This window comes from Serratia sp. X3 (assembly GCF_014982455.1).
GTDB lineage: Bacteria > Pseudomonadota > Gammaproteobacteria > Enterobacterales > Enterobacteriaceae > Serratia > Serratia ureilytica.
Window position 1 is genome coordinate 340,471 of the sequence record NZ_JADCNB010000003.1, and the last position, 115,343, is coordinate 455,813.

A 115,343-nucleotide genomic window follows, 5' to 3' on the forward strand; every position below is an offset into this window, starting at 1 on the left:
ATCTCAGTTGCCGCCGCGGGAACGCCGTTCCCCTGCGCTATCTTCATGGAACCAAGTCCGCTCGCCAACACCCAGGTACTCAGTTGGAGAGTTTTATGACCGAATTAACCGCAGCAGCGCAACGTGCGCTGAACTTGATGGATTTAACCACGCTGAACGATGATGACACCGACGAGAAAGTGATCGCCCTCTGTCGTCAGGCCAACAGCCCGGCCGGCCACACGGCGGCCATCTGCATCTACCCGCGTTTTATCCCGGTGGCGCGTAAGGCGCTGCGCGAGCAAGGCACGCCGGACATCCGTATCGCCACCGTGACCAACTTCCCGCATGGCAACGACGATATCGACATCGCGTTGGCGGAAACCCGCGCGGCGATCGCCTATGGGGCGGATGAAGTGGACGTGGTGTTCCCTTACCGCGCGCTGATCGCCGGCAATGAGCAGGTCGGTTTCGAGCTGGTGAAACAGTGCAAACAGGCTTGCCAGGCGGCCAACGTGCTGCTGAAAGTGATCATCGAAACCGGTGAGCTGAAGCAGGCCGATCTGATCCGCAAGGCGTCCGAGATCGCCATCAAGGCCGGCGCCGACTTTATCAAGACCTCCACCGGCAAGGTGCCGGTCAACGCCACCCTGGAGAGCGCCGAGCTGATGATGTCGGTGATCCGCGATCTGGGCGTGGCGAAGACGGTGGGCTTCAAGCCGGCCGGCGGCGTGCGCACCGCGGAAGACGCGCTACATTATCTGCAACTTGCCGATCGTATTCTGGGCGAAGGGTGGGCCGACGCGCGGCATTTCCGCTTTGGCGCTTCCAGCCTGCTGGCCAGCTTGCTGGCCGCGCTGGGCCACCAAACCCAGACCGCCGGCGGCGGCTACTGATCGATATCGTTGGCGGGCGCCAGGCGCGCCCGTCTGCACCGACTCTCGGCGACACAGGGGGATGCCTTGTTCCTGGCTCAAGAAATTATTCGTAAAAAACGCGACGGCCAGCCGTTAAGCGAAGCGGAAATCCGCTTTTTCATCAACGGCATTCGCGACAATGTGGTGTCGGAAGGGCAGATCGCCGCGCTGGCGATGACCATTTATTTCCATGACATGAGCATGCCGGAGCGCGTGGCTCTCACCATGGCGATGCGCGATTCCGGCACCGTGCTGGACTGGAAGAGTTTGGCGCTGAACGGCCCGATCGTCGACAAGCATTCGACCGGCGGCGTGGGCGACGTGACTTCGCTGATGCTCGGCCCGATGGTGGCAGCCTGCGGCGGCTATGTGCCGATGATCTCCGGCCGCGGCCTGGGGCATACCGGCGGCACGCTGGACAAACTGGAAGCCATTCCGGGCTTCAATATTTTCCCGGACGATAACGCCTTCCGCAAAATCATTCAGGACGTCGGCGTGGCGATCATCGGCCAGACCAGCTCGCTGGCGCCGGCGGACAAGCGTTTTTACGCCACCCGCGATATCACCGCCACCGTGGATTCTATCCCGCTGATCACCGCCTCCATTCTGGCCAAGAAGCTGGCGGAAGGGTTGGATGCGCTGGTGATGGACGTGAAGGTCGGCTCCGGCGCCTTTATGCCGACCTATGCCCTGTCGCAAGATTTGGCGCAGGCGATCGTCGGCGTGGCCAACGGCGCGGGCTGCAAGACCACCGCGCTGCTGACCGACATGAATCAGGTGCTGGCTTCCAGCGCCGGCAACGCGGTGGAAGTGCGCGAAGCGGTGCGCTTCCTGACCGGTGAATACCGCAACCCGCGCCTGCTGGAAGTGACGCTGGCGCTGAGCGTAGAGATGCTGTTGTCCGGCGGCCTGGCGCAAGACGAGGCCGACGCGCGCGCCAAGCTGCAGGCGGTGCTGGATAACGGCAAGGCGGCGGAGGTGTTTGGCCGCATGGTGGCGGCGCAGCAGGGGCCGATAGACTTCGTCGAACGCTACGATAGCTATCTGCCGGCGGCAACGCTGAGCAAGCCGGTGTATGCTGAAAAGCCGGGCATCATCAGCGCCATGGATACCCGTGCGCTGGGCATGGCGGTGGTGTCGTTGGGCGGCGGCCGCCGTCGGGCGAGCGACGCCATCGATTACAGCGTCGGCCTGACCGAGATGGCGCGCCTGGGCGATACGGCGGATTCCCAGCAGCCGCTGGCGATGATCCACGCCAACGATGAAGAGAGCTGGCAGCAGGCGGCCGATGCGGTGCGCAGCGCGATGACGCTGAGCGATAAAGCGCCGGAAGCGACGCCGGTAGTGTATAAGCGCATCACGGAATAACCCAAGAATCAGGAACGGCTGCGGCTTTTTCGCGGCCGTCCAAAGCGTGAGAACACGCAGGAGAGCACAGATGAAACGTACATTTATTATGGTATTGGACTCCTTCGGCATCGGCGCCAGCGAAGACGCCGAACGTTTTGGCGATCAGGGTTCCGACACCCTGGGCCACATCGCCGAGGTTTGCGCGCGCGGTGAGGCCAACGTGGGCCGTCAGGGCCCGCTGACGCTGCCTAACCTGAGCCGTCTGGGCCTCGGCAAAGCGGCGGAAGAGTCCACCGGCAACTTCCCGCAGGGGCTGGATCGCAACGCCGACATCATCGGCGCCTACGGCTACGCCAGCGAGCTCTCTTCCGGTAAAGACACGCCGTCGGGCCACTGGGAAATCGCCGGCGTGCCGGTGCTGTTCGACTGGGGCTACTTCAAGGACGAGCACAACAGCTTCCCGCAGGCGCTGCTGGATAAGCTGGTGGAGCGCGCCAATCTGCCGGGCTACCTGGGCAACTGCCACTCATCCGGCACCGTGATCCTCGATCAGTTGGGTGAAGAGCACATGAAAACCGGCAAGCCGATTTTCTACACCTCCGCCGACTCGGTATTCCAGATCGCCTGTCATGAAGAGACCTTCGGCCTGGAGCGCCTGTATGAGCTGTGCGAAATCGCGCGTGAAGAGCTGACCGAAGGCGGTTACAACATCGGCCGCGTGATCGCGCGTCCGTTCGTCGGCGACAAGCCGGGTCACTTCCAGCGCACCGGCAACCGCCACGATCTGGCGGTAGAGCCGCCGGCGCCGACCGTGCTGAAAAAGCTGGTGGACGAGAAGGGCGGCGAAGTGGTGTCGATCGGTAAAATCGCCGACATCTACGCCAACGTCGGCATCACCAAGAAGGTGAAGGCGACCGGCATCGACGCGCTGTTCGACGCGACCCTGATCGAAATGGAAAAGGCCGGCGACAACACCATCGTGTTCACCAACTTCGTGGACTTCGACTCCTCCTACGGTCACCGTCGCGACGTGGCGGGCTACGCCGCCGCGCTGGAGTTGTTCGACCGCCGCCTGCCGGAACTGCTGAAGCTGGTGAAAGACGAAGACATCATCATCTTCACCGCCGACCACGGCTGCGATCCGACCTGGAGCGGCACCGACCACACCCGCGAGCACATCCCGGTGCTGGTCTACGGCCCGAAAGTGAAACCGGGTTCGCTGGGCCACCGCGAGACCTTCGCCGACATCGGCCAGACCGTCGCCAATTACTTTGGCCTGTCGCCGATGGATTACGGTAAGACCCTGTTCTAAGCCCTGTCTTTCAAGCCGCAGCGTTGTTAGCTTCACGCGTGAACCCCAGTCGCTTACTCAAGTAAGCTCCTGGGGATTCACCCGCCAGCTGCCTGGCTGCAACTCGAAATTCAAGGCTTGGATGTTTGACGTTTTTATTAAATAAGATTTCTAAAGGAAGAAAATTATGGCTACGCCGCACATTAATGCTGAGATGGGTGATTTCGCTGACGTAGTACTGATGCCGGGCGACCCGCTGCGCGCAAAATACATCGCCGAAACCTTCCTGGAAGGCGCGGTGGAAGTGAACAACGTGCGCGGCATGTTGGGTTTCACCGGCACCTACAAAGGCCGCCGCATCTCCGTAATGGGCCACGGCATGGGCATTCCGTCCTGCTCCATCTACGCGCGCGAGCTGATCGCCGAATTCGGCGTGAAGAAGATCATTCGCGTGGGTTCCTGCGGCGCGGTGCGTGACGATATCAAACTGCGCGACGTGGTGATCGGCATGGGCGCGTGCACCGACTCTAAGGTGAACCGTCTGCGCTTCAAGGACAACGACTACGCGGCGATCGCCGACTTCGACATGGTGCGCAACGCGGTCGACGCGGCGGCGGCGCAGGGCATCCCGGCGCGCGTGGGCAACATCTTCTCCGCCGATCTGTTCTACACCCCGGATCCGGATATGTTCCAGGTGATGAAGAAGTACGGCATCCTGGGCGTGGAAATGGAAGCGGCCGGCATCTACGGCGTGGCGGCGGAGCTGTACGAAGAGTTCGGCTGTAAGGCGCTGACCATCTGCACCGTGTCCGACCACATCCTGCGTCACGAAGCGACCACGGCGGCGGAACGCCAGACCACCTTTAACGAAATGATCGTTATCGCGCTGGAATCCGTGCTGCTGGGCGACAAAGCGTAATACCGCGGCGGGCGTCGTCATGGCGCCCGCCCGTCAATCTATTCATTCCGCACGGCCGTTTTTGGCTAACGCTTTACCTTCCTGTCATTTAACGCTATTACTTCCTCTATCAATCTATTCACCAATCTATTCATCCGATGCTCACCGTTGAACAAGTTTTGCGTCATGGGCCGGCCACGGCTCGTCAACTGACAGAAGCGTTGGGCATCAGCCAGCCGACGCTGTCGCGCCGTATCCGCGAATTGGCGGGCGCCGTATTGATCCTCGGTAAAGGTAAGGCGACGCGCTATGTATTGCGGCGCGGGATCGGCGGTGAGAGGCAGTTTCCGCTGTATCGGGTTGATGAACGGGGCAAGGCGCACCTGTTTGCCACGCTGTGCCCGCTGTATCCTGCCGATAACTGTGCGGTGTGCGATGAGCGCAGCGGAGAGTGGCAGCTCTATGACGGCCTGCCATGGTATCTGAATGACCTGCGGCCGATTGGCTTTCTTGGGCGAGCCTGGGGCAAAGCGGCGGCCCACGAGTTGAATTTGCCGGAGGATGTGCGGCGATGGGATGAGGGCCAACGTCTGTTGGCGCTCTGCCGTTATGGCGAAGACATGACCGGCGATTTGCTGCCTGGCGCCGACAGCTATCAGCGTTGGTTGATGCGGGATACTGCCGTCGCTATCGCGGCGGAAGATAAAATCGAGCATTACGCCGCATTGTCCGTCCAGGCGCTGGCCGGGGAGTTGGTGGGTTCCTCCGCCGGTGGCGAACAACCCAAATTTGCCGCCTATGCTGAGCTGACGCCTGGGCATCGTGCGCATGTTTTGGTGAAGTTCAGTCTGGCGCCGACGCATGTCATTGCACAGCGCTGGAGCGATTTGCTGATCGCCGAGTCGCTGGCGTTGCAGACGGTCGCCGCTGCGGGATTACCTGCCGCAACGGCGCAAATCCTGTTCGGTGCCGATCGGCAATGCTTTTTAGAGGTAGAACGCTTTGATCGCATCGGCGAAGAAGGGCGGGTGGCGATGGTGTCGCTGGAGGCGCTGGATGCCGAGTTCAGCGGCAGCGGCCACGTCAACTGGGTCGTGGCGGCTAATCGGCTATTGCAGCAAGGCGTGATCGATCATTCTGCCTGCCAACGGATTGCCTTGTATTGGGCCTTCGGCCGATTGATCGCCAATAGCGATATGCACCAGGGCAATCTGTCGTTCTTGCGGCCAACGCAGCGGCCGGTCATGTTGGCGCCTTTGTACGATATGCTGCCGATGGCTTTTGCCCCGGCAAGCAGCGGCAATCTGCGCCATGACGCGGTGGAGATCCGTTTGAGCAATGAGGTGGGCGGTGCTGTCTGGCGGCAAGCGGAGCTATTGGCTCGCGAGTTCTGGCAGAGAACGGCGCAACATGACGACATCAGCGATGCCTTCCGCGCGATTGCTGAGCAAATGCTGGCGCAACTGCAGAAGCTGCACGAACGCATTCAACGCCTGGCCTGAGTTATTCCTTCTTCGGCGCTTCCTGCTTTGTTTCCGGCGCATCCTCTTCGTCGTCTTCCACGGTATTGCCTTCTGCCAACGGCGTGTTGGCGGTCAACAGGTAGGGCGACTGCTGCCAGCGGCTGCGGCGGTGTTGCAGCAGGGTACGCGCCAGAATGATGCCGATCGCCAGCGCCAGCAGGATCATCAGGCGCAGCAGGTTGGTGGTGTTGTCCACCTGCTTGGATTCGGTCGCCAGCACGTGGGTGTCGAGGGTGATGCGGATAAAGCCGATCGGGCCGTCTTTGCCCTGAATGGATTCGACCAACTGGTGGTTGAAGTAGCTGCCGGCGCGTTTGCCGTCGAGCGACAGGCGATCGCGTATACTTATCTGTTCCCCGGCGTGGGAGACCAGCGTGCCGTCCAGCTGATACACGCTGACGTCGAGAATGCGGCTGTGATCGGTGAGCTGCTTGAGGATGGCGTCGATGCGCGGATTGTTGCCGTCGTCGTCCAGCAGCGGCGCCAGGCTGTAGGCGACCTGTTTGGTCAGCGTCTGCGCCAGCTCTTCAACCTGCTCGGATCGCGCCATTTGGTGACTCAGGCTAAAATAAGAGGCGCCCTGCATCAGCAGCACCAGCAAAGCCAGGCAAATCAGGATAATAGCGGTGCGGTGCAGGCGAAATTTCAGTTTAGCGCGAGCCATGCAGGTTCCTTGGGCATCGGGGACACTTTATGTTGCCAGAACCGCTGGCGATAGGATAGCTTGATGCGTCGTTTTATCATGCAGCGTTTTTGTCCATTCAGGAGTCAATGATGTCAAACAGTCTGACCTATTGCGATCTTCCGGCGGAGATCTCTCAATGGCCGGGTCTTCCCCTTTCGCTCAGCGGCGACGAAGTGATGCCGCTGGACTACCGGGCGGGCAATACCGGGTGGCTGTTATATGGCAGGGAGCTGGACAAGGCGCGCATTACCCAATTCCAACGCAAGCTGGGCGCGGCGATGGTGATCGTCACCGCCTGGGGCGTGGACGACTATCAGGTGGTGCGGCTGGCGGGCACCTTGACGCCGCGTGCCAAGCTGCTGGCGGCGGAGAGCGGGCTGGATGTGGCGCCGCTCGGCAAAATCCCGCACCTGCGCACGCCGGGGCTGCTGGTGATGGACATGGATTCAACGGCGATCGAGATCGAGTGTATCGATGAAATCGCCAAGCTGGCGGGCGTCGGCGAGCAGGTGGCGGAAGTGACCGAACGCGCGATGCGCGGCGAGCTGGACTTTACCGCCAGCCTGCGCCAGCGCGTCGGTACGCTGAAAGGGGCCGACGCCAACATCCTCAAGCAGGTGCGCGACGAGCTGCCGCTGATGCCGGGGCTGACCAGCCTGGTGGGCAAGCTGCAGGCGATGGGCTGGCATGTGGCGATCGCCTCCGGCGGTTTCACCTACTACGCCGAATACCTGCGCAACCGGCTGCGGCTGGTGGCGGCGGCGGCCAACGAGCTGGAGATCCGCGACGGCAAGCTGACCGGCGAAGTGCTGGGGCCGGTGGTGGACGCGCAGTTCAAAGCCGATACGCTGCTGCGGCTGGCGGAGAAGCTGGAGATCCCGCTGGCGCAGACTGTGGCCATCGGCGACGGCGCCAACGATTTGAAAATGATGCAGGCGGCGGGGCTGGGCATCGCCTACCACGCCAAACCGAAAGTGTATGAAAAAGCGCAGGTGGCGATCCGGCATGCGGATCTGATGGGCGTGCTGTGTATTCTCACCGGCAGCCTGAAACACGAAGTGCGATAACGAAAGATTGAGGTAAGACGTGGCAAAAGCGGCAAAACGGGCATTTGTGTGCAATGAGTGCGGGGCGGACTATCCGCGTTGGCAGGGGCAGTGCAGCGCCTGCCATGCCTGGAACACCATCACGGAAGTGCGTTTGGCCGCGTCGCCCGCTGCGGCGCGCAACGATCGCCTCAGCGGCTATGCCGGCGACGCCGGCGTCAGCAAAGTGCAGAAGCTGTCGGAAATCAGCCTTGAGGCGCTGCCGCGCTTCACCACCGGCTTTCTCGAGTTCGATCGCGTGTTGGGCGGCGGCGTGGTGCCCGGCAGCGCCATTCTGATCGGCGGCAACCCCGGCGCCGGCAAGAGCACCCTGTTGCTGCAGGTGCTGTGCAAACTGTCCGAACAGATGAAAACCCTGTACGTCACCGGCGAGGAATCGCTGCAGCAGGTGGCGATGCGCGCCCACCGTCTGGGGCTACCGACCGGCGGCCTGAACATGCTGTCGGAAACCAGCATCGAGCAGATCTGCCTGATCGCCGAGCAGGAACAGCCGAAGCTGATGGTGATCGACTCGATTCAGGTGATGCACATGGCGGACATTCAGTCTTCGCCGGGCAGCGTGGCGCAGGTGCGGGAAACCGCCGCCTATCTGACACGCTTCGCCAAGACGCGCGGCGTGGCGATCGTGATGGTCGGCCACGTCACCAAAGACGGCTCGCTGGCCGGGCCGAAAGTGCTGGAACACTGCATCGACTGTTCGGTGCTGCTGGACGGCGACGCCGATTCCCGCTTCCGCACCCTGCGCAGCCACAAGAACCGCTTCGGCGCGGTCAACGAGCTGGGGGTGTTCGCCATGACCGAACAGGGGCTGCGCGAAGTGAGCAACCCTTCGGCTATCTTCCTCAGCCGCGGCGACGAAGTCACCTCCGGCAGTTCGGTGATGGTGGTGTGGGAAGGCACCCGGCCGCTGCTGGTGGAGATCCAGGCGCTGGTGGATCATTCGATGATGTCCAACCCGCGCCGCGTGGCGGTGGGCCTGGAGCAGAACCGGTTGGCGATCCTGCTGGCGGTGCTGCACCGGCACGGCGGGCTGCAGATGTCGGATCAGGACGTGTTCGTCAACGTGGTCGGCGGGGTGAAGGTTAGCGAGACCAGCGCCGATCTGGCGCTGCTGATGTCGTTGGTCTCAAGCCTGCGCGATCGGCCGCTGCCGAACGATTTGGTGGTGTTCGGCGAAGTGGGGTTGGCGGGTGAGATCCGTCCGGTGCCGAGCGGTCAGGAACGTATCTCCGAAGCGGCCAAGCACGGCTTCAAGCGCGCCATCGTGCCGCACGGCAATATGCCGAAAAAGCCGCCGGCCAACATGCAGGTGTTCGGGGTCAAGAAGCTGGCGGACGCGCTGGACGTGCTGGAAGAGTTTTATTAATGTCGCCGGCGGCGAGAGAGATATGCTATTTTGTTTAGCATACTAAACGGAGGTGGCCATGCCGCAATTTGATTACCTGAAGACGTCCATCAAGCAAAAGGGCTGCACGTTGCAGCAGGTGGCGGATGCCAGCGGCATGACCAAAGGCTATCTCAGCCAGCTGTTGAACGACAAGATCAAAAGTCCGAGCGCGCAAAAGCTGGAGGCGCTGCACCGTTTTCTCGGGCTTGAGTTCCCGCGCAAAGAGGTCAAAGTCGGCGTGGTGTTTGGTAAATTTTACCCGCTGCACACCGGCCACATCTATCTGATCCAGCGCGCCTGCAGCCAGGTGGATGAGCTGCACGTCATTTTGTGCCACGACGAGCCGCGTGACCGTGAGCTGTTCGAAAACAGTTCGATGTCGCAACAGCCGACGGTCAGCGATCGCCTGCGCTGGCTGCTGCAGACCTTCAAGTACCAGAAAAACATCCATATCCACTCGTTCGACGAGCAGGGCATCGAACCCTACCCGCACGGCTGGAACGTGTGGAGCGACGGCATGAAGGCCTTTATGGAACAGAAGGGCATCGTGCCGAGCTTCATCTATTCCAGCGAAGCGCAGGATGCGCCGCGCTACCGCGAGCATTTGGGCATCGAAACCATTTTGGTCGACCCCGAACGCTCGTTCATGAACATCAGCGGCAATCAGATCCGTCAGGATCCGTTCCGTTATTGGGATTACATCCCGACCGAGGTGAAACCGTTCTTCGTGCGCACCGTGGCGATCCTCGGCGGCGAGTCGAGCGGCAAATCGACGCTGGTCAACAAGCTGGCCAACATCTTCAACACCACCAGCGCCTGGGAATATGGCCGCGATTACGTGTTCTCGCACCTGGGCGGCGACGAGATGGCGTTGCAGTACTCCGACTACGACAAAATTGCCCTCGGGCAGGCGCAATACGTGGATTTCGCGGTCAAGTACGCCAACAAGGTGGCGTTTATCGATACCGATTTCGTCACCACCCAGGCGTTTTGCAAAAAGTACGAAGGGCGTGAGCATCCCTTCGTGCAGGCGCTGATCGACGAATACCGCTTCGATCTGGTGATCCTGCTGGAAAACAACACGCCGTGGGTGGCGGACGGCCTGCGCAGTCTCGGCAGCACCGCCGATCGCCTGGCGTTCCAGCGCCTGCTGGAGGAGATGCTGCGCGCCAACAACATCGAGTACGTGCACGTTGAGTCCAGCGATTACGAAGAGCGCTTCCTGCGTTGTGTCGAGCTGGTGCAACAGCTGCTGGCGGCGGACGCCGGCCGGCTGGCGAATGCGCCCGCCCAGCGCCACGCCGCAGGCGGAAAAAATTAGCGTAATGTGCGATCGCGCGGCAGAAACGGCCGCTCGGACGCACATTTAACGGCTTGTTTAAACATGGTTCATTCGGTAGCGACTAAGTTAAGATTTTCTTTACAATAACGCTCAGAAGAAGACATGTCTTATCGCTTACTTGCTCTCTGGTTGGTCTGCTATGCCGCAGCCTGGACGCTGCTGACGGTTCATCTTGATCCTACCCTGCCCTACGACGCCGTCGAGGCGCTCAACTGGGGCCTCAACGGCGAGTGGGGCTCACCGAAAAATCCTTGGTTGGTCGGTGCAGCGATGCAGCCGGCGATCTGGCTGTCGTGGCTGCCGCTAAACGTTTACTGGTACGGCGGGCACTTCATCGCCATCGCCATCGGCATGTTGGGCGTCTGGCTGCTGGCGCGACGCCTGAGCGGCAGCACTTCGCTGGCCTGGATGGCGCTGCTGACGCTCAATCTGTCCGGCATCATCAATTTCGACATCATTCCATACAACGACAACTACCTGTTGGTGATGCTGTGGCCGTGGATGGCGCTGTTCTTCCACATGGCAATTTCCCGTTCGGCCAACTGGTGGCCGGCCTTCGCGTTGGCCGCCGGTCTGGCGATGATGGCCAAGTATTCGACCTTCGCCTTCGTCTATTTCGCGGCGCTGTCGACGCTGTTCGTGCCGCAGATCCGCCGCTGCTATCGCCAGCCGCAGTTCTATCTGGCGGTGGCGATCTGGCTGGCGTTGGTGCTGCCGAACGTATTCTGGCTGTGGAACCACGACTTCGCCGCCTTTAAGTGGGTGGATTCGCAGATCAAGATGCAGCTCAATCTCGACATGCTGCAATCGCTGCTGCTGGTGTTCTATCCGTCGCTGGTGCTGTGGCTGATCCTGCGCCGCAGCGGGGCGGTGCTGGCCTGGCCGAAAGCCTTGCCGATGCGGGTGCTGCTGTGGATCTACCTGCTGCCGCTCGGCATCATTACCTTTTGGTTCTCCTTCAACGTCGGCGGCCGCTTGACCGAGTGGCTGCAGCCGTTCTTCATGCTGGCGCCCGCGCTGCTGGTCGGCTGCGTGCGTCAGCCGCCGGTGCGTTCGCTGCGGGCGGCGACTATTGGGCTGATGTGCGCGGCGCTGGCGGTCTATCTGGGGTATGCCGCGGTGATGCTGGGCAACGTGCGCAATGCCGGTCAGAAGATGGTGGGCATCAAGGCGTTCAGCGCCAGGGTGGAACAGCTGTGGCAGGAGCGGTACGGCGTCAGTCTGCGTTACGTCGGCGGCGAATACCTGTCGCAGTGGATGACGGTGTATGCCGGTTCCCGGCCGCAGACCATTACGCGCTGGTCCAATCATACGCGGCCGAACATCTACAACGTCAACATCAGCTATCCGCAGATTGCGCAGCATGGCGTCGCCTTGTTCGGTCGGTTGGGTGAAGACTGCGCGCACAGCGACTTCGGCGGCGAGTTGGCCCACTGGCCGAAGATACGCCTCGACTGGCAGCAGACGCTGACGTTCCGCGCCGATCCGCAGAGCGACGAGCAGGTGTTGTGCGTCGGCTTCGTTCGCCCGCAGTAACGGCGGCGCAGAACGCCGCCGCGATGCGAACTCAGTAAGCGATAACCAGCTTGCCTTGCATATGGCCGCCGAGCAGCTGCTGGTGCGCGGCGGTCAGCGTGTCTACCGACAGCCCGTGCAGGGTTGCGCTCAGCGTGGTGCTCAGCTTGCCGTCGTCCAGCAGTTGCGCCACCTGCTGCAGGATCCGGCCTTGCTGCGCGATGTCCGGGGTGGTGAACATGCTGCGGGTGAACATGAATTCCCAGTGCAGCGCGGCGCTTTTCAGCTTCAGCGCGTTTTGATCCAACGGCTGCGCGTTCTCGACGATGGTGCAGATATGGCCGAGCGGCGCGATCAGTTCGGCCATCGCCGGCCAGTGGCCGTCGGTATCGTTCAGACAGAGGATGTAATCCACCTGCTCGATGCCGTGTTGCGCCAGGTTGCCCTTCAAATCGCGGTAGTCCACCACCAGGTCGGCGCCCCGCTCGCGGCACCAGGCGGCGGATTCAGGTCTTGATGCGGTGGCGATCACTTTCACCTTGCTGCGCAGCGCGGCCAGCGGAATGGCCAACGAGCCGACGCCGCCGGCGCCGCCGATGATCAGCAGCGTCTTGTGCTCCGGCGCGTCCTGAATATTCAGGTGTTCGAACAGCGCCTCCCAGGCGGTGAGGGCGGTCAGCGGCATGGCGGCGGACTCGGCCCAGTTCAGGCTGCGCGGTTTGTGCGCGGCGATGCGCGAGTCGATCAGTTGGTGGCTGCTGTTGCTGCCGGGGCGGGTGATGTCGCCGGCGTACCACACTTCATCGCCGGGCTTGAAGCCGCTGACGCTGCTGCCTGCGCTCACCACGACGCCGCTGGCGTCCCAGCCGAGAATGCGCGGCTGCTGCAGGCCGTTTTTCTGCAGACCGGCGTGCACTTTGGTGTCCACCGGGTTGACCGACGCCGCTTTCACTTCCACCAGCAGATCGTACTGGCCGGGCACCGGCATCTCCGGTGAGATTTCGATGAAATCGGCGGGGTTCTGCGGGTCTACGGCAATGGCTTTTATCGACATGATTGTACTCCTTTCAAATGATGCCCCCAGTGTAGACCCGCGACAGTGGGGTGATAAGATGGACAATATCTAACGGAGTGTTCGTTTAAGGTGAACAATGGAATTCAAACAACTGCAGGACATGGCGTTGTTCGCGCTGGTGGCGGAGTGCGGCAGTTTTACCGCCGCCGCGCAGCGCGTTGGGTTGCCGAAATCCAGCGTCAGCCAGCGCATCAGCCAGCTCGAGCAGACGCTGGGGCTACGGCTGCTCAATCGCACCACGCGCCAGCTGAACCTGACCTTCGCCGGCGAGCGCTATCTGGAACACTGCCAGGCGATGATGTCCGCCGCCGAGCGGGCCGATCTGGCGCTGCAGCGGCTGCGCGACAACCCGAGCGGCCGCCTGCGCATCTCGACGCCGGCCGGGCTGGGCGCGACCCTGGTGGCGCGGCTGGCGGCGGATTTTCAGCGCCAGTACCCGGACGTATCGCTGGAGGTGTCGGTATCCGACGCGATGGTGGATCTGGTGCAGGAAGGCTTCGACGCCGCGCTGCGAACCGGCAAGCCGCAGGATTCTTCGCTGATCGGCCGCCGCCTCGGGTATGCGCCGCGCTATCTGCTGGCTGCGCCGTCCTATCTGGCGCAGCACCCGCCGATCGAACACCCGCAGCAGCTGCAGCAGCATCGCTGCATTGCCCACCGCGCCTGGACGGCCTGGAACCTGCGCTGCGGCGACGATTATTACCGCTGGCAGTTGCCGCTGGCGCACACCACCGACAATCTGCTGTATGCGCGCGAATGCGCTATCGCCGGCGCGGGGATCACGCTGCTGCCGGCGTTTCTCAGCCGCGAGGTGGTGGCGCAGAAGCTGTTGGTGGAGGTGTTGCCGGCCTGGCGCGCAGAAGGGAATGAACTGTATCTGGTCTACCCGAGCCGCAAGCTAAATTCCCCGGCGCTGGCCTGTTTCATCGATGTGGTATTGCAGCACCCGGCGTTTGACGACTACGCGCGCGAGCTGACGCAGGAGTAAAAAAGGCGCCGCATGCGGCGCCTTGAGGATTACTTGGCGATCTTTTTGTACTTGATGCGGTGCGGCTCGAGCGCGTCGGCGCCCAGCGTACGCTTCTTGTACTCTTCGTACTCGGTGAAGTTGCCTTCGAAGAATTCCACCTTGCCCTCGTCCTGGTAGTCCAGGATGTGGGTGGCGATACGGTCGAGGAACCAACGGTCGTGCGAGATCACCATGGCGCAGCCTGGGAATTCCAGCAGGGCGTTTTCCAGCGCGCGCAGGGTTTCGATATCCAGGTCGTTGGTCGGTTCATCGAGCAGCAGCACGTTGCCGCCAACCTGCAGCAGCTTGGCCAGGTGCAGACGGCCACGCTCACCGCCGGACAGCTCGCCCACGCGTTTGCCCTGATCGACGCCCTTGAAGTTGAAGCGGCCGACATAGGCGCGGCTCGGCATCTCGGTGTTGCCGATGCGCATGATGTCCTGCCCGCCGGAGACCTCTTCCCACACGGTTTTCGAACCGTCCATGCTGTCGCGGAACTGATCGACGGACGCCAGCTTGACGGTATCGCCCAGCACGATGCTGCCGGAATCAGGCTGCTCCTGACCGGACATCATGCGGAACAGCGTGGATTTACCCGCGCCGTTCGGGCCGATGATGCCGACGATCGCCCCTTTTGGCACCGAGAACGACAGGTCGTCGATCAACAGGCGGTCGCCATAGGACTTACGCAGGTTGCTGACTTCGACCACTTTATCGCCCAGGCGCGCGCCAGGTGGAATGAACAGTTCGTTAGTTTCGTTACGTTTTTGGTATTCGGTGTTGTTCAGCTCTTCAAAGCGGGCCAGACGGGCCTTGCCTTTGGACTGGCGGCCTTTGGTACCCTGGCGCACCCACTCCAGCTCTTTCTCGATCGACTTGCGACGAGCGGCTTCGGCGGACGCTTCCTGCGCCAGACGTGCGTCTTTCTGCTCCAGCCAGGACGAGTAGTTGCCTTCCCACGGAATGCCTTCGCCGCGGTCCAGTTCGAGGATCCAGCCGGCCACGTTATCCAGGAAGTAACGGTCGTGGGTGATCGCCACGACGGTGCCTTCGAAGTCGTGCAGGAAGCGTTCCAGCCAGGCCACGGACTCGGCGTCCAGGTGGTTGGTCGGTTCGTCCAGCAGCAGCATGTCCGGCTTTTCGAGCAGCAGGCGGCACAGCGCGACGCGGCGGCGTTCACCCCCGGACAGATGGGCGATTTTGGCGTCCCAGTCCGGCAGGCGCAGCGCATCGGCGGCGCGTTCCAGCTGCGCGTTGAGGTTGTGACCGTCGTGCGCCTGAATGATCTCTTCCAGGCGGCCCTGTTCGGCGGCCAGCTTGTCGAAGTCTGCGCCTTCTTCCGCGTACAGTGCGTACACTTCGTCCAGGCGTTTCAGCGCGCCGACCACTTCTGCCAGCGCTTCTTCCACCGACTCACGCACGGTGTGTTCGAGGTTAAGCTGCGGCTCCTGCGGCAGATAACCGATCTTGATGCCCGGCTGCGGGCGCGCTTCCCCTTCGATATCGGTATCGATGCCGGCCATGATGCGCAGCAGGGTGGACTTACCGGCGCCGTTAAGGCCCAGTACGCCGATTTTTGCCCCAGGGAAGAAGCTCAGGGAGATGTTTTTCAAAATATGACGCTTCGGCGGTACCACTTTGCCGACGCGGTGCATGGTATAGACGTATTGAGCCACGTTGCTCTAAGCCTCTCTATATCAGTATTTATAGGATGTCTGGCGGCATGAGTGTAGCCCGTTTCGATCTTGGATCCCAGACATCGCTCAGCGATCGCTAAGTATAACCTTTTATGCGCCGATAAAGGCGCATATTGGTGGCTTATGGCGTGACGACGATCGCGACGCGGCGGTTTTCCGCGCGGCCGCTGGAGGTGCGGTTGTCGGCGACGGGATCGCGCTTGCCCATGCCGCGGGTTTCGATGTTGGCACGCGGAATACCGACGCTGGCCAGCAGATCGGCCACCGCATCGGCGCGGCGCAGGGAGAGCTGATCGTTATAGCTGTCTTCGCCGTAGTTGTCGGTATGGCCGTCCAGACGGAACTTGGTGATGCCGACGCTCAGCAGCGCGCGGCCCATCTTCTGCACCGTCTCGGTGCTTTCCGGGTTCAGCTTGCCGATGTTGTTGCCGAACAGCACTTTATCCGACAGGCCGAATTCCCAACCGTTGTCGGTCAGTTTGAAGCCCTGCGATTGCAGCAGCGCAACCTGCTCGGGCGTCAGGCCTTGCGGCTTGCTCTGGCAACCGGCGAGCGCCAGCAGGGCGACGAACGCCATCGTCAGCAGTGAAAAACGGCCTTTAAACAGTTGCTGTATCATAGTCAAAATCCCTAGTTCAAGTGTTATAGCCGGGGCTCTTATTTATGTATAGCCAGCCGCCAGCCTCCGTTATAACGATGCTTTGCCTGATACATCGCATCGTCAGCTTCGTGCAAAAGACCCTGAGGCGTCGACGCGTGATCAGGGTACAGCGCAATGCCGATACTCAGAGAGGTAATGATCGTCTCGTCGTTCGGTAAAATAACCGGTTGCCTCATGCAATCGATGATGTTGTCGGCGATCTGTAAGACATCTTCCGTGCTGTGCACCGGCGCCAGCAGTACGGCGAATTCATCTCCTCCCAGGCGTGCGACCAGATCGGTTTCACGCAGCTGCGCGCGAATGCGTCCGGCAATGGTGGTCAGCACCGCATCGCCCGCGGCGTGACCGTAACTGTCGTTTACTTCCTTGAAGCGATCGCCGTCGATAAACAGCACCGCCAATTTCGCCGGTGGCGCGATATCGCCCAGGGCGCGGCTCAGCCGGCCTTCGAAGAAGGCGCGGTTCGGCAAGCCGGTCAGGCTGTCGTGCGTCGCCCGGTGAGCCAGCGAGTCGTTTTCCTGCTTCAGATGGGCCTGCCAGGCCTCCAGTTCATCGAGCAAGCCATTGAAATCATTGCTGAGCTCATGCAGCTCGGCGATCGGCGCCGAGGGCACCCGCAGGCCGAAGGTGCGATCTCGCCGCACCGCATGCGCCACGTTGGCGATGTCGTCCAACGAGCTGACGATGCCGACCAGCATGCGGCGCGACAACACCAGGGCGCACAGGGTACTGAGCACCATGCAGGCGATCATGCCGACCAGCCCGCGCAACAGGAAACGCAACAGGCTGCCGCCGTTGCCGCTCAGCCAGACCTGGCCGACCTGTTTGCCCTCGTGGGAGATAGGCAGGATGACCGGCTCGGGCAGCGCCCAGTGGGCGATAACCTGCTCCATGCCGTGCAGCGGGCCATCTTTGGGACGATGCCAACTAACCAGCACGTCACCGGCGTTGTTCAAAATTTTGGCCTCCGACACCTCTTCTTTGGCGGCGATCAGCACCATCGCCTCGCGAATGTAGGGGCGATCGCCAAACACCACTGCCGCTTCAACCGTATAGCTGATGGAACGCGCGATCAGGTGCAGGTTGTGGTTGGCGTAGGCGCGCAGCGCGAACAGCGCCACCAGCGTCAGAAAGATGCCGGCGGTGCCGACGGCGATCAATGCCAGCCCAAGATGCACCCGCTGCAGCACTCGGCCCAACGTCGGGCGCGCATTGCCGGAACGGTTTCTACGCAACAGCCTCATAGCGGCGGGGCCTGTTTGCGCGCCAGCTGCAGCACGTTGGGGTGAACGCGCACGCCGCTGCGCGCCAGGGCGTCCAGGTTGACCTTGAAGCCGGCCTGGTCGCCGTTGATCTGCAGGCAAAATGCGCTGCCGGCGGAGCATTCGCTATCGTTCTCGCTGATGCTGAGAATGGAGTTGCCGGAAATGCGCTGCATGAAATTTTGTCTCTGCGCGGCGTTGATGTTCCCTAAATAGATGACATCGCAGCCGGTACTCAGCGTCGGGCTGTCGAACGGCACGCGTTCGGTTTTAATCGGACGCGGCGCGCTGAGCAGGATCGGATCGAACAGCCCCTCGGCATACTGGGTGGGTGCGGTCACGCACAACCGGATCGGATTGGGTTCACGTGACCAGCGGGCGTAGCTGATGATGCCTACCACCACGGTCGTCACGGCGTGCGTGCGCTGTTGATAGGGATCATCGGCGGCGCGCGCAGGCCCGGGCAACGTCAGCAGCGCCAACAAAACGATCAGCAACAGGCGGCCGATATTCAGGCGTGCGGCAAGGAAGCCCGGCACGGGGCTTTTTGCGCAACGCATCGTTATCGCGGTATTACTCGCCATCTTCACCCGCCATTCCGGCCTGATCCACCGCCCGCAGGCCGTGGCCCGACAAGTAAAAATCCGGCCCGCTTGAAGGGACAATCGTTTTGCTGAAAGCTGTCAGTCGCACTGCCTAATGAACACTATCTACCCATAATTGGCGCGGATTGTATTATAAGATGTCTTCGTTGGGCGCTTTATGTGCTGTTTTCTCGGAATTATCCTACTTATTTTTGATAGTATAAAAATGCCCTCTCGGGTTTGCCACCGCTTTTCTGCAAAGTTGGCGCGTTTGGCCAGCTGTCAGGCGATTTGCGCAATGTCGGCGTTATCTCTTAAATGCAATAATGTGATAACTAATAATTAGAAAGTATTTTACTTTTCCAATAAATGCCGCTGCGGCTAATAAAAATCCGGCCGGCGATAATATCCCGCCGCCCTGATTTGTCAGCCAAAGTAAACGTTTTTTACCTGGCTCCGATCATGGCGATACACTTCTTCTTCTACAGTATTGAATGGATGAGCGATTGCGCTGTCTATGGTAGATATCTGCGTCCGGGCCGTGCGCCCGGTTTTATTTTGTTCTGCGGCGCCGTGGCGCGGCGGTCTCCGGGGAGCTGGGCGGCTCCCGCGGCACAATCAGTGAGGAAAGAGCGAGGATGGTCAAGGTGGACAAGCGACGGCTGTTGGCGATGGGGCTGTGCCTGACGGCGTTTTCCGGCGCGGCGCTGGCGGATTCTCTGGATGCGCAACGTCAGCGCTACCAGCAGATCAAGCAAGCGTGGGACGGCAATCAGATGGACGTGGTGGCGCAGCTGATGCCGACGCTGCGCGATTACCCGCTTTATCCTTATCTGGAATACCGCGAGCTGACTCAGGATCTGAGTCAGGCGGGGTTCTCCGAAGTGAACGACTTTATCAAACGCAACCCGACGCTGCCGCCGGCGAAATCGCTGGCGCCGCGCTTCGTCAATGAACTGGCGCGGCGCGAAGATTGGCGCACCCTGTTGGCCTTCAGCCCGCAGCCGCCTAAACCGGTGGCGGCACGCTGCAACTATTACTACGCCAAATGGGCCACCGGCGATCAGCAGGCGGCCTGGAGCGGCGCCGACGAGCTGTGGCTGAACGGCAAAACGCTGCCGGGCGCCTGCGATCGGCTGTTCAGCGTCTGGCGCGGCGCGGGCAAGCAGACGCCGCTCGATATTCTGGCGCGCATGAAGCTGGCGCTGAAAGAGGGTAACAGCTCGCTGGTCAGCAACCTCTACAGCCAGTTGCCGGCCGATTACCAAACCATGGGCAACGCTCTGGTGCGCTTGCAAAACGACCCGACCACCGTGGAAGCCTTCGCCCGCAGCGTGGGGCCGACCGATTTTACCCGCGCGGCCACCGGCATCGCCTTTGAGCGCCTGGCGCGACAGGATGTGGAAAACGCGCGGGCGATGATCCCGACGCTCGCGCGGCTGCAGAAAATGAGCGACGAGGAGCGGCTGGGGCTGGAAGAGGCGGTGGCCTGGCGTCTGATGGGCAGCGACGCCACCCTGGAACAGGCGCAGTGGCGCGATCAGGTGATTCTGCGCAGCCGTTCGCCTTCGTTACTGGAGCGTCGGGTGCGGATGGCGCTGGGCAACGGCGATCGGCAGGGCGTCGCGACCTGGCTGGCTCGCTTGCCGGAAGAGTCGCGCAACAAGGATGAGTGGCGCTACTGGCGCGCCAGTCAGCTGATGGACGAAGGCAAACGCGCCGAAGGCGAGGAAATGTTGCGCAACCTGATGACCGAACGCGGCTTCTACCCGATGGTGGCGGCGCAGAAGCTGAACGCGACCTATCCGGTGATGGTGGCGGTGGCAGCCAAGCCGCGCGCGTCGCTGACCGACGGGCCGGAAGTGGCCCGAGTGCGCGAGCTAATGTACTGGAATATGGACAACCTGGCCCGCAGCGAGTGGGGTTCCTATGTCGCCAGCCGCAGCCGGCCTGAACAAGAGGCGCTGGCGCGTTACGCCTTTGAGCAAAAATGGGCCGATCTGAGCGTGCAGGCGACTATCGTCGGCAAGCTGTGGGATCATCTGGAAGAGCGTTTCCCGGTCGCCTGGCCGCAGGAGTTCCGCCGCGCGACCGATGACAAAGGGATCACCAGCAGCTATGCGATGGCGATCGCGCGTCAGGAGAGCGCCTGGAATCCGAAGGCGCAGTCGCCGGTCGGCGCCTCCGGCCTGATGCAGGTCATGCCGCGCACCGCGCAGCATACGGTGCAGATGTACAATATTCCCGGCTATGTGGGGCCGAGCCAATTGTTCGATCCGCAGACCAACATCACCATCGGCACCAGCTATCTGGAGTCGGTCTATCAGCAGTTCGGCCGCAACCGCATTCTGTCGAGCGCCGCTTATAACGCCGGCCCGTCGCGAGTGAACACCTGGCTGGGGAACAGCGCGGGGCGGATCGATCCGGTCGCGTTCATCGAAAGCATTCCGTTCTCGGAGACCCGCGGCTACGTCAAGAACGTGCTGGCTTACGATGCGTTTTACCGCTATCTGACGCACCGGCCGGCCAAGGTGCTGACCGACGCCGAGTGGCAGAGACGTTATTGATTTTGACGGCCCTATGGTATGCTGCTGTACTAGTTAAATAGTATGGTGGCTGCCATGACGCAATTATCGTTAAACGACCCCGCTCTTTCAGAACAAGGCAATGAGGATTGGCTGCGCTTCGTCGCGCTGCTGCAGAATTCGTTTGCGCAAGAACTGCATCAACCGCTGTTGCAATTGATGCTGACGCCGGACGAGCGCACCGCGCTGGGCACCCGGGTGCGGATCATTCAGGAACTGATGCGCGGCGAGATGAGCCAGCGCGAGCTGAAAAATGAACTGGGCGCGGGGATCGCCACCATCACCCGCGGTTCTAACAGCCTGAAAGCGGCTTCACCGGCGCTGAAACAGTGGCTTGAGCAGCAGCTGCTGCACGACGCGCCCTAGCAGACTCTGCGTTATTGCTGATAGATGGCGTTGTGGAACGGCACCAGCGCCAGCAGCAGCGCCTGATGATAAACGCTGGTGCGGCTCAGCCGGCCGTCGGTGAAAACGCCGATGGCGCCGCCCTGGCGCTTCACCTCGGCGTTGCCGGTGATCGTCGCCATTTCGCTGCCCAATTCGCGGCCTTCGCGAATACCTTGTAAGATGACTTCCGGCAGCATTAGGCTCGCCGAGCGGGATTCGCCGCGGATGGACGGGTTCTCGATGGTCATCCAGGCGAAGGTCATATTCTCCTCAATCCCGGCTTCCACGCCGACCCAAAAATCGGCCTCGGGCCTGACCTGGCGCGCTTCCATCACGCGTTGACGCGCACCGGTGCGCGTTTCGTGATTGCCTATCGGCTGCAGCGAAACGCCGCTGGCGACGTCGACGGGTTCAATGCGGTATTGGCCTGCGCCGAAGACGTCATCGAAGGCCAATTGAATAGCCTTGATCTTTGCCGGGTTGGTAGTTGCAGCGACAACATGGTACATAACGGGTTTGATATCCTTCTGGCCGATACGCCGGGCAGCGGCAAAAGCGTCGCCGGGCCGGGGATAAACGCAAATTTCACGCAGTATAACGGAAAACAAAAATGTTACAGGTATACCTCGTTCGCCACGGCGAAACGGAATGGAACGCGGCTCGCCGCATCCAGGGTCAGTCCGACAGCCCGTTAACCGCCATGGGGGAACACCAGGCCCGTCTGGTCGCCAGGCGCGTCAGTAAAGAAGGCATTACGCATATCATTACCAGCGACCTGGGGCGTACGCGCCGCACCGCGCAGATCATCGCCGAAGCCTGTGGCTGCGAAGTGATTGGCGATCCGCGTTTGCGTGAGCTGCACATGGGGGTTCTGGAAGAACGCCTGATCGACAGTTTGACGCCGCAGGAAGAACAGTGGCGCAAACAGATGGTCGATGGTACTCCTGACGGCCGTATCCCTCAAGGCGAATCCATGGAGGAGCTCGGCGAGCGCATGCGCGCCGCGCTGGAGAGCTGCCTGATGCTGCCGGAGGGCAGCAAGCCGCTGCTCGTCAGCCATGGCATCGCGTTGGGGTGTTTGATCAGTACGGTGCTTGGGCTGCCGGCCTATGCGGAACGTCGCCTGCGCTTGCGCAACTGCTCACTGTCGCGCGTCGATCACCAGCAGAGCCCGTGGCTGGCTTCCGGCTGGATCGTCGAAACGGCGGGCGATGTCACGCATCTGGACATGCCCGCGTTGGACGAACTGCAGCGTTAACGTCGAATCGGGATCAGGTAATCGCACTTGATCTCGGTAGGCGCCTGATGCGGACGGCGCTCGCCTTTCGGGTAGAAGCGCTCGATGTCGTGCCCTTTGCGGCGCGTCAGTTTGAGCTCCGGCAGGCAAGTGCCGTAGACCGTCAGGATAAAGTCCTGCAGGCCTCCGATGGGCCCTTCATAGCTGAACATTGCAAATTCGCCGCCCGGCAGCACCAGCGGTTGAACTTCCTGCACTTTATCAGGCACCTGATCCGGCTCCAGCGCCGTGGTGTACAGCACTTCCTGTTCGTCGTCCTTCTCCTGGCTCGGACGCGAGTGGTGCAACCCGTACAGCACCGGCGGCAAGGTTTCGACTTCGCCGAGGAACTGGCGCCAGAACTGCGAGCGCAGTTCGGTGCGCACGGTGGTGATCTGTTCCAGCGTGCAGGAGTAGCTTTGCGTCAGGCCGACCAGATGCTTATCCGGCAACGAGAGGAACTCGGGCTGCGGCAGAGTGAAGGCCCCCAGACGGATCGGCGGACAGATGCCGAACGCGTTCCAGTCTTCGGCGCGGCGGTACAGCGCCGGCGTTTGCGCAAACTGTTTCTTGAAGGCGCGCGTGAAGGTCTGCTGCGAGTCGAAGCGATATTGCAGAGCGATATCCAAAATCGGCCGGCTGGTCAGGCGCAGCGCGACGGCGGCCTTGGACAGCCTTCTTGCCCGGATGTAAGCACCGATGGCATTACCGGTAATATCTTTGAACATCCGTTGCAGGTGCCATTTGGAGTAGCCGGCCTTGGCCGCCACGTTATCCAGCGACAAGGGTTGGTCCAAATGGCTTTCCAGCCAGCTAAGCAGATCACGAATGATACCGGCTTGATCCATAGATCTTCCTCGTAAAGCTTGGGGGTAGGAACCCGAACTGTTGATTCGTCACGCTGGTGCTGCGCTATCAGACCGATCCATGAGCCATTATGCGTTGCACTCTTTGCCTCTGCTGCGCATGCCGCGCCAGAGTTGGATTGGGGTACACCGTAGTGGGCGCAAAGAAATAACGACGCCGCATCATAGCAATTTTTTTCCTCCGCGACTCTCAAAGATTTTTGTCACGCTCTGTGCTAAAACGGACGGTGCGGACCCGTAAAAACCCGATTCCGTGAGCTTAGACATAAATAATGGTGATCGCCGGGCCCATTTTCGCGGCAAGGTTATATCGGAGTTAAGTAAATGAAAAAAAGCTGGATATTTTTATTCGGTTTGGTTTGCGCAACCGTGGGAAGCGCACAGGCGGAGCAAGTGGGTTCCGTTGATACGGTGTTTAAATTGTTGGGGCCGGACCACAAAATCGTGGTCGAAGCGTTCGACGATCCGGATGTTAAAAATGTAACTTGTTATATCAGCCGCGCCAAAACCGGCGGCATCAAAGGCGGGCTGGGCCTGGCGGAAGATACCGCCGACGCGGCCATTTCCTGCCAGCAGGTCGGGCCTATCGAGCTGAGCGACAAGATCAAAAACGGCAAGGCGGAAGGCGATGTGGTGTTCCAGAAACGCACGTCGCTGGTGTTCAAGAAGCTGCAGGTGGTGCGCTTCTACGACGCCAAACGCAATTCGCTGATCTACCTGAGCTACTCCGACAAGGTGATCGACGGCTCGCCGAAGAATGCGCTGAGCGCGGTGCCGATCATGCCGTGGGCTGAGGCAAAATAAAAAAACGGGGTTCAGCATGCTGAACCCCGTTTTCATGACGGCAGGCTGGAATTACTCTTCCAGATCGCCGCAGAAGCGGTAGCCTTCGCCGTGGATGGTGGCGATGATTTCCGGCGTGTCCGGCGTCGATTCGAAGTGCTTGCGAATGCGACGGATGGTGACGTCCACGGTGCGGTCATGCGGCTTCAGCTCGCGGCCGGTCATCTTCTTCAGCAGTTCGCCGCGGGACTGGATCTTGCCCGGGTTTTCGCAGAAGTGCAGCATGGCGCGGAATTCACTGCGCGGCAGCTTGTACTGTTCGCCGGCCGGGCTGATCAAAGAGCGGCTGTTGATGTCCAGCTCCCATCCGTTGAATTTGTAGCTCTCGACCAGGCGGCGCTCTTCGCCGAGGCTGCCTAGATTCATGGTGCGCGACAGCAGGTTGCGCGCGCGGATGGTCAGCTCACGCGGGTTGAACGGTTTGGTGATGTAATCGTCGGCGCCGATTTCCAGGCCGAGAATCTTATCCACCTCGTTATCGCGGCCGGTCAGGAACATCAAGGCGACGCTGGCCTGTTCACGCAGTTCGCGCGCCAACAGCAGGCCGTTTTTGCCTGGTAGATTGATGTCCATGATGACCAGATTGATATCATTTTCAGACAGGATATTGTGCATCTCTGCACCATCATTGGCTTCATGAACAATGTAGCCTTCCGCCTCGAAAATGCTCTTCAGGGTGTTACGAGTGACTAACTCGTCTTCGACAATCAGAATGTGCGGGGTCTGCATATTTGCTACCTAAAATTGCCAACAAAATAGAAAATAGGAAGTACAGAAGTCTCTGTTTTCTTAGAGGAGGGCAGAGATAGCGCCACGTTCCCTCTCAGCAAATGACTAAAGTACGTAAACTCGTTCTTGATGCACTTTCCATCTCATGTCAACAAGATCGCTAGCCTGGTGGGGATGCCGTTCCCTACAACCCCTTGGGTGCTAAAACGGCGCATATCCTAACCCCATTAACAGCAATATAACAGCGCGTGCCGAATTCATCACCCAACAAAACTACGCTTTGTTGACATATATCAAATTCAATTGTAGCACGTTAACAGATTTGTGAAAAACACTTACAGAAATGCCAGTTTAAGTCACAGAACCTCAAATTCTGTGAACGATTCAGCATTATCCGGCCCGATAGGATACAATTATTCGCTTATTGATCATCGCGTTGTTTTAACTCATTGATAAATAAATGCAGTAAAACATAAGCATGAATAATGACTATTACGACAGGTTTATTAGCTCAACGAGCCGTTTAATCTTGTTTGTTGCTATTAACGCGTTTATTGTTACTCAATTGTAAATACATGCGGGCGCTGCGCTATCGTCAAAAACGCAGGCCCGCCTTCGGTGGAAGAGTGATGCAGCTTCATATTGTTCTAGTGGCTCCGGCGCGGCCGGAAAACGTCGGCGCGGCGGCGCGCGCGATGAAAACCATGGGTTTCGCTTCGTTGCGCATTGTCGACAGCGAGGCGCATCTGCAGCCGGCGGCGCGCTGGGTGGCACATGGGGCCGGCGAGATCCTCGACGGCGTGCAAACGTTCGCCACGCTGGAACAGGCGCTGGCGGATGTGGATTTCACCGTCGCCACCACCGCCCGCAGTCGCGCGCGTTTTCACTACTACTGCACGCCGCCTGAGCTGCTGGAACAGCTGAGTGAGCGTAAGCAGTGGGTCGGCCAGGCCGCGCTGGTATTCGGCCGCGAAGATTCCGGCCTGACCAACGAAGAGCTGGCGCTGGCGGATTTGCTGACCGGCGTGCCGATGCTGGCGGACTATCCGTCGCTCAACCTGGGCCAGGCGGTGATGGTGTACTGCTACCAGTTGGCGAGCCTGATGGGCGTCAACGCCGCGCCGCAGGAGGCTGCGGCGCCTGAAGGGCAACTCAGGGCGTTGCGCCGCCGCGCCGATGCCTTGTTGGATACTCTGGAGGTCGGCGATGACCAAAAATTGCGCGACTGGCTGCACCAGCGCCTCGGTGCGTTGCCGCAGCGAGATACGGCGATGCTGCATACGCTGCTGCACGACATCGAAAAAAAACTCGCCAAGTGATAGCGGCTCCAGCAGGCGGTTACTCAGTGTGATCCACTATTAAACCGGCTTTAGGTTGTTTTTTTGTTCTGTCATTTTGCTTTTCACCTGTTGCATCGCGCATTACCGCCGCTGAACGGAAAATAAGCAAAAAAAAGAAATCGTTTGACTTGGGATTGCGATTGCTTTAACCAATAGAGGGGACAGAGTATTTCATGAGACAGACAGACAACATGCGCAATATCAGCCTGACTACCACAATTATTACCACCACCGATACCACAGGTAACGGGGCGGGCTGACGCGCACAGGAAACACAGAAAAAAGCCCGCACCTAATCAGTGCGGGCTTTTTTTTCGGCTTAAATTCGGAGAGATCACAAATGCGAGTGCTGAAATTTGGCGGAACCTCGGTAGCGAATGCGGAACGTTTTCTGCGCGTCGCCGACATCATGGAGAGTAACGCGCGTCAGGGACAGGTAGCCACGGTCTTGTCCGCCCCCGCAAAGATCACCAACCATCTGGTGGCGATGATCGATAAAACGGTGGCGGGCCAGGACATTCTGCCGAATATGAGCGACGCCGAGCGGATCTTTGCCGACTTGCTGAGCGGGCTGGCGCAGGCGCTGCCGGGCTTTGAATACGATCGTTTGAAAGGCGTGGTCGATCAGGAATTCGCGCAGCTCAAACAGGTGCTGCATGGCGTCTCGCTGCTGGGGCAGTGCCCGGACAGCGTGAACGCGGCGATCATCTGCCGCGGCGAAAAGCTCTCCATCGCCATCATGGAAGGGGTGTTCCGCGCCAAAGGCTACCCGGTCACGGTGATTAACCCGGTGGAGAAACTGCTGGCGCAGGGCCACTACCTGGAGTCCACCGTGGACATCGCCGAGTCTACGCTGCGCATCGCCGCCGCGGCGATCCCGGCCGATCACATCGTGCTGATGGCCGGTTTCACCGCCGGTAACGACAAGGGCGAGCTGGTGGTGCTGGGCCGCAACGGCTCCGACTATTCCGCCGCGGTGCTGGCCGCCTGCCTGCGCGCCGACTGTTGCGAGATTTGGACTGACGTCGACGGCGTTTATACCTGCGATCCGCGCACCGTGCCGGACGCCAGGTTACTGAAATCGATGTCGTACCAGGAAGCGATGGAGCTTTCCTATTTCGGCGCCAAAGTGTTACACCCCCGCACCATCACTCCGATTGCTCAGTTCCAAATCCCTTGCCTGATTAAAAACACCTCCAACCCGCAGGCCCCCGGCACGCTGATCGGCAAAGACAGCACCGATGCCGATATGCCGGTGAAGGGCATCACCAACCTGAACAACATGGCGATGATCAACGTCTCCGGCCCGGGCATGAAAGGCATGGTCGGCATGGCCGCACGGGTCTTCGCCGTGATGTCGCGCGCCGGCATTTCGGTGGTGCTGATCACCCAATCCTCTTCCGAATACAGCATCAGCTTCTGCGTGCCGCAGGGTGAACTGCAGCGCGCTCGTCGCGCGCTGGAAGAGGAGTTCTATCTGGAGCTGAAAGACGGCGTGCTGGATCCGCTGGACGTGATGGAACGCCTGGCGATCATCTCGGTGGTCGGCGACGGCATGCGCACCCTGCGTGGCATTTCCGCTCGCTTCTTCTCCGCGCTGGCGCGCGCCAACATCAATATCGTCGCCATCGCCCAAGGATCTTCCGAACGTTCCATTTCGGTGGTGGTCAGCAATGATTCCGCCACCACCGGAGTGCGCGTCAGCCACCAGATGCTGTTCAACACCGATCAGGTGATCGAAGTGTTCGTCATCGGCGTTGGCGGCGTCGGCGGGGCGTTGATCGAGCAGATCTATCGTCAGCAGCCGTGGCTGAAGCAAAAACATATCGATCTGCGGGTGTGCGGCATCGCCAACTCGCGCGTGATGCTGACCAACGTGCACGGCATCGCGCTCGACAGCTGGCGCGACGCGCTGGCCGGCGCGCAGGAGCCGTTCAATCTCGGCCGTCTGATCCGGCTGGTGAAGGAATATCACCTGCTGAACCCGGTGATCGTCGACTGTACCTCCAGTCAAGCGGTGGCCGATCAGTACGTGGACTTCCTGGCGGACGGCTTCCATGTGGTGACGCCGAACAAAAAGGCCAACACCTCGTCGATGAACTATTATCAGCAGCTGCGCGCTGCCGCCGCCGGTTCGCACCGCAAGTTCCTGTACGACACCAACGTCGGCGCCGGTCTGCCGGTGATTGAGAACCTGCAAAACCTGCTGAACGCCGGCGATGAGCTGGTACGTTTCTCCGGCATCCTGTCCGGCTCGCTGTCCTTTATCTTCGGCAAGCTGGACGAAGGGCTGTCGCTGTCGGCCGCGACCCTGCAGGCCCGGGCCAACGGCTACACCGAGCCGGATCCGCGCGACGATCTGTCCGGGATGGACGTGGCGCGCAAGCTGCTGATCCTGGCGCGCGAGGCCGGTTATAAACTGGAACTGAGCGATATCGAGGTCGAGCCGGTGCTGCCGCCGTCCTTCGACGCGTCGGGCGACGTGGACACCTTCCTGGCGCGGTTGCCGGAGCTGGATAAAGAGTTCGCGCGCAACGTGGCCAACGCCGCCGAGCAAGGCAAGGTGCTGCGCTATGTCGGCCTGATCGACGAAGGGCGCTGCAAGGTGCGCATTGAGGCGGTGGACGGCAACGATCCGTTGTATAAAGTGAAGAACGGCGAGAACGCGCTGGCCTTCTACAGCCGCTACTATCAACCGTTGCCGCTGGTGCTGCGCGGCTACGGCGCCGGTAACGATGTGACCGCAGCGGGCGTATTCGCCGATCTGCTGCGCACACTGTCATGGAAGTTGGGAGTTTAATATGGTTAAGGTGTATGCACCGGCCTCGATCGGCAACGTCAGCGTCGGTTTCGACGTGCTGGGCGCGGCGGTTTCGCCGATCGACGGCACGCTGCTGGGCGACTGTGTCAGCGTCGAAGCCGCCGAGACGTTCAGTTTGCAGAATGCCGGGCGCTTCGTCAGCAAGCTGCCGGCTGAGCCGAAAGAGAACATCGTTTATCAATGCTGGGAGCGCTTCTGCCAGGAGATCGGCCGCGAAGTGCCGGTGGCGATGCGTTTGGAAAAGAACATGCCGATCGGATCGGGGCTGGGTTCCAGCGCCTGTTCGGTGGTCGCCGGGCTGATGGCGATGAACGAATTCTGCGATCGTCCGTTGGATAAGACGACGCTGCTCGGCCTGATGGGCGAGCTGGAAGGGCGCATTTCCGGCAGCGTGCATTACGACAACGTGGCGCCTTGCTATCTGGGCGGCCTGCAGCTGATGCTGGAAGAAGAAGGCATTATCAGCCAGGAGGTGCCGTGCTTTGACGATTGGCTGTGGGTTATGGCCTATCCGGGCATCAAGGTCTCCACCGCCGAAGCGCGCGCCATTTTACCCGCGCAATACCGTCGTCAGGATTGCATCAGCCACGGCCGCTACCTGGCCGGCTTTATTCACGCCTGCCATACCCGGCAGCCGCAGCTGGCCGCCAAATTGATGCAGGACGTGATCGCCGAACCGTACCGCACCCGGCTGCTGCCGGGCTTCGCCGAAGCGCGCAAGGCGGCGCAGGAGATCGGCGCGTTGGCCTGCGGCATCTCCGGCTCTGGCCCGACGCTGTTCGCCGTCTGCAACGACGTCGCCACCGCGCAACGCATGGCCGCCTGGCTGCAACAACACTATCTGCAAAACGACGAAGGTTTTGTTCATATTTGCCGTCTGGATACCGCAGGCGCTCGACTACTGGGATAACGCATGAAACTGTACAACCTTAAGGATCACAACGAGCAGGTCAGCTTCGCGCAGGCGATCAAACAAGGCCTGGGCAAGCAACAGGGGCTGTTCTTCCCGCTGGAGCTGCCGGAGTTCGAACTGACCGAAATCGACCACCTGCTGGAGCAGGATTTTGTCACCCGCAGCAGCCGCATTCTGTCGGCCTTTATCGGCGAAGAGGTGCCGGAAGCGGCGCTGAAGAAACGCGTGCAGGCCGCCTTTGAGTTTCCGGCGCCGGTGGCGAAAGTGACCGATGACGTCTCCTGCCTGGAGCTGTTCCACGGCCCGACGCTGGCGTTCAAAGACTTCGGCGGCCGCTTTATGGCGCAGATGCTGGCGGAAGTGGCCGGCGAGCAGCCGGTGACCATTCTGACCGCCACCTCCGGCGACACCGGCGCTGCCGTGGCGCACGCCTTCTACGGCCTGAAAAACGTACGGGTAGTGATCCTGTATCCGCAGGGCAAAATCAGCCCGCTGCAGGAAAAGCTGTTCTGCACCCTGGGCGGCAACATTCACACCGTGGCGATCGACGGCGACTTCGATGCTTGTCAGGCGCTGGTGAAGCAGGCGTTCGACGATCAGGAATTGAAAGACGCGCTGCACCTGAACTCGGCCAACTCTATCAACATCAGCCGTTTGCTGGCGCAGATCTGCTACTACTTCGAAGCGGTGGCGCAGCTGCCGCAGGAAGCGCGTAATCAACTGGTGATTTCGGTGCCGAGCGGCAACTTCGGCGATCTGACCGCCGGGCTGCTGGCCAAATCGCTGGGCCTGCCGGTGAAGCGCTTCATCGCCGCCACCAACGCTAACGACACCGTGCCGCGCTTCCTGACCAGCGGCCAGTGGCAGCCGCACGCTACGGTCGCGACGCTGTCCAACGCCATGGACGTCAGCCAGCCGAACAACTGGCCGCGCGTGGAAGAGCTGTTCCGTCGCAAGGTCTGGCAGTTGAAGGAGCTGGGTCACGCGGCGGTCAGCGACGAGACCACCAAAGACACGATGCGTGAGCTGGCCGAGCTGGGCTATATCTCCGAACCGCACGCGGCCATCGCCTACCGCGCGCTGCGTGACCAGTTGCAGGAAGGGGAGTTCGGTCTGTTCCTCGGCACCGCGCATCCGGCCAAGTTTAAAGAGAGTGTGGAAGCGATACTCGGCCAGGAGCTGCCGTTGCCGAAAGCGCTGGCGCTGCGGGCTGAGCTGCCGCTGCTGTCGCACACGCTGCCGGCCAACTTCGGCGAGCTGCGCAAGTTCCTGATGGGGCTGCCGGCCTGAAGTTCGGCAGGGTAAAATGCGAAAAGCCGTCTTGCGACGGCTTTTTTTTATACCTGCTCCGGGCGTTTGAACACCAGTTCATTGCCTTGCGAAGCGGCTTCGTCGAAGGCGTAGCCTTCCAGGTTGAAGTCCGCCAGCTGCTCGCTGCGCGTCAGGCGGTTTTTGATGATAAAGCGGCTCATCAACCCACGCGCTTTCTTGGCGTAGAAGCTGATGACCTTGAACTTGCCGTTCTTCTCGTCGAGGAACACCGGTTTGATCAGCGAGCCGTGCAGCTTGGCCGGCTTCACCGCTTTGAAATACTCGTCTGACGCCAGGTTGACCACCACGTCGTCGCCCTGTTGCTCCAGCGCTTCGTTGAGTTTTTGGGTGATCTGATCGCCCCAGAAGCTGTACAAATCTTTGCCCTTCGGGTTTTCCAGCTTGATGCCCATCTCCAGCCGGTACGGCATCATCAGATCGAGCGGGCGCAGTACGCCATACAGGCCGGACAGCATGCGCAGATGCTGCTGGGCGAAGTCGAAATCGGCTTCGTTGAAGTCCTGCGCCTGCAGGCCGGTATATACGTCGCCCTTGAACGCCAGCAACGCCTGACGGGCGTTGTCCGGGGTAAATGTCGGTTGCCATTCGCTAAAGCGCGCGGCGTTCAGCCCGGCCAGCTTGTCGCTGATGCTCATCAGGCTGGCGATTTGCGCCGGCGTCAGCTCGCGGCAAATGTTGATAAGCTGCTTAGACTTGTTCAGCAGTTCGGGCTGCGTGAAGCGTTTTGTCGCCAGCGGGCTGTCGTAATCGAGCGTTTTTGCAGGTGAAATAATAACGAGCATGGCCAGATCCTGTTTATCCAAGTGCGCATACTGTAGCAAAAAGCGCGGGAAAAAGGGGCTATCGGTCCAATAGGCGGGGCGCGCATCGCACGCGCCCCGGAATACTCAGCGCGGCGGCGGCTTGTCGTCCCACACGCCCGGCTCCAGCTGCGATTTCAGCTCCGGATAACGGTTGGCGTCGAAGGTTGGCAGCTTGCCCAGGCGGCGCTGGCGATGGTAGTCGTCAGCCAGCTTCAGCGCGACCCGCGACAGCAGCAAGATAGCTGTCAGGTTGGTGATCGCCATAAGCGCCATGGAGGTATCCGCCATTTTCCACACCAGCGGCAGCTCCGCCAGCGCGCCGAACATCACCATGCCCAGCGCCACGCAGCGGAAAATCAACAGGCCGCCTGGGTGGTTGTGCTCGAGGAACACCAGGTTGCTCTCGGCATAGGCGTAGTTGGCGATGATCGACGTAAAGGCGAAGAAGAAGATGGCGATGGCGACGAACGGAGTCCCCCAACTGCCGACGGCGGTCGACAGCGCGCGCTGAGTCAGATCGATGCCGCTGATGCTGTCGGTCGGCTGATCGAGAATGCCGGAAGAGAGGATGATCGCCGCGGTGGCACTGCAGATGACGATGGTGTCGATAAATACCCCGAGCATCTGCACGTAGCCCTGTGAAGCGGGATGCGGCGGATAAGGCGAGGCGGAAGCCGCCGCGTTGGGCGCCGATCCCATGCCGGCTTCGTTGGAGAACAGGCCGCGCTGCACGCCCTGGGTCATCGCCTGGGAGATACCGTAACCGACGGCGCCGGCCGCGGCTTCCTGCAGGCCGAAGGCGCTTTTGAAGATCAGCGTCAGGATCGCCGGCATGTGCTCGATGTTATGGCCAATCACCCAGAGAGCCAGCAGCAGGTAGGCGCCGGCCATCAGCGGCACCACCAGCTCGGCCACTTTGGCGATGGAGCGGATGCCGCCGAAGATCACCACGCCGCTCAGCAGCACCAGGCCAATACCGACGTGCAGCGGCTGTAAATGGAAGGCGACGGCGGAGGCCTGCGCGATGGAGTTGGCCTGTACGGCGTTGAACACCAGGCCGAAAGCGATGATCAGGAAAATGGAGAACAGCACGCCCATCCAGCGCATGCCGAGTCCCTTTTCCATGTAATAGGCCGGGCCGCCGCGGTAGTTGCCGTTATCGTCCTTGGTTTTGTAGAGCTGCGCCAGCGAGCTCTCCACAAATGAGGTGGCCATGCCGATAAACGCCACCACCCACATCCAGAAGATGGCGCCGGGGCCGCCGGCGGTCAGGGCGATGGCGACGCCGGTCAGGTTGCCGGTGCCGACGCGCGCCGCCAGCGTGGTGCACAGCGCCTGGAAAGAGGAAATGCCGGCGCTGTCGCTTTTATTGCTGTTTTTCAACACCGAGAACATGTGGCTGAAGTGGCGGAGCTGGATAAAACGGGTGCGCAGCGTGAAGTAAATGCCGGTGCCGAGCAGCAGATAAATCAGCACCGACCCCCACAAAATGTTGTTTATAAAATTCATCAGGTCCGTCAAGGGATCCCTCCTCCTTATCGAAATGTCATGCGCACCTGGCAGCATCCACCGCAGGTGAGAAATATTGGCCTATTTTTTACAAGAGCTTAGCTGGAATCGGTCCGGCGTCAGGCGATTAAGATTTTTCGCAGATTAGCGGACGAATTGCATCAATTTTTTCGAATTTAACATAATTTATTCGGGCGATAGCACGTTATTGCCTTTCCATCCGCTCGGTAATGGCGAAAGATATCGGCGTAAACGGTTGCTCGCCCAAGGATAAAACAGATGCTTGCGCGCCGCGGTTTTCCAGCCTTGCACCGGGCTTGGCGCATGTTATTATCAGGGCAGGGCATGGTTGAACAATGCCAAAAGTTCATGCACAAACGATGAGATAATGCCAACATGACCGACAAATTAACTTCCCTGCGCCAGCTGACTACGGTGGTTGCAGATACGGGTGATATCGCGGCAATGAAGCTGTATCAACCGCAGGACGCCACAACCAACCCTTCGCTGATCCTCAATGCAGCCCAAATTCCTGAATACCGCAAACTGATTGACGAAGCCATCGCCTGGGCGCGCGACCAGAGCAGCGATCGCGAGCAGCAGATCGCCGACGCCGCCGACAAGCTGGCGGTCAACATCGGTCTGGAGATCCTCAAACTGGTTCCGGGCCGCATCTCCACCGAGGTTGACGCGCGTCTGTCTTACGACACCGCCGCCAGCGTGGCCAAGGCCAAGCGCCTGATCAAGCTGTACAACGAAGCCGGCATCAGCAACGATCGCATTCTGATCAAACTGGCCTCGACCTGGCAGGGCATCCGCGCGGCGGAGCAGCTGGAGAAAGAAGGCATCAACTGTAACCTGACGCTGCTGTTCTCCTTCGCTCAGGCTCGCGCCTGCGCCGAAGCCGGCGTTTATCTGATCTCGCCGTTCGTCGGCCGTATTCTCGATTGGTACAAAGCCAACGGCGACAAAAAAGAGTTCGCGCCGCACGAAGATCCGGGCGTGATCTCCGTGACCGAGATTTACCAGTACTACAAACAACACGGTTACAACACCGTGGTGATGGGCGCCAGCTTCCGCAACGTTGGCGAAATCATCGAGCTGGCCGGCTGCGACCGCCTGACCATCGCCCCTGCGCTGCTGAAAGAGCTGGCGGAGAGCGAAGGCGCGCTGGAGCGCAAACTGTCTTACACCGGTGAAGTGAAGGCGCGTCCTGCCGCACTGACCGAACCTGAGTTCTACTGGCAGCACAACCAGGATCCGATGGCGGTCGAGAAACTGACCGACGGCATCCGCAAGTTCGCTGTAGATCAGGGCAAACTGGAAAAAATGATCGCCGACCTGCTGTAATTCCCGCAGATCGCGCAGTAAAAAGGTGGCTCAGGCCACCTTTTTTTATGCCCGACGCTCCCGCCGGCGGGGGAAGCCCTTATACTCTCGGCAATGACAACAGAACGGGAGACGAACCCGTTCGGACCCCATCAGGCTGTAGAGGTTACGCATGGATATTTTACGTATTGGTTTGGTTTCCGTTTCTGACCGCGCTTCCGGCGGCGTTTACCAGGATAAAGGCATTCCGGCGCTGGAGGAGTGGCTGGCCGGCGCGCTGGCGACGCCGTTCAAGCTGGAAACCCGGCTGATCCCCGATGAGCAGACGCAAATTGAACAAACGCTGTGTGAGCTGGTGGACGAAATGGGCTGCCATCTGGTGCTGACCACCGGCGGCACCGGGCCGGCACGTCGCGACGTCACCCCCGACGCCACGCTGGCGATCGCCGATCGCGTGATGCCTGGCTTTGGCGAGCAAATGCGTCAGATCAGCCTACACTATGTGCCAACGGCAATTCTTTCTCGCCAGGTGGGGGCGATCCGCAAGCAGGCGCTGATCATCAATCTGCCCGGCCAGCCAAAGTCGATCAAGGAAACGCTGGAAGGGGTGAAGGACGAACAAGGCAATGCGGTGGTGCACGGCATCTTCGCCAGCGTGCCTTATTGCATTCAGCTGCTCGACGGGCCTTATGTCGAAACGCATGCCGCAGTGGTAGCAGCATTTCGGCCAAAGAGCGCGCGTCGCGAGATAAACCTCTAAATTTCAGCAATCTGCGAGATCGGCTTCAGCCCGTTTGGTGTGAAAATAATTTGCCGCTATAGTAAGGATTCTTTTACAGAAAGCCTGCGGCTTTTATTTTTACAGCCTTTACCGACGGTGCCCTATGCCTCACGACACTAATCGCCGGCTGAACCGGCAAGACTACAAAACGCTGACGTTGGCCGCGTTGGGCGGCGCGTTGGAGTTTTACGACTTCATCATCTTCGTGTTCTTCGCCGCCGTGGTCGGCGATCTGTTCTTCCCGGCGGACATGCCGGAATGGCTGCGGCTGGTGCAAACCTTCGGCATTTTCGCCGCCGGCTATCTGGCCCGCCCGCTGGGCGGCATCGTGATGGCGCACTTCGGCGATCTGGTCGGCCGCAAAAAGATGTTTACCCTGAGCATTCTGCTGATGGCGTTGCCGACGCTGGCGATGGGCCTGCTGCCGACCTACGCCAGCATCGGCATCGCCGCGCCGCTGTTGCTGCTGTTGATGCGCGTGCTGCAGGGGGCGGCGATCGGCGGTGAGGTGCCGGGCGCCTGGGTCTTCGTCGCCGAACACGTGCCGCGCCGGCGCATCGGTTTCGCCTGCGGCACGCTGACCGCCGGGCTGACGGTGGGCATTCTGCTGGGATCGGTGGTGGCGACGGTGATCAACACCACGCTTAGCCCGCAGAGCATTGCCGGCGGCGGCTGGCGCATTCCATTCCTGCTTGGCGGCATGTTCGGCCTGGTGGCGATGTACCTGCGCCGCTGGCTGCAGGAAACACCGATCTTCATCGAGATGCAGGCGTGCAAAGCGCTGGCCGAGGAGCTGCCGCTGAAATCGGTGGTGCTCAACCACAAACGGGAAGTGGCGGTGTCGATGCTGCTGACCTGGCTGCTCTCCGCCGGTATCGTGGTGGTGATCCTGATGACCCCGACCTATCTGCAAAAACAGTTCGGCATTGCGCCGGCCCTGACGCTGCAGGCCAACAGCATCGCCACCATCATGCTGATCGCCGGCTGCATCGTCGCCGGTCTGTCGGCCGATCGCTTCGGCGCCAGCAAAACGCTGGTGGTCGGCAGTTTGCTGTTGGCCGGCTGCAGCTGGCTGTTCTATCAGACGGTGGGCGTGCGCCCGGAAATGCTGTTCGCCTGCTATGCGCTGGTGGGCTTCAGCGTAGGCGTGGTGGGGGCCGTGCCGTATGTGATGGTGCGGGCCTTCCCGGCGGAAGTGCGGTTTACCGGCATCTCGTTCTCATATAACGTCTCGTACGCTATTTTTGGCGGTTTAACCCCGATTTTTGTGACGCTGATCATGAAATTAACCCCGTTAGCGCCCGCTTACTATGTGCTGGCGCTGTCGCTTATCGGGCTGCTGCTCGGTGTCTACCTGCATCGCGACCTGAACAGCGAAGCCGGCGAGCGGCGAGCCGGTTCCTACAGCTAAAAAAAAGCCCTGCATTGCAGGGCTTTTTCGTCAGGGGCGGGCGATTACGCCGTGGCCGGCGATGCCGCGACGCGGGCTGAGGCCGGTTCGCCAATCGGCAGCACGGTGCGGCCGTATTGCTCGTTGAGCACTTCGGCCATCGCCAGGTAGATGGCGCTGGCGCCGCAGATGATGCCCTCATAACCGGCGAAGGTCAGCAGCGCGTGGTTGCCGGTGATGTTGCCGACGGCCAGCAGGGCGAACAGCAGCGTCAGGCTGGCGAATACGAACTGCAGTACGCGGTTGGCGCCCAAGGTGCCGAAGAACATGAACAGGGTGAAGACGCCCCACAGCGCCAGGTAGATGCCCAGCACGTGCGCCTCGGTGGCTTCCGCCAGGCCCAAACGCGGCAGCAGCAGCAGGCCGACCAGGCTCAGCCAGAAGCTGCCGTAGGCGGTGAATGCGGTCATGCCGAAGGTGTTGCCCTTCTTGTACTCCAGCAGACCGGCCAGGATCTGGGCCAGGCCACCGAAGAAAATCCCCATGCTGATGATGGCGGAGTTCAGTGGGAAAAAGCCCGCGTTGTGCAGGTTCAGCAAGACGGTGGTCATCCCGAAGCCCATCAGGCCGAGAGGGCCGGGATTCGCCAACTTGTTGGTGTGCATAAGTCCTCTGCGATAACAGAAAATTAACGGAAACAGCGAAGTAAAATCATAAATGGTCTGAATGGCCAAAAAATCGAAGTTTTCCATCAGAGCGCGCGCATCATAATGATCCCCGCAGCCGGAAACAATGATCTGAATGACGATAAAAAAGAAATTTTTTTTGCCCTGCCCCTTGATGCCGAGCTGGATGGCCCCATCTTATTTGCAACCGCAGCTGCTAACCGCGGGTCGCACTGAGATATCGGGCAGTTGAAAAGCAAAAAATCGCCCGCATATAGGTTAGCAACCTGACTGACTTATGAATTTTTTAGTGGAGACGTTTAGATGGGCAAAATTATTGGTATCGACCTGGGTACTACCAACTCTTGCGTAGCAATTATGGATGGTGCCAAGGCACGCGTGCTGGAAAACGCCGAGGGCGACCGCACCACTCCTTCTATTATCGCATATACCCAGGACGGTGAAACTCTGGTTGGCCAGCCGGCTAAGCGTCAGGCAGTGACCAACCCTGAAAACACCCTGTTCGCCATCAAGCGCCTGATCGGCCGCCGCTTCCAGGATGAAGAAGCGCAGCGCGACAAAGCGATCATGCCGTACAAAATCATCGAAGCCGACAACGGCGACGCCTGGCTGGAAGTGAAAGGCCAGAAAATGGCTCCGCCGCAGATCTCTGCGGAAGTGCTGAAGAAAATGAAGAAAACGGCGGAAGATTACCTGGGCGAACCGGTCACTGAAGCGGTTATCACCGTGCCGGCTTACTTCAACGACGCCCAGCGTCAGGCGACTAAAGACGCCGGCCGCATCGCGGGTCTGGAAGTCAAGCGCATCATCAACGAACCGACCGCGGCGGCCCTGGCCTACGGCCTGGACAAAGAAGTCGGCAACCGCACCATCGCGGTTTATGACCTGGGCGGCGGTACTTTCGATATCTCCATCATCGAAATCGACGACGTTGACGGCGAAAAAACCTTCGAAGTGCTGGCGACCAATGGTGACACCCACCTTGGCGGCGAAGACTTCGACAGCCGTCTGATCAACTACCTGGTGGAAGAGTTCAAGAAAGATCAGGGCATCGATCTGCGCAACGATCCGCTGGCGATGCAGCGTCTGAAAGAAGCCGCCGAGAAAGCGAAGATTGAACTGTCTTCCGCTCAGCAGACCGACGTTAACCTGCCGTACATCACTGCAGACGCGACCGGTCCAAAACACATGAACATCAAAGTGACTCGCGCCAAACTCGAGTCGCTGGTTGAAGATTTGGTGGCGCGCTCCATCGAGCCGCTGAAAGTGGCGCTGAAAGACGCAGGCCTGTCGGTTTCCGACATCCAGGACGTGATCCTGGTGGGCGGCCAGACCCGTATGCCAATGGTGCAGAAGAAAGTCGCAGACTTCTTCGGCAAAGAGCCGCGTAAAGACGTGAACCCGGACGAAGCGGTTGCCGTGGGCGCTGCGGTACAGGGCGGCGTGTTGGCCGGTGATGTGAAAGACGTTCTGCTGCTGGACGTTACCCCGCTGTCGCTGGGTATCGAAACCATGGGCAGCGTGATGACGCCGCTGATCACCAAAAACACCACGATCCCGACCAAGCACAGCCAGGTGTTCTCTACTGCGGAAGACAACCAGTCTGCGGTTACCATCCACGTGCTGCAGGGTGAGCGTAAGCGCGCCAGCGATAACAAATCTCTGGGCCAGTTCAACCTGGACGGCATCCAGGCGGCACCGCGCGGCATGGCGCAGATCGAAGTCACCTTCGACATCGATGCCGACGGTATCCTGCACGTGTCTGCCAAAGATAAGAACACCGGTCGTGAGCAGAAGATCACCATCAAGGCGTCTTCTGGCCTGAACGAGGACGAAATCCAGAAAATGGTGCGCGACGCCGAGCTGAACGCTGAAGCTGACCGCAAGTTCGAAGAGCTGGTACAGACTCGCAACCAGGCGGATCACCTGATCCACGGCACGCGCAAACAGCTGGAAGAAGCGGGCGACAAACTGCCGGCGGAAGACAAAACGGCGATCGAAGCGGCGCTGAAAGATCTGGAAGCGGCGGTGAAAGGCGAAGATAAAGCCGAGATCGAAGCGAAGACTCAGGCGTTGGTGCAGGTTTCCGGCAAGCTGCTGGAAATGGCTCAGGCGCAGCAGGCTCAGCAGGGTGCTGACGCCGGCGCGGACAACGCGGCGCAGAAAGAAGACGACGTGGTTGACGCCGAGTTCGAAGAAGTTAAAGACAAAAAATAATCGCCCTTAAGCGGGCACGGGGCGGCCGAGATGCCGCTCCCGGAAACCAGCACGGGCGTCGAGGCAACTCTGCGCCCGTGCACGCATGTTAAGGGTAAGCGAAAGAATGGCGAAGAAAGACTATTACGAGATTCTCGGCGTCAGCAAGACGGCGGATGAACGTGAGATCAAAAAGGCGTACAAACGCCTGGCGATGAAATACCATCCTGACCGCAACCAGGAACAAGACGCCGAAACCAAGTTTAAAGAAGTTAAAGAAGCTTACGAAGTCCTGACCGACGACCAGAAACGCGCGGCTTACGATCAGTACGGGCACGCGGCCTTTGAACAGGGCGGCATGGGCGGCGGCGGCTTTGGCGGCGGCGCCGACTTCAGCGATATCTTTGGCGACGTGTTTGGCGACATCTTCGGCGGAGGCCGCCGTCAGCGCGCCAGCCGCGGTTCCGATCTGCGCTATAACATGGAGCTGACCCTCGAGGAAGCGGTACGTGGCGTCACCAAAGAGATCCGCATCCCGACGCTGGAAGAGTGCGACGTCTGCCACGGCAGCGGCGCCAAGCCGGGCAGTTCGCCGGTCACCTGCCCGACCTGTCATGGTCAGGGCCAGGTGCAGATGCGTCAGGGCTTCTTCACCGTGCAGCAGGCGTGTCCGCACTGCCATGGCCGCGGTCAGATCATCAAAGATCCGTGCAACAAATGCCATGGCCACGGCCGGGTAGAAAAATCTAAAACGCTGTCGGTGAAAATTCCGGCCGGCGTGGATACCGGCGATCGCATCCGCCTGGCGGGTGAAGGCGAAGCCGGCGAGCACGGTGCACCGGCGGGCGATCTGTACGTTCAGGTGCAGGTGAAGGCGCACCCGATCTTCGAGCGTGAAGGCAACAACCTGTACTGCGAAGTGCCGATCAACTTTGCCATGGCGGCGCTGGGCGGCGAGATTGAAGTGCCGACGCTGGATGGCCGGGTGAAACTGAAGGTGCCTTCGGAGACCCAAACCGGCAAGCTGTTCCGCATGCGCGGCAAGGGCGTGAAATCGGTGCGTGGCGGCAGCCAGGGCGACCTGCTGTGCCGCGTGGTGGTGGAAACCCCGGTCAATCTGAACGACAAGCAAAAGCAGCTGCTGCGTGAGCTGGAAGAGAGCCTGGGCGGCCCGTCCGGCGACAAGAACAGCCCGCGTTCGAAGAGCTTCTTCGACGGGGTAAAAAAGTTCTTTGACGATCTGACTCGCTAACCTTCTGTTTCTGTTGGCTTATGTGCAAACCCCGGGCTTTTGTCCCGGGGTTTTTATTTGTGCGCCAAACCGCTAATTCCCTAATATAAATGTGACTTATTCGTGCTTTTGATCGGTTTTTTCGAGTTATTTAGCATTTATAAACTTATTTTTTCGAGCTAAAACGCCATCTATACTCACTTCATGACTGTGGTTCGCAGGGCGCTGCGCCTTGCACAGATTTGGAGAGACGTATTGTGACCAACATTATTCGTCAATTTTTACGTCAGGAAGCCGCGGGCGGCATCATCCTGATCGCGGCGGCGATCGTCGCCCTGATCATGGCCAACAGCCCGGCGCAGGGGATCTACCAGGCATTCCTTAACCTGCCGGTGATGGTGAAGGTCGCTTCGCTGGAGATCGCCAAGCCGCTGCTGCTGTGGATCAACGACGGGCTGATGGCCATCTTCTTCCTGGTGGTGGGGCTTGAGGTCAAGCGCGAGCTGATGCAAGGTTCGCTGTCCGGGCGTGACAAGGCGGTGTTTCCGGCGATCGCCGCGCTGGGCGGTATGCTGGCGCCGGCGCTGATTTACCTGCTGTTCAACGGCGCGGACGAAGTCACCCGCCAGGGCTGGGCGATCCCGGCCGCGACCGACATCGCCTTCGCTTTGGGCGTGATGGCGTTGCTGGGGAATCGCGTCCCGACCAGCCTGAAAGTGTTCCTGCTGGCATTGGCGATCATCGATGACCTGGGCGTGATCATCATCATCGCGCTGTTCTATACCCACGAAGTGTCGATGGTGGCGCTGGGCGTGGCGGCGGCGGCGACCGCGCTGCTGGCGGTGATGAACTGGCGCGGCGTCGGCAAAACCTCGCTGTATATGATGGTCGGCCTGGTGTTGTGGGTGGCGATCCTCAAGTCCGGAGTGCATGCGACGCTGGCCGGGGTGATCGTCGGCTTTATGATCCCGCTGAACGTCAAGAAGGGGCCATCGCCGTCGGAGACGCTGGAGCATGAGCTGCACCCGTGGGTGGCGTTTATGATCCTGCCGCTGTTCGCCTTCGCCAACGCCGGGGTTTCTCTGCAGGGCGTATCGCTGGAAGGGTTGACGTCGCTGCTGCCGGTAGGGATTGCGGCCGGCCTGTTTATCGGCAAGCCGCTGGGGATTTTCCTCTTCAGCCTGCTGGCGGTGAAAATGGGCATCGCCCGCTTGCCTGAGGGCATCGGCTTCAAACAGGTGTTTGCCGTTTCGGTGCTCTGTGGTATTGGTTTCACCATGTCGATTTTCATCGCCTCGCTGGCGTTCGGCGAGGCCGATGCGGCGCTCAGCACCTATTCCCGTCTGGGGATCCTGCTGGGCTCCACCGCCGCGGCGGTGGCGGGGTACGGATTACTGCGTCTGGCGTTGCCTCGCGTGCGTTAATCCTGTCAGTGCCCGGCAGGGGCGCACAATAAAATGGCTGGTCGGAGCTGTGCGGTATAAAATATGTGCAGCTTCGGCCGTTCTTCGTTGGGACTAATGGGGCTATACGTTGTCTGAAGCAGGGAAAGGAAGTTTGTCGCTCGTCACGGCACACCGTTTGCCGCTGCGAAACGTTGTTAAGGAGAGCCGCTCGTGAGGATGTCGCATATCAACTTTAATCACCTTTACTATTTCTGGCAGGTCTGCAAGGCCGGCTCCGTGGTCGGCGCCGCCGAAGCGTTGTTCCTGACGCCGCAGACCATCACCGGCCAGATCAAAGCGCTGGAAGAGCGGCTGGACGGCAAGTTGTTCAAGCGCCAGGGGCGCGGCTTGGTGCCTTCGGAGCTGGGGCAGCTGGTGTTCCGCTATGCCGACAAGATGTTTATGCTCAGCCAGGAAATGCTGGATATCGTCAACTACCGCAAAGAGTCTAATCTGCTGTTCGACGTTGGCGTGGCGGATGCGCTGTCGAAGCGCCTGGTCAGCCAGGTATTGGAAACGGCGGTGGTGGTGGACAACGAGCAGATCCACCTGCGTTGTTTTGAATCGACGCACGAGATGCTGCTGGAGCAGCTCAGCCAGCACAAGCTGGATATGATCCTGTCGGATTGTCCGGTGGACTCCAGCCAGCAGGAAGGGCTGTTCTCGCTGAAGCTGGGCGAGTGCGGCATCAGCTTCTTCTGCCGCCAGCCGGCGCCGGAGTTGCCGTTCCCGGCCTGCCTGGAGCAGCGCAAGCTGCTGATCCCCGGCCGCCGCTCGATGCTGGGGCGCAAGCTACTCAACTGGTTCAATACGCAGGGCATTCAGGTGGAGATCCTGGGCGAGTTCGACGATGCGGCGCTGATGAAGGCCTTTGGCATGTACCACAATGCGATTTTCGTGGCGCCGACGCTGTATGCGCAGGATACCTACAACGATGACAACGTGGTGGAGATTGGGCGCATCGACAGCGTGCAGGAGGAGTATTACATCATCTTCGCCGAGCGCATGATCCAGCATCCGGCGGTGCAACGCGTGTGCAACAAAGACTTCTCGGCGCTGTTTTCCTGCTAGCGGTTCACTGAACGCAGGGCGTAAAAAAACCGGCCTGAGCCGGTTTTTTTATCAAGCAGATAACGAAATGCTTATTGCATTGCGTTGATGCGTGCAGTCAGGTTTGACTTATGACGCGCTGCTTTGTTTTTGTGGATCAGGCCTTTAGCTGCCTGACGGTCCACCAGTGGCTGCATTACCAGGAATGCATTTTGTGCTGCTTCTTTGTCGCCAGCTGCGATAGCTGCGTCTACCTTCTTGATGAAGGTACGCACCATTGAGCGACGGCTTGCGTTATGCTTGCGGCGTTTCTCAGACTGTACGGCGCGTTTCTTAGCTGATTTGATATTAGCCAAGGTCCAACTCCCAAATATATTCTATTGAGGACAATTCAAAGGCCGAGGAATATGCCCTTTTAGCCTTCGTTTGTCAATGGATTTGTGCAAATAAGCGCCGTTTGTACAGGCGGCACTCGCTACGTTGTGATGGCGCAGGATTTTACCAGCTTCGCTCTTGGGAATACAGTGTTTCGCGAGAAAATTCGCCAATGATTTGCCGCGGTGGGCGCAAGCCGTTGGCCGCGGTCGAGAATCAGCCCGGCGGCGCGGGATAAACTGCGGTGAAGCCGTTTCACGCGCAGATTATCTCCGGTATGGTATGTCTATTACATAAAGGCACCAATCGCGGGTTAACCTTACCGGCTGTACAAGGTATAATCCGCCGATTTCCACTGTTTTGAGCCAGCTATGGAGCTAATTCGCGGCATTCACAATATCCGGGCGCGCCACCATGGTTGCGTGCTCACCATCGGCAACTTTGACGGCGTACACCGCGGTCATCAGGCGCTGCTGGAGCAGTTGAAGCAACAAGGGCAACGCCTCGGGCTGCCGGTGATGGTCATGATCTTTGAGCCGCAGCCGCTGGAGATGTTCGCCGCAGACAAGGCGCCGGCCCGTTTGACGCGCCTGCGCGATAAGGCCAACTATCTGGCGCAGGCGGGCGTTGATTACCTGCTGTGCGTCAAGTTCGATCCGCGTTTTGCCGCCAACACCGCGCAGGCGTTCGTCGCCGAGCTGCTGGTGGAGAAGCTCGGCGTCAAATTCCTGATGGTGGGGGATGATTTTCGCTTTGGCGCCGGGCGTCAGGGCGATTTTCCGCTATTGCAGCAGGCCGGAAAAGAGTACGGCTTCGACGTGGTCAGCACCCCGACCTTCCGCGAAGGCGATCGGCGCATCAGCAGTACGGCGATCCGCACCGCGCTGAGCGAGGACGATCTGCCGCTGGCGGAGACCCTGTTGGGCCACCCGTACAGCATCTCCGGGCGCGTGGTGCACGGCGATGAGCTGGGCCGCACCATCGGCTTCCCGACCGCCAACCTGCCGCTCAAGCGCCTGGTGGCGCCGGTGAAAGGGGTCTATGCGGTGGAGGTGTATGGCCTGGGGCCGAAGCCGCTGCCGGGCGTGGCCAACATCGGCACGCGCCCGACCGTCGCCGGCGTGCGCCAGCAGCTGGAAGTGCATCTGCTGGATGTCACAATGGATCTTTACGGGCGCCATATTGAGGTGGTGCTCCGCGCAAAATTGCGCAATGAACAGCGGTTTGCTTCGCTCGATGCCCTGAAGCAGCAGATCGCCAATGATGTGGTGACGGCCCGGAAGTTCTTCGGGCTACAGACACCGGTTTAATCTCTATAGCCGAAAACGGAACCGAGAATCTAATGAGTGACTACAAGAATACCCTGAACTTGCCGGAAACAGGGTTCCCGATGCGCGGCGACCTCGCCAAGCGCGAACCTGGCATGCTGCAACGTTGGTATGAACAGGATCTGTACGGGATTATTCGTACTGCCAAAAAGGGCAAAAAAACCTTCATTTTGCATGACGGCCCTCCGTATGCGAACGGCAGCATTCACATTGGTCACTCGGTTAACAAGATTCTCAAAGACATTATCATCAAGTCGAAAGGGATGGCCGGCTTCGACTCGCCTTATGTGCCGGGTTGGGATTGCCACGGCCTGCCTATCGAACTGAAGGTTGAGCAGCTGTACGGCAAACCGGGCGAGAAGCTGACGGCGGCCGAGTTTCGCCAGAAGTGCCGCGAATACGCGGCCGAGCAGGTTGAAGGCCAGAAGAAGGACTTCATCCGCCTGGGCGTGCTGGGCGATTGGGATCGTCCCTACCTGACCATGGACTTCAAAACCGAAGCCAACATCATCCGCGCGCTGGGCAAGATCATCAGCAACGGGCACCTGCTGAAAGGCGCCAAGCCGGTTCACTGGTGCACCGACTGCGGCTCGTCGCTGGCGGAAGCGGAAGTGGAGTATTACGACAAGACTTCGCCGTCGATCGACGTGTCCTTCCATGCGGCCGACGCGGCTGCCGTGGCGGCCAAGTTCGGCGTGAGCCACTTCAACGGCGCCATTTCGCTGGTTATCTGGACCACCACGCCGTGGACCTTGCCGGCCAACCGCGCGATCTCGCTGCACCCGGACTTCACCTATCAACTGGTGCAGGTTGACGGCCAGTGCCTGATCCTGGCGGCCGAACTGGTGGAAAGCGTGATGAAACGCGCCGGCATCACCGAGTGGACGGTGCTGGGCAGCTGCAAAGGCGCCGATCTGGAGCTGCTGCGCTTCAAACACCCGTTCATGGACTTCGACGTGCCGGCAATCCTCGGCGAGCATGTGACCCTGGACGCCGGTACCGGTGCGGTGCACACTGCGCCGGGCCACGGTCCGGACGACTTCGTGATCGGCCAGAAATACGGCCTGGAAGTGGCCAACCCGGTAGGGCCGAACGGCTGCTACCTGACCGGCACCTACCCGCTGCTGGACGGCAAGTTCGTCTTCAAGGCCAACGATCTGATCGTCGATCTGCTGCGCGAGAAAGGCGCGCTGCTGCACGTCGAGAAGTTCCTGCACAGCTATCCGTGCTGCTGGCGCCACAAGACGCCAATCATCTTCCGCGCCACGCCGCAATGGTTCATCAGCATGGATCAGAAAGGCCTGCGTCAGCAGTCGCTGGAAGAGATCAAGGGCGTGCAGTGGATCCCGGATTGGGGCCAGGCGCGCATCGAAATGATGGTCGCCAACCGCCCGGACTGGTGCATCTCGCGTCAGCGCACCTGGGGCGTGCCGATGTCGCTGTTCGTGCACAAAGAGACCGAGCAGCTGCACCCGCGCAGCGTTGAGCTGATGGAAGAAGTGGCCAAGCGCGTCGAGCAAGACGGCATTCAGGCCTGGTGGGATCTGGACGCGGCCGACATCCTCGGCGCGGAAGCCGCCGACTACGTGAAAGTGCCGGATACGCTGGACGTGTGGTTCGATTCCGGTTCTACCCACGCCTCCGTTGTCGACGTGCGCCCTGAATTCAACGGCCACGGCGCTGACATGTATCTGGAAGGCTCCGACCAACACCGCGGCTGGTTCATGTCATCGCTGATGATTTCCACCGCGATGAAGGGCAAGGCGCCGTACAAGGAAGTGCTGACCCACGGCTTCACCGTCGACGGCCAGGGCCGCAAGATGTCCAAGTCGATCGGCAACACCGTCAGCCCGCAGGACGTGATGAACAAGCTGGGCGGCGACATTCTGCGTCTGTGGGTGGCGTCGACCGATTACACCGGCGAGATCGCGGTGTCCGACGAGATCCTCAAGCGTTCCGCCGACTCTTACCGCCGCATCCGCAACACCGCGCGCTTCCTGCTGGCCAACCTGAACGGGTTCGAGCCAAGCACCGATTGCGTGGCGCCGGAAGACATGGTGGTGCTGGATCGCTGGGCGGTCGGCCGCGCGCTGGCGGCGCAGCAGGATATCGAGCAGGCTTATGCCAACTACGATTTCCACGAAGTGGTGCAGCGCCTGATGCAGTTCTGTTCGGTCGAGATGGGCTCCTTCTACCTGGATATCATCAAGGATCGTCAGTACACCGCCAAGAGCGACAGCGTCGCCCGCCGCAGCTGCCAGACCGCGCTGTATCACATCGTCGAAGCGCTGGTGCGCTGGATGGCGCCGATCATGTCGTTCACCGCAGATGAGATCTGGGGCTTCATGCCGGGCAAACGCGCGCAGTACGTGTTCACCGAAGAGTGGTACGACGGCCTGTTCGGGCTGGCGGAAGGCGAGCCGATGAACGACGCTTTCTGGGCTGAGCTGCTGAAAGTGCGCGGCGAAGTGAACAAGGTGCTGGAGCAGGCGCGTGCGGACAAACGCCTCGGCGGTTCGCTGGAAGCGGCGGTGACGCTGTATGCCGACAGCGAGTTGGCGGCGCGTCTGAACAGCCTGCAGGATGAGCTGCGCTTTGTGCTGCTGACCTCTGCGGCAAGCGTTGCGCCATTGGCGGAGGCGCCGGCCGACGCGCAGGCCTCCGAGCTGCTGAAAGGGCTGAAGATCGCCTTCAGCACGGCGCCGGGTGAGAAGTGCCCGCGCTGCTGGCATTACACCACCGATATCGGCCTGGTGGCGGAGCATGCAGACATCTGCGGCCGCTGTGTGAGCAACGTCGCCGGTGACGGCGAGAAGCGTAACTTTGCCTGAGAACTTGCGCCTGATGAGTAAACCAATTTGTTCGACCGGCCTGCGTTGGCTGTGGGTTGTAGTGGCGGTGCTGGCGCTGGATTTCGGCAGCAAACAGTGGATCCTCGCTAACTTTACGCTGGGCCAGTCCCAGCCGTTGATCCCGTCGTTCAACCTGTTTTACGCGCGCAACTACGGCGCCGCGTTCAGCTTCCTGGCCGACCATGGCGGCTGGCAGCGCTGGTTCTTCGCCGGCATCGCCATCGCCATTGTCGCGGTGCTGCTGGTGATGATGTACCGCAGCGCGGCGCAGCAGAAGCTGAACAACATCGCCTACGCCTTTATCATCGGCGGGGCGTTGGGCAACCTGTTCGATCGCCTGTGGCACGGTTTCGTGGTCGATTTCATCGACTTTTACGTCGGTGACTGGCACTACCCGACCTTCAATCTGGCGGACAGCTTTATCTGCGTGGGCGCGGCGATGATCGTGCTGGAAGGTTTCCTGTCGCCGGCGAACAAAGGCGCAAAGAGCAAAGGTGAGTAATATGACGGCTCAGGTTATCAGTGACAGCGCGGTGCTGGTTCACTTTACGCTGAAACTGGAAGATGGTTCGACCGCTGAATCCACCCGCAGCAGCGGCAAACCGGCGCTGTTCCGCCTGGGTGACGGCAGCCTGTCGGCGCCGCTGGAAGAGCAGCTGCTCGGCCTGCGCGCGGGCGACAAGCGCGCCTTTACCCTGCAGCCGGAAGCGGCGTTCGGCGCGGAGAACCCGGATCTGGTCCAGTTCTTCTCGCGCCGCGACTTCGCGGAAACCGGCGTGCCGGACGTGGGCACCATCATGCTGTTTACCGCGATTGACGGCAGCGAAATGCCGGGCGTGGTGCGCGCGGTGGCGGAAGATTCGATCACCGTCGATTTCAACCATCCGCTGGCGGGCCATCCGGTGACCTTCGACATCGAAGTGCTGGAAATCGATCCGCAGCAGGAGGAGACGCATGCAAATATTGCTGGCTAACCCGCGCGGCTTCTGCGCCGGGGTTGATCGTGCGATCAGCATCGTGGAACGCGCGCTGGAGCTGTATGGCGCGCCGATCTACGTACGGCATGAGGTGGTGCACAACCGCTACGTGGTCGACAGCCTGCGTGAGCGTGGCGCCGTGTTTATCGAAGAGATCGCCGAAGTGCCGGACGGCTCTATCCTGATCTTCTCGGCGCACGGCGTGTCTCAAGCCGTGCGCGCCGAAGCCAAGGCGCGCGATCTGACCATGCTGTTCGACGCCACCTGTCCGCTGGTGACCAAGGTGCATATGGAAGTGGCGCGCGCCAGCCGCCGCGGCACCGAAGCGATTCTGATCGGCCATGCCGGGCACCCGGAGGTGGAAGGCACCATGGGCCAGTACAGCAACCCGCAGGGCGGCATGTACCTGGTCGAATCGCCGGAAGACGTGTGGAAGCTGCAGGTGAAAGACGAAAACAACCTGTGCTTCATGACGCAGACCACGCTGTCGGTTGATGATACCTCGGACGTGATCGACGCGCTGCGTCAGCGCTTCCCGAGCATTATCGGTCCGCGCAAGGATGACATTTGCTACGCCACCACCAACCGTCAGGAAGCGGTGCGTAACCTGGCCGGCGATGCGGACGTGGTGCTGGTGGTGGGGTCGAAGAACTCTTCCAACTCCAACCGTCTGGCCGAACTGGCGCAGCGCGTGGGCAAACCGGCTTATCTGATCGATTCGGCGGCGGATATTCAGGAAAGTTGGCTGAGCGAAGCGCGCAACATCGGCGTCACCGCCGGCGCTTCGGCGCCGGACGTGCTGGTGCAGGAGGTGATCTCTCGCCTGAAAGCGCTGGGCGGCGTCGACGTGCATGAAATCAGCGGGCGTGAAGAGAACATCGTGTTCGAAGTGCCGAAAGAGCTGCGCGTGGACGTCCGGCAGATTGACTGAGGTGCGTGAGTGAATGACAACGGGGAGCTTAGGCTTCCCGTTTTTTTTGGAATGCCAACGGCATTAAAAATAAAATGCTGAGCATATTCAAATTTTCTGCTAACTAAAGCCAAATTTATTCTGAGTATTTGAAATAGCGGTGGCGTTATTAATTATATAGGCTGAATGAAGTCATTAAATAGAATATCATTAGTCTGCAATCTAAATAGGGCCTGGTGTCGTTAACGTGATTACAATAATTACAATAGTGGTCTTGCAGATGTTTCTTATTTTATTCTTGTCGAATCTGTTCTAGGTCGTTTAATCCTTTCTCCTTTAAATAGAGCTTCATATGCTCCAGCAATCGCCGGACTTTTAATGGCTGGATCTCCCGTCGCGGCATAATGGCATAGCAATTAATTTCCGGTAATCGCCAGTCGGGCAATATTTCAATCAGCTCGCCGCTGCGCAACTCTCGCTCGACGTTGGCGAAAAAATTGCGAATGATGCCTTTGCCGGTCAGCGCCAGCTCCTTCATCGCCATGCCGCTGTTGGTGAACAGTCGCCCGGTCATGCGCATGCGGTGCTCGCCGCCGTCGCGATGGATCAGGCGAACAAACTGCGGATTGCCGAGCGGCGTAAAGGTGACCCAGTGATGTTGCGTCAGCGCCTGCGGCGAATCCGGCACTCCGTAGTTCGCCAGGTAGGCCGGGGAGGCGCACAGCACTTCGCGGCAGCGCGCCAGCCGCGTGGAGACGTAGCTGGAGTCAGCCAGCGCGCCGCCGCGTATCGCCAGATCGATGCGTTGCGCGATGAGGTCTATTCTCTCATCGTGGATTTCCAACCGCAGCGTGATGCGCGGGTGTTCGTCGAGGAAGCTCTGCAGCGCCGGCACCAGATAATGGGTGGCGAATTCGGTCGAGGTGGCGACGCGCAGTTCACCGACCAGCTCACCGCGCAGCGCGGCGATCCGCTGTTGCCCGCGCTCGGCGGCGTGGATCATCAGCAGACAATCTTCATAAAAGCACAATCCGGCTTCGGTCAGGCTCAATGAGCGCGTCGACCGCAACAGTAATTGAATACCCAGATGTTCCTCCAGCTGGCGAATATGCTGGCTGACGGCCGATGTTGTCATGCCCAATTCTTTTGCCGCCATGCTGAATGCGCCACAATCGACCACTTTTGAGAAAATGGCCATGCGTTTTAAAATATTGCTCATAGTTTGTTAAGCACAACTTAACCTAGATTGTGAGTTATACGGGCTAATAATATAGCACCATCTTTCCTATATTGCCTGAAGCATATAAACGCCGGGCTGATTATTATTTTGCATGCGCTTTATCTCTTTTTGATAAATCTTATTGCGCTTGCCAATAATACACCCGCGCCACATCGCAACAGGAGCTCATTGTGGATAGCGCACAGAAAAAAGAAGAAATAGCATTAAAAATCCTACGTGAATTATTGCAATATCGACGTCGCCTCATCGCCGACGATGCTTCTCTGGCTGAAGAGGAGCGGCAGGTCACTCAGGTGCAATTGCCGCGCATTCGGGCATTCATTGAAAACGACCAGCGCATCGAATTCGTGCTGCCGGCTTTTCCGACCAAGTCACCCAACACCAACAAGGTGATCGGTGCGGTGCCGGACATGGCGGAGCGGCTGTCGCTGATCTTCCTCAACTCGCTGTGCCAGCGCATTCAACTCTATTACCCGCCGGGCGCGCATATCGTTATCTGTTCCGACGGCCACGTGTTCGGCGATCTGATCCGCGTCAGCGACGAAGCGATCAACCATTATCAACGCGAGATTGAAAGCCTGCTGCATGAAGTGGGCGCAACCCACCTGAGCGTGTTCAACCTCGGCGATGTCAAAGGCCTGGCGGAGCATACCGATGACTACGATCTGCTGCGCCGGCTGTTGGTGGACGGTTATGCCGAATCGGAAGAGGCGATCAAGCGCCAGCTGATGCAGGACGAGCAGGGATTAATGCTGTATCGCGCCATCACGCGCTTCTTGTATGAAGACAGCCTCCTGCCGGGCTACAGCGGTTCCAACGCCGCGCTGCAAAAAGACGCCAAACGGCGCGCCTGTGGCGTTATCCAGCGCAGCTGGGCCTGGGGCAACCTGCTGGCCCAGCATTTCCCGGCGGCGATCCGCCTGTCGATTCACCCGCAGCCGGCCGACAGCCTGAAGATAGGCATCCACATGATGCCGACCAAAGACGACTGGCTGACGCCGTGGCATGGCGTGGCGGCCAACGTGAACGGCCAGTTCGTGCTGATGAAGCGTAAAGACGCGCAGAGCCTGGACGGCGAGCTGGTTGAGATCCGCGGCACGCCGAGCCATTACCTGATCGAACAACCTCAGATGGCTTGAGGCCGCTGCAGGCCTTGCGCCCGAAATTCTGACGGGCGCCTTTTTGACGGCACGTTGCCGTGTGAGCAGCACATTCGATGCAAGGAGAATCACCATGAACAACCAACCGCTTAATTGCCACATTCAACCGAACACCCCGTTCGGTGCGATCCTGACGCCGCAGCATCCGGGGCAAAAGGTCAGCGAGCTGCCGGTGGCGGCGCTGCGAGCGCTGGCGCAGGAGCACCACTTGCTGGTGCTGCGCGGATTCGACTCCGGTTTCAGCGAGCCGGAAGTCCTGACTCGCTATGCCGAACAGTGGGGCGAGATCATGATGTGGCCATTCGGTGCGGTGCTGGACGTGAAGGAACATCCGGACGCCAAGGATCATATCTTCGACAGCAGCTATGTCCCGCTACATTGGGATGGCATGTATAAGCCGACCATCCCCGAGTTCCAGTTATTCCACTGCGTGGCGGCGCCGTCGCCGGACGAAGGCGGATGCACCACCTTCGTCGACACCACGCGCTTGCTGGCCAATGCGGACGAAGCGTTGCTGGAGCAGTGGCTGTCGGTGTCTATCACCTACCGCATCAAGCAGGTGGTGCATTACGGCGGCGAAGTCTGTTCGCCGCTGGTGGTGCAGCACCCGAACGGCAGAGGATTGATCATGCGCTACAATGAACCGCCGACGGAAGGAAAAAAATTCCTCAACCAGCACGCGCTGGAATATCACGGCGTGCCGGCGCAGCAGCAGGAACAGTTCCACCATACTCTGCAGCAGCACCTGTACGATCCGCGTCACTATTATGCCCACCAGTGGCAACAGGGTGACGTGGTGGTCGCGGACAACTTCTCGCTGCTGCACGGTCGCGAGGGCTTTACCGCCCGTTCCGCGCGTCATTTGCAGCGCGTGCATATTCAAAGCAATCCGGTGTGCGCCAATCTGGCGCTGAAGCCGGCCAACGCAGAAGCTTAAAAGGAGCATTATGGCAAGGATACTGATGGCGGCGGTCGCCACTCCGGGGCACGTCTACCCGATGTTAGCCATCGCTCGCCACCTGATCGCCCAAGGGCATCAGGTGAGGGTGATGACCGGCGCGCTGTTCCGCGAACGCGCCGAAGCGGCTGGGGCGAGCTTCGTGCCGTTCGACGCGCAGGTGGACTTCGACTATCGCCACCTGGAGGCGCATTTCCCCGAGCGCGCCGCGCTGCCGCCGGGCAATGCGCAGATGGCGCTGGCGCTGAAAGATTTCTTCGCCGCGCCGATCCCACTGTTGGATCGTCAGCTGCGTGCGGCCATCGCCGCCGAAAAGACCGATCTGCTGATGGTGGAGAACTGCTTCTACGGCGTGCTGCCGCTGCTGCAGTCCGCCGAACGGCCGCCGGTCTTCGGGATCGGCGTCACGCCGCTGTCGTATTCTTCGCGCGACGCCATTTTCTATGGCCCGCGCATCCCGCCGGCGCTGCTGCCGCGGGCGCTGACCCGCGAGCAATTGGTGGATGAAGCGACGCGGCTGTTGCTTGATGAGGTGCAGCAAAGCTTTGATGCCGCGCTGGTGCAAGCGGGCGGGCGGCCGCTGAATCGCCCGTTTACCGATGCGCTGATCGGCGGCTGCGAGCGTTTCCTGCAGTTGGCCACCACGGCGCTGGAATATGAGCGCGACGACCTGCCGAGCGGCGTGCGCTTCGTAGGGCCGCTGCGCAGCGGTGGTCAACCGGCCGCAGAAGAGGCGCTGTGGGAGGAGGACGATCGTCGGCCGCTGGTGATCGTGTCTCAGGGCACGCTGGCCAATGTCGATCTGCATCAGCTGATCGTGCCGACGCTGCAGGCATTGGCGCATCTGCCGGTGCGGGTGTTGGCCACCACCGGCGGGCGGGCGACCGAAGGGCTGATGGACGCGTTGCCGGACAACGCCCGAGTGCGGGCGTTCATCTCCTTCGAACACTGGTTGCCGCAGGCGGCGCTCTTGATCACCAACGGCGGTTACGGCTCGATCAACTATGCGCTGGACAGCGGCGTGCCGCTGATTGTCGCCGGCACCGGCGAGGACAAGCTGGAGGCGGCCGCGCGCGTGGTGGCCGCCGGTTGCGGCATCAGCCTGCATACCAGCACGCCAAGCGCGGAACAAATACTGGCGTCAGCGACGCGCATTCTGCAACAGCCGATCTATCGCCGGCGCGCGGCGCTGGTGCAGGAGGACTATGCTCGCCACGATGCGCTGACGGCGATAGCCAACGAAGTGGCCGCCATTACCGCTTGACCCCGCCGCACTCCGTTCCTCAGGCGCCGTTTTCGGCGCCTTTTTTCTGCATTTTTTTGCCATGGAAACTGCATGATTATGTACAATCGTCACAGGCCGCCAAATCGGTTGAATGTTAATCTCACGACAGCGCCGCTGATGAAAGAAGCGCAATATCATAATTTTCTAATTATGAAATGAATCCTCTGGCGGCGCCGCAGCGGGGCAGTTACCCTGAATCGATAGGTTAATGGGATACGCGTTACATCAAGAAGAGAGCAAGCATGAAAGATTCACAAATCCGCATTGCGATTGCGGGCGCCGGCGGCCGGATGGGCCGTCAATTGATCCAGGCGGTGCAGCAGGCGGAAGGCGTGGTGTTGGGGGCGGCGCTGTCGCGCCCGGGATCGAGCCTGGTCGGCGTTGATGCCGGCGAGCTGGCGGGCATCGGCGCGCTGGGCGTCAAAGTGAGTGACAGTCTGGATAAAGTGGCGAGCGAGTTCGATATTTTGATCGACTTCACCCGCCCTGAAAGCACCCTGGGCTACCTGGAATTTTGCGTGGCGCACCATAAGGCGATGGTGATCGGCACCACCGGCTTTGATGACGCCGGCAAACAGGCGATCCGCGATGCGGCGCAGCATATCGGCATCGTGTTCGCCGCCAACTTCAGCGTCGGCGTCAATCTGGTGCTGAAACTGCTGGAGAAGGCCGCGCAGGTCATGGGCGACTATACCGATATCGAAATCGTTGAGGCGCACCACCGGCACAAAGTGGATGCGCCGTCGGGCACGGCGTTGGCCATGGGCGAAGCGATTGCCGGCGCGCTGGGGCGCGATCTGAAAAGCTGCGCGGTCTATGCGCGCGAAGGCCATACCGGCGAGCGCGATCCGAAGAGCATCGGCTTTGCCACCATTCGCGCCGGCGACATCGTCGGCGAGCACACCGCGATGTTCGCCGACATCGGCGAGCGGGTGGAAATCACCCACAAGGCCTCCAGCCGCATGACTTTCGCCAGCGGCGCGGTGCGCGCGGCTTCCTGGCTGCAGAGTCGGGATAAAGGTCTGTTTGATATGCGTGACGTGCTGAGTTTGGACCGGATATAACTAAACTGAATACCATCGTGATGTGGTTGTGTTGATCATAATGCTATGATAATAGGGCAATAATTTTATTGTCCTTTTTTTTAACATGATAAATATCGGTTTGATGTTGTTTCCTTGTCAAAGCTGGTGTTTGTTTATGTTTATCTTGCTAATTATCTGCTTTTTTTCCACCGCCGGCTTTTTTAGCGTCTTTTTTGGCTCATTCCGACGCCGTTTTCCGTCATTCCTCCCCGCAACCGTTTTCCAGCCCCGGTTTTCTGTGTTTTTATAGCCGCTCAAGCCGCTTGGGCATCGAGAACTGCAAAAATAAAACAAAAAATGGCGGTTTGGGTAGACAAGCGGAACACTCATCATTAAAATGCGCCCAATTTGCCAAAAATTGGCCTCGCGGACGGTTTTTGCATTGATTTAGATCGCGATATCTGAATTAATATGCAAATATTGTGATTGATTATTCCTCGGAGGGTGTTTTGATAAAGTCAGCGCTATTGGTTCTGGAAGACGGAACCCAATTCCACGGTCGGGCCATCGGGGCAGAGGGAACGGCAGTGGGGGAAGTGGTCTTCAATACGTCGATGACCGGTTATCAAGAAATCCTCACTGATCCTTCCTATTCCCGCCAGATCGTTACTCTTACTTATCCTCATATCGGCAATGTCGGCACCAATGCTTCCGACGAAGAATCCTCCGCAGTACACGCCCAAGGCCTCGTCATTCGTGACCTCCCGCTGATCGCCAGCAACTACCGCAATGAAGAAAGCCTGTCCGACTACCTCAAGCGTCACAACATCGTGGCGATCGCCGATATCGATACCCGTAAATTGACTCGCCTGCTGCGCGAAAAAGGCGCCCAGAACGGCTGCATCGTCGCCGCCGATTCGCCGGACGCCGCGCTGGCTCTGGCCAAGGCGCAAGGTTTCCCGGGGTTGAAGGGCATGGATCTGGCGAAAGAAGTCACCACTCAAGAGGCCTACAGCTGGCAGCAAGGCAGCTGGACGCTTGAAGGCGACCTGCCGGAAGCCAAAACCGCCGCGGAACTGCCGTTCCACGTGGTGGCTTACGACTACGGCGCCAAGCGCAACATCCTGCGCATGCTGGTGGATCGCGGCTGCCGCCTGACCGTGGTGCCGGCGCAGACCCCGGCCGACGAGGTGCTGAAAATGAATCCGGACGGCATCTTCCTGTCCAACGGCCCGGGCGACCCGGAGCCGTGCGACTACGCCATCGCCGCCATCAAACAGTTCCTGGAAACCGACATTCCGGTGTTCGGCATCTGTCTGGGTCACCAGTTGCTGGCGCTGGCCAGCGGGGCGAAAACCATGAAGATGAAGCTCGGCCACCACGGCGGCAACCACCCGGTGAAGGATCTGGACAACAACACGGTGATGATCACCGCGCAGAACCACGGCTTCGCCGTCGATGAAAACGACCTGCCGGCGAATCTGCGCGTGACGCACAAATCGCTGTTCGACCACACGGTGCAGGGCATTCACCGCACCGACAAGGCGGCGTTCAGCTTCCAGGGGCACCCGGAAGCCAGCCCAGGCCCGCACGACGCCGCGCCGCTGTTCGATCACTTTATCGAACTGATTGAGACTTACCGTTCTAACGCCAAATAATCAGGAGCAGTAAAAAATGCCAAAACGTACAGACATAAAAAGCATCCTGATCCTCGGCGCTGGCCCGATTGTTATCGGCCAGGCGTGTGAGTTCGACTACTCGGGCGCCCAGGCGTGTAAAGCGCTGCGCGAAGAGGGCTACCGCGTCATTCTGGTCAACTCCAACCCGGCGACCATCATGACCGACCCGGAAATGGCCGATGCGACCTACATTGAGCCGATCCACTGGGAAGTGGTGCGCAAGATCATCGAAAAAGAGCGTCCGGATGCGGTGCTGCCGACCATGGGCGGCCAGACGGCGCTGAACTGCGCGCTGGAGCTGGAGCGTCAGGGCGTGCTGGCCGAGTTCGGCGTCACCATGATCGGCGCCACCGCCGATGCCATCGACAAGGCCGAAGACCGCCGCCGTTTCGATGTGGCGATGAAGAAAATCGGTTTGGATACCGCGCGTTCCGGCATCGCGCACACCATGGAAGAAGCGCTGGCGGTAGCCGCTGACGTCGGCTTCCCGTGCATCATCCGTCCTTCCTTTACCATGGGCGGCACCGGCGGCGGCATCGCCTACAACCGCGAAGAGTTCGAAGAGATCTGCGAACGCGGTCTGGACCTGTCGCCGACCAACGAGCTGCTGATCGACGAATCGCTGATCGGTTGGAAAGAGTACGAGATGGAAGTGGTGCGTGATAAGAACGACAACTGCATCATCGTCTGCTCCATCGAAAACTTCGACGCCATGGGCATCCACACCGGCGACTCGATCACCGTTGCGCCGGCCCAGACCCTGACCGACAAGGAATACCAAATCATGCGCAACGCCTCGATGGCGGTGCTGCGTGAGATCGGCGTTGAAACCGGCGGCTCCAACGTGCAGTTCTCGGTTAACCCGAAAACCGGCCGCCTGATCGTCATCGAGATGAACCCGCGCGTGTCGCGCTCTTCGGCGCTGGCGTCGAAAGCCACCGGCTTCCCGATCGCCAAGATCGCCGCCAAACTGGCGGTGGGTTATACCCTCGATGAGCTGATGAACGACATCACCGGCGGCCGCACCCCGGCGTCGTTCGAGCCGTCCATCGACTACGTCGTCACCAAGATCCCGCGCTTCAACTTCGAGAAGTTCGCCGGCGCCAACGATCGCCTGACCACCCAGATGAAGTCGGTCGGTGAAGTGATGGCCATTGGCCGCACCCAGCAGGAGTCGCTGCAGAAAGCGCTGCGCGGTCTGGAAGTGGGCGCCACCGGCTTCGATCCGAAAGTGAGCCTGGACGATCCGGAAGCGCTGACCAAAATCCGCCGCGAGCTGAAAGACGCCGGTTCCGACCGCATCTGGTACATCGCCGACGCCTTCCGCGCCGGTCTGTCGGTCGACGGCGTCTTCAACCTGACCAACGTCGATCGCTGGTTCCTGGTGCAGATTGAAGAGCTGGTGCGCCTGGAAGAGCAGGTAGCCGAAGCGGGCATCAACGGCCTGGACAAAGACTTCCTGCGCACTCTGAAGCGCAAAGGCTTCGCCGATGCGCGTCTGGCCAAGCTGGCCGGCGTCGCCGAGAGCGAAATTCGCAAGCTGCGCCACAGCCACGGCCTGCACCCGGTGTACAAGCGCGTGGATACCTGCGCGGCGGAATTCGCTACCGACACCGCCTACATGTACTCCACCTATGAAGAAGAGTGCGAGTCCAACCCGACCAACGACCGGCCGAAAGTGATGGTGCTGGGCGGTGGGCCGAACCGTATCGGTCAGGGCATCGAGTTCGACTACTGCTGCGTGCACGCTTCGCTGGCGCTGCGTGAAGACGGCTACGAGACCATCATGGTCAACTGCAACCCGGAAACCGTCTCCACCGACTACGACACCTCGGACCGCCTGTACTTTGAGCCGGTGACCCTGGAAGACGTGCTGGAAATCGTGCGCATCGAGAAACCGAAAGGCGTTATCGTGCAGTACGGCGGCCAGACCCCGCTGAAGCTGGCGCGCGAGCTGGAAGCCGCAGGCGTGCCGATCATCGGCACCAGCCCGGACGCCATCGACCGTGCCGAAGACCGCGAACGCTTCCAGCAGGCGGTCAACCGCCTGGGCCTGAAGCAGCCGGCCAACGCCACCGTCACCGCCATCGAGCAGGCGGTCGAGAAGGCAGCGGGCATCGGCTATCCGCTGGTGGTGCGTCCTTCCTACGTGCTGGGCGGCCGGGCGATGGAAATCGTCTATGACGAAACCGACCTGCGCCGCTACTTCCAGACCGCGGTCAGCGTGTCCAACGATGCGCCGGTGTTGCTGGACCGCTTCCTGGACGACGCGGTGGAAGTGGACGTCGATGCTATCTGCGACGGCGAGCGCGTGCTGATTGGCGGCATCATGGAGCACATCGAGCAGGCGGGCGTGCACTCCGGCGACTCCGCGTGTTCGCTGCCGGCGTATACCCTGAGCCAGGAAATTCAGGACGTGATGCGTCGCCAGGTGGAGAAACTGGCGTTCGAGCTGCAGGTGCGCGGCCTGATGAACGTGCAGTTCGCGGTGAAGGACAACGAAGTTTACCTGATTGAAGTCAACCCGCGCGCCGCGCGTACCGTGCCGTTCGTGTCCAAAGCGACCGGCGTGCCGCTGGCCAAAGTGGCCGCGCGCGTGATGGCGGGCAAAACGCTGGTTGAACAGGGTGTGACCGAAGAGATCATCCCGCCGTACTACTCGGTGAAAGAAGTGGTGCTGCCGTTCAACAAATTCCCGGGCGTCGACCCGATTTTGGGGCCGGAAATGCGCTCTACCGGGGAAGTGATGGGTGTGGGCCGCACCTTCGCGGAAGCCTTCTCCAAAGCGATGCTGGGCAGCAACTCGGGCATGAAGAAACAGGGCCGCGCGCTGCTGTCGGTGCGCGAAGGCGACAAGGCTCGCGTGGTCGATTTGGCCGCCAGCCTGCTGAAGCAGGGCTTCGAACTGGACGCGACCCACGGCACCGCGGTGGTGCTGGGCGAAGCGGGCATCAACCCGCGCCTGGTCAACAAGGTGCACGAAGGGCGTCCGCACATTCAGGACCGTATCAAGAACGGCGAGTACACCTACATCGTCAACACCACGGCAGGCCGTCAGGCGATTGAGGACTCCAAGCTGATTCGCCGCAGCGCCCTGCAGTACAAGGTGCACTACGACACCACGCTGAACGGCGGCTTCGCCACCGCGATGGCGCTGAAAGCGGATCCGACCGAGCAGGTTACATCGGTGCAGGAAATGCACGCGCGTATCGGTAAGTAACCGCGCGAGAATGCCTACGCCAGGGCGCTGCAGATGCAGCGCCCTTTTTTATTCAGTGAATTTGTAGGCTGGCGTTAAAAATTTCCGCTATCAATCAGTGGGCAAACTGTCACTCTGTGTGATTGGTATATGCTTGGTGTATTGGCAAGGAACGAAGGAACGACGATAACAATGATTCTGATAATTTATGCTCACCCGTATCCCCGGCATTCGCATGCCAATCACCGCCTGCTGCAGGCGGTGAGGGATCTTCCCGAGGTGGAGGTGCGCTCGCTGTATGAGCTGTACCCCGATTTCAATATCGATATCAACGCCGAACAACAGGCGCTGGAGCGCGCCGACATGGTGGTGCTGCAGCATCCGATGCAGTGGTACAGCTTCCCGCCGCTGTTGAAGCTGTGGATTGACAAAGTGCTGGAGCACGGCTGGGCCTATGGCCACGATGGCAACGCGCTGGTGGGGAAAGACTGTCTGTGGGCGGTGACCAGCGGCGGTGACGAGCACCATTTCGAACTGGGCGATTTTCCCAACTTCGCCGCGCTGGCGCAGCCGCTGCAGGCCACGGCGATCTATTGCGGCATGAACTGGCAGCCGTACTTCGCCCTGCACAACACCTTTACCTGCAATGAACCGGCGCTGATCGCCGCCGGCGAAGCCTACCGGCAGCGGTTGGTCGACTACCTGATGGAACATGCCGAAGCGGAAACCCGGGAGGCCAGCCATGGATAACCACCACATGATGATCGAGGGGCTGATCTATCTCGGTTCCGCCGCGCTGTTCGTGCCGATTGCGGTGCGCCTGGGGCTGGGTTCGGTGCTCGGTTACCTGATCGCCGGCTGCATTATCGGCCCCTGGGGGCTGAAGCTGGTGTCGGATGCCGAGTCGATCCTGACCTTCGCCGAGATCGGCGTGGTGCTGATGCTGTTTATCATCGGCCTGGAGCTGGATCCCAAACGGCTGTGGACGCTGCGCGCCTCGGTTTTCGGCGGCGGCAGCATTCAGATGGTGGGCTGCGGCCTGGCGCTGAGCGCCTTCTGCTACTTCCTAGGCCTCAACTGGAAGGTGGCGCTGCTGATCGGTTTGACGCTGGCGCTTTCATCGACCGCCATCGCCATGCAGGCGATGAGCGAACGCAATTTGACGCCGTCGCCGATCGGCCGCAGCGCGTTTGCGGTGCTGCTGTTCCAGGATATCGCGGCGATCCCGCTGGTGGCGATGATCCCGCTGCTGGCCAGCAGCGGCGCCAGCACGACGCTGGGCGCTTTCGTACTGTCGGCGGCCAAAGTGGTGGGTGCGTTGACGATGGTGGTGCTGCTTGGCCGCTACGTCACCCGCCCGCTGCTGCACTTCGTGGCCCGTTCGGGCATGCGCGAGGTGTTCAGCGCTGTGGCGCTATTCCTGGTGTTCGGCTTTGGCATCCTGCTGGAGATGGCCGGGTTGTCGATGGCGATGGGGGCGTTCCTCGCCGGGGTGCTGTTGGCGAGCTCGGAATACCGCCACGCGCTGGAGAGCGATATTCAGCCGTTCAAAGGGTTGCTGCTGGGGCTGTTTTTCATCGGCGTCGGCATGTCTATCGACTTCGGCACGCTGTTCCATCATCCGTTGCTGATCGCCTCGTTGCTGCTGGGCTTTATGCTGATCAAGGCGGCGTTGCTGTGGCTGATCGGCCCGCTGCTCGGGGTGCCGAAGCGCCAGCGCGGCCTGTTCGCCATTCTGTTGGGGCAGGGCAGTGAGTTCGCCTTCGTGATCTTCAGCGCCGCGCAGCTGGCCGGCGTCTTGCCGGTTGAATGGGCCAAGTCGCTGACGCTGGCGGTGGCGCTGTCGATGGCGGCCACCCCGCTGCTGTTGGTGATCGCCGCGCAGCTGGAAAAAAATGCGCCGAAAGAGGATCGCCCGGCTGATGTCATTGATGACGAGAACGCCAGCGTGATCATCGCCGGCTTCGGCCGTTTCGGCCAGATCGCCGGTCGTCTGCTGTTGGCCAACGGCGTGCACACCGTGGTACTGGATCACGATCCGGACCATATCGAAACGCTGCGTAAATTCGACACCAAGGTGTTCTACGGCGACGCCACGCGCGCCGATCTGCTGGAGGCGGCCGGCGCCGCTCACGCCAAGGTGCTGATCAACGCCATCGACGATGTGGAGGACAGCCTGGCGTTAACCGAGCTGGCCAGGCAGCACTTCCCGCATCTGAAAGTGGTGGCGCGGGCGCGCGACGTCGATCATTGGTATCAGTTGCGGCAGCTGGGGGTGGAAAAACCGGAGCGCGAAACCTTCGAAAGCTCGCTGCGCGTCGGCCGTGAAACGCTGGAGCTGCTGGGGCTGGACGCCTATGAGGCGCGCGAGAAAGCGGACACTTTCCGTCGCTATAACCTGAAGATGCTGGAAGATACGCTGGATAATTACCAGGATACCGAGTTCCGTATCGCCAGCCTGCAGCGGGCCAAGGAGATGCTCAGCGCGGCCATCGAGCAGGATCAGAATCGGCTGGCGCGGGTACAGCAGACCGGCTGGCGCGGCAGTATCGACGGCAAGGCGCCGGAAGACGAAGTGGTGGAAGCCAAAGGATAAGGGGAGGGGCGCCGTGATGGCGCCCCTTTTTTGCTTAGCTCAGTGCGACCTTGATGCCTAAGGCGATCAACATGCCGCCCAGCAATTTGTCGACGATCTTCTGCGTCTTTTCCAGCCCGCGGCGCACCGGCCCGCTCTGGATCAAAAACACCAGCAGCGGCCACCAGATCACCGACAGGCCGAGAATAATCCCCGCGTACCACAGCTTGTCACCCAGACCGGAATCGATCTGCAACACCTGGGTGAAGACCGCCAGGAAGAACAGGGTGGCTTTCGGGTTCAGCAGGTTGCACAGGTAGCCTTGCGCAAAGGCGCTCTTCAGGCTGACCTGCTGCTGCGGCAGATTGCTGACGTTCATTTTGCCGCCGCCGCGCGACAGCAGCGCCTGGATGCCGATCCACACCAGATAGACCGCCCCGGCGTATTTCAGCAGGTTGAACAGCCACGGCGTGGTGGTGATCACCACCGCCAGCCCGGCGACGCAGTAGGACATGTGGGTGGCGACGCCGCAAATCACGCCGAAAGCGGTCATCATGGCGGCCAGACGCGGGTAGCGGGCGGCGTTTTTGATCACCAGGAAAAAATCCGGGCCGGGGGAAAGCATGCCGAGGGCGGCAATGCCGGCGACGAACAGTGAAGTTTCAAGCATGGGAGGCGTCTCGCGCAAAAGGCAGCATGTTGGCGATAATAACGCCGCTTCCTCTGATGCGCATCAACCCAATGAGGTATTGTTAGGCTCTATGATAATAATTCATCTATCGCCAGCGACGGAGCACCATGCAGCAGACTACCGCCACAGACAGGCCGGAACCGCACCGGCAACAGCGTGAAATCACCCGCTTGTGCATTCAATGCGCGCTGCTGCTGTTGCAGCACGGCGCCGAGAGCACGGTGGTGGAGCAGTTGTCCACCCGCCTGGGGTTGGCGCTGGGGATGGACAGCGTGGAAAGTTCAATCTCCGCCAATGCGGTAGTGTTGACCACCCTCAGCCACGGCGCCTGCCTGACCACCACCCGCAAGAATGTCGATCGCGGCATCAATATGCAGGTGGTGACGGAAGTGCAGCATATCGTGATCCTCGCCGAGCACCGCCTGGCGGATGCGCACGACGTGGCGCGGCGCTTCGAAAAGATCCGGCCGCTGCGCTATCCGCGCTGGCTGGTGGTGCTGATGGTGGGATTGTCCTGCGGGTGTTTCAGCATGCTCAACGGCGGCGGCGGCGACGCCTTCCTGGTGACCTTTATCGCCAGCGGCGCGGCGATGCTGGTGCGCCAGATCCTCACCGCCCGCCATATGAATCCGCTGATCAATTTTTGCCTGACGGCGTTTGTCGCTACGTCGATATCCGGGCTGCTGCTGCGCCTGCCGGTGTTTAAAGAGACCTCGAGCGTGGCGATGGCCGCCAGCGTGCTGCTGCTGGTGCCGGGCTTCCCGCTGATCAACGCGGTGGCCGACATGTTCAAGGGGCACGTCAACACCGGGCTGGCGCGCTGGGCGATGGCCAGCCTGTTGACGTTGGCGACCTGTATCGGCGTGGTGATGGCGATGTCGCTGTGGGATCTGCGGGGGTGGTCATGAGTCTGCTGTGGGCATTGTTACAGGAGATGCTGTTGGCGGCGGTGCCGGCGCTGGGCTTCGCCATGGTGTTCAACGTGCCGCTGCGCGCGCTGCGCTATTGCGCGTTGCTCGGGGCAATCGGGCGCGGCTCGCGCATGCTGATGATGCACGTGGGCATGAACATCGAGTGGGCGTCGCTGCTGGCGGCGATCCTGATCGGCATCATCGGTATCTATTGGTCGCGCTGGCTGTTGGCGCACCCGAAGGTGTTCACCGTGGCGGCGGTGATCCCGATGTTCCCCGGCATTTCCGCTTATACCGCGATGATCACGGTGGTGGAGATCTCGCATCTGGGCTACAGCGAGGCTTTGATGGAGACCATGATCACCAACTTCCTCAAGGCCAGTTTCATCGTCGGCGCGTTGTCGATCGGCCTGTCGTTACCGGGCCTGTGGTTGTACCGCAAACGCCCCGGCGTGTGAAATTCCCCGGCAAAAGAACGTTGGTTATTAGATATGCTGATAAGAGCTATCTTATATATTCATCTTGCTTGATTAGCCTATCGACGGCACTCAGGCCTTTACGTATAGTGTCACCAATTTTGCTGCCTACACAGGGTTAAACAATGATTATCAGCCTGATCGCTGCCTTGGCGGCGGATCGCGTTATTGGCATGGAAAACGCCATGCCGTGGCACCTGCCGGCGGACCTTGCGTGGTTTAAACGCAACACGTTGAATAAGCCGGTTATTATGGGCCGCAAGACCTTCGAGTCCATCGGCCGCCCGCTGCCGGGCCGCCACAATATCGTTTTGAGCAGCCGCCCGGGCAATGCCGCCGGGGTGACCTGGGTGACCTCGCTGGATGAGGCGCTGGCTGCCGCGGGTGAGGTGGAAGAAGTGATGGTGATCGGCGGTGGGCGCATCTATACCCAGTTGCTGCCGCGCGCCGATCGCCTGTACCTGACGCACATCGACGCCGAAGTCGGCGGCGATACCCACTTCCCGGATTACGAGCCGGACGAGTGGGAAACCACGTTCAGCGAATTCCACGACGCCGACGATCTGAACTCGCACAGCTACTGCTTCGAAATCCTGCAGCGCCGCTGATCTCAGCGCGTTAGCCAGTCATCCCCGGGGGCGCAAGCAATTGCGCCCCCGGTCTTTTTGCGCCGGTCATTCGTAACCTTTCCGTCACATTACCTGATTAGTATGAAGCCCAACTCCGAGCGCCACGGCAACTCTGGTGAATTTTGACCGCGGCGCCATAACTAAAAAGGTAACCACGTTATGACCAAGCAAATTGAGCAATTAGACGCCGACCGCCTGATCGATCCCACTCGCCGCAGGCTGCTGCTCGGCAGCGCCGGCGCCGTCGGCCTGGCCGGTTTTCTCGGCGGCGGCATCTGGTCGGTCTCCGCCGAGGCTTTAGCTGAGGATCTGCCGCCGAACACGCTGCTGGGCTTCCGGGGCATCGCCGCGTCTACCGCCGATGAAGTGACGATAGCGCCAGGCTACCGCGCCGAGGTGCTGATCTCCTGGGGCGAGCCGCTGGTGGACGGCGCGCCGGCCTTCGATCCGCAGGGCAACAACAGCGCCGCCGATCAGGAAAAACAGTTTGGCGACAACAACGATGGCATGAGCTTCTTCCCTATCGATGACAATCACGGCGTGATGGCCATCAATAACGAATACGTTAACGAGCAGTACCTGTTCGCCCACGGCGGCGCCAAGGCCACCAGCCTGGAAGAGGTGCGCAAATCGCAGGCGGCGCACGGCGTCTCCATTGTCGCGGTCAAGCGGGTCGGCGACGGCCAGCGCTGGGAGGTGGAGCGCCCGTCGCGCTATAACCGCCGCATCACCGCCAACAGCGAGATGCAATTCAGCGGCCCGGCCGCCGGACATCCGCTGTTGCAGACCGCCGCCGATCCGAGCGGCCGCAAGGTGCTGGGCACCTTCGGCAACTGCGCCAACGGCAAGACGCCGTGGGGCACCTACCTGACCTGCGAGGAAAACTTCGACACCTATTTCGGCACCCGTCAGGCCGATTATCGAACCACGCCGGAACAGAAGCGCTACACGCTGAAGGTCAGCGAACCGGAACGCAACTGGCCGGACTATGACGAGCGTTTTGATGTGGCGAAGAATCCCAACGAATTCAACCGTCACGGCTGGATTGTCGAGATCGATCCGTTGAATCCGACCTCGACGCCCATCAAGCACACCGCGCTCGGCCGTTTCAAACATGAAAACGCGGCGGTGACCGTGGCCAAAGACGGCCGTCTGGTGGTGTATATGGGCGACGACGAGCGCGGCGAACATATCTATAAGTACGTCTCCAAAGGCGTGGTCGACGCCGCCAATCCGGCCAACAATCGTACGCTGCTGGATGAGGGGACGCTGTACGTGGCGCAGTTCGACGGCGATGAAGCCGGCACGCCGCTGAAGGGCAAAGGGCGCTGGATTGCGCTTGAGTTCGGCAAGAACGGCCTGACGCCGGAGAACGGTTTCCGCGATGAGGCCGAAGTGCTGATCTTCGCCCGCAAGGCGGCACAGCAGGTCGGCGCCACCAAAATGGATCGCCCGGAGTGGATCGCGGTGAACCCGCATGACGGGCGCGCGTACTGCACGTTAACCAACAACAGCAAGCGCGGCGAGGAAGGGATGCCGTTGAACGCCGCCAACCCGCGACCGAACAATATCTACGGCCAAATCATTCGCTGGGACGAGGGCGGCGACGCCACCGCCGAGGTTTTCGCCTGGGACATCTATGCGCTGTGCGGCAACCCGATTGCCCACCCCGAAGGCGTCAACCGCGGCACGCCGAACATTACGGCGGAAAATACCTTCAACAGCCCGGACGGGCTGGGTTTCGATCGCGCCGGCCGTCTGTGGATCCTCACCGACGGCAAGTACAGCAACAAGGGCGACTACGTCGGGCAGGGCAACAACCAGATGCTGGTGGGCGATCCGGTCAGCGGCGAGATCCGCCGTTTCATGGTGGGGCCGAAGTCCTGCGAACTGACCGGCATCACCTTCATCCCAGACTACAAGACGATGTTCGTCAACGTACAGCATCCCGGAGAAGAAGGCGATTCGCACTTCCCAAACAACAGCCCGCGCCCGCGTTCATCGGTGTTGATGATCACGCGTGAAGATGGCGGAGTGATTGGGGCGTAAGGTGGCAATACAGAACAAAGGCGGCCACCGGGCCGCCTTTATCGTTTCAGGATGCGGCTAATCTGCCGGCGTGGTCAGGCGCTTCGCCGCGATTGGCGGGCTGCGTGAAGTAACGGCGGTCTTCCCAGCGCAGCATCGTCAGATCGCCGCCCCAGCAGCAGCCGGTATCCAGCCCGATCACGCCCTCAGGCGTGCCTTTGCCTTCCAGCGAGGCCCAGTGGCCGAAGATGATGGTGTATTCCGGGTCCACCAGGCGCGGCAGCTCGAACCACGGTTTCAGCGGCGCCGGCGCGCTGCCCGGCGCATCTTTGCAGATCATGTCGAGCTGGCCGTTGGGGAAGCAGTAGCGCATGCGCGTCAGCGCATTAGTGCTGAAACGCAGGCGCGCCAGGCCGCTCAGCTCCGGCGCCCAGTTGTTCGGCATGTCGCCGTACATGGCGTCGAGGAACAGCGGATAGCTGTCGCTGCTCAATACCGCCTCCACTTCGCGCGCGCACATTTTCGCGGTGTCGATGTCCCACTGCGGGGTGATGCCGGCGTGGGCCATCACCAGCTTTTGCTCATCATCCACCTGCAGCACCGGTTGGCGGCGCAGCCAGTTGATCAGCTCGTCGGCGTCCGGCGCTTCCAGCAGCGGCGTGATGCGATCTTTGGGTTTGTTGCGGCTGATGCCGGCGTAAACCGCCAGCAGGTGCAGATCGTGGTTGCCCAGCACCATGCGCACCGCCGGGCCGAGCGAGCGCACATAGCGCAGCACGTCCAGCGAGGCGGGGCCGCGCGCCACCAGATCGCCGGTCAGCCACAGTTGATCGCGCTCGGGATCGAACGCAACCTGAGCCAGCAGCGACTTCAGTTCATCGAAACAGCCGTGAACGTCGCCGATAAGGTATGTCGACATAATTAATGGATCAGCGTTGGAATGGCTAAGCGGAACACGGGAATAGCGGTGCGGAACGGCTGACCCTGATGGTCAACCATTTCGTAATGGCCTTCCATGGTGCCCAGCGGCGTTTCCAGAATGGCGCCGCTGGTGTACTGAAACTCTCCACCGGGCGGAATGACGGGCTGTTCGCCGATCACGCCTTCGCCCTGGACTTCGGTTTGGCGGCCGTTGCTGTTGGTGATCAGCCAGTAACGGCCCAGCAGTTGCACGTTGGTCCGCCCCAGATTGCGGATGGTAATGGTATAGGCGAAGACGTAACGCTCTTCTTCAGGGATCGACTGTGATTCCACATAGATGCTCTGAACCTGAATACACACGCGGGGCGAATCAATCATGACAACAACTCCTTATTGCTGCGGCGCCGGATTGGCTGACAGCCAGTTCGCCAGCTTGCAGTACTGCGCCACAGAAATATTCTCTGCTCTGAGCGAAGGATCGACGCCCAGCTCCGTCAGCTGCTCCGGCGTGAACAGATCGCCCAGGCTATTGCGGATGGTTTTCCGCCGCTGGTTGAACGCCTGCGTGGTGATGCGGCTCAGCATGCGCACGTCGCCCACCGGGTTCGGCAGCTCGGTGTGCGGAACCAGGCGCACCACGGCGGAATCGACCTTCGGCGGCGGCGCGAACGCGGTCGGCGGCACTTCCAGCACCGGGATGACGTTGCAGTAGTACTGCGCCATCACGGTCAAACGCCCGTAGGCCTTGCTGTTCGGGCCGGCCACCAGACGGTTGACCACCTCTTTCTGCAACATAAAGTGCATGTCGCGGATTGCCTGAGTATAGCTGAAAAGGTGGAACATCAGCGGCGTCGAAATATTGTACGGCAGGTTACCAAATACGCGCAGCGGTTGGCCAGCCTCCTCGGCCAGTTCGGCGAAATTCACCGTCATGGCGTCCTGCTGGCGGATGGTCAGCTTGTCTTTCAGCTGCGGGTGATTCTCCAGCCGAGTGGCCAGATCGCGGTCCAGTTCGATCACCGTCATGCGGTCCATGCGCGCGCCGACCGGTTCGGTCAAGGCGCCGAGGCCGGGGCCGATCTCGACCACTGCTTCGCCCGGCTGCGGGTGAATGGCGGAGACAATGCTATCGATGACAAACTGATCGGTTAAAAAGTTTTGTCCAAAGCGTTTGCGGGCAAAGTGCCCTTGGTGGACTCTGTTATTCATTACAATTAATTATCATTTTAATGGCGAGATTCAGGGCCGTTTGGAAACTGCCGACATCGGCGGTGCCGGTGCCGGCCAGTTCCAGAGCGGTACCGTGGTCGACCGAGGTGCGTATGAAAGGCAAACCGAGGGTGATATTCACCGCGCGGCCGAACCCTTGGTATTTTAGCACCGGCAGCCCCTGATCGTGATACATCGCCAGCACCGCATCGGCATCTTGCAGATATTTGGGCTGGAACAGGGTGTCCGCCGGCAGCGGGCCGACAAGATGGATACCGTCAGCGCGCAGCGCGTCGAGCGCCGGGATGATGGTGTCTATCTCTTCGCGCCCCATATGGCCGCCTTCCCCGGCGTGGGGATTCAGACCGCAGACGTAAATGTGCGGCTGGGCGATGCCAAATTTGGTTTTCAGATCGTGGTCGAGGATGCGAATGACTTCGAACAGGCTCTGCTGCGTGATGGCGCCCGGCACCGCCAGCAGCGGCAGGTGGGTGGTCGCCAGCGCCACGCGCAGCTCTTCGGTCGCGAGCATCATCACCACGCGATCGCAGCGGCTGCGATCGGCAAAGAATTCGGTATGGCCGATAAACGGCACGCCGGCGTCGTTGATCACGCCCTTGTTCACCGGGCCGGTGATCAGCGCAGCGAATTCGCCGTTCAGGCAGCCGTCGCAGGCGCGCGCCAGGGTTTCCACCACGTAGGCGCTGTTGCCGACGTTCAGTTCACCGGCGGTGACCGGCTGAGCGAGCGACACCGGCAGCACGGTCAGCGTGCCGGCGCGTTGCGCCTCGGCCGGCTGCTGCGGCTGGTAGTCGCGCAGCGTCAGCGGCAGGCCCAAACGCTTGGCGCGCTCAAGCAACAGGGCCGGATCGGCGCACACCACCAGCTCAACAGGCCAATCCTGTTGCGCCAGGGCGGCTACCAAATCCGGCCCCACCCCGGCGGGTTCGCCGGGGGTAATGACGACGCGTTTATTGCTGCGCATCGCTGCCATCGAGGATCTTCACGTAAGCCTGGGCGCGCTGTTCCTGCATCCAGGTCTGCGCCTCTTCGGCGAACTTACGGTTGAACAGCATGCGGTAAGCGCGATCTTTCTGCGCGGCGTCGGTCTTATCCACCTGACGGGTATCCAGCAGCTGAATCAGGTGCCAACCGAAGGAAGAGTGCACCGGCGCGCTGATCTCACCTTTGCTCAGCTTGAGCAACGCATCGCGGAAGGCGGGATCGTAGATGTCCGGGGAAGCCCAGCCCAGATCGCCGCCCTGCATGGCGGAACCCGGATCCTGCGACAGCTGTTTGGCTTCGTCGGCGAATTTGGCGCGGCCGCTCTTGATCGCTTCCGCGACGGATTGCAGCTTGGCGCGCGCCTGGTCGTCGGTCAGCACCACCGAAGGTTTCAGCAGGATGTGACGGGCGTGCACTTCGGTGACCGACACCGACTGGCTGGCGCCGCGGATGTCGTTGACTTTCAGGATGTGGAAGCCGACGCCGGAACGGATTGGGCCGACGACGTCGCCTTTCTTGGCGCTCACCAGGCGTTCAGCGAACAGGGTCGGGATCTCTTGCAGCTTGCCCCAGCCCATGTTGCCGCCTTTCAGCGCCTGAGAGTCGGCGGAGTAAGTGATCGCCAGCTTGCCGAAGTCGGCGCCGCTGTTGATCTCGCCCACCAGGCGTTTGGCCAGCTCTTCGGCTTTGTCGACCTGCTGCTGCGACGGGTTCTCCGGCAGCGGGATCAGGATGTGGCTGATGTTCATTTCGGTGTCGCTGCCGTTCTGCGCGCCCACCTGTTTGGCCAGCGCGTCCACTTCCTGCGGCAGGATGGTGACGCGGCGGCGCACTTCGTTGTTACGCACTTCGGAGATCAGCATCTCTTTGCGGATCTGCGCGCGGTAGGTGTTGTAGTTCAGCCCTTCGTACGACAGGCGGCTGCGCAGCTGATCGACGCTCATGCGGTTCTGCGCGGCGATGTTGGCGATCGCTTTGTCCAGATCGGCGTCGGAGACGGTGATGCCCATTTTCTTGGCCATCTGCAGCTGGATGTTATCCATGATCAGACGTTCGATGATCTGATGGCGCAGCGTCTTGTCGTCCGGCAGTTGCTGACCGGCCTGCTGGGCGTTGAGCTTCACCGACTGCAACAGTCCGTTGACGTCGCTTTCGAGTACCACGCCGTTATCCACGACGGCGGCGACTTTATCCACTTCTTGGGGTGCTGCGAACGCGGCATTGGCGCAAACCACCAATCCGAGAATAAGCGTTCTCCAGTTCTTCATACATTTCCCATTATGTAATCCGCAAATGCGGGTGAAAGTTCTCGTTTTCAAAGTGTTGCAAAGCGTCAGAATGCGCGCTGATACGGCAGAATGCCGGAGCGCAGCATTTCTGCGGAGCCGAGACTATGATCGCTGCTCAGGCCGCGCAGTTCGACGTTGAACGAAACTCTGTTGTCGTAAACGCTGGTATTGTTGCTGTTGTTCCAGTCGGTGATCTTGCGCTCGTAGCCCAGCGTCACCGCCCAGCAGCAGGTGTTGTACTTCAGCCCCACCAGCTGATCGGCGGATTGTTTGGCGCGGGTGTCGTAGTAGTACGCCCCGACCACCGCCCAACGATCGGCGATCGGCCAGCTGCCGGTGATGCCCACCTGCGAGATGCCGTCCTGGAAGGCCGGAACCGTTTTGGTGTTCAACGCCGTCTGGATATATTCCGGCGTGGCGTAACGGTAGTTCAGCTGCACCACGCGCTCGGCGTCCTGGCGGTATTCCACCACGCCGTTGCCCAGCGAGACGCTGTTCAAACGGGTGTCGTACTGCAGGCCGCCGCGCAGGCCCCAACGATCGTCGATTTTCCAATAGGTATCGCCGGCCCAGGCCACGCTGCCGGTATCGTCGTTGTTGTCGTATCCCGTCACCTGATCGCCGGTGCGTGAACGGCTGAAGTAGTAGATTTGACCCACGGAAGCGTTAAAACGTTCCACCAGCGCGTCATCATAAATGCGCGTGGTCACACCGGTAGAGACGCGGTTCTGCGAAGCGATGCGATCCAGGCCGCTGTAGGTGCGGTCGCGGAACAGACCGGAATAGTCGGTCTGCAGCAGCGTAGTGTCGTAGGTGTAGATGTTGCTCTGGTCGCGGTACGGCACGTACAGGTACTGCACGCGCGGCTCCAGCGTCTGGGTGGCGCCTTCGGCCCAGATCATCGGCCGCTCGAACACCAGCTTGCCGTCGACCTTGAACTGCGGCAGTACGCGGTTGACCGAATCATCGAGCTCCGGCGCGGCAGCGTTTTTGCGGCTCTGGTAGTTGGCGGCGAAACCGTCAGGAATATCCTGCTGGTAATGGGTCGCCATCAGCTTGGCTTCGGTGTTCAGGCTGGCCCAGCCGTTGGTCAGCGGCAGGTTGAGCGTTGGCTCCATATGCAGACGGGTGGCGTCCGGGCTGTATGGGTTGACGCTGGTGAACTTGGCCGCCTGGCCGTAAATATGGAAATCGAACGGGCCGAGATCGTTCTTGTAGTAGTTCAGATCCAGCTGCGGCTGGACTTTATACGAGTCCGACTGTGAGCGATCGGTATCGTCGTAAATCTGGAACTGCTTGGAGCTCAGCGTGGCGTTCCAGTTCTCGTTGGCGTAGCCGAGGCTGAATTTCTGCGTGGCGTAGCCGTCGGTGGTGGAGCCGTATTTTGAGTCCAGATCGGTGAAGTACTTGGAATCGCTGACCTTGGTGTAATCGACGTTGAAGCGCCACACCTGATCCATGACGCCGTTGTGGTTCCAGTAGAACAGCCAGCGTTTGTTGTCGTCATGATCTTTGCCGTATTCCTTGTCGTCCGGCAACCAGTCGAACTCCATCAGGCCGAGGCCCGGCTGCACCAGATAACGGAACTCGGTCTGCCACTGCAAGCCGCGCTTGGACATATAGTGCGGGGTGATGGTGGCGTCGTAGTTCGGCGCGATGTTCCAGTAGTACGGCAACATGAACTCGAAGCCGTTGTTGCTGCCGTACTTGGCGTTCGGGATCAGGAAGCCGGAACGGCGCTTGTCGCCGACCGGCAGCTGCAGGTACGGGCTGTAGAACACCGGCACGCCGCCGATGCGGAAGCGGGCGTTCCATATTTCCGCCACCTGCTCTTCGCGATCGTGGATCACTTCGGAACCGACCACGCTCCAGCTGTCGTCGCCTGGCAGACAGGAGGTAAAGGTGCCGTTTTCCAGGATGGTGTAACGGTTGGCGCCGCGCATTTTCATCTTGTCGGCGTCGCCGCGCCCCTGACGGCCTACCATCTGGTAGTCGCCTTCATAGACGTCGGTATCTTTGGTATTCAGGTTAGACCAGGCCTTCGGGCCTTTCAGTTTGATCTGATTGTCGCTGTAGTGCACGTCGCCGGTGGCGGTGACGGTACGAACCGGTTCCGTCTGGCCGGGGTTTTGCGTCTGATTCAGCTCAACTTCTTTGGCGGTCAGGGTGCTGTTGCCCTGCTCGATATGCACGTTGCCGCTGAACAGGGCGCTTTTCGGGTAGTCGGCGCGCGAGTCATCGGCATTGATGGTCACCGGCTGGCTGTTCGGATCGCCGCTGACCAAAGGCTTGTCGTAAACAGGAACGCCAAGCATGCATTGCTCGGCCAGATCAGCCAGCGCATGCTGACTGTAGAGTGCCGTCCAAATCATCGTGGCCAGCAGTGTTGGGAAACTTTTTTTCATACGCGGTTTTGGTGTTCCGTCATCAGAGGCGTCGTGTCCGGCAAACGGTCAGAGACTATATTACTCATCTGCGTTGCGCTAGTGCTAAATCCAGCCGTTTACTTGCGTCGTCGTTAGGCGCAAAGATAAATGACAGGTATGATAATCCAAATTCTAGGAAAAATCGCCTGCGCCCTTTCCTGAAACGGAGGAGAGCGGGCGGCTTTCGGCATGATAATTGAGGAGTATATGCAGTATTGGGGAAAACTGCTCGGCGTCATCGTCGCCATCTGGTCTGGCGCGGGATTCTGGGGTGTAGTTCTGGGGCTGATTATCGGTCATATGATCGATACGGCGCGCAGCAACAAGCGCAGCCGGGGGTTTTTCACCGACCAGCAAACGCGGCAAACGCTGTTTTTCCGCACCACTTTTCAGGTGATGGGCCACCTGACCAAATCCAAAGGACGTGTCACCGAGGCGGATATCCAGATCGCCAGCTTGTTCATGGATCGCCTGCAGCTGCACGGCGAAGCGCGCACCGCGGCGCAGCAGGCGTTCCGCGAGGGCAAACAGAGCCAGTTCCCGCTGCGTGAGACGCTGCAGCAGTTCCGCAGCATCTGTTTCGGCCGCTTCGATCTGATTCGGATGTTTCTGGAAATTCAGATTCAGGCGGCGTTCGCCGACGGCTCGCTGCACCCGAACGAACGTCAGGTGCTGTATGTCATCGCCGAAGAGCTGGGCATTTCGCGCGCGCAGTTCGATCAGTTCCTCAGCATGATGGAGGGCGGGCGTCAGTTCGGCGGCGGTCAGCAGGGCGGGTATTCGCAGGGCGGTTATCAGCAGGCTCAGCGCGGCCCGACGCTCGACGATGCGTGCAAGGTGCTCGGCGTGCGCAGCAGCGACGATGCCGCCACCATCAAACGCGCCTACCGCAAGCTGATGAGCGAACACCATCCGGATAAGCTGGTGGCGAAAGGCTTGCCGCCGGAGATGATGGAAATGGCCAAGCAGAAAGCGCAGGAGATCCAGGCGGCGTACGACCTGATCAAACGCGAGAAAGGTTTTAAATAAGCGATGAAAGCGGGCCCGGCATGCCGGGCCCGTTTAACATGGGGTTCAGAAATCCGGCTCGGCGCGAAAGTGCATCGGCGTCTGGAAGGCGGGGTGGGTGATGCGCAACTCTTGCGCATGCAGCTGCAATCGCGGCGCCATCGCCTTGGCCTCCGGCGGGGCGTAGAAACCGTCGCCGAGGATCGGGTGTCCCAGCGCCAGCATGTGCACCCGCAGCTGATGTGAGCGGCCGGTGATCGGCGTCAGCTTCACGCGCGTGCTGCCATCGGCGTCGCGCGACAGCACCAGATATTCCGTTTGCGCCGCTTTGCCGGTGTCAAAACACACCTTTTGCAGCGGCCGGTTCGGCCAGTCGCAGATTAGCGGCAAATCCACCAACCCTTCGTCATGTTCCATATGCCCCCAAACGCGGGCGATATAGGATTTCTTCGGTTCGCGTTCGCGGAACTGACGCTTCAGCTCACGCTCGGCGGCCTTGTTGAGCGCCACCACGATCACCCCGCTGGTGGCCATATCCAGCCGGTGCACCGATTCGGCGGCCGGATGATCGGCCTGAATGCGGGTCATCAGGCTGTCTTTGTTTTCCGGCGCGCGGCCGGGCACCGACAGCAAGCCGCTGGGCTTGTTGACCACCATGATGTGTTCATCCTGATACAGGATGTGCAGCGGGTCCTGCGGGGGATTGTAGGGTTCCATCTTGGCTCCGCGAAAAGGGCCGAACGGGGAGATGGCTGCCTCCCCGCGTCGCGCCGGTTACTGGTGGGTGACCACCACCAGACGAATGGCGTCGAGACGCCAGCCGGCTTCATTGAGGTTGGCCAGCACCTGACGGCGGTTGAACTCCAGCGTCTCGACTTCGTCGTCGCGGATGTTTGGGTTGACCGCCTTCAGCGCTTCCAGACGCGCCAGCTCGGCGCTCAGCTTGTCGTCCGCCTCTTGCTTCGCCTGTTCGATAAGCGTGCGCGCCTGCGCTTCCACCAGGCTTTCCGCCTGCTGCAGCATGGCGTGCACGTCTTGCTGCACGGCGTTGACCAGCTTACTGGAGGTGTGACGGTTGACCGCGTTCAACTGGCGGTTGAAGCTTTCGAACTCGACCTGCGCCGCCAGGTTGGTGCCCTTGCGGTCCATCAGCATGCGGATCGGCGTCGGCGGCAGGAAGCGGGTCAGCTGCAGGTGCTTCGGCGCCTGGGCTTCCACCACGTACACCAGCTCAACCAGCAAGGTGCCGACCGGCAACGCTTTGTTTTTCAACAGGGACACCGCACAGCTGCCGGTATCGCCGGACAGGATAAGATCCAGGCCGTTGCGGATGATCGGGTGTTCCCAGCTGACGAACTGCGCGTCTTCGCGCGACAGCGCCTGATCGCGATCGAAGGTGACGGTGCAGCCGTCCTGTGGCAGGCCCGGGAAGTCCGGCACCAGCATATGGTCGGACGGCGTGAGCACGATCAGGTTGTCGCTGCGATCTTCCTGATTGATGCCGACGATGTCGAACAGGTTGAGCGCGAAGCCCACCAGGTTGACGTCGTTATCTTGCTCGGCGATGGCGGCGGCCAGCGCCTGGGCTTTGTCACCGCCGTTGGAGTGCATCTCCAGCAGACGGTCGCGGCCCTGTTCCAGCTGCGCTTTCAACTGGTCATGCTGCTGGCGGCAGGCGTGGATGAATTCGTCCAGGCCTTCCTGCTCGGTCGGCGCGGCCAGATAGCCGATCAACTGCTCGTAGCAGCTGTCGTAGATGGTGCGGCCGGTCGGGCAGGTGTGTTCGAAGGCGTCCAGCCCTTCGTGGAACCAGCGGCCCAGCACCGCCTGTGCGGTATGCTCCAGGTAAGGCACCATGATTTGGATATCGTGCATCTGGCCGATACGGTCCAGACGGCCGATGCGCTGTTCCAGCAGATCCGGGTTGAACGGCAGATCGAACATCACCAGTTGGCTGGCGAACTGGAAGTTGCGGCCTTCGGAACCGATCTCGGAACACAGCAGCACCTGCGCGCCTTCCTCTTCGGAGGCGAAGTAGGCGGCGGCGCGGTCGCGCTCGATGATCGACAGCCCTTCGTGGAACACCGCGGCGCGGATCGCTTCACGCTCGCGCAGTACCTGCTCCAGCTGCAGCGCGGTGTCGGCTTTGGCGCAGATCACCAGCACTTTTTCGTTGCGGTTGGCCAGCAGGTAATCCAGCAGCCACTCGACGCGTGGGTCGAAGTTCCACCAGGTGGCGTTTTCGCCTTCGAATTCCTGATAGATTTGCTCCGGGTACAGCATGTCGCGCGCGCGCGCCTCGACGGACTTTTTGGCGCCCATGATGCCGGAGACTTTGATCGCGGTCTGATACTGGGTTGGCAACGGCAGCTTGATCTGGTGCAGGTTGCGGTGCGGGAAGCCCTTCACGCCGTTGCGGGTGTTGCGGAACAGCACGCGGCTGGTGCCGTGGCGATCCATCAGCATCGAAACTAGCTCCTGGCGCGCCTGCTCGGCGTTGTCGCCTTCGCTGTTGGCCGCTTTGAGCAGCGGTTCGATGTCCTGCTCGTCGATCAGCTCGCCCAGCAGGTTCAGCTTGTCGTCGGCCAGGCGTTCACCGCTGAGCAGCAGGGTGACGGCGTCGGCCACCGGACGGTATTTCTGCTGTTCGGCGACGAACTCGCCGTAGTCGTGGAAACGGTTCGGATCGAGCAGGCGCAGGCGCGCAAAGTGGCTCTGTTGGCCCAGCTGTTCCGGGGTGGCGGTCAGCAGCAGCACGCCGGGGATATGCTCGGCCAGCTGTTCGATCACCTGATATTCGCGGCTCGGCGCTTCTTCACTCCAGGCCAGGTGGTGCGCTTCATCGACCACCAGCAGATCCCACTGGGCGTCCGCCAGCTCTTCCAGGCGCTGCTTGTTGCGGCGCACGAAGTCCAGCGAGCAGATCACCAGCTGTTCGGTCTCGAACGGGTTGCTGCTGTCGAGCTTGGCTTCGGCGTAGCGGCTGTCGTCGAACAGCGAGAAGTAGAGGTTGAAGCGGCGCATCATCTCCACCAGCCACTGGTGCTGCAGCGTTTCCGGCACCACGATCAGCACGCGCTCGGCGCGGCCCGCCAGCAGTTGTTGGTGGATGATCATGCCGGCTTCGATGGTTTTGCCGAGGCCGACTTCGTCCGCCAGCAGAACGCGCGGCGCATGGCGCTGGCCGACTTCATGAGCGATGTGCAGCTGGTGCGGGATCAGGCTGGCGCGCATGCCGCGCAGGCCGGCGAACGGCAGGCGATACTGCTCGCTCTGGTATTTGCGGGCGCGAAAACGCAGCGCGAAACGATCCATGCGGTCGATTTGGCCGGCGAACAGGCGATCCTGCGGCTTGCTGAAGGTCAGTTTGCTGTCCAGCAGCACTTCGCGCATCGCCACGCCGCTTTCCTGGGTGTCCAGGCGGGTGCCGATATAGGTCAACAGACCGTTTTCCTCTTTCACCTCTTCCACCTGCAGCTGCCATCCCTCGTGGCTGCTGACGGTATCGCCCGGGTTGAACATCACGCGGGTGATCGGTGAATCGTTTCTGGCATAGAGGCGGTTTTCACCGGTGGCGGGGAAAAGCAGGGTAATCATGCGCGCATCCAGCGCCACGACGGTGCCCAGTCCTAATTCGCTTTCCGTGTCGCTGATCCAGCGTTGACCAAGAGTAAAAGGCATATATTGTCGGCTCGATTCTTTGTAAGTAAGTCTTGTTACCGGGCGGGAAGGGCCGCGGCACCTGTACTGAACGTCAGCTAATCCCGGTTTGTTTTAAATTTGGCGGGCAATAGCCGTTCACGCCATGCAGACGTCGCGAGACGGCAGGGCTAAGCGTGGTTCAGTTTTGGGAAGGGCGCTATGGTAATGGAAGGCGGCGCGTTCGTCACCTGCAAAACCGGATGATTTTTCTTAACCTGGCGCAATCTCAAAACAGCCCCATCTGCCCGGTGACCAGCGTGGTGAAGTCGTCGTGCAAGAAAGGGAGTATAGCGTCTGCCACCGGTTGCAGCTGACGTTCGAGGTAGTGCTGATAATCGATGGGCGAATGGCGGGTTTCCAGCGGTTCCGGCCCGGCGACGGTCATCACGTAGCTGATCCAGCCGCCGTTCTGATACTGCAGCGGCCGCCCCTGACTGCGGTTGTAGTCGTCGGCGATGCGCGCGGCGCGGGCGTGCGGCGGCACGTTGCGCTGATAGTCGTCGAGCTTTCTGCGCAGCCGTTTGCGGTACACCAGTTGATCGTCGAAGTCGCCGTTCAGGGTTTTGCCGACGTAGTCGCGCACATAGTCCTGGTAGGGCTGTTGTTTGAAGATGCGCTGATAGAGCTGCTGCTGGAACTGCTGCGCCAGCGGCGTCCAGTCGGTGCGCACCGTTTCCAGGCCTTTGTACACCATCTCTTCCTGGCCGTCGGCGCGCGCGATCAGGCCGGCGTAGCGTTTTTTGCTGCCCTGCTCGGCGCCGCGAATGGTCGGCATCAGGAAGCGGGAATAGTGGGTTTCGAACTCCAGCTCCAGCGCGTTCTCCAGCCCGAACTGCTGCTGCAGATGCTGCTGCCACCAGGCGTTGACCCGTTGCACCAGCGCCCGGCCGATCTGCGCCGCCTGTTGTTCGTCATGCGGCTGTTTCAGCCAGACGAAGGTGGAGTCGGTGTCGCCGTAAATCACCTGATAGCCTTCGGCTTCGATCAGCTCGCGGGTTTGGCGCATGATCTCGTGGCCGCGCAGGGTGATCGACGACGCCAGCCGCGGATCGAAGAAGCGGCAGCCGCTCGATCCCAGCACGCCGTACAGCGCGTTCATGATGATCTTCAGCGCCTGCGACAGGGGCTTGTTGTGCTGGCGTTTGGCGGCCTCGCGCCCCTGCCAGATCTGCTCAACGATCGCCGGCAGGCAGTGTTTGCTGCGCGAGAAGCGGGCGTTGCGAAAGCCGGGCACCGAGTCGGCGTCATTTGGGTGGCGCATGCCTTCCACCAACCCGACGGGATCGATCAAGAAGGTGCGGATGATCGACGGGTACAGGCTTTTATAGTCCAGTACCAACACCGAATCGTACAGGCCGGGCCGGGAATCCATCACAAAGCCGCCGGGGCTGTGTTCCTCCGGCTGTTCGCCGAGGTTGGGGGCGACAAAGCCCAGGCGATGCATGCGCGGCATATAGAGGTGGCTGAAGGCCGCCACCGATCCGCCGCTGCGATCGGCCGCCAGCCCGGTGACGGTGGCGCGCTCCAGCAGGAAGTTGAGCAGGTCGGCCTTGGCGAAAATCCGCGTCACCAGCTCGCAGTCCTTCAGGTTGTAGCGGGCCAGCGCCGGCTTGTCTTCGGCGAAGCGCCGGTCGATCTCCGCCATGCGCTGATAGGGGTTGTCGATCGCCTTGCCTTCGCCCAGCAGTTCCTGCGAAACGTATTCCAGGCTGAAGGAGGGAAAGTTCCAGGTGGCGGATTTCAGCGCTTCGATGCCGTCGATGATCAGCCGGCCGGCGGCGGCGGCGAAAAAATGGTTCTGTTTGAAGCCGTGCTCACGCCACTCCAGCAGGTTGCCGCCGCGTCCCAGCCGCAGCGGGATCTGGTAGCGCTCGGCGTGCTTTTGCAGCACCCGCAGATCGAACTGTACCAGGTTCCAGCCGATGATGGCGTCGGGATCGTGACGCTCCAGCCAGGCGTTCAGTCGTTCCAGCAACTGAGGGCGGCTGGCGCAGTATTCCAGATTGAAATCCAGCGGCTCATCGCCGCCGTTGGCCGGCCCCAGCATGTAGACCTGCCGCTGGCCGCAGCCTTCCAGCGCGATGGAGTAAAGTTCGCCGTGGGCGGTGGTCTCGATATCCAGCGATACCAGCTTGAGCGTTGGGCGGTACTCCGGCGCCGGCTTCATCTGGCCGTTGAGCAACAGGCCGCCGCCGTTGGGGCTGCCGTTGAACCACACCGGCGCGGTGATGAAGCGTTCCATCAGGTAGCGCTCCGGCGGGCGAATGTCGGCTTCATAGACCGCAACGCCGCCTTCCCGCAGCAGTTTTTCCAGCTTGATGAGCTGACGGTGCTGGCGGCAGTACAGCCCCAGCATCGGGCGGTGATGAAAATCCGTCAGCGCCAGCGGTTTCAGTTCGACTTGCCGCTCTTCGCGCAGCAGCAGTTCCGCGCGCGGCCTTTGTTCGGCGGGGATAAACGCCACCGAGGTTTGCGGCGGCAGACGCAGCTGACGCGGGCCAGCGTCGGTCGCCAGCCAAAATTCGACCTCGGTGCCGGCGGGCGTGTCGCGCCAGTGGCGAGTGAGCAGGAACCCCTGTTGCAGTGCTGTCATAACCCCTTCGTTTTCCGCCGGGCGGCGTGCGCGACATTCAGCGTGATGTCGGTTTTGACGCTAATATAGATAAATTATAGTATGGTTTTTTATACAGTGATTGTCCATCGCCGTGCGGCGTTGCCAAATACGCATACAATTCATCGATTGACTCGCCAGCGGCGGCGCTGGAAAATCCTCGGCCCCGTTTGGCCCGAATAATCCACAGAGGTGTAATGGAAGCCTATTTACAAGATTTGATCACCCAGTCACTGGCTTTCACCCTGATGGTCGTTCTGCTGGTCGCTTTTCTGGAGTCGTTGGCGCTGGTGGGGTTGCTGCTGCCCGGTACGGTGATGATGGCCAGCATCGGCGCGCTGATCGGCAGCGGCAAGGTGGATTTTTACTACGCCTGGGCGGCGGGCATCGTCGGCTGCCTGCTCGGCGATTGGATCTCCTATTTCGTCGGCCGCGCCTTTAAGGGGCCTTTGCATCGCTGGTCGTTTCTGAAGAAGAACAAAGCGCTGCTCGACAAAACCGAACATGCCTTGCACCAGCACAGCATGGCGACCATTTTGATCGGTCGCTTCGTTGGCCCGACGCGCCCGCTGGTGCCGATGGTGGCCGGCATGCTCGATTTGCCGCCGTACAAGTTTGCGTTGCCGAACATCATCGGTTGCCTGACCTGGCCGCCGGTTTATTTCTTCCCCGGCATTCTGGCGGGGGTAGCGATCGATATCCCCGCCGACGCCAACAGCGCGACGTTCAAGTGGCTGTTGCTTGCGGCGGCGCTGCTGGTCTGGCTGGCGGTATGGTTGAGCTGGCGCTGGTGGCGCGAGGGCAAGCGCAGCGCCGATCGGCTGAGCCGTTGGCTGACACCGCTGCGGCTGCGCGTGGTGTGCGGATTGAGTTGGCTGGCGGCACTGGCGGCCGGTTATGCGCTGAGCCAGCAGCCGCTGATGCCGGTGTATCGCCACCTGCTGTGGCAGGTGTTGTCCGGGCAATGATTGCGGGGGCATTAGCCCCCGTTCGCCTTACTGGAAGAACGCTTCCAGCTGTTCAAATACCCGCACGTCTTCGCTGTGGCGCTTCACCCGCAGCACGTCTTCCAGCTTTTCCACCTGGCTTATCATTTGTTCCAGCCGCTGATCGTCGGCGACCAATAGCCAAATGCGGCTCTGTTGGCCGTCTTTCAACGGCAGACACAGAATGCCTTCGACGTTGAACGCGCGGCGGGCGAATAGCCCGCAAACGTGCGACATCACGCCGGGATGGTTGCGCACCGCCAGCTCCAGGATCACCTGTGGTTTATCTTGTGGTTGCAGCATGGCTTATTCTCCAATCATGTCGATGTTGGCGGCGCCCGGCGGCACCATCGGGAACACTTTTTCGTTGATATCGATCAGCGCGTGGATCAGGCAGGGCCCCGGGCGCTGGATCGCCTCGGCCAGCGCCGCCTGCGGATCTTCCGCGGCGTTCAGATCGCAGGTATCCAGCCCGAATCCGGCGGCGATTTTCAGGAAGTCGGTACGCTTCGGATAGGCGGCGGCGAAGATGCGCTGCTGGTAGAACAGGGTTTGCTGCTGGTGCACCAGCCCCAATGCCTGGTTGTTCATCAAAATGATTTTCACGTCCAAATCGTGCTCGACCGCGGTGGCCATTTCCTGAATGTTCATCATCAGGCTGCCGTCGCCGGAGAAGCACAGCACTTTACGTTCGGGCTCCGCCAGCGCCGCGCCGATCGCCGCCGGCAGACCGAAGCCCATGGTGCCCAGGCCGCCCGACGTCAGCCACTGGCGCGGCCGGCTCAGCGGATAGGCCTGCGCCACCCACATCTGATGCTGACCCACGTCGGTGGTGATGATGGCGCTGTCGTCCACGCAGCGCGCGGCGGCCAGCACCAGGCCGTAATGGCTCAGCGGATCGTCGGCGTTCGGCATGTTGAACGGGAATTCGCGCTTCAGGTCGTTGACGATGTTCAGCCACGCGCTGCGCGGCTGCGTGTCGATCTGCGGCAGCAGCTGTTGTAGCACCTGGCCGACGTCGGCATGGATCGCCACGTTGGCCTGTTTGACCTTGCCCAGCTCGGCGCGGTCGATATCCACGTGAATGATGGCGGCGTTAGGGCAGAACTGCTCGGTTTTGCCGATTGCCCGATCGTCGAAGCGCGCGCCCAGCACGATCAGCAGATCGGCCTCCTGCAGAATGAAGTTGGTGCTGCGCGCGGCGTGCATGCCCAGCATGCCCAGCGACAGCGGGTGTTCCACCGGCATCGCGCCCAGCGCCATCAGCGTCATGGTGGTGGGCAGACCGGCGCGCTCGGCCAGCTCCAGCGCCTGCCGGTGAGCGTCGGCGCAGATGATGCCGCCGCCCAGGTAGAGGATCGGGCGTTTCGCCTGATTGATCATCGCGGCGGCCTGCGAAACCAGCGCCGGATCGAAGCTCGGGGCGGCGTCCGGCACGGCGATCGGCGGCAACTCTTCCAGGGTGATGGTGGCGGTCTGCACGTCTTTCGGCACATCGATCCAGACCGGGCCGGGGCGGCCGGACTCGGCGATGCGGAACGCATCGCCAATCACCTGCGGCAGCTCGCGGATATCGCGCACCAGATGGTTGTGCTTGGTGATCGGGATGGAAATGCCGTAGGTATCCACTTCCTGGAAGGCGTCTGTGCCGATCATCGAGGAAGGCACCTGCCCGGTGATGCATACCAGCGGAATGGAGTCGAGCTTGGCATCGGCGATGGCGGTGACCAGGTTGGTGGCGCCCGGCCCGCTGGAGGCGATGCACACCGCCGCTTTGCCGTTGGCGCGCGCCATGCCTTGCGCCATAAAGCCCGCGCCCTGTTCGTGGCGCGCCAGCACGTGGTGAATGCGGGTGCTTTGGCTCAGCGCGTCATACAGCGGCAGCGCCGCGCCGCCAGGGATGCCGGCGACGGTGGTGATGCCCTGACGCTCCAGCAGATGAACGATCAATTGTGCGCCGGTGAAGCGGGTACTCGGTTGAGGCGTGCCCGAAGTTGCCATGTTCCTGTCCTTTCTCAAGGCCGGTGAGCTTTTCTGGGCAGGGTGCTAAAACAAGAAACCCCGCCCGGTTTGCGCCGGCGGGGTTTGGGAATCGATGCGTTGATTCGGACCCTACGGCGCATTGCCGACGACCACCACCACACGCACGACGACCACCGCGGCTGGTAGCGCGGTAACTAGTAGGGTCGAAGTCAGCGAGGATGCGATCACAGGGAACCTTATCATCAGTAAAAAAAGTCAGGTTTTTATAAAAACACAGGCGCAAAATTCGCACAACAGGTTTATTGGCGCAGCATAAAAAACGCGCGTCAGATCACGCTTTACCCGAAATGCCCAGCACGCGCGCTTCGGGGGCGCTGCCGTCCAGCAGGGCCTGCGTCGGGCCGTCGTAGTAGATGCGGCCATCGACCACCAGCAGCGTGCGCGGCGCGATGCGCGCGGCGTCGTCGAGGTTGTGCGATACCATCAGCAGCGTCAGGTCGCGCTGTTCGCACACCGTCTGCAGCAGCTGCAGCATCTCGTTGCGCAGCGCCGGATCGAGCGCCGAGAAGGGCTCGTCGAGCAACAGGATCGGCCGTTGGCGAATCAAACAGCGCGCCAGCGCGGCGCGCTGACGCTGACCGCCGGAAAGCTGCGCTGGCAGGCGATCCAGGTGTTCTTCCAGGCCGACCTGACGGGCGATGTGTTCTCGCTGTTGACGCTGCTGCGCAGTCAAGCGCAGACCGGGATCCAACCCCAACCCGATGTTCTGCGCCACCGTCAGGTGAGCGAACAGGTTGTTTTCCTGAAACAGCATCGACACCGGCCGTTTGGCCGGCGGCGTGGCGGTGTGGTCTTCGCCGTTCAGCAGCAGCCGGCCGCTGGCCGCCGGCAGAAAACCGGCGATCAGGCTCAGCAGGGTGCTTTTACCTGCGCCGCTGGGGCCGAGCACCGCGACGCGCTCGCCCGGCTGGATGCGCAGATCAAAGCGCATCGGCAGGTGTTCATACAGATAGGTCAGTTTTTCAAGCGTCAGCATGGCGGCCCGGTAAGCGTTCAATCAGGGTAAACAGCAGGAAGCACAGCAGCAGCAACAGCAGCGCGGTCACCGCCCCGTCCTGGCTGCGGTAGGCGCCAATCTGCTGATACAGGTAAAAAGGCAGGGTACGGAAATGCTCGTTGCCAAACAAGGCGACCACGCCGAAATCGCCGATCGACAGCACGCAGGCGAAGGCCAGCGCCTGCGCCAGCGGGCGGCGCAGGGCGCGCAGTTCAATCAGCCGCAGCCGTCGCCAGCCGCGGATATCCAGCGACAGGCACAGCGGGTTGTAACGTTCGGCGAGATCGCGCATCGGGTTCTCCAATACCTTCAGCGCATAGGGCACCGCCATCAGCGCATTGGTGAGGATCACCAGCGCATAGGGCGACTGCGGCAGCCCGATCGTATCGCTCAGCAGCAGGAAGAAGCCGGTGGCCAGCACGATGCCCGGCATCGCCAGGATCACCATGCCGCTCAGCTCCAGCGCCTGGCCGCCGCGCAGGTGCTGCCGTAGCTTCAGCTCGCGGCTGCTCCACAGCAGCATCATCGTGAGCGCCACACACAGCGCTCCGGCGCCAAGGGCGATGCGCAGCGACGTGAACAGCGCCTGCCACAGCACCGGCTGGCGCAGCACGCTGACGATAGCCTGATTGGCGCCGTCGGCGATCACCGCCAGCAGAGGCGGCAGCAGCAGCAACAGCGCGGCGGCGATCAGCAGAAAATCGCTGATGCGCCGCCACAGGCTGTCTTCCGGGTTGCGCCAGCGCTGGGCGTGGGTATGCCCTACCGGCAATGCCTGGCTCAGGCGTTGGCTGATCAGCACCAGCCCCAGACAACAGCCCAGTTGGATCAGCGCCAGCAGGGCGGCGCGGCCCAGATCGTAGTCGTAACTCAGCGCCTGGTAGATCGCCAGCTCGATGGTGGTGGCCTGCGGCCCGCCGCCCAGTGACAGCACGGTGGCGAAGCTGGCGAAGCACAGCATGAAGATCAGCGCGCCGCTCGGCAGGATTTGGCGGCGCAGCGCCGGCCATTCGACGAAGCGGAACTGCTGCCAGCCGTTCATGCCCAGCTGGGCGGCCAGCTGGCGCTGCTCCACCGGAATGTTCTCCAGCGCCTGCAGCAACAGGCGGGTGGCCAGCGGCAGGTTAAAGAACAGGTGCGCCAGCAGAATGCCCTGCAGACCGTAGGGTGAGAAATCATACTCGACGCCCAGCCAGCCGCACAGCGTCGCCAGCCAGCCCTGGCGCCCATAGACGCTGAGCAGGCCGAACACCGCCACCAGCACCGGCAGCACCAGCGTCATGGCGCACAGCCGCAGCAGCAGTCGTCGGCCGGGGAAATGACGCCGATAGAGCGCGCGCGCCAGCAGAATGGCGGGCAGCACCGAAATCAGCGCCGACAGCAGCGCCTGCAGGAAAGTGAAGCGCACCACGTGCCACAGGTAGCTGTCCTGCCACAGGCCGCGCCAGTCGCTGTCCGGCGCGTGACGCCACAGCGAGCCCATCGCCAGCGCGGCGACCAGCAGGATCATGCCGGCGGCCAGCAGCCCCGGCAAGAGCCAGTGGGGGATCAGCGGCTGACGGCGGTTTGCCATGCCCGGATCCAGCCGCCGCGTTGTGTGGCCACCTCTTCGGCGCTGTATTGCAGCGCGGTATGCGGCACGTTCATCTGTTCAAAGCCGACGGGCAGCGGGGTGTTGATCACCGGGTACATCCAGTTGCCGGTCGGGATGGTGTTCTGGAACGCCGGCGTCACCATGAACTGCATGAAACGCTCCGCCAGCTCAGGCTGTTTGGTGGCCTTCAGTTTGCCGGCCACTTCCACTTGCAGGTAGTGGCCTTCGCTGAACGTGGCGGCGGCGTAGCGGTCTTTTTTCTCGGCGATCAGATGATAGGCGGGGGAGGTGGTGTAGCTGAGCACCAGATCGCCTTCGCCTTTCAGGAACAGGCCGTAGGCTTCGCTCCAGCCTTTGGTGACGGTCACGGTCTTTTTCGCCAACTGCTGCCAGGCGGCCGGCGCCTTGTCGCCATACACTTTTTGCATCCACAGCAGCAGGCCGAGGCCCGGCGTGCTGGTGCGCGGATCTTCGTAGATCACCTTCCAGTCACGATCGCTGCTGACCAGCTCCTGCAGGCTTTTCGGCGGGTTCTTCAGTTTTTCCTTGTCGTAGACGAAGGCGAAATACCCGTAGTCGTAAGGCACGAAGGTCGCGTCCTGCCAGCCGCCCGGCACCGTCAGTTTGGCGGTGTCCACGCCGCTCGGCGCGAACAGGCCGGTTTGCTGCGCCGCCTGCAGCAGGTTGTTGTCCAGCCCCAGCACCACGTCGGCGGCGCTGTTCTTGCCTTCCATGCGCAGGCGGTTCAGCAGTGAGACGCCGTCTTCCAGCGCCACGAACTTCAGCTCACAGTCGCACTCGGCTTCGAAGGCTTTTTTCACCGCCGGGCCCGGGCCCCAGTCGGCGGCGAAGGAATCGTAGGTGTAAACCGTCAGCGTCGGCTTGGCGAACACCGGCGCGGCGCACAGCAGCAATAAGCAGGGCAGATATTTTTTGACCACGTTGCACTCCTGAAAAATAAGGGGGCAAGGGCATCTGAGGGGGCGAGGCGGCGTCGCCGGTTCGCTGGGCTCAAATCCCTCCGCCGGTATTGACCGGATCAGGTTCGACGGGTGTGCTCTCAGCGGAAAATCGGGCTTATCACGCGGCCCGACTCTCCGCACCCCGTTGAGACGGCGCTATTGTAAAGATTAACCGACCCGGGCGAAAGGCGCTTATGCCTCCGGCGGGGCAAACCAGGCTGACTTGAAGTCGAACCAGCCGAGGGTGTTCATTCGCACGCCGCGCATGCTGCGCTGGCCGTGCAGCTGCAGCCAGTGGTGGAACAGCGGATGCAGTTGGTGATTGCTGACCAGGCGCTGGCAGAACTCCGCCAGCGGCAGACGGTTGGCGCGCCACAGCGCCGCATCCTGCGCCAGGTCCTCGCTCATGCAATGCTGCATCAGCGGCAGCTCGTACAGCGTGGCGAACAGCGAAAACTCCAGCGGCAGATAGAAGTTGGCGCTGCCGAGCCACAGATCGCTGCGCGCGTCGCCCTGGTGCCAGGTCGCGTAATCCACGCTTTGCACGATCAGGCGGATGCCGTGCTGCGCCAGCAGCGGCTCGATCGCCTGGCGGATGGCGTGGAACTCCGAATGCTCATTGAAGTGAGTCAGCGTCAGTTCGGTCAGCCCCGCCGGTTTGGGCTGCTGCGCCAGCGCGCGGTTGTGGTGCCAGCGCGGCAGCAGGCCGTACGCCGGCGACCAATAGCGCTGGTAGAGCGGCCCGGCGTGGCTCAGCAGCGAAATGGGGTTGATCAATTCGCACAGCCAGCTGCGCATGGCGGGATCGGCCGCCAAGGGAGAGCGCTGATCGAACAGCAGGAAGTAGCAGCCTTCTTCCAGACGGCTTTCCAGCTCGCTGTTGCCGGTTTCATCGCCCTGCAGCTGTACGCCGGAGTGCACCAGTTCTTCGGAGAACTCCGGCAGCACCCAGATGTTGACCTCATCGATCAGCGCCCGGTAGCCGAAATAGTCGTCGAAGGCGTGGATCTTCATCTGGCTGGGAAGGTTGCGCACCACGCGGTAGGGGCCGGTGCCGATCGGATGGCGGGTGAAGTCCGGCAGATCGCGCCATTCGCGCGGCAGGATCATGGCGTGCACGCTGCCCAGCAGCCAGGGCAGCCAGTGGTCGGGGCTGCGCAGATGCACGTCGACAACGAACGGCGTCGGCGAGGTGACGCTTTCGATATGCGAGAACAGCGGTTGCGAGGTCAGACGCGAAAGCGAGCTGATGACGTCCGCCATCTCCAGCTCGCGGCCATGATGAAAATGGATCGCCGGGCGCAGGTAAAACCGCCAGTGCAGCGGCGTCAGCGCCTGCCAATGGTGGGACAGATCGGATTCGAGTTCCCCGTTTTCCTCATTTATGCGCGTCAGGCCGTTGAAGATCTGACGCGCCAAATGGGTCTCGGAACGCCGCAGCGCCGAGCCGGGCAGCAGGTTGTACAACTGCCGATAGTAGAGCACCCGCAGGATATGTTTCCCCTGACGGAAGCTGCGGCCCAGCTGCGACAGCAGCATCTGGCGCACCACGTTTTTGTCGCCCACCAGCTGCACCAGTTGATCGATGCGATCCTGCTCCAGCAGCTCCTCGGCCCGCTGTTGCTGCAGCGCCAGGCCGGTGTAATGGAAGGTTAGCCGCGAACGCTTGCCGCGTCCCGACTCCGCCTGCCAGGTGAGCCAGCCCTCCCGCTGCATGGCGCTCAACAGGGAGCGCACGTGGCGCCGCGAACAGCTCAGCGCCTCCGCCAGCGCCTGCAGCGTGGTGTCGGTGGTTTCACCGTGGCAGCGCTGCCACAGACGGATGAACTGCTGCTGCAATCTGGACGTGGACATAAAAGAGGAACACTCCTGTCTCAACTCGTCAATTTTTCTTTCCCTATATTACGCCGATAATTTTCATCAATGAAAGGGGAGGGCGTAATCATGAAAGCTTTCTTATCCAAATCGTTCTATCAACGCTATTTCAGTGCGGTGCGTCGGCAGCACGCCGACTGGCTGAACGTGGTGCCCGAGCAGGCGCGGCTGGCAATATTGGCGCACCTGACGCAATGGGATATCAAAGAGATGAGCGACAAGCAGTATCGCGAGCACCTGTAAGGCGCTGCGGCATAAAAGTTTCTGAGTAATGGTGCTGTTTCACCAGCCAGTGGGTCGCCCCACTGGTTTTTTTATTTGCGGTTAGGGCGATGGACTTGCATTTTCCTCGCCGTGACCTAAGGTTTTTGCTTCTGCTTTGGGATCAGGGAAGAGGATATGGAACGCCTGAGACGGTTATCACTGCGCATCAACCCCATCTTTGCCGCCTTCCTGCTGATCGCTTTTCTCTCCGGCATCGCCGGCGCGTTGCTGACGCCGACGCTCAGCCTGTTTCTGACCACCGAGGTCAAAGTGCGGCCGCTGTGGGTCGGGCTGTTTTACACCGCCAACGCGGTGGCCGGCATCGTCGTCAGCTTCCTGCTGGCCAAACGTTCCGACACCCGCGGCGATCGGCGCAGGCTGATCCTGCTGTGCTGCCTGATGGCGGTCGGCAACTGCCTGCTGTTCGCCTTTAACCGCGACTACCTGACGCTGATCACCGCCGGGGTGCTGATGTCCGCCGTTGCCAACACCGCCATGCCGCAGATTTTCGCGCTGGCGCGGGAATACGCCGACAGCGAGGCGCGTGAAGTGGTGATGTTCAGTTCGGTGATGCGCGCCCAGCTTTCGCTGGCGTGGGTGATAGGCCCGCCGCTGTCGTTTGCGCTGGCGCTGAATTACGGCTTTACCGTGATGTTCCTGATCGCCGCCGCCACCTTCGCCATCTGCGTGCTGCTGGTCGGGTTCATGCTGCCTTCGGTGCCGCGCGCGGACGGCGACGGGCTGCGGGACGGCGCATCCGCGCCGATTGCGCCCGCCAGCGCCTGGCGCAATCGCGACGTGCGTCTGCTGTTCATCGCCTCGATGCTGATGTGGACCTGCAACACCATGTATATCATCGACATGCCGCTGTATATTACCGCCGATCTCGGCCTGCCTGAGGGGCTGGCCGGGGTGTTGATGGGCACCGCCGCCGGGCTGGAGATCCCGGCGATGCTGCTGGCCGGTTACTACGTCAAACGTTTCGGCAAGCGCAACATGATGCTGCTGGCGGTGGCGGCGGGCGTGCTGTTTTACCTCGGGCTGACGGTGCTGGCGACCAAGCCGACCCTGATCGCGTTGCAGCTGCTCAACGCGGTGTTTATCGGCATCGTCGCCGGTATCGGCATGCTCTATTTTCAAGATTTGATGCCGGGCCGACCGGGCGCCGCCACCACGCTGTTCACCAACAGCATCTCGACCGGGGTGATCCTGGCCGGGGTGCTGCAGGGCGCGCTGGTGGAGAACCTCGGTCATGGCTCGGTGTATTGGATGGCGGCGCTGCTGGCGCTGGCGGCGCTCTGGATGAGCGCCAAAGTGCGTGAAGTGTGAGGTCAAACGACGGCATTCTTGATGCAAGTCATTGAGAAGGCTGAAGCGGACGCCCAAGCTGAAGGCATATGGAGCGCGATCGTTGCGTCCACGCCCGTCTCGCTATTGAGATGCCGCCTTGTTGTTTAGAACAGTGGGAACGTTATGGATAAACTCACACCGCTCAAACTGCTTCCTTCCCTGTGCGCCCTTGCCGCCACGCTGATCATCTGGTTCCTCATTCCCGTGCCGGAGGGCGTTGCGCCCAACGCCTGGCAGCTGCTGGCGCTGTTTATCGGCACCATCATCGCCATCATCGGCAAGGCGATGCCGATCGGCGCAGTCTCGGTGATCGCCATCGCCCTGGTGGCGGTGACCGGCGTCACCAACCCCGGCAAGCCGGGCGCCGCGCTGGACGACGCGCTCAGCGGTTTTTCCAACCAGCTGATCTGGCTGATCGGCTTTTCTATCATGATCTCCCTCAGCCTGAACAAAACCGGGCTGGGCGCGCGCATCGGCTACTACTTTATCTCGCTGTTCGGTAAAAAAACGCTCGGCATCGCCTACGCATTGACGTTGGCGGAAACCACCCTGGCACCGGTGACGCCGAGCAACACCGCGCGCGGCGGCGGCATCATTCACCCGATCATGAAATCGATCGCCGACAGCTTTGGTTCCAAACCCGAGCTCAATACCTCCGGCAAGATAGGCCGCTATCTGTCGCTGGTGAACTACAATATTAACCCGGTCACCTCGGCGATGTTTATCACCGCCACTGCGCCTAACCCGCTGATTGTCAGCCTGATCGCCAAAGGCACCCACGGCAGCTTCGAACTGTCCTGGTCGATGTGGGCGATCGCCGCCCTGGTGCCGGGGTTGTGTTCGCTGATCGTGATGCCGCTGATCATTTATCTGCTGTACCCGCCGGAGGTGAAAAGCACCCCGGACGCGCCGCGTTTCGCCCGCGAAAAGCTGCAGGCGCTGGGGCCGGTGACGCTGCCGGAGAAAATTACTCTCGGGGTGTTCGCGCTGCTGTTGGTGCTGTGGGCCGGCATTCCGGCGATGATCTTCGGCCCGGCGCTGGCGGTCAATCCTACCACCGCGGCGCTGATCGGCCTGGCGGTGCTGCTGGCTACCGGGGTGCTGAGCTGGGAGGATGTGCTGAAGCATAAAGGGGCCTGGGATACCGTCGTATGGTTCTCGGCGCTGGTGATGATGGCCAGTTTCCTCGGCAAGCTGGGGCTGATCGGCTGGCTGTCGCAGACCGTCGGCAACGGCATCGACCATATGGGCATGAGCTGGGTGGGCGGCACGATCTTGCTGACCCTCATTTATCTGTATTCTCACTATTTCTTCGCCAGCACCACCGCACACGTAACGGCGATGTTCGCCGCCTTCTTCGCTGCCGGCATCGCGCTCGGCGCGCCACCGGCGCTGCTGGGCCTGATCCTGGCGTTCTCTTCTTCGCTGATGATGTCGCTGACGCATTACGGCACCGGCACCGCGCCGATCATCTTTGGCTCCGGCTACGTGACGCTGGGGGAGTGGTGGAAAGCGGGATGGGTGATGAGTGTAATTAACCTGCTGATCTGGATAGTGATCGGCGGCGCATGGTGGAAGCTGCTGGGCTACTGGTGAGGAAAAAATTCACCCGCCGGGCGGCGGGTGAAGGGGATTAATTCAGAAACGCCGGCTGCTGCGCTTCGTAGCGGGAGATGTCCGCTTCGTGCTGCAGCGTCAGGCCGATGCTGTCCAGCCCGTTGATCATGCAGTGGCGGCGGAAGCTGTCGATTTCGAACGGATAGCTTTTGCCGCCGGCGTTGACCGTCTGGTTCTCCAGATTCACCACGAACTCCGTGCCCTCGTTGGCGTCCACCAGTTTGAACAGCTCGTCCACCTGCTGCTCGCTCAGCGTCACCGGCAACAGCTGGTTGTTGAACGAGTTGCCGTAGAAGATATCGGCGAAGCTCGGCGCGATCACCACTTTGAAACCGTAGTCGGTCAGCGCCCAAGGGGCGTGTTCGCGCGAGGAGCCGCAGCCGAAGTTTTCGCGCGCCAACAGGATGCTGGCGCCTTTATAGCGCGGTTTGTTCAGCACGAACTCCGGGTTCGGTTGCTGGCCGGCGTCGTCGAGGAAGCGCCAGTCGTTGAACAGGTGCTGGCCGAAACCGGTGCGGGTCACCTTCTGTAAAAACTGCTTGGGAATAATGGCGTCGGTGTCGACGTTGGCCGCATCCAAAGGCACCACTAAGCCGGTATGTTGAGTAAATTTAGCCACGTTAGCCCCTTAGTGAATATCACGGATGTCGGCGAAGTGACCGGCGACGGCGGCCGCGGCGGCCATCGCCGGGCTGACCAGGTGGGTGCGCCCACCGCGGCCCTGACGCCCTTCAAAGTTACGGTTGCTGGTGGACGCGCAGCGCTCGCCCGGATTCAGGCGGTCGTTGTTCATCGCCAGGCACATCGAGCAACCCGGCAAACGCCATTCGAAACCGGCTTCGATAAAGATTTTGTCCAACCCTTCGGCTTCCGCCTGGGCCTTCACCGGGCCGGAGCCTGGCACCACGATGGCCTGCACGCCGCTGGCGACCTTGCGCCCCTTGGCGATAGCCGCCGCCGCGCGCAGATCTTCGATGCGCGAGTTGGTGCAGGAGCCGATGAACACTTTGTCGATCGGCACCTCGGTCAATTTGATGCCCGGTTTCAAATCCATGTAGGCCAACGCTTTCTCGGCGGAGGCGCGCTCGACCGGATCGCTGAACGATTCCGGTGCCGGGATCGCCTGATTGACGGCGATCACCTGGCCGGGGTTGGTGCCCCAGGTGACCTGCGGCGCGATCTCTTCGGCGCGCAGCGTCACCACGGTCTCGAACTGGGCGTCAGCGTCGGACTTCAGCGTGCGCCAGTAAGCGACCGCCTGCTCCCAGTTTTCACCGGTCGGTGCGAACTGACGCCCCTTCAGGTAAGCGAAGGTGGTGTCGTCCGGCGCGACCAACCCGGCTTTGGCGCCCATTTCGATCGCCATGTTGCACAGGGTCATGCGGCCTTCCATGCTCAATGCCTCGATCGCCTTGCCGCAGAACTCCACCACGTGGCCGGTGCCGCCGGCGCTGCCGGTTTTGCCGATCACCGCCAGCACGATGTCTTTGGCGGTAATGCCCTCGGCGGCATCGCCGATGACCTCAATCTTCATGGTTTTGGCCCGGCCCTGCTTCAGGGTCTGGGTCGCCAACACGTGCTCCACTTCGGAGGTGCCGATGCCGAACGCCAGCGAGCCGAAGGCGCCGTGGGTCGCGGTGTGTGAATCGCCGCAGACGATGGTCATGCCCGGCAGCGTCATGCCTTGCTCCGGCCCGATCACGTGCACGATGCCCTGGAACGGGTGGTTCAGGTCATACAGCGAAACGCCGAATTCCGCGCAGTTCTTGATCAGCTCCTGCATCTGGATGCGCGCCATCTCGCCGCTGGCGTTGATGTCTTTGGTCTGGGTCGATACGTTGTGATCCATGGTGGCGAAGGTTTTGCCGGGCTGGCGCACCTTTCGGCCCATGGCGCGCAGGCCGTCGAACGCCTGCGGCGACGTGACTTCGTGCACCAGGTGACGGTCGATATACAGTAACGGCGTCTCGTTCGGCGCTTCGTGCACCACGTGGGCGTCATACAATTTCTGGTATAAGGTCTTGGCCATGTTATGCCCCCTGAGCTACAAAGCGAGCGATGATGTCGCCCATTTCATCGGTGCTGACGGCTTTGCCGTCACCGGCCAGATCGGCGGTGCGGTAGCCCTGTTCCAACGCCTGGTTGATGGCGCGCTCCACGGCGTCGGCCGCTTCATCGGCGCCCAGGCTGTAACGCAGCAGCAGGGTAGCGGACAGGATCTGCGCAATCGGGTTGGCGATGCCTTTGCCGGCGATATCCGGCGCGGATCCGCCCGCCGGTTCGTACAGGCCGAAGCCTTGCTCGTTCAGGCTGGCGGACGGCAGCATGCCCATCGAGCCGGTGATCATCGCGCACTCGTCGGACAGGATGTCGCCGAACAGGTTGGAACACAGCAGCACGTCGAACTGGGACGGATCCTTGATCAGCTGCATGGTGGCGTTGTCGATATACATGTGCGACAGCGACACGTCCGGGTAATCCTTGGCGACCTGATTGACCACTTCACGCCACAAGATGGAGCTTTGCAGCACGTTGGCCTTGTCGATCGACGTCACCTTGTGGCGGCGCTTGCGGGCGGATTCGAAGGCGATGCGCGCGATGCGTTCAATCTCGAAACGGTGATACACCTCGGTGTCGAAGGCGCGCTCCTGCATGCCCTGGCCTTCGCGGCCCTTCGGCTGGCCGAAATAGATGCCGCCGGTCAGTTCGCGCACGCACAGAATATCGAAGCCGCGGGCGGCGATATCGGCGCGCAGCGGGCAGAACGCCTCCAACCCTTGATACAGGCGGGCCGGGCGCAGGTTGCTGAACAGTTTGAAGTGCTTGCGCAGCGGCAACAGCGCGCCGCGTTCCGGCTGCTCGGCCGGCGGCAGGTGTTCCCATTTCGGGCCGCCCACCGAGCCGAACAGGATGGCGTCGGCCTGCTCGCAGCCGGCGACGGTCGCCGCCGGCAACGGGCTGCCGTGGCGATCGATGGCGATGCCGCCGACGTCGTACTCGGCGGTGGTGATGCGAATGTCAAAGCGTTGACGCACCGCGTCCAACACTTTGCGCGCCTGAGCCATTACTTCCGGGCCGATGCCGTCTCCGGGCAAGACGGCAATGTGATAAGTCTTCGTCATGTTCACACCGTTTCCTGATTATTTTGATGTTTGTTTTGCTGCAGACGCTGTTTTTCTTTTTCTACCTGCTGTGAGCGCCAAATATTGTTCAACACGTGCACCATCGCCTTGGCGGAGGATTCGACGATGTCGGTCGCCAGACCCACGCCATGGAAACGGCGGCCGTTATAAGAGACGACGATATCCACCTGACCCAGCGCATCGCGCCCATGGCCTTTGGCGGTCAACTGGTACTTCACCAGTTCGATCGGGTAATCGGTGATGCGATTGATCGCCTGATAGACCGCATCGACCGGGCCGTTGCCGGTGGCGGCTTCGGCTTTCTCTTCGCCGCCGCAGATCAGTTTCACCGAGGCGGTGGCCATGATGCTGCTGCCGGACTGCACGCTGAAGTAACCCAGGCTGAAGTGCTCCGGCTCTTCCTGTTGTTTGTTGATGAAGGCCAGCGCCTCCAGGTCATAGTCGAACACCTGGCCTTTTTTGTCGGCCAGTTTCAGGAAGGCGGCGTACAGGGTATCCAGGTTGTAGTCCTGTTCCTGGTAGCCCATCTCTTCCATGCGGTGTTTCACCGCCGCGCGGCCGGAGCGGGAAGTCAGGTTCAACTGCACGTCTTTCAGGCCGATCGACTGCGGGGTCATGATTTCGTAGTTTTCGCGGTTCTTCAGCACGCCGTCCTGGTGAATGCCGGAGGAATGAGCGAAGGCGTTGGAGCCGACGATCGCCTTGTTGGCCGGGATCGGCATGTTGCACAGCTGGCTGACGATCTGGCTGGTGCGGAAGATTTCCTGATGATTGATGTTGGTGTGCACGTTCATGATGTCCTGGCGCACCTTAATCGCCATGATCACCTCTTCCAGCGAACAGTTGCCGGCGCGCTCACCGATGCCGTTCAGGGTGCCTTCCACCTGACGGGCGCCGGCCTGGACCGCGGCAATGGAGTTGCCGACCGCCATGCCCAAATCGTCGTGGCAGTGTACGGAGATGATGGCTTTGTCGATGTTCGGCACGCGGTCATACAAGGTGGTGATGATGCCGCCGAACTGGTTCGGCGTGGTGTAGCCGACGGTGTCCGGGATATTGATGGTGGTGGCGCCGGCGTTGATGGCGGCTTCGACCACGCGGCACAGATTGTCGATCGGCGTGCGGCCGGCGTCTTCGCACGAGAACTCCACGTCGTCGGTATAGTTGCGGGCGCGTTTGACCGAGCGCACCGCCATCTCCAATACTTCGTCGAACGAGCGCTTCAGCTTCGATTCGATGTGCAGGGTGGAGGTGGCCAGGAACACGTGGATACGGAACGCTTCAGCGACGCGCAACGCTTCGGCGGCCACGTCAATGTCTTTGTCCACGCAGCGGGCCAGGCCGCAGACGCGACTGTTCTTGATCTGGCGAGCGATGGTTTGCACCGATTCGAAATCGCCCGGCGAAGAGACCGGGAAGCCGACTTCCATCACGTCAACGCCCATTCTTTCCAGCGCCAGCGCAATCTGAATCTTCTCTTTTACGCTCAGACTGGCCTGCAATGCCTGTTCGCCATCACGCAGCGTGGTATCGAAAATAATGACTTGTTGGCTCATAGGTGCATTCCTTATCGTGTTGATTTCACGCTAAGCGGGCAAAAAAAAACCCGCGCAGTAGCGCGGGTTTCTTATGGGTGATCGGCTGAGTCAGCTCCGAACTTCGTCCACAGGCATACCGCGCAAACAAGATGCGTTGAGTAGTAGGCCTAGTAGACGGTGAGTACGGATCATAAGGGTTCAGCTTCTCTTAAATTGGGTGTCTGCCTAATTTGATACGTGATTGGCCAGGCGATGTCAACACCTGATTGAATGCGGGGACAATGCACCGGCTACGCATCCAAACAGAGGATCATTCGGTAAAAATGTGGCGCCATAGAGAAAAAATGGGAGCAGTTTGCGCGCTGCTTAGCATAAACGAATCGAATATATACTGCGCTAATTGCTTCTGGATTTTGTTGGGTTAAGATTTGTGATGAAAAAATAAGGAGGATTAATCACGGGAGGAAACAAAATAACATTTTTAATGCGAATGATTTAAATTGAATTCATATGATTAATTGATTGTTTTAGTCATAATATAACAAAATAATGCGGTTTTACACAAAGTGATTGATGTTTTTAGATGGTTTGATTGCTTATGATGTGTTTTTATAGTTTGTCTCATACAGTGCGGTTACGTTGTTTAATTGTATTAATCATTGTGAATACCTAATTATTAGTACCACTCAGGTGGCATTCTTCCTGCTGACGGTAGAAGTGACTGATATGCATTCCATATATGACTTAAATCGTGTCGATAACACGAGGTTTTTTATCGGCTGATGACGGTAATGGCAGGATTTGTCGTGCAAAGATAAGACAATGCGGCGTTTCATTGTTTGTCGAGCATAAGGATTAGATTATCTACACAGGATTTAGTGGAGTGAAATATGGCTGAATATGATTCAGAAATCGCCATGGTCAAAGAGCCGGCGGACATCCATTTGCGCAGCGTCGATCTTAATTTGCTGACGGTGTTTGACGCCGTGATGCAAATGCAAAATATTACGCGAGCCGCTAATTCGTTAGGGATGTCGCAGCCGGCGGTGAGCAACGCGGTAGCACGTCTGAAGGTGATGTTCAACGACGAGCTGTTCGTGCGCTGCGGGCGCGGGATCCAGCCCACTATGCGTGCCAGGCAGCTGTTCGGGCCGGTGCGGCAAGCGCTGCAGCTGGTGCAAAATGAGTTGCCGGGATCTGAGTTTGAGCCGCTGACCAGCACGCGAGCGTTCTCCCTGTCCCTGTGCAGTCCGCTCGATTTGCGTCTGGGCGCCGGGATAATCAATCACGTCAAACAGATAGCGCCGCAGCTTAACCTGCAAATAAAGTCATACATTAACAATAATATTGAACATCAATTGCGATATCAGGATGTTGAATTTGTCATCGGCTACAGCCGTTTCGAGTCGGCGGAGTTTCGCAGCCTGGCGATGTTCGACGACGAATTAGTGCTGGCGGTTGCGCAGGCGCACCCGCGAATAGAGGAGGAGGTGACGCCGGAACACATGTTGGCCGAACAGCACGCGGCGGTTTCCCTGGAAAGTTTTGGATCGTTCAGTAAACCTTTCTATTTAGAAGAACCGATGTTGCGCGCCGTGACACAACAGTGCACGGATCTCTACAGCGTGTTGAATATGGTGTCGCAAACGGAAATGGTGGCGATTGCGCCCGCCTGGTTGGTGCGGCAACAGACGGAGGCGTTGAAAATAAAGGCGGTTCCTTTGTGCGCCAATCACAATAAAGCGACCTGCTATCTTTCCTGGCATGAATCTTCCGAACGGGATAAAGGGCACCAGTGGATGAAGTCCGTCCTGATTGAGGCGGGTAACCCAAAGTAAAGCGATAAAAAATGGGGATATATAAAGATAATATTCAACTGAGCGTTTTTTTCTCATGATAAAAACTAAGAACTATCTGGGTTTTTATTAAGATGTTTCTTGGTTTTGCGGCGATTAAATAACTTATTTTCAGGGTGAGTTGGTTCGTTTACCAAAAATAATTAATATGAATTAATATTCTGATTTTTACTTTAAGACTGGTATTTTAAACTAACTCGATGCGGCGGCCCGGATGGGCCGCGTTTTATTGCCGCCAGCAAACCTTTTCCTTCCCGTTCTGTCCAACCTATGAAAGCGCGAAAGCCGGCCTGAGTTTTGGCTCACACTTCTACGCTGAAATCGCTTTTCCCCCTGCCTGAGAGTAGGTAGACTGCGCGGAAAAAAGTAAACACGTGTAAGCTGAGATGAGGGCCGTAAGGCGTCGTTCAGGCTTAACTGTATGATTCATTTCAGGCTTAGAGCACTATGATCACTAATCTGCTGCAATACCATTTGATCCATCGTATACAGCATCAAATCACCCACCGAGCCGATCGCACAGCTTTTCGCCAATGGTCGCCCAACGGCGAGTTTCAACTGACCTGGGAAGAGGCCGCCGTTCGCATCGATCGCATTGCCGCCGGGCTGTTGGCCCTGGGGGCCGAAGTGCAAGAGCGCATCGGCATTTTCGCCAATAACGGCATGGCCTGGTCGCTGGCCGATCTCGCGATTCTCCACCTGCGCGGCGTCAGCGTGCCGCTCTATTCCACCAATACGCCGGCGCAGGCGGCCTTCGTCATCAACGACGCTGACATTCGCATACTGTTCGTCGGCGAACAGGCGCAGTTGGATGCGGCCATCGCGCTGCGCGGCGTTTGCCCACAGCTGCGCCATATTATCGTGTTTGACCAAGATGCCGACCTGCGCGGCTGCGAGATAGCGCGACACCTGAGCGCCTTCGAGCATGCCGCCGATCCGGCGGCGTTTATCGCTCAACGTCGGCAGCGCATTGAAGAGTGCGACCTGCAGGACCTCTTCACCCTGATCTATACCTCGGGCACCACCGGCGAGCCGAAAGGGGTGATGCTGGATTACCGCAACCTGGCGGCGCAGCTCTACCTGCATGATGAGAGACTGACGGTCGGCGAAGAGGATGTGTCGCTAAGTTTCCTGCCGCTGTCGCATGTGTTCGAGCGTGCCTGGAGCTTCTTTGTCATGCATTCCGGCGCGCAGAACGTCTTCCTGCCGAACACCGACTGGGTGCGGGAAGCGATGGGGCAGGTTCGCCCGACGCTGATGTGCGCGGTACCGCGTTTCTACGAGAAGATTTTCAGCGCGGTGCATGAAAAAGTGGCGCGCGCCCCTTGGCTGCGCCGCGCGCTGTTCCACTGGGCGATCGTCTGCGGGGAGCGCAAGTTCCTTCAGGAGCGGGCCGGCAAACCGTTGGGCAAACTGTTCGAACTCTCTCATCGCTGGGCCGACAAGCTGGTATTGAGCAAGCTGCGCGGCATCCTCGGCGGGCGGGTGCGCTTCCTGCCGGCGGCGGGCGCCAAGCTGGATGACAATGTGATCCTGTTTTTCCAGGCGATGGGCGTCAACATCAAGTACGGCTATGGCATGACCGAAACCTGTGCGACCGTGTCCTGCTGGGAAGAAGGGCATTTCCGCTTCGGCTCTATCGGCAAACCGCTGCCGGAGGTCGAGGTGCGCATCGGTGAAGAAAATGAAATCCAGGTGCGCGGGCCGATCGTGATGCGCGGCTATTTCAACAAACCGTTGGAAACTGCCGCGACCTTTACCGCAGACGGCTGGCTGAAAACCGGCGACGCCGGGGCGATCGATGAAGAGGGCAATCTGTTCATCACCGAGCGCCTTAAGGATTTGATGAAAACCTCCGGCGGCAAATACATCGCGCCGCAGATGCTGGAAGGCACGCTGGCGCAGGACCGCTTTATCGAGCAGGTGGCGATCATCGCCGATGCGCGCAAGTTCGTTTCCGCGCTGATCGTGCCGTGCTTTGAGTCGCTGGAAGAGTACGCGAAGTCAGTCAACCTGAAGTATCAGGATCGCCTGGAGCTGCTGCGCAACGGTGAAATCCTCGAGATGTTCGAAAAGCGTCTGCGCGAGATGCAAAAGGAGCTGGCGCGCTTCGAACAGGTGAAGAAGTTCACGCTGCTGCCGGCGGCCTTTTCCATGGAGTTGGGGGAGCTGACGCCAACGCTGAAACTGCGCCGCAAAGTGATCCTGCAGCGCTATCAGCGTGAAATCGACTCCATGTACCAGGAACAGCCCTGAGGCCGCCGCCGGACCGCGCGTTCGGCGAAAAAAACGGCATATTCTTCGCCTGATTTAGTTCTGTAATTTCCCCTCTGTTCGAAACAATGCCTAGCCTGACCCCCCTGGGGCTAGCGCATTGTTTTTATAAAGTCGCGATATCCAGCCGCTTGGCAATAACCCCGCCGCCGTTAAGCCATTTTGCCGTTTGCCTGCCCCATATTCTGACGTTATGTTAATTCGATAGCGACAACCCATAAAAATTTAGGGGCATTGCCCCGCAGCAGGCGCTACGTTCCGGCGCCAGAGAAGAATAAGCAAGCCTGGAGGCAAACCCATGGAGATGTTGTCAGGAGCCGAGATGGTCGTCCGATCGTTGATCGATCAGGGCGTTAAACATGTATTCGGCTACCCCGGCGGGGCGGTGCTCGATATCTACGACGCCCTGCATACGGTCGGAGGGATCGATCATATTCTGGTGCGCCACGAGCAAGGGGCGGTGCACATGGCCGACGGTTACGCGCGCGCCACCGGCGAAGTGGGCGTGGTGCTGGTGACGTCCGGCCCCGGCGCCACCAATGCCATTACCGGTATCGCTACCGCTTATATGGACTCGATCCCGATGGTCGTCCTGTCGGGGCAGGTGCCCAGCTCGCTGATCGGCTACGACGCCTTCCAGGAGTGCGATATGGTGGGAATTTCTCGGCCGGTGGTGAAACACAGCTTCCTGGTGAAACGTACCGAAGACATTCCGGCGGTGTTGAAAAAGGCCTTTTACCTGGCCTCCAGCGGCCGCCCCGGCCCGGTGGTGATCGACCTGCCGAAAGACATCGTCGGCCCGGCGGTGCGGATGCCTTATGCCTATCCGCAGGACGTGAGCATGCGTTCTTATAACCCGACGGTGCAGGGCCACCGCGGGCAAATTAAACGCGCGCTGCAAACCATTCTGGCGGCCAAAAAGCCGGTGATGTACGTCGGCGGCGGCGCGATCAACGCCGGCTGCGAAGCCGAACTGTTGGCGTTGGCGGAGCAGCTGAACCTGCCGGTGACCAGCAGCCTGATGGGGTTGGGGGCCTTCCCCGGCACCCATCGCCAGAGCGTCGGCATGCTCGGCATGCACGGCACCTATGAAGCCAATAAAACCATGCATCATGCCGACGTGATCTTCGCCGTCGGCGTGCGTTTCGACGATCGTACGACCAACAACTTGGCCAAATACTGTCCGGACGCCACCGTGCTGCACATCGATATCGATCCGACCTCGATCTCCAAAACGGTGGACGCCGATATCCCGATCGTCGGCGATGCCAGGCAGGTGCTGGTGCAGATGCTGGAACTGCTGGCGCAGGACGAGAAAGCGCAGGATCACGATGCGCTGCGCGATTGGTGGCAGTCTATCGAGCAGTGGCGCGCCCGCGACTGCCTGGGCTACGACAAAAACAGCGGCACCATCAAGCCGCAGGCGGTGATTGAAACCCTGCATCGCCTGACCAAAGGCGATGCCTATGTGACCTCGGACGTCGGCCAACACCAGATGTTCGCCGCGCTCTATTATCCGTTCGACAAACCGCGCCGTTGGATCAACTCCGGCGGCCTCGGCACCATGGGCTTCGGCCTGCCGGCGGCATTGGGCGTCAAGCTGGCGCTGCCGGAGGAAACCGTGGTGTGCGTGACCGGCGACGGCAGCATTCAGATGAATATTCAGGAGCTGTCCACCGCGCTGCAATATAACCTGCCGGTGGTGGTGGTGAACCTCAACAACCGCTATCTGGGCATGGTCAAGCAGTGGCAGGACATGATTTATTCCGGCCGTCATTCGCAGTCTTACATGGATTCGCTGCCGGACTTCGTCAAGCTGGCCGAGGCTTACGGCCATGTCGGCATCGCCATCCGTACGCCGGATGAGCTGGAAAGCAAGCTGGCGCAGGCGCTGGCGGAAAAAGAGCGGCTGGTGTTTGTCGACGTGACCGTCGATGAAACCGAACATGTCTACCCGATGCAGATCCGCGGCGGAAGCATGGACGAAATGTGGCTTAGCAAAACGGAGAGGACCTGATCATGCGCCGTATTTTATCTGTCTTGCTGGAAAACGAATCCGGCGCCCTGTCACGCGTGGTGGGGTTGTTCTCCCAGCGCGGTTACAACATCGAGAGCCTGACGGTGGCGCCGACCGACGATCCGACGCTGTCGCGCATGACTATCCAGACCGTCGGCGACGAGAAAGTGCTGGAGCAGATTGAGAAGCAGTTGCACAAGCTGGTGGACGTGTTGCGCGTCAGCGAGCTGGTGCAGGGCGCTCACGTTGAACGCGAGATCATGCTGGTGAAGCTGCAGGCCAGCGGCTACGGCCGTGAAGAGGTGAAGCGCTGCGCCGACATTTTCCGTGGCCAGATCGTTGATGTGACGGCGACGCTGTATACGGTGCAGTTGGCCGGCACCAGCGACAAGCTGGACGCCTTCCTGAGCGCGGTGCGTGAAGTGGCGGAGATTGTGGAAGTGGCGCGTTCTGGCGTGGTCGGCGTGTCGCGCGGCGATAAAATCATGCGCTGAGCGCGGTCTGGCGGCGAATAATCGGGGGCGCGGCGTGGCTGCGCCCTTTGTTTTTCGGCCTTTTTTGCCCGATTGCCGGCACCTTTCGGCAAAAGCGGTTGCTAGGCAGTGTTTTCTGCTGTTAGATCGCAGAGGCTGGATTGAATAACCGCACGGGATGCCATGGTTAATCCGAGCACAGCCTTCACTTCTATTTTCAGCGTCATTAAGGGGTTAATGTGAAACTGGATGAAATCGCGCGTCTCGCGGGCGTTTCGCGCACGACGGCCAGTTATGTCATCAACGGCAAGGCGAAGCAGTATCGTGTCAGCGATAAAACCGTCGAGAAAGTGATGGCCGTGGTCAGGGAGCATAACTATCACCCGAATGCCGTCGCGGCGGGGCTGCGCGCCGGGCGCACCCGTTCTATCGGCCTGGTGATCCCGGATCTGGAAAATACCAGCTATACCCGCATCGCCAACTACCTGGAGCGCCAGGCGCGCCAGCGGGGTTACCAATTGCTGATCGCCTGTTCCGAAGATCAGCCGGACAACGAAATGCGCTGCATTGAGCACCTGCTGCAGCGTCAGGTGGACGCCATCATCGTATCCACCGCCTTGCCGCCGGAGCATCCTTTCTATCAACGCTGGGCCAACGATCCGCTGCCGATCATCGCGCTGGACCGCGCGCTGGATCGCGAGCATTTCATCAGCGTTGTGGGCGCCGATCAGGAAGACGCTTTTGCATTGGCGCAGGAGCTGCGCACCTTCCCGGCGGAGTCGGTGCTGTACCTGGGCGCCTTGCCGGAGCTTTCGGTCAGCTTCCTGCGTGAGCAGGGCTTCCGCCAGGCCTGGCAAGAGGATCCCCGCCACGTCGATTACCTGTACGCCAACAGCTACGAACGCGAAGCCGCCGGCGCGCTGTTTGCCGAATGGCTGAAAACGCACCCGATGCCGCAGGCGCTGTTTACCACGTCGTTCTCTTTATTGCAGGGCGTGATGGACGTGACGCTGAAGCAACGCGGCCGCTTGCCGACCGATCTGGCGATCGCCACCTTCGGCGATCATGAACTGTTGGATTTCCTTGAGTGCCCGGTATTGGCGGTAGCGCAGCGCCACCGCGACGTGGCCGAGCGCGTGCTGGAACTGGTGCTGGCCAGCCTGGACGAACCGCGTAAACCCAAACCGGGGCTGACGCGCATTCGCCGCAATCTGTTCCGCCGTGGCAGTCTGAGCCGCAAGTAGTTTGCCTGACAGGGGCCCGCGTTGGCGGGCCCCTTTAGACGTAACCCGCCACCCGAAACAGCCGCCGGCAGTATTCCAGGAAGTAACCATACACCACGCCCATCGCCATGGAGACCAGCGCATTGCTGGTTACCGCCGCCAGCATTTGTTGGCCGTCGGCGCCCACGCTCCATAAAATTGCAGCATAAACCGGCGACTGGAAGCTGACATAGGCCAGCAGATCGGCGAGATTGCGCAGCAGGAACTGGCCGTGCGGGCAACGGCGCGCTGTGCGGATAAACAGATCGCGATAGCGGCCATAAGGCCAGGCGATCAGAATGTTGACCGGGATCGACAACAGGCGTGAAGAGAGGGATTGCTGGAAGCTCATGCCGGAGATCAACACTTCAATCGCCATACCGGCGATAAAGCAGTACACCACCAGTGCAAACGTATCGGCAGCGGCGCTGCGCCAGTGTGCGGCGGGCGAAAGCATGTACCTCTCCTTTTGTGTTAATGTGCTGTTAATTTTATAAGTTGTAGTTGTTAGTTATGGTTTTTGCTTTTTATATAGTTTACTTCTCTGGTTTGTGTTTTTTAACTAGGTTTATATTTTTATTTTTAACATTTGTTCGGTTTTTGTCCCGCAGGGCCGGGGCGCAGGAAGGGATGGAGAGATTAAAATCGGTGTTTTTAAATAAACCTATTAAAAACATGCTGTTGCGATTTTTTGTGTTCGCAGGGGGATTTTTCCGGCAAAAATTGTGGAAATAAAGGTGTAAGAAAATGAAACCATAATTGTAAACAGGTGTTTTGGGAATAATCTTACCAAATTGATTTAAATCGAAATTACTTCTGCTCGTAATATCCGAGCCATTTATTTTCGCCGTGCTCTCATCACGGCGGAGCAAATTGAAGTAAAATAGCGCGCAGTTTCACGGTGAATAACGATTGAGCGTTATTAACTCAAGGAGTTATGGCCTTATTCTGCGGTCGACTCGTCAGGCGCCGAGCCTTGGCGCGCGCGGGGCGGCAGCGGTTACAGCCCTGAGATTGCCGAGCTGAAAAATGAGACATGGCTTGCAGAAGGAAGTAATGAGTTAATTAATCGCCAGTTCGTCAGGTTTTTAATCAGATTCTTTCCGCTTAGAAAATTCTCTCCGTTTATCATGGTGTTAATTTTTAATCGTCGAATAATCAGAGTTTCTTTCGCGAGTCAGCTCCCAAAATGACCAGAGAAATATTGCCAAAGCGCTGGCGCTCTGGCTTGACAAGGTTTTCATACCCTCCGTAAACTCCATTGTGTGGGAATTTGTGGGGTAAAGTGGTGAAAACGGTCACTAAGGGGTAGCTCAGGAATGTTCCGTGGAGCGACGATGGTCAACCTCGACAGCAAAGGGCGGCTCGCCGTACCTACCCGATATCGGGAATTGCTCAACGAGGAATCGCAAGGCCAAATGGTCTGTACCATTGACCTCCATCAGCCCTGTCTGCTGCTTTATCCTTTGCCCGAATGGGAAATTATTGAACAAAAATTATCACGTCTGTCGAGCATGAATCCCGCCGAGCGCCGCGTTCAGCGCCTGCTGTTGGGACATGCCAGTGAGTGTCAGATGGATAGTGCCGGTCGTTTGCTGTTAGCCAGTACGCTGCGGCAACACGCCGGGCTCACGAAAGAAGTGATGCTGGTCGGTCAGTTCAACAAGTTTGAACTGTGGGATGAACAGACCTGGTATCAACAAGTCAAGGATGATATTGACGCTGAACAGTCGACTCAGGAACCGTTGTCTGAGCGGCTACAGGACTTGTCGCTATAAGCATGTTGGAAAACTATAAACACACCACCGTCCTGCTGGACGAAGCCGTCAACGGCCTCAATATCCGCAGCAACGGCATATATATCGACGGTACTTTTGGTCGCGGTGGCCATTCTCGTCTGATTCTGTCCCAGCTGGGGCCGGAAGGGCGCTTGCTGGCAATTGACCGTGACCCTCAGGCGATTGCAGCCGCCAAATCTATTGAAGATCCTCGTTTTACCATCGTACACGGCCCATTTTCCGAGTTGTCGCACTATGTGCGGGAGCGCGAGCTGGTGGGCAAGATCGACGGCGTTCTGCTCGATCTGGGCGTTTCCTCGCCGCAGCTTGACGACGCGGAGCGCGGGTTCTCCTTTATGCGCGACGGTCCGCTGGACATGCGCATGGATCCGTCCACCGGCCTGTCCGCCGCGGAATGGCTGATGAAGGCCGAAGCGGACGACATCGCCTGGGTGCTGAAAACCTTCGGCGAAGAGCGTTTCGCCAAGCGCATCGCGCGCGCCATCGTCGAAAGAAACCGCGTGGAGCCGATGACGCGCACCAAAGAGCTGGCGGATCTGATCGCCGATGCCAGCCCGTTCCGTGAAAAGCACAAGCATCCGGCGACGCGCAGCTTCCAGGCGATCCGCATTTATATCAACAGCGAGCTGGAAGAGATCGAGCGTGCGCTCGACGGCGCGCTGGAAGTGCTGGCCCCGCAGGGCCGTTTGTCGATCATCAGCTTCCACTCGCTGGAAGACCGCATCGTCAAACGCTTTATGCGACACCACAGCCGCGGCGCCCAGGTGCCGGCGGGCATTCCGTTGACCGAAGAACAGCTACGCGGCATGGGCGGCCGGACGCTGAAAGCGCTGGGCAAAATGATGCCGTCGGAAGCGGAAGTGGCGGACAACCCGCGTGCGCGCAGCTCGGTGCTGCGCATTGCTGAGAGGATGCCCGCGTGATTGGCAACGAACGTCACGGCCTGGTCGGGGTAATTGGCGGCGATCTGCTGCGCAACGCCAAGATCCCCATGATTTTACTGATTGCGTCACTGGTCTCCGCGATTTTCGTGGTGACCACCGCACACCGCACCCGTCTGCTGACCGCCGAACGCGAGCAGCTGGTTCTGGAGCGCGATGCGCTGGATATTGAGTGGCGCAACCTGATTTTAGAAGAGAACGCCCTCGGCGATCACAGCCGGGTTGAACGTATCGCGACAGAAAAACTGCAGATGCAACACGTTGATCCATCGCAGGAAAATATCATCGTTAAACAATGAATGGTTTAACCGGAATAATGACACGGAGTAGAAAGGAAACGCATGAAAGCAGCGCGCCCCGGTAAGTTGAGACGCCAGGAAGATCAGGCCAGCTTTGTCAGCTGGCGTTTTGCGTTGCTGTGCGGCTGCATTTTGCTGGCGATGGTTGGCCTGATGTTGCGCGTCGCGTACCTGCAGGTCATCAACCCCGATCGTCTGGTGAAAGAGGGCGACATGCGTTCGCTGCGCGTGCAGGAAGTGCCGACCGCGCGCGGCATGATCAGCGATCGCGCCGGCCGTCCGTTGGCGGTCAGCGTGCCGGTGAACGCGGTGTGGGCCGATCCGAAAGAGCTGAACGAACGCGGCGGCATCACGCTGGACAGCCGTTGGAAAGCGCTTTCCGATGCGCTCAACATCCCGCTGGACCAGCTTTCCAACCGCATCAACGCCAACCCGAAAGGGCGCTTCGTTTATCTGGCGCGCCAGGTTAACCCGGCGATCGGCGACTACATCCACAAACTCAAGCTGCCGGGGATCTACCTGCGACAGGAGTCGCGCCGTTACTACCCGGCGGGGCAGGTGACGTCGCACATCATCGGCGTGACCAACATCGATGGGCAAGGCATCGAAGGCGTCGAGAAGAGCTTTGATCGCTGGCTGACCGGGCAACCGGGCGAGAGAACGGTGCGCAAGGACCGCTTCGGCCGAGTGATTGAAGATATCTCCTCCGTCGACAGCCAGGCGGCGCATAACCTGGTGCTGAGCGTCGATGAGCGCCTGCAGGCGCTGGTGTATCGCGAGCTGAACAACGCCGTGGCGTTCAACAAGGCCGAATCGGGCACTGCGGTGCTGATCGACGTGAACACCGGCGAAGTGCTGGCGATGGCCAACAGCCCGTCTTACAACCCGAACAACATGGCCGGTACGCCGAAAGAAACCATGCGTAACCGCGCTATCACCGATATTTTTGAACCCGGTTCAACCGTGAAGCCAATGGTGGTGATGACCGCGCTGCAAAACGGCGTGGTGCGAGAAAACAGCGTGCTGAACACCATCCCGTACCGCATTCAGGGCCACGAGATCAAAGACGTGGCGCGGTACTCGGAGCTGTCATTGACCGGGATCTTGCAGAAGTCGAGTAACGTCGGTGTTTCAAAGCTAGCGTTAGCGATGCCGTCCTCAGCGTTAGTAGATACTTACTCTCGTTTTGGGCTGGGAAAAGCGACCAATTTGGGGCTGGTCGGAGAAAGCAGTGGCATATACCCAAAAAAACAACGGTGGTCTGACATAGAGAGGGCCACCTTCTCTTTCGGCTACGGGCTGATGGTAACTCCGTTACAGTTGGCGCGAGTCTATGCAACGATCGGCAGTCTGGGCGTGTATCGCCCATTGTCGATCACCAAGGTTGACCCTCCGGTCGCCGGCGAACGCGTTTTCCCTGAACCTCTGGTGCGCACCGTGGTGCACATGATGGAAAGCGTGGCCTTGCCGGGCGGCGGCGGCGTGAAAGCCGCCATCAAGGGATACCGTATCGCCATCAAAACCGGTACCGCGAAAAAAGTGGGCCCGGACGGCAAATACGTCAACCGATACATCGCTTATACCGCCGGCGTCGCGCCGGCAAGTAACCCCCGTTTTGCCCTGGTGGTCGTCATCAACGACCCGCAGGGTGGGAAATACTATGGTGGCGCAATCTCAGCGCCGGTGTTCGGCGCCATCATGGGCGGCGTCTTGCGCACCATGAACGTCGAGCCTGACGCGTTGCCCACCGGTGACAAAAGCGAATTAGTGATTAACAAGAAAGAGGGTTCAGGTGGCAGATCGTAATTTGCGCGACTTACTCGCCCCGTGGGTGCCGACTGCGCCCGGGCGCGCGCTGCGGGAAATGACATTAGACAGCCGTGTGGCGGCTGCCGGGGATCTGTTTGTCGCCGTGGTCGGCCATCAAACGGATGGACGCCGCTATATTCCGCAGGCCATTGCGCAGGGCGTCGCCGCCGTGATCGCCGAAGCTGACGGTCAGGCCGAAGACGGCGCCATCGTTGAGATGCACGGCGTGCCGGTGATCTACCTGAGCCAACTGAACCAGCGCCTTTCTGCGTTGGCCGGGCGTTTTTACCATCAGCCGGGCGAGCGTCTGCGCCTGGTCGGCGTGACCGGCACCAACGGCAAAACCACTACCACGCAGTTGTTGGCGCAGTGGAGCCAACTGCTGGGCGAAACCAGCGCGGTGATGGGCACCGTCGGCAACGGTCTGCTGGGCCAGGTCTGCCCGACCGAGAATACCACTGGTTCTGCGGTGGATGTTCAACACGTATTAAACGACTTGGCGGAACAGGGCGCGACCTTCGCCGCGATGGAAGTCTCATCCCACGGTTTGGTGCAACACCGGGTGGCGGCGCTGCCGTTCGCTGCCGCGGTCTTCACCAACCTGAGCCGCGATCACCTGGATTACCACGGTGATATGGCCAATTACGAAGCGGCCAAATGGTCGCTGTTCGCCGCCCACAATGTGGGGCAGGCGATCATCAACGCCGACGATGAAGTCGGCCAGCGCTGGCTGAGCAAGCTGCCGGATGCGGTGGCGGTGACGATGCAGGGCAACCTGCAGCCGGGCTGTCACGGCCGCTGGCTGAAAACCACGGCGGTCGATTATCACGACAACGGCGCCACGGTTCGGTTCAGCTCCAGCTGGGGCGACGGTGAGATCGAAAGCCGCCTGATGGGCGCTTTCAACGTCAGCAACCTGCTGTTGGCATTGGCGACGCTGCTGTCGCTGGGCTACCCGCTGGCGGCGCTGGTGGAAACCGGCAACCGTCTGCAGCCGGTCTGCGGCCGCATGGAAGTGTTTAACGCGCCGGGCAAACCGACGGTCGTGGTGGATTACGCCCACACGCCGGATGCGCTGGAGAAAGCGCTGGAAGCGGCGCGCCTGCACTGCCAGGGGCAGCTGTGGTGCGTCTTCGGCTGCGGCGGCGATCGCGACAAGGGCAAACGTCCGCTGATGGGCGGCATCGCCGAGCAGTTCGCCGATCGCGTGGTGATCACCGATGACAACCCGCGTACCGAAGAGCCGCGCGCGATTATCAACGATATCCTGACCGGATTGCTGGACGCCGGGCAGGCGCTGGTGATCCACGGCCGCGCCGAAGCGGTGACCAGCGCCATCATGCAGGCGCAGGAGCAGGATGTGGTGTTGGTGGCGGGCAAAGGCCATGAAGATTATCAGCTGGTGGGCAACCGCCGCCTGGATTACTCCGATCGCACGACGGTCGCCCGACTGCTGGGGGTGCTGGCATGATCCCTGTCTCTCTTCAGACACTGGCTGAGGTATTGAGCGCTGAACTGGTGGGCGCCGATTGCCAAATTGTCGAGGTGACGACAGACACCCGCAAGGTGACCGCCGGTTGCCTGTTTGTGGCGCTGAAAGGCGAGCGTTTCGACGCGCACGACTTCGCGGCGGATGCCGTAGCCGCAGGCGCCGGGGCGTTGCTGGTCAGTAAGCGCTTATTGGTGGACGTGCCGCAGCTGGTGGTGAAAGACACCCGTCTGGCGCTGGGGCAGCTTGGCGCCTGGGTGCGTCAGCAGGTGCCGGCGCGCGTGGTGGCGCTGACCGGCTCCTCGGGCAAGACATCGGTGAAAGAAATGACCGCCGCCATTCTGCGTGAATGCGGCGAAGTGCTGTATACCGCCGGCAACTTCAATAACGACATCGGCGTGCCGTTGACGCTGTTGCGTCTGGAGCCGCAGCATGATTTTGCCGTGATAGAGCTGGGCGCTAACCACATTGGCGAAATTGCTTACACCACCGCATTGACGCGTCCGCAGACCGCTTTGGTGAACAACCTGGCGGCGGCGCACCTGGAAGGCTTCGGCTCGCTGGCCGGCGTCGCCCAGGCGAAAGGTGAAATCTTTACCGGCCTGCCGGCCGACGGCGTGGCGATCATCAACGCCGATAACAACGACTGGCCGCACTGGCAGAGCATGCTGGGCGGCAAAACCGTCTGGCGCTTCTCGCCGCAGGCGGCCGAAGGCGTGGACTTCTTCGCGGACGACGTGCGGGTGAACGGCGCAGGCACGCAGTTTACGCTGCACAGCCCGTTCGGCACCGCCGAGATCGCACTGCCGCTGCCGGGGCGCCACAACGTGGCCAACGCGCTGGCGGCCACGGCGCTGGCGATGTCGGTGGGCGCCACCCTGGAAGCGGTGCGTCAGGGGTTAAAACAATTGCAGGCGGTGCCGGGGCGTTTGTTCCCGGTGGCGCTGGCCGAAGGCAAGCTGCTGCTGGACGACAGCTACAACGCCAACGTCGGGTCGATGACCGCGGCGGCGCAGGTGCTGGCGGAGATGCCGGGCTACCGCGTGATGGTGGTCGGCGATATGGCCGAGCTGGGCGCAGAAGCGGAAGAGTGCCACCGTCAGGTGGGTGAAGCCGCCCGCCAGGCCGGGGTCGATAAAGTGATCAGCGTCGGCGGGTTGAGCCGCGTGCTGAGCGAGGCTTCCGGCAACGGCGAACATTATCAGGACAAGACAGCAGTGATCGCGCGCGTGGCGGAATTACTGTCGGAACATGCGGTCATCACCGTGTTAATCAAAGGTTCACGTAGTGCCGCAATGGAGCAGGTAGTACGCGCGTTACAGGAGAAAGCACCATGTTAGTTTGGCTGGCCGAGCATTTGGTCAAGTATTACTCAGGCTTCAACGTCTTTTCTTATCTGACGTTCCGAGCCATTGTCAGCCTGCTGACCGCGCTGTTCCTGTCGCTGTGGATGGGCCCGCGGGTGATCAAGCGTCTGCAAGAAATGTCCTTCGGCCAGGTGGTGCGTAACGACGGCCCCGAGTCGCACTTCAGCAAACGCGGCACGCCGACCATGGGCGGCATCATGATCCTGACCTCCATCACCATTTCGGTGCTGATGTGGGCCTATCCGTCCAACCCGTATGTCTGGTGCGTGCTGTTTGTGCTGGTGGGTTACGGCATTGTCGGTTTCGTCGATGACTACCGCAAGGTGGTGCGTAAGGACACCAAAGGACTGATCGCCCGCTGGAAGTATTTCTGGCAGTCGGTGATTGCGCTGATTGTCGCATTCGCCATGTACGCCGTAGGAAAAGACACGCCAGCCACCGAGCTGGTTGTGCCGTTCTTTAAGGACGTGATGCCGCAGTTGGGCCTGCTGTACATCCTGCTGGCCTATTTCGTCATCGTCGGCACCAGCAACGCGGTCAACCTGACCGACGGTCTGGACGGCCTGGCGATTATGCCGACGGTATTCGTGGCGGCCGGTTTCGCGCTGGTGGCCTGGGCGACCGGTAACATGAACTTCGCCAACTACCTGCATATTCCGTATCTGCGTCATGCCGGTGAGTTGGTGATCGTCTGCACCGCCATCGTCGGCGCCGGCCTCGGGTTCCTGTGGTTCAACACCTACCCGGCTCAGGTGTTTATGGGCGACGTCGGTTCGCTGGCGCTGGGCGGCGCGCTGGGCACCATCGCGGTGCTGCTGCGCCAGGAGTTCTTGTTGGTGATCATGGGCGGCGTGTTCGTGGTAGAGACGCTGTCGGTGATCCTGCAGGTGGGATCGTTCAAGCTGCGCGGACAACGCATTTTCCGCATGGCGCCGATTCACCACCACTATGAATTGAAAGGCTGGCCGGAGCCGCGCGTGATCGTGCGCTTCTGGATCATTTCGCTGATGCTGGTGCTGATTGGCCTGGCAACGCTGAAGGTGCGTTAATCATGGCAGACTATCAGGGTAGAAAAGTCGTCATCATCGGGTTGGGCCTCACCGGCCTGTCCTGTGTCGATTTCTTC

At 60.5% G+C, this 115,343-nt stretch carries 97 protein-coding genes, 1 riboswitch and 1 other annotated feature (1 of these 99 running past the window's edge); of the genes, 61 read left to right on the plus strand and 36 right to left on the minus strand.

What is annotated here, in order from left to right:
* Positions 1 to 95: 95 nt before the first annotated feature.
* The 5 genes from deoC to yjjJ all read left to right on the plus strand — a co-directional run bounded on the left by deoC (position 96) and on the right by yjjJ (position 5,937).
* Complete coding sequence (gene deoC / locus IMX17_RS15860; RefSeq protein WP_046898085.1) at positions 96 to 875, plus strand: deoxyribose-phosphate aldolase; 780 nt, start codon at positions 96 to 98, stop codon at positions 873 to 875.
* A gap of 66 nt (positions 876 to 941) precedes the next feature.
* Positions 942 to 2,264, plus strand: a complete 1,323-nt coding sequence (deoA, locus tag IMX17_RS15865) for a thymidine phosphorylase (RefSeq protein ID WP_046898086.1) — start codon at positions 942 to 944, stop codon at positions 2,262 to 2,264.
* A gap of 70 nt (positions 2,265 to 2,334) precedes the next feature.
* Positions 2,335 to 3,558, plus strand: coding sequence for a phosphopentomutase (deoB, locus tag IMX17_RS15870; RefSeq protein WP_033641795.1), 1,224 nt, complete (start codon positions 2,335 to 2,337; stop codon positions 3,556 to 3,558).
* Between the two features lie 166 nt (positions 3,559 to 3,724).
* On the plus strand, positions 3,725 to 4,456 hold the full coding sequence (gene deoD / locus IMX17_RS15875; RefSeq protein WP_004933059.1) for a purine-nucleoside phosphorylase: 732 nt from the start codon (positions 3,725 to 3,727) through the stop codon (positions 4,454 to 4,456).
* A 137-nt stretch (positions 4,457 to 4,593) separates the two neighbouring features.
* Positions 4,594 to 5,937, plus strand: coding sequence for a type II toxin-antitoxin system HipA family toxin YjjJ (yjjJ, locus tag IMX17_RS15880; protein ID WP_193549966.1), 1,344 nt, complete (start codon positions 4,594 to 4,596; stop codon positions 5,935 to 5,937).
* 1 nt (position 5,938) lies between these two features.
* Here the strand turns inward: yjjJ and IMX17_RS15885 are convergent, their stop codons facing one another.
* The gene (locus IMX17_RS15885; RefSeq protein ID WP_193549967.1) at positions 5,939 to 6,622 is read right to left on the minus strand and encodes a YtjB family periplasmic protein; all 684 of its coding nucleotides are present in this window, start codon (positions 6,620 to 6,622) and stop codon (positions 5,939 to 5,941) included.
* Between the two features lie 110 nt (positions 6,623 to 6,732).
* On the opposite strand from IMX17_RS15885, the gene serB reads away from it, so the two are divergent.
* The 4 genes from serB (at position 6,733) to IMX17_RS15905 (ending at position 12,014) form a co-directional block, all read left to right on the plus strand.
* Positions 6,733 to 7,710 carry a phosphoserine phosphatase gene (serB, locus tag IMX17_RS15890; protein WP_033641797.1) on the plus strand — a complete coding sequence of 326 codons (978 nt, stop codon included), beginning with the start codon at positions 6,733 to 6,735 and terminating at the stop codon, positions 7,708 to 7,710.
* Between the two features lie 19 nt (positions 7,711 to 7,729).
* A complete protein-coding gene (gene radA / locus IMX17_RS15895; protein ID WP_025159617.1) occupies positions 7,730 to 9,115 on the plus strand; it encodes a DNA repair protein RadA in 1,386 nt (461 codons plus the stop codon).
* A 58-nt stretch (positions 9,116 to 9,173) separates the two neighbouring features.
* The gene (nadR, locus tag IMX17_RS15900) at positions 9,174 to 10,457 is read left to right on the plus strand and encodes a multifunctional transcriptional regulator/nicotinamide-nucleotide adenylyltransferase/ribosylnicotinamide kinase NadR (RefSeq protein WP_182265267.1); all 1,284 of its coding nucleotides are present in this window, start codon (positions 9,174 to 9,176) and stop codon (positions 10,455 to 10,457) included.
* A 123-nt stretch (positions 10,458 to 10,580) separates the two neighbouring features.
* Positions 10,581 to 12,014, plus strand: coding sequence for a glycosyltransferase family 39 protein (locus IMX17_RS15905; protein ID WP_193549968.1), 1,434 nt, complete (start codon positions 10,581 to 10,583; stop codon positions 12,012 to 12,014).
* 31 nt (positions 12,015 to 12,045) lie between these two features.
* Here IMX17_RS15905 and IMX17_RS15910 read toward each other — a convergent pair whose 3' ends face one another.
* Complete coding sequence (locus IMX17_RS15910; protein WP_193549969.1) at positions 12,046 to 13,047, minus strand: zinc-binding alcohol dehydrogenase family protein; 1,002 nt, start codon at positions 13,045 to 13,047, stop codon at positions 12,046 to 12,048.
* Between the two features lie 97 nt (positions 13,048 to 13,144).
* On the opposite strand from IMX17_RS15910, the gene IMX17_RS15915 reads away from it, so the two are divergent.
* Positions 13,145 to 14,056 (plus strand): LysR family transcriptional regulator, encoded by a 912-nt coding sequence (locus IMX17_RS15915; protein WP_094143788.1) that lies wholly within the window; start codon positions 13,145 to 13,147, stop codon positions 14,054 to 14,056.
* A 29-nt stretch (positions 14,057 to 14,085) separates the two neighbouring features.
* On the opposite strand, the gene ettA is transcribed toward IMX17_RS15915, so the two are convergent.
* From ettA to IMX17_RS15935, 4 genes are all read right to left on the minus strand, one after another.
* On the minus strand, positions 14,086 to 15,753 hold the full coding sequence (ettA, locus tag IMX17_RS15920; protein WP_033649135.1) for an energy-dependent translational throttle protein EttA: 1,668 nt from the start codon (positions 15,751 to 15,753) through the stop codon (positions 14,086 to 14,088).
* 142 nt (positions 15,754 to 15,895) lie between these two features.
* Positions 15,896 to 16,393 carry an OmpA family protein gene (locus IMX17_RS15925; RefSeq protein ID WP_033641803.1) on the minus strand — a complete coding sequence of 166 codons (498 nt, stop codon included), beginning with the start codon at positions 16,391 to 16,393 and terminating at the stop codon, positions 15,896 to 15,898.
* Positions 16,394 to 16,431: 38 nt separating this feature from the next.
* Entirely contained in the window at positions 16,432 to 17,679 is a 1,248-nt protein-coding gene (locus IMX17_RS15930; protein WP_046898093.1) for a diguanylate cyclase domain-containing protein, read from the minus strand.
* Entirely contained in the window at positions 17,676 to 18,287 is a 612-nt protein-coding gene (locus tag IMX17_RS15935; RefSeq protein ID WP_033651698.1) for a YfiR family protein, read from the minus strand. Before IMX17_RS15935 ends, IMX17_RS15930 begins: the two co-directional genes overlap by 4 nt.
* Positions 18,288 to 18,919: 632 nt before the next feature.
* Between IMX17_RS15935 and sltY the strand changes: the two genes are divergently transcribed.
* Together sltY and trpR are read left to right on the plus strand one after the other, a co-directional pair.
* Complete coding sequence (sltY, locus tag IMX17_RS15940) at positions 18,920 to 20,848, plus strand: murein transglycosylase (RefSeq protein ID WP_046898094.1); 1,929 nt, start codon at positions 18,920 to 18,922, stop codon at positions 20,846 to 20,848.
* 54 nt (positions 20,849 to 20,902) lie between these two features.
* The gene (gene trpR / locus IMX17_RS15945; RefSeq protein ID WP_016929152.1) at positions 20,903 to 21,232 is read left to right on the plus strand and encodes a trp operon repressor; all 330 of its coding nucleotides are present in this window, start codon (positions 20,903 to 20,905) and stop codon (positions 21,230 to 21,232) included.
* Between the two features lie 11 nt (positions 21,233 to 21,243).
* On the opposite strand, the gene yjjX is transcribed toward trpR, so the two are convergent.
* On the minus strand, positions 21,244 to 21,762 hold the full coding sequence (gene yjjX / locus IMX17_RS15950) for an inosine/xanthosine triphosphatase (RefSeq protein WP_033641807.1): 519 nt from the start codon (positions 21,760 to 21,762) through the stop codon (positions 21,244 to 21,246).
* Between the two features lie 101 nt (positions 21,763 to 21,863).
* On the opposite strand from yjjX, the gene gpmB reads away from it, so the two are divergent.
* A complete protein-coding gene (gene gpmB / locus IMX17_RS15955) occupies positions 21,864 to 22,511 on the plus strand; it encodes a 2,3-diphosphoglycerate-dependent phosphoglycerate mutase GpmB (RefSeq protein ID WP_025305227.1) in 648 nt (215 codons plus the stop codon).
* On the opposite strand, the gene robA is transcribed toward gpmB, so the two are convergent.
* Positions 22,508 to 23,377 carry an MDR efflux pump AcrAB transcriptional activator RobA gene (gene robA, locus IMX17_RS15960; RefSeq protein ID WP_033641808.1) on the minus strand — a complete coding sequence of 290 codons (870 nt, stop codon included), beginning with the start codon at positions 23,375 to 23,377 and terminating at the stop codon, positions 22,508 to 22,510. The genes gpmB and robA overlap by 4 nt on opposite strands.
* Positions 23,378 to 23,719: 342 nt before the next feature.
* Between robA and creA the strand changes: the two genes are divergently transcribed.
* Positions 23,720 to 24,199 carry a protein CreA gene (gene creA, locus IMX17_RS15965; protein ID WP_033641809.1) on the plus strand — a complete coding sequence of 160 codons (480 nt, stop codon included), beginning with the start codon at positions 23,720 to 23,722 and terminating at the stop codon, positions 24,197 to 24,199.
* 51 nt (positions 24,200 to 24,250) lie between these two features.
* Here the strand turns inward: creA and arcA are convergent, their stop codons facing one another.
* Entirely contained in the window at positions 24,251 to 24,967 is a 717-nt protein-coding gene (gene arcA, locus IMX17_RS15970; protein WP_004933003.1) for a two-component system response regulator ArcA, read from the minus strand.
* 629 nt (positions 24,968 to 25,596) lie between these two features.
* On the opposite strand from arcA, the gene IMX17_RS15975 reads away from it, so the two are divergent.
* The 5 genes from IMX17_RS15975 (at position 25,597) to thrC (ending at position 31,331) form a co-directional block, all read left to right on the plus strand.
* The gene (locus IMX17_RS15975) at positions 25,597 to 26,286 is read left to right on the plus strand and encodes a tRNA/rRNA methyltransferase (protein WP_046898095.1); all 690 of its coding nucleotides are present in this window, start codon (positions 25,597 to 25,599) and stop codon (positions 26,284 to 26,286) included.
* A 212-nt stretch (positions 26,287 to 26,498) separates the two neighbouring features.
* Complete coding sequence (gene thrL / locus IMX17_RS15980) at positions 26,499 to 26,567, plus strand: thr operon leader peptide (protein ID WP_099785730.1); 69 nt, start codon at positions 26,499 to 26,501, stop codon at positions 26,565 to 26,567.
* Positions 26,506 to 26,623: a sequence feature (Thr leader region), on the plus strand. (Overlaps the previous gene by 62 nt.)
* A gap of 24 nt (positions 26,624 to 26,647) precedes the next feature.
* The gene (gene thrA / locus IMX17_RS15985) at positions 26,648 to 29,107 is read left to right on the plus strand and encodes a bifunctional aspartate kinase/homoserine dehydrogenase I (protein ID WP_033641811.1); all 2,460 of its coding nucleotides are present in this window, start codon (positions 26,648 to 26,650) and stop codon (positions 29,105 to 29,107) included.
* Position 29,108: 1 nt separating this feature from the next.
* The gene (gene thrB, locus IMX17_RS15990; RefSeq protein WP_044029724.1) at positions 29,109 to 30,038 is read left to right on the plus strand and encodes a homoserine kinase; all 930 of its coding nucleotides are present in this window, start codon (positions 29,109 to 29,111) and stop codon (positions 30,036 to 30,038) included.
* A 3-nt stretch (positions 30,039 to 30,041) separates the two neighbouring features.
* On the plus strand, positions 30,042 to 31,331 hold the full coding sequence (gene thrC, locus IMX17_RS15995; RefSeq protein ID WP_033641812.1) for a threonine synthase: 1,290 nt from the start codon (positions 30,042 to 30,044) through the stop codon (positions 31,329 to 31,331).
* A gap of 47 nt (positions 31,332 to 31,378) precedes the next feature.
* Here the strand turns inward: thrC and yaaA are convergent, their stop codons facing one another.
* Both yaaA and IMX17_RS16005 read right to left on the minus strand, forming a co-directional pair.
* Positions 31,379 to 32,155: a peroxide stress protein YaaA gene (yaaA, locus tag IMX17_RS16000; protein WP_046898097.1), complete on the minus strand. Its 777-nt coding sequence runs from the start codon at positions 32,153 to 32,155 to the stop codon at positions 31,379 to 31,381.
* A gap of 105 nt (positions 32,156 to 32,260) precedes the next feature.
* Positions 32,261 to 33,697 carry a sodium:alanine symporter family protein gene (locus IMX17_RS16005; RefSeq protein ID WP_044029719.1) on the minus strand — a complete coding sequence of 479 codons (1,437 nt, stop codon included), beginning with the start codon at positions 33,695 to 33,697 and terminating at the stop codon, positions 32,261 to 32,263.
* 384 nt (positions 33,698 to 34,081) lie between these two features.
* Between IMX17_RS16005 and tal the strand changes: the two genes are divergently transcribed.
* From tal to IMX17_RS16020, 3 genes are all read left to right on the plus strand, one after another.
* Complete coding sequence (gene tal / locus IMX17_RS16010; RefSeq protein ID WP_193549970.1) at positions 34,082 to 35,035, plus strand: transaldolase; 954 nt, start codon at positions 34,082 to 34,084, stop codon at positions 35,033 to 35,035.
* Positions 35,036 to 35,186: 151 nt separating this feature from the next.
* Entirely contained in the window at positions 35,187 to 35,774 is a 588-nt protein-coding gene (mog, locus tag IMX17_RS16015) for a molybdopterin adenylyltransferase (protein WP_015376607.1), read from the plus strand.
* 124 nt (positions 35,775 to 35,898) lie between these two features.
* Positions 35,899 to 37,206 carry an MFS transporter gene (locus IMX17_RS16020; RefSeq protein WP_046898100.1) on the plus strand — a complete coding sequence of 436 codons (1,308 nt, stop codon included), beginning with the start codon at positions 35,899 to 35,901 and terminating at the stop codon, positions 37,204 to 37,206.
* Positions 37,207 to 37,250: 44 nt separating this feature from the next.
* Here the strand turns inward: IMX17_RS16020 and satP are convergent, their stop codons facing one another.
* Positions 37,251 to 37,850, minus strand: a complete 600-nt coding sequence (gene satP / locus IMX17_RS16025) for an acetate uptake transporter (RefSeq protein WP_046898194.1) — start codon at positions 37,848 to 37,850, stop codon at positions 37,251 to 37,253.
* A 324-nt stretch (positions 37,851 to 38,174) separates the two neighbouring features.
* On the opposite strand from satP, the gene dnaK reads away from it, so the two are divergent.
* The 4 genes from dnaK to nhaR all read left to right on the plus strand — a co-directional run bounded on the left by dnaK (position 38,175) and on the right by nhaR (position 43,814).
* Entirely contained in the window at positions 38,175 to 40,088 is a 1,914-nt protein-coding gene (dnaK, locus tag IMX17_RS16030) for a molecular chaperone DnaK (RefSeq protein WP_033641815.1), read from the plus strand.
* A gap of 106 nt (positions 40,089 to 40,194) precedes the next feature.
* Complete coding sequence (dnaJ, locus tag IMX17_RS16035; protein WP_004932969.1) at positions 40,195 to 41,319, plus strand: molecular chaperone DnaJ; 1,125 nt, start codon at positions 40,195 to 40,197, stop codon at positions 41,317 to 41,319.
* A gap of 236 nt (positions 41,320 to 41,555) precedes the next feature.
* Complete coding sequence (gene nhaA, locus IMX17_RS16040) at positions 41,556 to 42,722, plus strand: Na+/H+ antiporter NhaA (RefSeq protein ID WP_046898101.1); 1,167 nt, start codon at positions 41,556 to 41,558, stop codon at positions 42,720 to 42,722.
* Between the two features lie 192 nt (positions 42,723 to 42,914).
* Entirely contained in the window at positions 42,915 to 43,814 is a 900-nt protein-coding gene (gene nhaR / locus IMX17_RS16045; protein WP_004932962.1) for a transcriptional activator NhaR, read from the plus strand.
* 71 nt (positions 43,815 to 43,885) lie between these two features.
* Here nhaR and rpsT read toward each other — a convergent pair whose 3' ends face one another.
* Positions 43,886 to 44,149, minus strand: a complete 264-nt coding sequence (gene rpsT, locus IMX17_RS16050) for a 30S ribosomal protein S20 (protein ID WP_004932960.1) — start codon at positions 44,147 to 44,149, stop codon at positions 43,886 to 43,888.
* A 390-nt stretch (positions 44,150 to 44,539) separates the two neighbouring features.
* Between rpsT and ribF the strand changes: the two genes are divergently transcribed.
* The 5 genes from ribF to ispH are packed head-to-tail and all read left to right on the plus strand — an operon-like array spanning position 44,540 to position 50,256.
* Positions 44,540 to 45,478, plus strand: a complete 939-nt coding sequence (gene ribF / locus IMX17_RS16055; protein ID WP_193549971.1) for a bifunctional riboflavin kinase/FAD synthetase — start codon at positions 44,540 to 44,542, stop codon at positions 45,476 to 45,478.
* Positions 45,479 to 45,510: 32 nt separating this feature from the next.
* Positions 45,511 to 48,327 carry an isoleucine--tRNA ligase gene (ileS, locus tag IMX17_RS16060; protein WP_044029714.1) on the plus strand — a complete coding sequence of 939 codons (2,817 nt, stop codon included), beginning with the start codon at positions 45,511 to 45,513 and terminating at the stop codon, positions 48,325 to 48,327.
* A gap of 13 nt (positions 48,328 to 48,340) precedes the next feature.
* The gene (gene lspA / locus IMX17_RS16065; RefSeq protein WP_025301524.1) at positions 48,341 to 48,850 is read left to right on the plus strand and encodes a signal peptidase II; all 510 of its coding nucleotides are present in this window, start codon (positions 48,341 to 48,343) and stop codon (positions 48,848 to 48,850) included.
* Position 48,851: 1 nt separating this feature from the next.
* Positions 48,852 to 49,322: an FKBP-type peptidyl-prolyl cis-trans isomerase gene (gene fkpB / locus IMX17_RS16070; RefSeq protein WP_016929135.1), complete on the plus strand. Its 471-nt coding sequence runs from the start codon at positions 48,852 to 48,854 to the stop codon at positions 49,320 to 49,322.
* Complete coding sequence (gene ispH, locus IMX17_RS16075; RefSeq protein ID WP_033641819.1) at positions 49,303 to 50,256, plus strand: 4-hydroxy-3-methylbut-2-enyl diphosphate reductase; 954 nt, start codon at positions 49,303 to 49,305, stop codon at positions 50,254 to 50,256. Before fkpB ends, ispH begins: the two co-directional genes overlap by 20 nt.
* A 271-nt stretch (positions 50,257 to 50,527) precedes the next feature.
* Here the strand turns inward: ispH and IMX17_RS16080 are convergent, their stop codons facing one another.
* Positions 50,528 to 51,454 (minus strand): LysR family transcriptional regulator, encoded by a 927-nt coding sequence (locus IMX17_RS16080; protein WP_033641820.1) that lies wholly within the window; start codon positions 51,452 to 51,454, stop codon positions 50,528 to 50,530.
* Positions 51,455 to 51,645: 191 nt separating this feature from the next.
* On the opposite strand from IMX17_RS16080, the gene pvcA reads away from it, so the two are divergent.
* The 8 genes from pvcA to kefC all read left to right on the plus strand — a co-directional run bounded on the left by pvcA (position 51,646) and on the right by kefC (position 63,377).
* Positions 51,646 to 52,614 (plus strand): L-tyrosine isonitrile synthase, encoded by a 969-nt coding sequence (pvcA, locus tag IMX17_RS16085; RefSeq protein ID WP_046898102.1) that lies wholly within the window; start codon positions 51,646 to 51,648, stop codon positions 52,612 to 52,614.
* A gap of 94 nt (positions 52,615 to 52,708) precedes the next feature.
* A complete protein-coding gene (locus tag IMX17_RS16090) occupies positions 52,709 to 53,572 on the plus strand; it encodes a TauD/TfdA family dioxygenase (RefSeq protein ID WP_193549972.1) in 864 nt (287 codons plus the stop codon).
* Between the two features lie 25 nt (positions 53,573 to 53,597).
* Positions 53,598 to 54,857, plus strand: coding sequence for a glycosyltransferase (locus tag IMX17_RS16095; RefSeq protein WP_193550010.1), 1,260 nt, complete (start codon positions 53,598 to 53,600; stop codon positions 54,855 to 54,857).
* 263 nt (positions 54,858 to 55,120) lie between these two features.
* Entirely contained in the window at positions 55,121 to 55,942 is an 822-nt protein-coding gene (gene dapB / locus IMX17_RS16100) for a 4-hydroxy-tetrahydrodipicolinate reductase (RefSeq protein ID WP_033651691.1), read from the plus strand.
* A gap of 470 nt (positions 55,943 to 56,412) precedes the next feature.
* Entirely contained in the window at positions 56,413 to 57,561 is a 1,149-nt protein-coding gene (gene carA / locus IMX17_RS16105) for a glutamine-hydrolyzing carbamoyl-phosphate synthase small subunit (RefSeq protein WP_193549973.1), read from the plus strand.
* 16 nt (positions 57,562 to 57,577) lie between these two features.
* Positions 57,578 to 60,802 carry a carbamoyl-phosphate synthase large subunit gene (gene carB / locus IMX17_RS16110; RefSeq protein WP_025301533.1) on the plus strand — a complete coding sequence of 1,075 codons (3,225 nt, stop codon included), beginning with the start codon at positions 57,578 to 57,580 and terminating at the stop codon, positions 60,800 to 60,802.
* Between the two features lie 171 nt (positions 60,803 to 60,973).
* Positions 60,974 to 61,531, plus strand: a complete 558-nt coding sequence (gene kefF, locus IMX17_RS16115; RefSeq protein WP_033641826.1) for a glutathione-regulated potassium-efflux system oxidoreductase KefF — start codon at positions 60,974 to 60,976, stop codon at positions 61,529 to 61,531.
* The gene (gene kefC, locus IMX17_RS16120) at positions 61,524 to 63,377 is read left to right on the plus strand and encodes a glutathione-regulated potassium-efflux system protein KefC (RefSeq protein WP_046898105.1); all 1,854 of its coding nucleotides are present in this window, start codon (positions 61,524 to 61,526) and stop codon (positions 63,375 to 63,377) included. The genes kefF and kefC overlap by 8 nt, the downstream gene beginning before the upstream one ends.
* A gap of 34 nt (positions 63,378 to 63,411) precedes the next feature.
* Here kefC and IMX17_RS16125 read toward each other — a convergent pair whose 3' ends face one another.
* Positions 63,412 to 64,026, minus strand: a complete 615-nt coding sequence (locus IMX17_RS16125) for a LysE family translocator (RefSeq protein WP_015376619.1) — start codon at positions 64,024 to 64,026, stop codon at positions 63,412 to 63,414.
* A 128-nt stretch (positions 64,027 to 64,154) separates the two neighbouring features.
* On the opposite strand from IMX17_RS16125, the gene IMX17_RS16130 reads away from it, so the two are divergent.
* The 4 genes from IMX17_RS16130 (at position 64,155) to IMX17_RS16145 (ending at position 68,112) form a co-directional block, all read left to right on the plus strand.
* Positions 64,155 to 64,955, plus strand: a complete 801-nt coding sequence (locus IMX17_RS16130) for a threonine/serine exporter ThrE family protein (protein ID WP_182265275.1) — start codon at positions 64,155 to 64,157, stop codon at positions 64,953 to 64,955.
* Complete coding sequence (locus IMX17_RS16135; RefSeq protein ID WP_033651687.1) at positions 64,952 to 65,416, plus strand: threonine/serine exporter; 465 nt, start codon at positions 64,952 to 64,954, stop codon at positions 65,414 to 65,416. Before IMX17_RS16130 ends, IMX17_RS16135 begins: the two co-directional genes overlap by 4 nt.
* 143 nt (positions 65,417 to 65,559) lie before the next feature.
* Positions 65,560 to 66,042, plus strand: a complete 483-nt coding sequence (folA, locus tag IMX17_RS16140; protein ID WP_033637073.1) for a type 3 dihydrofolate reductase — start codon at positions 65,560 to 65,562, stop codon at positions 66,040 to 66,042.
* A gap of 180 nt (positions 66,043 to 66,222) precedes the next feature.
* A complete protein-coding gene (locus IMX17_RS16145) occupies positions 66,223 to 68,112 on the plus strand; it encodes a PhoX family phosphatase (RefSeq protein WP_193549974.1) in 1,890 nt (629 codons plus the stop codon).
* A 46-nt stretch (positions 68,113 to 68,158) separates the two neighbouring features.
* Here the strand turns inward: IMX17_RS16145 and apaH are convergent, their stop codons facing one another.
* The 6 genes from apaH to lptD form a co-directional block, all read right to left on the minus strand.
* The gene (gene apaH, locus IMX17_RS16150) at positions 68,159 to 69,010 is read right to left on the minus strand and encodes a bis(5'-nucleosyl)-tetraphosphatase (symmetrical) ApaH (protein ID WP_033641832.1); all 852 of its coding nucleotides are present in this window, start codon (positions 69,008 to 69,010) and stop codon (positions 68,159 to 68,161) included.
* Positions 69,011 to 69,012: 2 nt separating this feature from the next.
* Complete coding sequence (gene apaG, locus IMX17_RS16155) at positions 69,013 to 69,390, minus strand: Co2+/Mg2+ efflux protein ApaG (RefSeq protein ID WP_015376624.1); 378 nt, start codon at positions 69,388 to 69,390, stop codon at positions 69,013 to 69,015.
* A 12-nt stretch (positions 69,391 to 69,402) separates the two neighbouring features.
* Positions 69,403 to 70,221 (minus strand): 16S rRNA (adenine(1518)-N(6)/adenine(1519)-N(6))-dimethyltransferase RsmA, encoded by an 819-nt coding sequence (gene rsmA / locus IMX17_RS16160; protein WP_033641833.1) that lies wholly within the window; start codon positions 70,219 to 70,221, stop codon positions 69,403 to 69,405.
* The gene (pdxA, locus tag IMX17_RS16165; protein WP_370571410.1) at positions 70,214 to 71,215 is read right to left on the minus strand and encodes a 4-hydroxythreonine-4-phosphate dehydrogenase PdxA; all 1,002 of its coding nucleotides are present in this window, start codon (positions 71,213 to 71,215) and stop codon (positions 70,214 to 70,216) included. Before pdxA ends, rsmA begins: the two co-directional genes overlap by 8 nt.
* Positions 71,193 to 72,494: a peptidylprolyl isomerase SurA gene (gene surA, locus IMX17_RS16170; RefSeq protein WP_033641834.1), complete on the minus strand. Its 1,302-nt coding sequence runs from the start codon at positions 72,492 to 72,494 to the stop codon at positions 71,193 to 71,195. Before surA ends, pdxA begins: the two co-directional genes overlap by 23 nt.
* A gap of 65 nt (positions 72,495 to 72,559) precedes the next feature.
* Positions 72,560 to 74,920, minus strand: coding sequence for an LPS assembly protein LptD (lptD, locus tag IMX17_RS16175; RefSeq protein WP_182265276.1), 2,361 nt, complete (start codon positions 74,918 to 74,920; stop codon positions 72,560 to 72,562).
* Positions 74,921 to 75,148: 228 nt separating this feature from the next.
* Between lptD and djlA the strand changes: the two genes are divergently transcribed.
* The gene (djlA, locus tag IMX17_RS16180) at positions 75,149 to 75,970 is read left to right on the plus strand and encodes a co-chaperone DjlA (RefSeq protein WP_025301546.1); all 822 of its coding nucleotides are present in this window, start codon (positions 75,149 to 75,151) and stop codon (positions 75,968 to 75,970) included.
* A 45-nt stretch (positions 75,971 to 76,015) separates the two neighbouring features.
* Here the strand turns inward: djlA and rluA are convergent, their stop codons facing one another.
* From rluA to IMX17_RS16195, 3 genes are all read right to left on the minus strand, one after another.
* Positions 76,016 to 76,666 carry a bifunctional tRNA pseudouridine(32) synthase/23S rRNA pseudouridine(746) synthase RluA gene (gene rluA / locus IMX17_RS16185; RefSeq protein ID WP_004932866.1) on the minus strand — a complete coding sequence of 217 codons (651 nt, stop codon included), beginning with the start codon at positions 76,664 to 76,666 and terminating at the stop codon, positions 76,016 to 76,018.
* Between the two features lie 57 nt (positions 76,667 to 76,723).
* On the minus strand, positions 76,724 to 79,630 hold the full coding sequence (gene rapA / locus IMX17_RS16190; protein ID WP_046898111.1) for an RNA polymerase-associated protein RapA: 2,907 nt from the start codon (positions 79,628 to 79,630) through the stop codon (positions 76,724 to 76,726).
* A 247-nt stretch (positions 79,631 to 79,877) separates the two neighbouring features.
* A complete protein-coding gene (locus tag IMX17_RS16195; protein WP_193549975.1) occupies positions 79,878 to 82,244 on the minus strand; it encodes a DNA polymerase II in 2,367 nt (788 codons plus the stop codon).
* A 215-nt stretch (positions 82,245 to 82,459) separates the two neighbouring features.
* Between IMX17_RS16195 and IMX17_RS16200 the strand changes: the two genes are divergently transcribed.
* On the plus strand, positions 82,460 to 83,230 hold the full coding sequence (locus IMX17_RS16200; protein ID WP_193549976.1) for a DedA family protein: 771 nt from the start codon (positions 82,460 to 82,462) through the stop codon (positions 83,228 to 83,230).
* A 27-nt stretch (positions 83,231 to 83,257) separates the two neighbouring features.
* On the opposite strand, the gene ilvN (IMX17_RS16205) is transcribed toward IMX17_RS16200, so the two are convergent.
* The 7 genes from ilvN (IMX17_RS16205) to sgrR form a co-directional block, all read right to left on the minus strand.
* A complete protein-coding gene (ilvN, locus tag IMX17_RS16205) occupies positions 83,258 to 83,551 on the minus strand; it encodes an acetolactate synthase small subunit (RefSeq protein ID WP_033641839.1) in 294 nt (97 codons plus the stop codon).
* A 3-nt stretch (positions 83,552 to 83,554) separates the two neighbouring features.
* Complete coding sequence (gene ilvB / locus IMX17_RS16210) at positions 83,555 to 85,249, minus strand: acetolactate synthase large subunit (RefSeq protein WP_193549977.1); 1,695 nt, start codon at positions 85,247 to 85,249, stop codon at positions 83,555 to 83,557.
* 111 nt (positions 85,250 to 85,360) lie between these two features.
* Positions 85,361 to 85,474 carry an ilvB operon leader peptide IvbL gene (gene ivbL, locus IMX17_RS16215; RefSeq protein WP_154747116.1) on the minus strand — a complete coding sequence of 38 codons (114 nt, stop codon included), beginning with the start codon at positions 85,472 to 85,474 and terminating at the stop codon, positions 85,361 to 85,363.
* A gap of 88 nt (positions 85,475 to 85,562) precedes the next feature.
* A complete protein-coding gene (gene thiQ, locus IMX17_RS16220; protein ID WP_193549978.1) occupies positions 85,563 to 86,267 on the minus strand; it encodes a thiamine ABC transporter ATP-binding protein ThiQ in 705 nt (234 codons plus the stop codon).
* Positions 86,254 to 87,861 carry a thiamine/thiamine pyrophosphate ABC transporter permease ThiP gene (gene thiP, locus IMX17_RS16225; protein ID WP_193549979.1) on the minus strand — a complete coding sequence of 536 codons (1,608 nt, stop codon included), beginning with the start codon at positions 87,859 to 87,861 and terminating at the stop codon, positions 86,254 to 86,256. The genes thiQ and thiP overlap by 14 nt, the downstream gene beginning before the upstream one ends.
* The gene (thiB, locus tag IMX17_RS16230) at positions 87,837 to 88,823 is read right to left on the minus strand and encodes a thiamine ABC transporter substrate binding subunit (RefSeq protein WP_193549980.1); all 987 of its coding nucleotides are present in this window, start codon (positions 88,821 to 88,823) and stop codon (positions 87,837 to 87,839) included. Before thiB ends, thiP begins: the two co-directional genes overlap by 25 nt.
* Positions 88,824 to 88,880: 57 nt before the next feature.
* Positions 88,881 to 88,999, minus strand: a riboswitch (TPP riboswitch).
* A 37-nt stretch (positions 89,000 to 89,036) separates the two neighbouring features.
* Positions 89,037 to 90,698, minus strand: coding sequence for an HTH-type transcriptional regulator SgrR (sgrR, locus tag IMX17_RS16235; protein WP_033641844.1), 1,662 nt, complete (start codon positions 90,696 to 90,698; stop codon positions 89,037 to 89,039).
* A 90-nt stretch (positions 90,699 to 90,788) separates the two neighbouring features.
* Here sgrR and sgrT point away from each other — a divergent pair, with 90 nt between their 5' ends.
* The 3 genes from sgrT to IMX17_RS16250 all read left to right on the plus strand — a co-directional run bounded on the left by sgrT (position 90,789) and on the right by IMX17_RS16250 (position 93,929).
* Positions 90,789 to 90,962 carry a glucose uptake inhibitor SgrT gene (gene sgrT, locus IMX17_RS16240; protein ID WP_071845093.1) on the plus strand — a complete coding sequence of 58 codons (174 nt, stop codon included), beginning with the start codon at positions 90,789 to 90,791 and terminating at the stop codon, positions 90,960 to 90,962.
* Positions 90,963 to 91,118: 156 nt separating this feature from the next.
* A complete protein-coding gene (locus IMX17_RS16245; RefSeq protein ID WP_193549981.1) occupies positions 91,119 to 92,312 on the plus strand; it encodes a sugar efflux transporter in 1,194 nt (397 codons plus the stop codon).
* Positions 92,313 to 92,456: 144 nt separating this feature from the next.
* Positions 92,457 to 93,929: a DASS family sodium-coupled anion symporter gene (locus IMX17_RS16250; protein ID WP_193549982.1), complete on the plus strand. Its 1,473-nt coding sequence runs from the start codon at positions 92,457 to 92,459 to the stop codon at positions 93,927 to 93,929.
* Positions 93,930 to 93,966: 37 nt separating this feature from the next.
* Here the strand turns inward: IMX17_RS16250 and leuD are convergent, their stop codons facing one another.
* Genes leuD through leuA form a run of 4 tightly spaced genes read right to left on the minus strand, consistent with a single transcriptional unit; the run spans position 93,967 to position 98,649 of the window.
* Complete coding sequence (gene leuD, locus IMX17_RS16255; protein WP_182265284.1) at positions 93,967 to 94,569, minus strand: 3-isopropylmalate dehydratase small subunit; 603 nt, start codon at positions 94,567 to 94,569, stop codon at positions 93,967 to 93,969.
* Positions 94,570 to 94,578: 9 nt separating this feature from the next.
* Complete coding sequence (gene leuC / locus IMX17_RS16260) at positions 94,579 to 95,979, minus strand: 3-isopropylmalate dehydratase large subunit (protein WP_193549983.1); 1,401 nt, start codon at positions 95,977 to 95,979, stop codon at positions 94,579 to 94,581.
* Between the two features lies 1 nt (position 95,980).
* Positions 95,981 to 97,072, minus strand: a complete 1,092-nt coding sequence (leuB, locus tag IMX17_RS16265) for a 3-isopropylmalate dehydrogenase (RefSeq protein WP_025159635.1) — start codon at positions 97,070 to 97,072, stop codon at positions 95,981 to 95,983.
* Between the two features lie 2 nt (positions 97,073 to 97,074).
* A complete protein-coding gene (leuA, locus tag IMX17_RS16270; RefSeq protein WP_004932820.1) occupies positions 97,075 to 98,649 on the minus strand; it encodes a 2-isopropylmalate synthase in 1,575 nt (524 codons plus the stop codon).
* An 872-nt stretch (positions 98,650 to 99,521) separates the two neighbouring features.
* On the opposite strand from leuA, the gene leuO reads away from it, so the two are divergent.
* The 5 genes from leuO to cra all read left to right on the plus strand — a co-directional run bounded on the left by leuO (position 99,522) and on the right by cra (position 106,495).
* Positions 99,522 to 100,469, plus strand: a complete 948-nt coding sequence (gene leuO, locus IMX17_RS16280; RefSeq protein ID WP_046898119.1) for a transcriptional regulator LeuO — start codon at positions 99,522 to 99,524, stop codon at positions 100,467 to 100,469.
* Between the two features lie 465 nt (positions 100,470 to 100,934).
* Complete coding sequence (locus IMX17_RS16285; RefSeq protein WP_046898120.1) at positions 100,935 to 102,743, plus strand: long-chain fatty acid--CoA ligase; 1,809 nt, start codon at positions 100,935 to 100,937, stop codon at positions 102,741 to 102,743.
* 316 nt (positions 102,744 to 103,059) lie between these two features.
* Positions 103,060 to 104,778: an acetolactate synthase 3 large subunit gene (gene ilvI, locus IMX17_RS16290; protein WP_046898121.1), complete on the plus strand. Its 1,719-nt coding sequence runs from the start codon at positions 103,060 to 103,062 to the stop codon at positions 104,776 to 104,778.
* A gap of 2 nt (positions 104,779 to 104,780) precedes the next feature.
* The gene (gene ilvN / locus IMX17_RS16295) at positions 104,781 to 105,272 is read left to right on the plus strand and encodes an acetolactate synthase small subunit (RefSeq protein WP_004932806.1); all 492 of its coding nucleotides are present in this window, start codon (positions 104,781 to 104,783) and stop codon (positions 105,270 to 105,272) included.
* A gap of 218 nt (positions 105,273 to 105,490) precedes the next feature.
* Positions 105,491 to 106,495 carry a catabolite repressor/activator gene (cra, locus tag IMX17_RS16300; RefSeq protein ID WP_004932801.1) on the plus strand — a complete coding sequence of 335 codons (1,005 nt, stop codon included), beginning with the start codon at positions 105,491 to 105,493 and terminating at the stop codon, positions 106,493 to 106,495.
* A 34-nt stretch (positions 106,496 to 106,529) separates the two neighbouring features.
* Here the strand turns inward: cra and IMX17_RS16305 are convergent, their stop codons facing one another.
* Complete coding sequence (locus IMX17_RS16305; protein ID WP_033651675.1) at positions 106,530 to 106,970, minus strand: L-alanine exporter AlaE; 441 nt, start codon at positions 106,968 to 106,970, stop codon at positions 106,530 to 106,532.
* Positions 106,971 to 107,832: 862 nt separating this feature from the next.
* On the opposite strand from IMX17_RS16305, the gene mraZ reads away from it, so the two are divergent.
* The 8 genes in view from mraZ to murD are tightly spaced (at most 42 nt apart) and all read left to right on the plus strand, a layout consistent with a single transcriptional unit that may run on beyond the window.
* Entirely contained in the window at positions 107,833 to 108,291 is a 459-nt protein-coding gene (gene mraZ / locus IMX17_RS16310; protein ID WP_004932796.1) for a division/cell wall cluster transcriptional repressor MraZ, read from the plus strand.
* 2 nt (positions 108,292 to 108,293) lie between these two features.
* A complete protein-coding gene (gene rsmH / locus IMX17_RS16315) occupies positions 108,294 to 109,235 on the plus strand; it encodes a 16S rRNA (cytosine(1402)-N(4))-methyltransferase RsmH (RefSeq protein ID WP_004932794.1) in 942 nt (313 codons plus the stop codon).
* Positions 109,232 to 109,552 (plus strand): cell division protein FtsL, encoded by a 321-nt coding sequence (ftsL, locus tag IMX17_RS16320; RefSeq protein WP_033651674.1) that lies wholly within the window; start codon positions 109,232 to 109,234, stop codon positions 109,550 to 109,552. Before rsmH ends, ftsL begins: the two co-directional genes overlap by 4 nt.
* Before the next feature lie 42 nt (positions 109,553 to 109,594).
* Positions 109,595 to 111,358, plus strand: a complete 1,764-nt coding sequence (locus tag IMX17_RS16325) for a peptidoglycan glycosyltransferase FtsI (RefSeq protein ID WP_004932790.1) — start codon at positions 109,595 to 109,597, stop codon at positions 111,356 to 111,358.
* Positions 111,345 to 112,832, plus strand: a complete 1,488-nt coding sequence (gene murE / locus IMX17_RS16330) for a UDP-N-acetylmuramoyl-L-alanyl-D-glutamate--2,6-diaminopimelate ligase (protein WP_193549984.1) — start codon at positions 111,345 to 111,347, stop codon at positions 112,830 to 112,832. Before IMX17_RS16325 ends, murE begins: the two co-directional genes overlap by 14 nt.
* Positions 112,829 to 114,190: a UDP-N-acetylmuramoyl-tripeptide--D-alanyl-D-alanine ligase gene (gene murF, locus IMX17_RS16335; protein ID WP_193549985.1), complete on the plus strand. Its 1,362-nt coding sequence runs from the start codon at positions 112,829 to 112,831 to the stop codon at positions 114,188 to 114,190. Before murE ends, murF begins: the two co-directional genes overlap by 4 nt.
* Positions 114,184 to 115,266: a phospho-N-acetylmuramoyl-pentapeptide-transferase gene (gene mraY / locus IMX17_RS16340; RefSeq protein WP_004932782.1), complete on the plus strand. Its 1,083-nt coding sequence runs from the start codon at positions 114,184 to 114,186 to the stop codon at positions 115,264 to 115,266. The genes murF and mraY overlap by 7 nt, the downstream gene beginning before the upstream one ends.
* 2 nt (positions 115,267 to 115,268) lie before the next feature.
* Positions 115,269 to 115,343 carry the start of a UDP-N-acetylmuramoyl-L-alanine--D-glutamate ligase gene (gene murD / locus IMX17_RS16345; RefSeq protein ID WP_182265288.1) on the plus strand. It continues 1,245 nt past the right edge of the window, so the window shows 75 of its 1,320 coding nt (coding positions 1–75); it begins with the start codon at positions 115,269 to 115,271; its stop codon lies off the right edge, out of view.

Coding starts and splice junctions, on each gene's coding strand:
- deoC (WP_046898085.1), top strand. CDS start 96: ATGACCGAATTAACCGCAGCAGCGCAACGTGCGCTGAACTTGATGGAT.
- deoB (WP_033641795.1), top strand. CDS start 2,335: ATGAAACGTACATTTATTATGGTATTGGACTCCTTCGGCATCGGCGCC.
- deoD (WP_004933059.1), top strand. CDS start 3,725: ATGGCTACGCCGCACATTAATGCTGAGATGGGTGATTTCGCTGACGTA.
- yjjJ (WP_193549966.1), top strand. CDS start 4,594: ATGCTCACCGTTGAACAAGTTTTGCGTCATGGGCCGGCCACGGCTCGT.
- IMX17_RS15885 (WP_193549967.1), bottom strand. CDS start 6,622: ATGGCTCGCGCTAAACTGAAATTTCGCCTGCACCGCACCGCTATTATC.
- serB (WP_033641797.1), top strand. CDS start 6,733: ATGTCAAACAGTCTGACCTATTGCGATCTTCCGGCGGAGATCTCTCAA.
- nadR (WP_182265267.1), top strand. CDS start 9,174: ATGCCGCAATTTGATTACCTGAAGACGTCCATCAAGCAAAAGGGCTGC.
- IMX17_RS15905 (WP_193549968.1), top strand. CDS start 10,581: ATGTCTTATCGCTTACTTGCTCTCTGGTTGGTCTGCTATGCCGCAGCC.
- IMX17_RS15910 (WP_193549969.1), bottom strand. CDS start 13,047: ATGTCGATAAAAGCCATTGCCGTAGACCCGCAGAACCCCGCCGATTTC.
- IMX17_RS15915 (WP_094143788.1), top strand. CDS start 13,145: ATGGAATTCAAACAACTGCAGGACATGGCGTTGTTCGCGCTGGTGGCG.
- IMX17_RS15925 (WP_033641803.1), bottom strand. CDS start 16,393: ATGATACAGCAACTGTTTAAAGGCCGTTTTTCACTGCTGACGATGGCG.
- IMX17_RS15930 (WP_046898093.1), bottom strand. CDS start 17,679: ATGAGGCTGTTGCGTAGAAACCGTTCCGGCAATGCGCGCCCGACGTTG.
- sltY (WP_046898094.1), top strand. CDS start 18,920: ATGGTCAAGGTGGACAAGCGACGGCTGTTGGCGATGGGGCTGTGCCTG.
- trpR (WP_016929152.1), top strand. CDS start 20,903: ATGACGCAATTATCGTTAAACGACCCCGCTCTTTCAGAACAAGGCAAT.
- yjjX (WP_033641807.1), bottom strand. CDS start 21,762: ATGTACCATGTTGTCGCTGCAACTACCAACCCGGCAAAGATCAAGGCT.
- gpmB (WP_025305227.1), top strand. CDS start 21,864: ATGTTACAGGTATACCTCGTTCGCCACGGCGAAACGGAATGGAACGCG.
- robA (WP_033641808.1), bottom strand. CDS start 23,377: ATGGATCAAGCCGGTATCATTCGTGATCTGCTTAGCTGGCTGGAAAGC.
- creA (WP_033641809.1), top strand. CDS start 23,720: ATGAAAAAAAGCTGGATATTTTTATTCGGTTTGGTTTGCGCAACCGTG.
- arcA (WP_004933003.1), bottom strand. CDS start 24,967: ATGCAGACCCCGCACATTCTGATTGTCGAAGACGAGTTAGTCACTCGT.
- IMX17_RS15975 (WP_046898095.1), top strand. CDS start 25,597: ATGCAGCTTCATATTGTTCTAGTGGCTCCGGCGCGGCCGGAAAACGTC.
- thrA (WP_033641811.1), top strand. CDS start 26,648: ATGCGAGTGCTGAAATTTGGCGGAACCTCGGTAGCGAATGCGGAACGT.
- thrB (WP_044029724.1), top strand. CDS start 29,109: ATGGTTAAGGTGTATGCACCGGCCTCGATCGGCAACGTCAGCGTCGGT.
- thrC (WP_033641812.1), top strand. CDS start 30,042: ATGAAACTGTACAACCTTAAGGATCACAACGAGCAGGTCAGCTTCGCG.
- yaaA (WP_046898097.1), bottom strand. CDS start 32,155: ATGCTCGTTATTATTTCACCTGCAAAAACGCTCGATTACGACAGCCCG.
- tal (WP_193549970.1), top strand. CDS start 34,082: ATGACCGACAAATTAACTTCCCTGCGCCAGCTGACTACGGTGGTTGCA.
- mog (WP_015376607.1), top strand. CDS start 35,187: ATGGATATTTTACGTATTGGTTTGGTTTCCGTTTCTGACCGCGCTTCC.
- IMX17_RS16020 (WP_046898100.1), top strand. CDS start 35,899: ATGCCTCACGACACTAATCGCCGGCTGAACCGGCAAGACTACAAAACG.
- satP (WP_046898194.1), bottom strand. CDS start 37,850: ATGCACACCAACAAGTTGGCGAATCCCGGCCCTCTCGGCCTGATGGGC.
- dnaK (WP_033641815.1), top strand. CDS start 38,175: ATGGGCAAAATTATTGGTATCGACCTGGGTACTACCAACTCTTGCGTA.
- dnaJ (WP_004932969.1), top strand. CDS start 40,195: ATGGCGAAGAAAGACTATTACGAGATTCTCGGCGTCAGCAAGACGGCG.
- ribF (WP_193549971.1), top strand. CDS start 44,540: ATGGAGCTAATTCGCGGCATTCACAATATCCGGGCGCGCCACCATGGT.
- ileS (WP_044029714.1), top strand. CDS start 45,511: ATGAGTGACTACAAGAATACCCTGAACTTGCCGGAAACAGGGTTCCCG.
- lspA (WP_025301524.1), top strand. CDS start 48,341: ATGAGTAAACCAATTTGTTCGACCGGCCTGCGTTGGCTGTGGGTTGTA.
- fkpB (WP_016929135.1), top strand. CDS start 48,852: ATGACGGCTCAGGTTATCAGTGACAGCGCGGTGCTGGTTCACTTTACG.
- ispH (WP_033641819.1), top strand. CDS start 49,303: ATGCAAATATTGCTGGCTAACCCGCGCGGCTTCTGCGCCGGGGTTGAT.
- IMX17_RS16080 (WP_033641820.1), bottom strand. CDS start 51,454: ATGAGCAATATTTTAAAACGCATGGCCATTTTCTCAAAAGTGGTCGAT.
- IMX17_RS16090 (WP_193549972.1), top strand. CDS start 52,709: ATGAACAACCAACCGCTTAATTGCCACATTCAACCGAACACCCCGTTC.
- IMX17_RS16095 (WP_193550010.1), top strand. CDS start 53,598: ATGGCGGCGGTCGCCACTCCGGGGCACGTCTACCCGATGTTAGCCATC.
- dapB (WP_033651691.1), top strand. CDS start 55,121: ATGAAAGATTCACAAATCCGCATTGCGATTGCGGGCGCCGGCGGCCGG.
- carB (WP_025301533.1), top strand. CDS start 57,578: ATGCCAAAACGTACAGACATAAAAAGCATCCTGATCCTCGGCGCTGGC.
- kefF (WP_033641826.1), top strand. CDS start 60,974: ATGATTCTGATAATTTATGCTCACCCGTATCCCCGGCATTCGCATGCC.
- kefC (WP_046898105.1), top strand. CDS start 61,524: ATGGATAACCACCACATGATGATCGAGGGGCTGATCTATCTCGGTTCC.
- IMX17_RS16125 (WP_015376619.1), bottom strand. CDS start 64,026: ATGCTTGAAACTTCACTGTTCGTCGCCGGCATTGCCGCCCTCGGCATG.
- IMX17_RS16130 (WP_182265275.1), top strand. CDS start 64,155: ATGCAGCAGACTACCGCCACAGACAGGCCGGAACCGCACCGGCAACAG.
- IMX17_RS16135 (WP_033651687.1), top strand. CDS start 64,952: ATGAGTCTGCTGTGGGCATTGTTACAGGAGATGCTGTTGGCGGCGGTG.
- folA (WP_033637073.1), top strand. CDS start 65,560: ATGATTATCAGCCTGATCGCTGCCTTGGCGGCGGATCGCGTTATTGGC.
- IMX17_RS16145 (WP_193549974.1), top strand. CDS start 66,223: ATGACCAAGCAAATTGAGCAATTAGACGCCGACCGCCTGATCGATCCC.
- apaH (WP_033641832.1), bottom strand. CDS start 69,010: ATGTCGACATACCTTATCGGCGACGTTCACGGCTGTTTCGATGAACTG.
- apaG (WP_015376624.1), bottom strand. CDS start 69,390: ATGATTGATTCGCCCCGCGTGTGTATTCAGGTTCAGAGCATCTATGTG.
- rsmA (WP_033641833.1), bottom strand. CDS start 70,221: ATGAATAACAGAGTCCACCAAGGGCACTTTGCCCGCAAACGCTTTGGA.
- pdxA (WP_370571410.1), bottom strand. CDS start 71,215: ATGGCAGCGATGCGCAGCAATAAACGCGTCGTCATTACCCCCGGCGAA.
- surA (WP_033641834.1), bottom strand. CDS start 72,494: ATGAAGAACTGGAGAACGCTTATTCTCGGATTGGTGGTTTGCGCCAAT.
- lptD (WP_182265276.1), bottom strand. CDS start 74,920: ATGAAAAAAAGTTTCCCAACACTGCTGGCCACGATGATTTGGACGGCA.
- djlA (WP_025301546.1), top strand. CDS start 75,149: ATGCAGTATTGGGGAAAACTGCTCGGCGTCATCGTCGCCATCTGGTCT.
- rluA (WP_004932866.1), bottom strand. CDS start 76,666: ATGGAACCCTACAATCCCCCGCAGGACCCGCTGCACATCCTGTATCAG.
- rapA (WP_046898111.1), bottom strand. CDS start 79,630: ATGCCTTTTACTCTTGGTCAACGCTGGATCAGCGACACGGAAAGCGAA.
- IMX17_RS16195 (WP_193549975.1), bottom strand. CDS start 82,244: ATGACAGCACTGCAACAGGGGTTCCTGCTCACTCGCCACTGGCGCGAC.
- IMX17_RS16200 (WP_193549976.1), top strand. CDS start 82,460: ATGGAAGCCTATTTACAAGATTTGATCACCCAGTCACTGGCTTTCACC.
- ilvN (WP_033641839.1), bottom strand. CDS start 83,551: ATGCTGCAACCACAAGATAAACCACAGGTGATCCTGGAGCTGGCGGTG.
- ilvB (WP_193549977.1), bottom strand. CDS start 85,249: ATGGCAACTTCGGGCACGCCTCAACCGAGTACCCGCTTCACCGGCGCA.
- ivbL (WP_154747116.1), bottom strand. CDS start 85,474: ATGATAAGGTTCCCTGTGATCGCATCCTCGCTGACTTCGACCCTACTA.
- thiQ (WP_193549978.1), bottom strand. CDS start 86,267: ATGCTGACGCTTGAAAAACTGACCTATCTGTATGAACACCTGCCGATG.
- thiP (WP_193549979.1), bottom strand. CDS start 87,861: ATGGCAAACCGCCGTCAGCCGCTGATCCCCCACTGGCTCTTGCCGGGG.
- sgrR (WP_033641844.1), bottom strand. CDS start 90,698: ATGTCCACGTCCAGATTGCAGCAGCAGTTCATCCGTCTGTGGCAGCGC.
- sgrT (WP_071845093.1), top strand. CDS start 90,789: ATGAAAGCTTTCTTATCCAAATCGTTCTATCAACGCTATTTCAGTGCG.
- IMX17_RS16245 (WP_193549981.1), top strand. CDS start 91,119: ATGGAACGCCTGAGACGGTTATCACTGCGCATCAACCCCATCTTTGCC.
- IMX17_RS16250 (WP_193549982.1), top strand. CDS start 92,457: ATGGATAAACTCACACCGCTCAAACTGCTTCCTTCCCTGTGCGCCCTT.
- leuC (WP_193549983.1), bottom strand. CDS start 95,979: ATGGCCAAGACCTTATACCAGAAATTGTATGACGCCCACGTGGTGCAC.
- leuB (WP_025159635.1), bottom strand. CDS start 97,072: ATGACGAAGACTTATCACATTGCCGTCTTGCCCGGAGACGGCATCGGC.
- leuA (WP_004932820.1), bottom strand. CDS start 98,649: ATGAGCCAACAAGTCATTATTTTCGATACCACGCTGCGTGATGGCGAA.
- leuO (WP_046898119.1), top strand. CDS start 99,522: ATGGCTGAATATGATTCAGAAATCGCCATGGTCAAAGAGCCGGCGGAC.
- IMX17_RS16285 (WP_046898120.1), top strand. CDS start 100,935: ATGATCACTAATCTGCTGCAATACCATTTGATCCATCGTATACAGCAT.
- ilvI (WP_046898121.1), top strand. CDS start 103,060: ATGGAGATGTTGTCAGGAGCCGAGATGGTCGTCCGATCGTTGATCGAT.
- ilvN (WP_004932806.1), top strand. CDS start 104,781: ATGCGCCGTATTTTATCTGTCTTGCTGGAAAACGAATCCGGCGCCCTG.
- IMX17_RS16305 (WP_033651675.1), bottom strand. CDS start 106,970: ATGCTTTCGCCCGCCGCACACTGGCGCAGCGCCGCTGCCGATACGTTT.
- mraZ (WP_004932796.1), top strand. CDS start 107,833: ATGTTCCGTGGAGCGACGATGGTCAACCTCGACAGCAAAGGGCGGCTC.
- rsmH (WP_004932794.1), top strand. CDS start 108,294: ATGTTGGAAAACTATAAACACACCACCGTCCTGCTGGACGAAGCCGTC.
- IMX17_RS16325 (WP_004932790.1), top strand. CDS start 109,595: ATGAAAGCAGCGCGCCCCGGTAAGTTGAGACGCCAGGAAGATCAGGCC.
- murF (WP_193549985.1), top strand. CDS start 112,829: ATGATCCCTGTCTCTCTTCAGACACTGGCTGAGGTATTGAGCGCTGAA.
- mraY (WP_004932782.1), top strand. CDS start 114,184: ATGTTAGTTTGGCTGGCCGAGCATTTGGTCAAGTATTACTCAGGCTTC.